106 protein-coding genes (2 of these 106 running past the window's edge) are annotated in these 115343 nt (G+C 49.2%); 80 read left to right on the top strand and 26 right to left on the bottom strand.

The annotated features are described in order from the left end of the window. Together PLA01S_RS12230 and PLA01S_RS12225 are read left to right on the top strand one after the other, a co-directional pair. Positions 1-17: the final stretch of an NADPH:quinone oxidoreductase family protein gene (locus PLA01S_RS12230; RefSeq protein WP_127592465.1), read on the top strand. The gene continues 982 nt to the left of window position 1, outside the view; only the last 17 of its 999 coding nucleotides appear in the window; its start codon lies off the left edge, out of view; the stop codon is at positions 15-17. A gap of 88 nt (positions 18-105) precedes the next feature. Continuing rightward, positions 106-633 (top strand): hypothetical protein, encoded by a 528-nt coding sequence (locus PLA01S_RS12225; protein WP_100538001.1) that lies wholly within the window; start codon positions 106-108, stop codon positions 631-633. Positions 634-692: 59 nt separating this feature from the next. On the opposite strand, the gene PLA01S_RS12220 is transcribed toward PLA01S_RS12225, so the two are convergent. Then, positions 693-1211, bottom strand: coding sequence for a MogA/MoaB family molybdenum cofactor biosynthesis protein (locus PLA01S_RS12220; protein ID WP_127592464.1), 519 nt, complete (start codon positions 1209-1211; stop codon positions 693-695). A gap of 107 nt (positions 1212-1318) precedes the next feature. Between PLA01S_RS12220 and PLA01S_RS12215 the strand changes: the two genes are divergently transcribed. The 24 genes from PLA01S_RS12215 (at position 1319) to PLA01S_RS12100 (ending at position 28870) form a co-directional block, all read left to right on the top strand. Beyond that, a complete protein-coding gene (locus PLA01S_RS12215) occupies positions 1319-2389 on the top strand; it encodes a CobW family GTP-binding protein (protein WP_127592463.1) in 1071 nt (356 codons plus the stop codon). Between the two features lie 126 nt (positions 2390-2515). Further along, on the top strand, positions 2516-2854 hold the full coding sequence (locus PLA01S_RS12210; protein ID WP_100537998.1) for a four-helix bundle copper-binding protein: 339 nt from the start codon (positions 2516-2518) through the stop codon (positions 2852-2854). 167 nt (positions 2855-3021) lie between these two features. Continuing rightward, entirely contained in the window at positions 3022-4242 is a 1221-nt protein-coding gene (locus PLA01S_RS12205) for an ROK family protein (RefSeq protein ID WP_127592462.1), read from the top strand. 194 nt (positions 4243-4436) lie between these two features. After that, complete coding sequence (locus PLA01S_RS12200; RefSeq protein WP_127592461.1) at positions 4437-5753, top strand: ABC transporter substrate-binding protein; 1317 nt, start codon at positions 4437-4439, stop codon at positions 5751-5753. Between the two features lie 84 nt (positions 5754-5837). After that, positions 5838-6761 carry a carbohydrate ABC transporter permease gene (locus tag PLA01S_RS12195; RefSeq protein ID WP_246059456.1) on the top strand — a complete coding sequence of 308 codons (924 nt, stop codon included), beginning with the start codon at positions 5838-5840 and terminating at the stop codon, positions 6759-6761. Further along, complete coding sequence (locus PLA01S_RS12190) at positions 6758-7657, top strand: carbohydrate ABC transporter permease (RefSeq protein WP_127592460.1); 900 nt, start codon at positions 6758-6760, stop codon at positions 7655-7657. The genes PLA01S_RS12195 and PLA01S_RS12190 overlap by 4 nt, the downstream gene beginning before the upstream one ends. 152 nt (positions 7658-7809) lie before the next feature. Continuing rightward, positions 7810-8469, top strand: coding sequence for an aspartate/glutamate racemase family protein (locus tag PLA01S_RS12185; protein ID WP_127592459.1), 660 nt, complete (start codon positions 7810-7812; stop codon positions 8467-8469). A gap of 26 nt (positions 8470-8495) precedes the next feature. After that, positions 8496-9410: a class II fructose-bisphosphate aldolase gene (locus PLA01S_RS12180; protein ID WP_127592458.1), complete on the top strand. Its 915-nt coding sequence runs from the start codon at positions 8496-8498 to the stop codon at positions 9408-9410. 83 nt (positions 9411-9493) lie between these two features. Next, the gene (locus PLA01S_RS12175) at positions 9494-11947 is read left to right on the top strand and encodes an alpha-mannosidase (protein WP_127592457.1); all 2454 of its coding nucleotides are present in this window, start codon (positions 9494-9496) and stop codon (positions 11945-11947) included. 47 nt (positions 11948-11994) lie between these two features. Beyond that, positions 11995-13482: an FGGY-family carbohydrate kinase gene (locus PLA01S_RS12170; RefSeq protein WP_127592456.1), complete on the top strand. Its 1488-nt coding sequence runs from the start codon at positions 11995-11997 to the stop codon at positions 13480-13482. A 24-nt stretch (positions 13483-13506) separates the two neighbouring features. Next, complete coding sequence (locus PLA01S_RS12165; RefSeq protein ID WP_127592455.1) at positions 13507-14139, top strand: D-sedoheptulose-7-phosphate isomerase; 633 nt, start codon at positions 13507-13509, stop codon at positions 14137-14139. Then, complete coding sequence (locus PLA01S_RS12160; RefSeq protein WP_127592454.1) at positions 14136-15137, top strand: ROK family protein; 1002 nt, start codon at positions 14136-14138, stop codon at positions 15135-15137. The genes PLA01S_RS12165 and PLA01S_RS12160 overlap by 4 nt, the downstream gene beginning before the upstream one ends. Positions 15138-15163: 26 nt before the next feature. Continuing rightward, the gene (locus PLA01S_RS12155) at positions 15164-17470 is read left to right on the top strand and encodes a Sip1-related alpha-galactosidase (RefSeq protein WP_164817414.1); all 2307 of its coding nucleotides are present in this window, start codon (positions 15164-15166) and stop codon (positions 17468-17470) included. Positions 17471-17634: 164 nt separating this feature from the next. Next, a complete protein-coding gene (locus PLA01S_RS12150; RefSeq protein WP_127592452.1) occupies positions 17635-18636 on the top strand; it encodes a LacI family DNA-binding transcriptional regulator in 1002 nt (333 codons plus the stop codon). A 15-nt stretch (positions 18637-18651) separates the two neighbouring features. Further along, positions 18652-19524 (top strand): carbohydrate ABC transporter permease, encoded by an 873-nt coding sequence (locus PLA01S_RS12145; RefSeq protein ID WP_127592451.1) that lies wholly within the window; start codon positions 18652-18654, stop codon positions 19522-19524. A gap of 15 nt (positions 19525-19539) precedes the next feature. After that, positions 19540-20391: a carbohydrate ABC transporter permease gene (locus tag PLA01S_RS12140; protein WP_218033646.1), complete on the top strand. Its 852-nt coding sequence runs from the start codon at positions 19540-19542 to the stop codon at positions 20389-20391. 131 nt (positions 20392-20522) lie between these two features. Then, positions 20523-21818, top strand: coding sequence for an ABC transporter substrate-binding protein (locus PLA01S_RS12135; protein ID WP_127592450.1), 1296 nt, complete (start codon positions 20523-20525; stop codon positions 21816-21818). A gap of 142 nt (positions 21819-21960) precedes the next feature. Further along, positions 21961-23211: an amidohydrolase family protein gene (locus PLA01S_RS12130; protein ID WP_164817413.1), complete on the top strand. Its 1251-nt coding sequence runs from the start codon at positions 21961-21963 to the stop codon at positions 23209-23211. An 86-nt stretch (positions 23212-23297) separates the two neighbouring features. Beyond that, positions 23298-23960 (top strand): hypothetical protein, encoded by a 663-nt coding sequence (locus PLA01S_RS12125; protein ID WP_127592448.1) that lies wholly within the window; start codon positions 23298-23300, stop codon positions 23958-23960. Further along, positions 23957-25357 (top strand): sedoheptulokinase, encoded by a 1401-nt coding sequence (locus PLA01S_RS12120; RefSeq protein ID WP_164817412.1) that lies wholly within the window; start codon positions 23957-23959, stop codon positions 25355-25357. Before PLA01S_RS12125 ends, PLA01S_RS12120 begins: the two co-directional genes overlap by 4 nt. 356 nt (positions 25358-25713) lie before the next feature. Further along, positions 25714-26604 (top strand): ABC transporter ATP-binding protein, encoded by an 891-nt coding sequence (locus tag PLA01S_RS12115; protein WP_127592446.1) that lies wholly within the window; start codon positions 25714-25716, stop codon positions 26602-26604. Further along, positions 26604-27332 (top strand): hypothetical protein, encoded by a 729-nt coding sequence (locus PLA01S_RS12110; protein ID WP_246059454.1) that lies wholly within the window; start codon positions 26604-26606, stop codon positions 27330-27332. Before PLA01S_RS12115 ends, PLA01S_RS12110 begins: the two co-directional genes overlap by 1 nt. Before the next feature lie 79 nt (positions 27333-27411). Further along, a complete protein-coding gene (locus PLA01S_RS12105) occupies positions 27412-27876 on the top strand; it encodes a hypothetical protein (RefSeq protein WP_127592444.1) in 465 nt (154 codons plus the stop codon). A 67-nt stretch (positions 27877-27943) separates the two neighbouring features. After that, entirely contained in the window at positions 27944-28870 is a 927-nt protein-coding gene (locus PLA01S_RS12100; RefSeq protein ID WP_127592443.1) for a protease complex subunit PrcB family protein, read from the top strand. 223 nt (positions 28871-29093) lie between these two features. On the opposite strand, the gene PLA01S_RS12095 is transcribed toward PLA01S_RS12100, so the two are convergent. Then, positions 29094-31199: an ABC transporter ATP-binding protein gene (locus tag PLA01S_RS12095; RefSeq protein WP_127592442.1), complete on the bottom strand. Its 2106-nt coding sequence runs from the start codon at positions 31197-31199 to the stop codon at positions 29094-29096. Further along, complete coding sequence (locus PLA01S_RS12090; RefSeq protein ID WP_127592441.1) at positions 31200-32957, bottom strand: ABC transporter ATP-binding protein; 1758 nt, start codon at positions 32955-32957, stop codon at positions 31200-31202. Positions 32958-33540: 583 nt separating this feature from the next. On the opposite strand from PLA01S_RS12090, the gene PLA01S_RS12080 reads away from it, so the two are divergent. After that, positions 33541-33846: a HesB/YadR/YfhF family protein gene (locus PLA01S_RS12080; RefSeq protein ID WP_100537990.1), complete on the top strand. Its 306-nt coding sequence runs from the start codon at positions 33541-33543 to the stop codon at positions 33844-33846. Between the two features lie 46 nt (positions 33847-33892). After that, positions 33893-34342 (top strand): NUDIX domain-containing protein, encoded by a 450-nt coding sequence (locus tag PLA01S_RS12075; RefSeq protein WP_127592440.1) that lies wholly within the window; start codon positions 33893-33895, stop codon positions 34340-34342. Between the two features lie 143 nt (positions 34343-34485). On the opposite strand, the gene PLA01S_RS12070 is transcribed toward PLA01S_RS12075, so the two are convergent. Beyond that, positions 34486-34998 carry an ADP-heptose synthase gene (locus PLA01S_RS12070; RefSeq protein ID WP_127592439.1) on the bottom strand — a complete coding sequence of 171 codons (513 nt, stop codon included), beginning with the start codon at positions 34996-34998 and terminating at the stop codon, positions 34486-34488. Positions 34999-35131: 133 nt separating this feature from the next. Between PLA01S_RS12070 and PLA01S_RS12065 the strand changes: the two genes are divergently transcribed. After that, entirely contained in the window at positions 35132-36877 is a 1746-nt protein-coding gene (locus PLA01S_RS12065) for an ABC transporter ATP-binding protein (RefSeq protein ID WP_127592438.1), read from the top strand. A gap of 77 nt (positions 36878-36954) precedes the next feature. Here PLA01S_RS12065 and PLA01S_RS12060 read toward each other — a convergent pair whose 3' ends face one another. The 7 genes from PLA01S_RS12060 to PLA01S_RS12030 all read right to left on the bottom strand — a co-directional run bounded on the left by PLA01S_RS12060 (position 36955) and on the right by PLA01S_RS12030 (position 42285). Beyond that, positions 36955-38247, bottom strand: a complete 1293-nt coding sequence (locus tag PLA01S_RS12060) for a DUF6080 domain-containing protein (RefSeq protein ID WP_127592437.1) — start codon at positions 38245-38247, stop codon at positions 36955-36957. Positions 38248-38308: 61 nt separating this feature from the next. Continuing rightward, positions 38309-38629 (bottom strand): EamA family transporter, encoded by a 321-nt coding sequence (locus PLA01S_RS12055; RefSeq protein WP_127592436.1) that lies wholly within the window; start codon positions 38627-38629, stop codon positions 38309-38311. Continuing rightward, the gene (locus PLA01S_RS12050; protein ID WP_127592435.1) at positions 38619-38960 is read right to left on the bottom strand and encodes an EamA family transporter; all 342 of its coding nucleotides are present in this window, start codon (positions 38958-38960) and stop codon (positions 38619-38621) included. The genes PLA01S_RS12055 and PLA01S_RS12050 overlap by 11 nt, the downstream gene beginning before the upstream one ends. After that, positions 38948-39580, bottom strand: a complete 633-nt coding sequence (locus PLA01S_RS12045) for an HAD family hydrolase (protein WP_127592434.1) — start codon at positions 39578-39580, stop codon at positions 38948-38950. The genes PLA01S_RS12050 and PLA01S_RS12045 overlap by 13 nt, the downstream gene beginning before the upstream one ends. A gap of 29 nt (positions 39581-39609) precedes the next feature. Next, a complete protein-coding gene (locus PLA01S_RS12040) occupies positions 39610-40536 on the bottom strand; it encodes a decaprenyl-phosphate phosphoribosyltransferase (protein ID WP_174819211.1) in 927 nt (308 codons plus the stop codon). A 197-nt stretch (positions 40537-40733) separates the two neighbouring features. After that, a complete protein-coding gene (locus tag PLA01S_RS12035; protein WP_015736251.1) occupies positions 40734-41177 on the bottom strand; it encodes a DUF441 domain-containing protein in 444 nt (147 codons plus the stop codon). A 130-nt stretch (positions 41178-41307) separates the two neighbouring features. After that, the gene (locus tag PLA01S_RS12030) at positions 41308-42285 is read right to left on the bottom strand and encodes a YpdA family putative bacillithiol disulfide reductase (protein ID WP_127592432.1); all 978 of its coding nucleotides are present in this window, start codon (positions 42283-42285) and stop codon (positions 41308-41310) included. 217 nt (positions 42286-42502) lie between these two features. Here PLA01S_RS12030 and PLA01S_RS12025 point away from each other — a divergent pair, with 217 nt between their 5' ends. Continuing rightward, positions 42503-42808, top strand: coding sequence for a DUF2087 domain-containing protein (locus tag PLA01S_RS12025; protein ID WP_127592543.1), 306 nt, complete (start codon positions 42503-42505; stop codon positions 42806-42808). Positions 42809-42903: 95 nt separating this feature from the next. Here PLA01S_RS12025 and PLA01S_RS12020 read toward each other — a convergent pair whose 3' ends face one another. The 5 genes from PLA01S_RS12020 to PLA01S_RS12000 form a co-directional block, all read right to left on the bottom strand. Continuing rightward, positions 42904-43530, bottom strand: a complete 627-nt coding sequence (locus PLA01S_RS12020) for an FMN-dependent NADH-azoreductase (protein WP_127592431.1) — start codon at positions 43528-43530, stop codon at positions 42904-42906. A gap of 78 nt (positions 43531-43608) precedes the next feature. Continuing rightward, complete coding sequence (locus tag PLA01S_RS12015; protein ID WP_164817411.1) at positions 43609-44457, bottom strand: DUF4097 family beta strand repeat-containing protein; 849 nt, start codon at positions 44455-44457, stop codon at positions 43609-43611. After that, the gene (locus PLA01S_RS12010; protein ID WP_127592430.1) at positions 44454-45014 is read right to left on the bottom strand and encodes a DUF1700 domain-containing protein; all 561 of its coding nucleotides are present in this window, start codon (positions 45012-45014) and stop codon (positions 44454-44456) included. Before PLA01S_RS12010 ends, PLA01S_RS12015 begins: the two co-directional genes overlap by 4 nt. Continuing rightward, entirely contained in the window at positions 45007-45336 is a 330-nt protein-coding gene (locus PLA01S_RS12005; RefSeq protein ID WP_100537978.1) for a PadR family transcriptional regulator, read from the bottom strand. Before PLA01S_RS12005 ends, PLA01S_RS12010 begins: the two co-directional genes overlap by 8 nt. Before the next feature lie 440 nt (positions 45337-45776). Then, entirely contained in the window at positions 45777-46016 is a 240-nt protein-coding gene (locus tag PLA01S_RS12000) for a hypothetical protein (protein ID WP_006211206.1), read from the bottom strand. A 366-nt stretch (positions 46017-46382) separates the two neighbouring features. Between PLA01S_RS12000 and PLA01S_RS11995 the strand changes: the two genes are divergently transcribed. The 10 genes from PLA01S_RS11995 to PLA01S_RS11950 all read left to right on the top strand — a co-directional run bounded on the left by PLA01S_RS11995 (position 46383) and on the right by PLA01S_RS11950 (position 57891). Then, the gene (locus PLA01S_RS11995) at positions 46383-46694 is read left to right on the top strand and encodes a hypothetical protein (protein WP_100537977.1); all 312 of its coding nucleotides are present in this window, start codon (positions 46383-46385) and stop codon (positions 46692-46694) included. Between the two features lie 89 nt (positions 46695-46783). After that, positions 46784-50767 (top strand): type VII secretion protein EssC, encoded by a 3984-nt coding sequence (gene essC / locus PLA01S_RS11990; protein WP_127592429.1) that lies wholly within the window; start codon positions 46784-46786, stop codon positions 50765-50767. 16 nt (positions 50768-50783) lie between these two features. Then, on the top strand, positions 50784-51590 hold the full coding sequence (locus PLA01S_RS11985; protein ID WP_127592428.1) for a hypothetical protein: 807 nt from the start codon (positions 50784-50786) through the stop codon (positions 51588-51590). Between the two features lie 27 nt (positions 51591-51617). Then, positions 51618-52130, top strand: coding sequence for a WXG100 family type VII secretion target (locus tag PLA01S_RS11980; RefSeq protein WP_127592427.1), 513 nt, complete (start codon positions 51618-51620; stop codon positions 52128-52130). 157 nt (positions 52131-52287) lie between these two features. Then, entirely contained in the window at positions 52288-52563 is a 276-nt protein-coding gene (locus PLA01S_RS11975) for a WXG100 family type VII secretion target (RefSeq protein ID WP_006211202.1), read from the top strand. 158 nt (positions 52564-52721) lie between these two features. Next, a complete protein-coding gene (locus PLA01S_RS11970; RefSeq protein WP_127592426.1) occupies positions 52722-54791 on the top strand; it encodes a hypothetical protein in 2070 nt (689 codons plus the stop codon). 43 nt (positions 54792-54834) lie between these two features. Beyond that, positions 54835-55587, top strand: a complete 753-nt coding sequence (locus PLA01S_RS11965) for a vWA domain-containing protein (RefSeq protein ID WP_127592425.1) — start codon at positions 54835-54837, stop codon at positions 55585-55587. A gap of 12 nt (positions 55588-55599) precedes the next feature. Beyond that, positions 55600-56442 (top strand): hypothetical protein, encoded by an 843-nt coding sequence (locus PLA01S_RS11960; RefSeq protein WP_127592424.1) that lies wholly within the window; start codon positions 55600-55602, stop codon positions 56440-56442. Positions 56443-56602: 160 nt separating this feature from the next. Further along, the gene (locus PLA01S_RS11955) at positions 56603-57400 is read left to right on the top strand and encodes an SDR family oxidoreductase (protein WP_100537972.1); all 798 of its coding nucleotides are present in this window, start codon (positions 56603-56605) and stop codon (positions 57398-57400) included. Positions 57401-57510: 110 nt separating this feature from the next. Next, complete coding sequence (locus PLA01S_RS11950; RefSeq protein ID WP_127592423.1) at positions 57511-57891, top strand: DnaJ family domain-containing protein; 381 nt, start codon at positions 57511-57513, stop codon at positions 57889-57891. Positions 57892-58014: 123 nt separating this feature from the next. On the opposite strand, the gene gluQRS is transcribed toward PLA01S_RS11950, so the two are convergent. Beyond that, entirely contained in the window at positions 58015-58992 is a 978-nt protein-coding gene (gene gluQRS / locus PLA01S_RS11945; protein ID WP_127592422.1) for a tRNA glutamyl-Q(34) synthetase GluQRS, read from the bottom strand. Positions 58993-59177: 185 nt separating this feature from the next. Between gluQRS and hrpB the strand changes: the two genes are divergently transcribed. The 7 genes from hrpB (at position 59178) to PLA01S_RS11910 (ending at position 67572) form a co-directional block, all read left to right on the top strand. Beyond that, a complete protein-coding gene (hrpB, locus tag PLA01S_RS11940; RefSeq protein ID WP_127592421.1) occupies positions 59178-61688 on the top strand; it encodes an ATP-dependent helicase HrpB in 2511 nt (836 codons plus the stop codon). Positions 61689-61766: 78 nt separating this feature from the next. Then, positions 61767-62318, top strand: a complete 552-nt coding sequence (locus PLA01S_RS11935) for a general stress protein (RefSeq protein WP_127592420.1) — start codon at positions 61767-61769, stop codon at positions 62316-62318. Between the two features lie 231 nt (positions 62319-62549). Continuing rightward, the gene (locus PLA01S_RS11930; protein ID WP_127592419.1) at positions 62550-63746 is read left to right on the top strand and encodes an acyltransferase; all 1197 of its coding nucleotides are present in this window, start codon (positions 62550-62552) and stop codon (positions 63744-63746) included. 304 nt (positions 63747-64050) lie between these two features. Continuing rightward, positions 64051-64410 carry a replication termination protein gene (locus tag PLA01S_RS11925; protein ID WP_071220214.1) on the top strand — a complete coding sequence of 120 codons (360 nt, stop codon included), beginning with the start codon at positions 64051-64053 and terminating at the stop codon, positions 64408-64410. A 42-nt stretch (positions 64411-64452) separates the two neighbouring features. Beyond that, positions 64453-65457 (top strand): Gfo/Idh/MocA family protein, encoded by a 1005-nt coding sequence (locus tag PLA01S_RS11920; RefSeq protein WP_127592418.1) that lies wholly within the window; start codon positions 64453-64455, stop codon positions 65455-65457. A gap of 196 nt (positions 65458-65653) precedes the next feature. Beyond that, the gene (locus PLA01S_RS11915) at positions 65654-66931 is read left to right on the top strand and encodes an MFS transporter (RefSeq protein WP_127592417.1); all 1278 of its coding nucleotides are present in this window, start codon (positions 65654-65656) and stop codon (positions 66929-66931) included. Between the two features lie 80 nt (positions 66932-67011). Further along, positions 67012-67572, top strand: a complete 561-nt coding sequence (locus PLA01S_RS11910) for a winged helix-turn-helix domain-containing protein (RefSeq protein ID WP_100537964.1) — start codon at positions 67012-67014, stop codon at positions 67570-67572. A gap of 66 nt (positions 67573-67638) precedes the next feature. On the opposite strand, the gene PLA01S_RS11905 is transcribed toward PLA01S_RS11910, so the two are convergent. Further along, complete coding sequence (locus PLA01S_RS11905; protein WP_127592416.1) at positions 67639-68202, bottom strand: TraR/DksA C4-type zinc finger protein; 564 nt, start codon at positions 68200-68202, stop codon at positions 67639-67641. 236 nt (positions 68203-68438) lie between these two features. Between PLA01S_RS11905 and PLA01S_RS11900 the strand changes: the two genes are divergently transcribed. Beyond that, complete coding sequence (locus tag PLA01S_RS11900; protein ID WP_009590687.1) at positions 68439-68816, top strand: DivIVA domain-containing protein; 378 nt, start codon at positions 68439-68441, stop codon at positions 68814-68816. Positions 68817-68883: 67 nt separating this feature from the next. Here the strand turns inward: PLA01S_RS11900 and PLA01S_RS11895 are convergent, their stop codons facing one another. Beyond that, positions 68884-69345 carry a cupin domain-containing protein gene (locus tag PLA01S_RS11895; protein ID WP_246059465.1) on the bottom strand — a complete coding sequence of 154 codons (462 nt, stop codon included), beginning with the start codon at positions 69343-69345 and terminating at the stop codon, positions 68884-68886. A gap of 357 nt (positions 69346-69702) precedes the next feature. Between PLA01S_RS11895 and PLA01S_RS11890 the strand changes: the two genes are divergently transcribed. The 4 genes from PLA01S_RS11890 to nagE all read left to right on the top strand — a co-directional run bounded on the left by PLA01S_RS11890 (position 69703) and on the right by nagE (position 75884). Continuing rightward, on the top strand, positions 69703-72387 hold the full coding sequence (locus tag PLA01S_RS11890; RefSeq protein WP_127592414.1) for a CHASE3 domain-containing protein: 2685 nt from the start codon (positions 69703-69705) through the stop codon (positions 72385-72387). A 276-nt stretch (positions 72388-72663) separates the two neighbouring features. Then, positions 72664-73551, top strand: coding sequence for a PRD domain-containing protein (locus PLA01S_RS11885; RefSeq protein ID WP_127592413.1), 888 nt, complete (start codon positions 72664-72666; stop codon positions 73549-73551). 1 nt (position 73552) lies between these two features. Continuing rightward, positions 73553-74050, top strand: a complete 498-nt coding sequence (locus tag PLA01S_RS11880; protein ID WP_100537960.1) for a PTS sugar transporter subunit IIA — start codon at positions 73553-73555, stop codon at positions 74048-74050. Between the two features lie 358 nt (positions 74051-74408). Continuing rightward, positions 74409-75884: an N-acetylglucosamine-specific PTS transporter subunit IIBC gene (gene nagE, locus PLA01S_RS11875; RefSeq protein ID WP_127592412.1), complete on the top strand. Its 1476-nt coding sequence runs from the start codon at positions 74409-74411 to the stop codon at positions 75882-75884. A gap of 90 nt (positions 75885-75974) precedes the next feature. On the opposite strand, the gene PLA01S_RS11870 is transcribed toward nagE, so the two are convergent. The 3 genes from PLA01S_RS11870 to PLA01S_RS11860 are packed head-to-tail and all read right to left on the bottom strand — an operon-like array spanning position 75975 to position 79635. Beyond that, positions 75975-77114 (bottom strand): Ger(x)C family spore germination protein, encoded by a 1140-nt coding sequence (locus PLA01S_RS11870; protein ID WP_127592411.1) that lies wholly within the window; start codon positions 77112-77114, stop codon positions 75975-75977. Then, positions 77111-78523, bottom strand: a complete 1413-nt coding sequence (locus PLA01S_RS11865) for a spore germination protein (protein WP_127592410.1) — start codon at positions 78521-78523, stop codon at positions 77111-77113. The genes PLA01S_RS11870 and PLA01S_RS11865 overlap by 4 nt, the downstream gene beginning before the upstream one ends. After that, positions 78520-79635 (bottom strand): GerAB/ArcD/ProY family transporter, encoded by a 1116-nt coding sequence (locus tag PLA01S_RS11860; protein ID WP_127592409.1) that lies wholly within the window; start codon positions 79633-79635, stop codon positions 78520-78522. The genes PLA01S_RS11865 and PLA01S_RS11860 overlap by 4 nt, the downstream gene beginning before the upstream one ends. A 224-nt stretch (positions 79636-79859) precedes the next feature. Between PLA01S_RS11860 and PLA01S_RS11855 the strand changes: the two genes are divergently transcribed. Then, positions 79860-81236 carry an amino acid permease gene (locus PLA01S_RS11855; RefSeq protein WP_127592408.1) on the top strand — a complete coding sequence of 459 codons (1377 nt, stop codon included), beginning with the start codon at positions 79860-79862 and terminating at the stop codon, positions 81234-81236. On the opposite strand, the gene PLA01S_RS11850 is transcribed toward PLA01S_RS11855, so the two are convergent. Continuing rightward, positions 81233-81868 (bottom strand): LysE family transporter, encoded by a 636-nt coding sequence (locus tag PLA01S_RS11850; RefSeq protein WP_100537954.1) that lies wholly within the window; start codon positions 81866-81868, stop codon positions 81233-81235. The two genes, PLA01S_RS11855 and PLA01S_RS11850, sit on opposite strands and share 4 nt — an antisense overlap. Before the next feature lie 244 nt (positions 81869-82112). On the opposite strand from PLA01S_RS11850, the gene PLA01S_RS11845 reads away from it, so the two are divergent. From PLA01S_RS11845 to odhB, 4 genes are all read left to right on the top strand, one after another. After that, a complete protein-coding gene (locus tag PLA01S_RS11845) occupies positions 82113-82616 on the top strand; it encodes a metallophosphoesterase family protein (protein WP_127592407.1) in 504 nt (167 codons plus the stop codon). A gap of 122 nt (positions 82617-82738) precedes the next feature. Then, the gene (locus PLA01S_RS11840) at positions 82739-83641 is read left to right on the top strand and encodes a DUF72 domain-containing protein (RefSeq protein ID WP_246059452.1); all 903 of its coding nucleotides are present in this window, start codon (positions 82739-82741) and stop codon (positions 83639-83641) included. 222 nt (positions 83642-83863) lie between these two features. Further along, positions 83864-86740 (top strand): 2-oxoglutarate dehydrogenase E1 component, encoded by a 2877-nt coding sequence (locus tag PLA01S_RS11835; protein WP_127592405.1) that lies wholly within the window; start codon positions 83864-83866, stop codon positions 86738-86740. Positions 86741-86745: 5 nt separating this feature from the next. Then, positions 86746-88020 carry a 2-oxoglutarate dehydrogenase complex dihydrolipoyllysine-residue succinyltransferase gene (odhB, locus tag PLA01S_RS11830; protein ID WP_127592404.1) on the top strand — a complete coding sequence of 425 codons (1275 nt, stop codon included), beginning with the start codon at positions 86746-86748 and terminating at the stop codon, positions 88018-88020. A 75-nt stretch (positions 88021-88095) separates the two neighbouring features. Here the strand turns inward: odhB and PLA01S_RS31945 are convergent, their stop codons facing one another. Beyond that, positions 88096-88263 (bottom strand): hypothetical protein, encoded by a 168-nt coding sequence (locus PLA01S_RS31945; RefSeq protein ID WP_164817409.1) that lies wholly within the window; start codon positions 88261-88263, stop codon positions 88096-88098. A 173-nt stretch (positions 88264-88436) separates the two neighbouring features. Between PLA01S_RS31945 and PLA01S_RS11825 the strand changes: the two genes are divergently transcribed. The 3 genes from PLA01S_RS11825 to PLA01S_RS11815 all read left to right on the top strand — a co-directional run bounded on the left by PLA01S_RS11825 (position 88437) and on the right by PLA01S_RS11815 (position 90886). After that, positions 88437-89519 carry a lactonase family protein gene (locus tag PLA01S_RS11825; protein ID WP_127592403.1) on the top strand — a complete coding sequence of 361 codons (1083 nt, stop codon included), beginning with the start codon at positions 88437-88439 and terminating at the stop codon, positions 89517-89519. Between the two features lie 235 nt (positions 89520-89754). Further along, on the top strand, positions 89755-90546 hold the full coding sequence (locus tag PLA01S_RS11820) for an SDR family oxidoreductase (protein ID WP_127592402.1): 792 nt from the start codon (positions 89755-89757) through the stop codon (positions 90544-90546). Positions 90547-90631: 85 nt separating this feature from the next. Then, the gene (locus PLA01S_RS11815; protein ID WP_009590675.1) at positions 90632-90886 is read left to right on the top strand and encodes a YuzB family protein; all 255 of its coding nucleotides are present in this window, start codon (positions 90632-90634) and stop codon (positions 90884-90886) included. A 101-nt stretch (positions 90887-90987) separates the two neighbouring features. On the opposite strand, the gene trhO is transcribed toward PLA01S_RS11815, so the two are convergent. After that, positions 90988-91893 (bottom strand): oxygen-dependent tRNA uridine(34) hydroxylase TrhO, encoded by a 906-nt coding sequence (trhO, locus tag PLA01S_RS11810; RefSeq protein WP_127592401.1) that lies wholly within the window; start codon positions 91891-91893, stop codon positions 90988-90990. Between the two features lie 201 nt (positions 91894-92094). On the opposite strand from trhO, the gene PLA01S_RS11805 reads away from it, so the two are divergent. The 16 genes from PLA01S_RS11805 (at position 92095) to PLA01S_RS11735 (ending at position 111746) form a co-directional block, all read left to right on the top strand. After that, the gene (locus tag PLA01S_RS11805) at positions 92095-92733 is read left to right on the top strand and encodes an SGNH/GDSL hydrolase family protein (protein ID WP_076322084.1); all 639 of its coding nucleotides are present in this window, start codon (positions 92095-92097) and stop codon (positions 92731-92733) included. 281 nt (positions 92734-93014) lie between these two features. Beyond that, the gene (locus PLA01S_RS11800; protein ID WP_127592400.1) at positions 93015-94055 is read left to right on the top strand and encodes an ABC transporter substrate-binding protein; all 1041 of its coding nucleotides are present in this window, start codon (positions 93015-93017) and stop codon (positions 94053-94055) included. 61 nt (positions 94056-94116) lie between these two features. Beyond that, the gene (locus tag PLA01S_RS11795; protein WP_127592399.1) at positions 94117-95037 is read left to right on the top strand and encodes an ABC transporter permease; all 921 of its coding nucleotides are present in this window, start codon (positions 94117-94119) and stop codon (positions 95035-95037) included. Then, positions 95037-95831, top strand: a complete 795-nt coding sequence (locus PLA01S_RS11790) for an ABC transporter ATP-binding protein (protein ID WP_127592398.1) — start codon at positions 95037-95039, stop codon at positions 95829-95831. The genes PLA01S_RS11795 and PLA01S_RS11790 overlap by 1 nt, the downstream gene beginning before the upstream one ends. Before the next feature lie 321 nt (positions 95832-96152). Next, positions 96153-96836, top strand: coding sequence for a response regulator transcription factor (locus tag PLA01S_RS11785; RefSeq protein ID WP_127592541.1), 684 nt, complete (start codon positions 96153-96155; stop codon positions 96834-96836). Beyond that, positions 96837-97838, top strand: coding sequence for a sensor histidine kinase (locus tag PLA01S_RS11780; protein ID WP_127592397.1), 1002 nt, complete (start codon positions 96837-96839; stop codon positions 97836-97838). A 94-nt stretch (positions 97839-97932) separates the two neighbouring features. Next, positions 97933-98616, top strand: a complete 684-nt coding sequence (locus tag PLA01S_RS11775; protein WP_127592396.1) for an ABC transporter ATP-binding protein — start codon at positions 97933-97935, stop codon at positions 98614-98616. Next, the gene (locus tag PLA01S_RS11770; protein ID WP_127592395.1) at positions 98613-101204 is read left to right on the top strand and encodes an ABC transporter permease; all 2592 of its coding nucleotides are present in this window, start codon (positions 98613-98615) and stop codon (positions 101202-101204) included. Before PLA01S_RS11775 ends, PLA01S_RS11770 begins: the two co-directional genes overlap by 4 nt. 119 nt (positions 101205-101323) lie before the next feature. Then, positions 101324-102718 (top strand): VanZ family protein, encoded by a 1395-nt coding sequence (locus tag PLA01S_RS11765; RefSeq protein WP_246059463.1) that lies wholly within the window; start codon positions 101324-101326, stop codon positions 102716-102718. Between the two features lie 296 nt (positions 102719-103014). Beyond that, entirely contained in the window at positions 103015-104403 is a 1389-nt protein-coding gene (locus PLA01S_RS11760; RefSeq protein WP_127592393.1) for a helix-turn-helix domain-containing protein, read from the top strand. Between the two features lie 183 nt (positions 104404-104586). Further along, the gene (locus tag PLA01S_RS31940) at positions 104587-104730 is read left to right on the top strand and encodes a hypothetical protein (RefSeq protein WP_164817408.1); all 144 of its coding nucleotides are present in this window, start codon (positions 104587-104589) and stop codon (positions 104728-104730) included. A 218-nt stretch (positions 104731-104948) separates the two neighbouring features. Beyond that, entirely contained in the window at positions 104949-106328 is a 1380-nt protein-coding gene (locus PLA01S_RS11755; protein ID WP_127592392.1) for a helix-turn-helix domain-containing protein, read from the top strand. 41 nt (positions 106329-106369) lie between these two features. Then, a complete protein-coding gene (locus PLA01S_RS11750; RefSeq protein ID WP_127592391.1) occupies positions 106370-107737 on the top strand; it encodes a transcriptional regulator in 1368 nt (455 codons plus the stop codon). Positions 107738-107903: 166 nt separating this feature from the next. Then, positions 107904-109133 (top strand): CynX/NimT family MFS transporter, encoded by a 1230-nt coding sequence (locus PLA01S_RS11745; RefSeq protein ID WP_127592390.1) that lies wholly within the window; start codon positions 107904-107906, stop codon positions 109131-109133. 284 nt (positions 109134-109417) lie between these two features. After that, positions 109418-110647 carry a chromate transporter gene (locus tag PLA01S_RS11740; protein ID WP_127592389.1) on the top strand — a complete coding sequence of 410 codons (1230 nt, stop codon included), beginning with the start codon at positions 109418-109420 and terminating at the stop codon, positions 110645-110647. Positions 110648-110813: 166 nt separating this feature from the next. Beyond that, positions 110814-111746, top strand: a complete 933-nt coding sequence (locus tag PLA01S_RS11735; RefSeq protein ID WP_127592388.1) for an NAD(P)/FAD-dependent oxidoreductase — start codon at positions 110814-110816, stop codon at positions 111744-111746. Between the two features lie 149 nt (positions 111747-111895). On the opposite strand, the gene PLA01S_RS11730 is transcribed toward PLA01S_RS11735, so the two are convergent. After that, positions 111896-112195 (bottom strand): hypothetical protein, encoded by a 300-nt coding sequence (locus PLA01S_RS11730; RefSeq protein WP_127592387.1) that lies wholly within the window; start codon positions 112193-112195, stop codon positions 111896-111898. A gap of 149 nt (positions 112196-112344) precedes the next feature. Here PLA01S_RS11730 and PLA01S_RS11725 point away from each other — a divergent pair, with 149 nt between their 5' ends. The 4 genes from PLA01S_RS11725 to PLA01S_RS11710 form a co-directional block, all read left to right on the top strand. Next, on the top strand, positions 112345-112731 hold the full coding sequence (locus PLA01S_RS11725) for an antibiotic biosynthesis monooxygenase family protein (protein ID WP_100537931.1): 387 nt from the start codon (positions 112345-112347) through the stop codon (positions 112729-112731). A 189-nt stretch (positions 112732-112920) separates the two neighbouring features. Further along, entirely contained in the window at positions 112921-113901 is a 981-nt protein-coding gene (locus PLA01S_RS11720) for an AAA family ATPase (protein ID WP_127592386.1), read from the top strand. A 13-nt stretch (positions 113902-113914) separates the two neighbouring features. Further along, positions 113915-115021 (top strand): DUF58 domain-containing protein, encoded by a 1107-nt coding sequence (locus tag PLA01S_RS11715; RefSeq protein ID WP_127592385.1) that lies wholly within the window; start codon positions 113915-113917, stop codon positions 115019-115021. After that, positions 115018-115343, top strand: the 5' end (the start) of a protein-coding gene (locus PLA01S_RS11710; protein ID WP_127592384.1) for a DUF4129 domain-containing protein. 979 nt of this gene lie beyond the right edge of the window; the window shows 326 of its 1305 coding nt (coding positions 1-326); it begins with the start codon at positions 115018-115020; the stop codon falls past the right edge of the window. Before PLA01S_RS11715 ends, PLA01S_RS11710 begins: the two co-directional genes overlap by 4 nt.

Here is a 115343-nt window from a genome sequence, read left to right as displayed (position 1 = left end):
GCGTCATCGCTCTATAATAATTGGCTTGAAATTCGCATAATGTTCCTCACCCGCAGGCATCCTAAGGGAAGGCAACCTTTGACACCTAAGGAAGGGTGAGTGAACATGAATTACCGCAGAATCGTTACCGCTTTATTGCTTTGTTCCATTCTTGTCATATCGGTCGGTTGTTCCCGGCAGGTGGCCAGGGACGAGATGCGCCTATATAACATGAGGGCTTACGAGGAAGGTTCCAGGGAGGCCCGCATATCGGGGCGGGGCTTGAACGGAAAATTCCTTGAGGATCTCCAAGCCTCGTTCAACCAGGTAGGCATGCCGTTGACCAATGAAACCTATGCGGAGGACAACGTCGGCAATATCACGTATCAATACCGGATCAATTATGATGCAAGCCAGTTTATTACCGTGTATGTCTATCAGGATCAAGCGGCCAGGGAAAAAGGGATCAAGGAGATATACGGCGTTGCAGAAGGGGATGCCAATGCGGCCGGCGGGCATAACCTGATCGTGAGCGACCAGGAAACGTCCATCGTATATACCTCGACTGGCGACAAAACGGATAACTATTATGACCAGGTCAAAAAAATAGCGCCCTCCCTGCTCGCCAAACATCAACGACGCGCCAGCAGTTAGAGTGGAGAAAAGGCCGGATGCACGTATGCATCCGGCCTTTTGCATGGTGCCCGCTTTTGTTATGATCTGTGTTTATCCAGCTCATATTTGATGTGCCGCAGCTCAGGCAGCAGAATACGGTTCATCGCAAGCTTCACAGCTCCAGTAGAACCCGGCATCGAGAAGACTGCGGTGTTGCTTAACGTGCCACCGATCGCGCGGCTCAAAATGGCCGCAGACCCAATATCCTCAGTAAAGCTGAGGAAGCGGAAGATTTCGCCGAATCCGGGGAGTTCCTTATCGAGCAGTGAAGATACGGCTTCATAGGTGGTATCCCGGCTGGATATGCCTGTACCGCCTGTTAACAGGACGACATCAATCTCCGGATGGCTAACCGCGGAATAGATCGTTTCACGGATCGTTTCATAGTCGTCCTGTACAATGCTGTAGGCCACAACGGCATGCCCGGCTTCTTCAAGCAAGCCGATCATCCGTTTACCGCTCTTGTCCGTGTCCTTGGTCCGCGTGTCCGAGACCGTAATCACCATACAGTTCACGGAAGCGGGGGATTGCTGTTTATGTTCTTGCGCTGAATTCATTGCGATGACAACTCCTGTTAAGTTAATGGCGGGACGCTTGCAGTAGATGGATGAAATGTAGTACACTCGCTAGCATAATAAACGATGCGCGCAAAGGAGTATGGAACGTGGAGCACGTAACACCCATTTATATTTTATCAGGTTTTCTCGGCAGTGGAAAAACGACATTGCTTAGCCGCCTCATTGCCTCTTTCAAGCAGCAGGGTTTGCGGCCGGCCATTGTCATGAACGAGATCGGCGAGGTTAACATTGAAGGGCTTGTCACCGATGAAGAGGTACCAACGGCAGAAATGCTGAGCGGCTGTATCTGTTGTACCATTCGATCCGATTTATCATCTGAAATCGCGAAGCTCATCCAGCGGGAACAGCCGGATGTCATCGTCATTGAAGCGACGGGGATCGCCAATCCGATGGAAATTCTGGACGCGGCCGCGGAAGCTGCTTTATACATGAGAATTGACGTGAAAAAACTAATCACCGTCGTAGATGCCGCGCATCTGCTGCATTTGAACATAGAGCAGAAGGGGAAGACCTATCGTTTGATGCAAGAGCAGATTCGTGCAGCCTCGGCGCTCGTCCTCAATAAGATGGACCAGGTGAACGATCAGGACAAAGAGACGATTCAGCAGCTGGTCGAGCGCTGGAATCCGTATGCTCCGATTATGCCCGCGGTGCGCTGCGACATGAATCTTGAAGAACTGCTGCAGAGCGGTCCACATGGCCAGGATAAGCATTCGCATGCGCATGATCGAGAGGGCAGGGATGCCCGAGAGCATGCAGATAAGCACGAGCATGCCAACCACCATGAACATACCCACAGGGATGAGCATGACCACAGCCATGAGCATGACCACAACCACGACCATGCACATGATCATGGTTCTCATGATCATGTCATGTCGTACACGTACTATTTCAGCCATCCGGTAAACAGCGTGGAGTTTGAACGATTGATAGCCGGCCTGCCAAGGGATGTATACCGGGCCAAAGGGATTCTCACCTTTAGCGATACCAACAGCCGTTTTTTGTTCCAGTACGCGTTCCGCGAATCCGATTTTATGAAAATAACGCCCCAGGGCCAAGTACCGGATGTGGTGGTGTTTATCGGGGAGCATTTTCAGAAATCGCTGCTGCGGGAGCAGCTTGAAATGCTGGAGGGGAAGGCAAGTCGGGCATAAGTCAACAATCTCCTGATCATTTTGGGCAATTGTACCTTAGGTCTTTCTGGCCAATGTTTGATTCAGAGGGCAGTCGAGCGTTTAATACAAAGGCATAGCGTAATAACTACAAGGAGGATCTATCCAATGTTAAATGAACTCAAATATAAAGAATGCATCGAAGCATGTCTCCAATGTATGAACGCTTGCAATGTATGCTATGTGTCCTGTCTGAAAGAATACGAACTGGCCAAGCTTCGCGATTGTATATCACTCGACAGAGAATGTGCCGATATATGCGCGTTTGCGGCTCAAGCCATGTCACGAAAAAGCCCTTACGTTAAGGAAATTTGCGAGCTGTGCATGAAGGCGTGTCTTGCTTGCGCCGAAGAGTGCGGGAAGCATGATCACGAGCATTGCAAACAATGTGCCGAGGCGTGCCGGAAATGTGCCGAAGCATGCCGCGAAATGCTAAATCACATGTAAGTCAACAAGTCACCATCGTTTGATATAACAAAGCCTGATTTCCGAAGAGGAAATCAGGCTTTTTAGTTGGAGCCTGAGGGAATGGATTTTACTAACTCCGAATTTTCCCCTATGATAGATGTGTGAGAAAGCAAGTACAATTATTGGTAAAAGAATGAGGTTTTAACATGAACAAATCAGTTGGTAAGAACAATCGGCATGTCCGGAACCTGAATCGTATCGGCATTATCGCGCTGCTTCGTGACTACGGCAGTTTAACGAAAGCGGAAATCGCGGCCAAGATGAATTTAACATTTACTGCCGTTAATAATCTGGTGGAAGAGCTGATGAAGGATCGATTGATCATTGAAGCCGGATTTTATGACGATTCCAGCCGCGGCAGGAAGCCCAAACTCATCTCCTTGAATCCCGGCGATATTTACACGGTCGGAGTACATATCAGCGCATCCTCCGTAAGGGCGGCCGTCATTAATTTGCAGGGAAAAGCGATGATGGAGAAACGCTGCGCCTTCGAAGATAATACCAATCGCGGTAGCGTTGTGAATATGATTATCTCCACGATTCAAGCCGTATTGGACGAGTCGGGCCTGAAGTCCCAAATCATTGGTATTGGCGTGGGAGCTCCGGGACCGCTCGATCCGGTACAAGGCAGGATATTGACACCGCCCAACCTTCCCGGGCTGCATCAGGTACGATTAAAGGGACTGATCGAGGAGAATACGGAGCTTTCAACCCAAATCGAGAAGGACGCTAACGTTATGGCACTCGGTGAGTTATGGTACGGTAACGGCAGGCATTTCAACAATTTGGTGTACGTGGATGCGGATATCGGGATCGGGAGCGGACTGATCTTCAATCAAAAAATATATCAGGGTTACCCTTTTGGAGCGGGTGAGATCGGGCACTGTACGATCGATATTGACGGTCCGCGCTGCAATTGCGGCAATTACGGCTGCCTTGAAGCGATTGCATCGGGTATTGCTATTGTCCGCAGAGTCGGAGAGGAGCTGCGGCGCGGAGCTGCCAGTTCTCTTAAATCCTCGTATGATGGCAATGACCGCGGTTTGGACGTCACCGATGTGATTACGGCCGGTCTGGATGGAGATCAATTAGCTGCCAATATGCTGAACGAATCGGCACGCTATGTCGGCATTTCGCTGGCTAATGTCATTAATCTGCTGACGCCGGAGACCATCATCATTGGCGGGGTTCTCGCTAACCGGTACCCGGATTTCTTCGAATATGTAAAAGAAACATCCTATAACAGAAGCCTGTCCAGCTTCCATAATAAAATCGTGCTTCAGCCATCCGAGTTGGGAGAGCATGCCGGTATCATTGGGGCCGGAACGATCGTGCTTGAAAAATACCTGAATGAAATGAGCGAGTAGAGGGGAAAAGGAGACCCTCACCCGCATCAATATTAAAGATAGTTCAATAATTTTGTATAAAATATCAAAAAAGTATAGACTTTTAATTATGTAAGCGTTTATAATTTCGTTATCACTCATTAATTATTGAATAAAGTTTAATAATTGTAGGAGTCTAAAATGTTCACTACTACCAAGTACAGGGGGCAATGATGATGAAGAGGATCAGGTTTGGCATGATGCTGTTAATCTCTACGCTTTTGATGTCTGCTGCACTGGTCGGCTGCGCCAAGACAGACACGAATTCTTCGGCAAATCCGGCTGATGCTGGCAAGATCACACTCGAGTTATGGGATTGGTGGGGCGACGGCACGCATAAAGCCGTCATCGAGCAAATTGTGAGTGATTTCAATGCTTCCCAGGATGAAATCGTCGTCAAGCATGTTCATTATCCTTGGGGCGATGTATGGACGAAGGCGCTTGCCGCTACCGCAGCAGGCAATCCCCCGGATATTGTCATTCAGGATATTAACAGCGTTCCAACCCGAGCGGACGCGAAGCAATCGATGGATTTGCAGCCGTATATCGATAAAGAGCCCGGCTTCAAAGATAAGTTCTATCCGCAGCTATGGGATGCTACCGTACATGAAGGCCATTCTTACGGCATCCCGTTCACCACAGATACGAGACTGCTGTTCTACGATAAGGACATGTTCAAGGAAGCAGGCCTGGACCCAGAGGCTCCTCCCACGACCTGGGATGAATTGCTCGAGACCGCCAGAAAGCTCGATAAGGTCAATGCGGACGGAAATATCGAACGTCTTGGGTTCTATCCGTTGACCCATGTCGATTGGGATTTCTGGGCATTGAACGCCGACGGCGGAAAGTCCTTCCTCCAGCATGACGGAACCGTGACCGTGAACACGCCGGGGAAGCTGGAAGCCGTGAGATGGGTGAAAGAGAACTATTTTGATTATTACACCAAAAGAAAACTGGATGCGTTTACAGCCGAGTTCGGCAACGGGATGACCAATCCGTTCGTATCCGGCAAGGTAGCGATGATTGCACAAACGGCTACCGAATTCACGAAGGTCCGCGATTTCGCGCCGGATAAAAATTACGGTATGGCCTTCATCCCCGAGTTTAAAGAAGGCTCCGGGCACTGGTCCTGGGGCGGCGGCTTTACGGCCGAAATTCCGGTCGGGGCCAAACATCCCGATGCCTCGTGGGAATTCGTCAAATATTTGACGGATACGAAGGCTCAAACGTATTGGGCGACGCAAGTATACGACAGCGTAGCGAACATCGAAGCCGCGGAGAGCGACGAGGCGCTCTCTCATCCGGTATTCCAAAAAGCGACGGAGAACATGGAGTGGACCGCGCTGACGCCGTTCCCGGTATTTGCGCCAAGCCATATGGATCTCGTGAAACCGAAGGTGGAAGAAGTATGGATCGGCAAAAAGACGCCGGAAGAAGCCATGGCCGAAGCACAAAAAGCGGTTGAGGATCTCGTGCAACGAAACAAGAAGTAAGCATCATAACCGTATAATCCGCAAAAGGGCGCGTTCTGAGGTATACCTTTTTGCGGATATACCACTAACTAGAAGCGGGAAGTGATGAAGATGCGAAAGAAGGCTGCACCAAGAATCGGCTTAAGAAGCAATTTGGAGGGCTACTTGTTTATCTCGCCTTGGTTGTTGGGGTTCTTCGCTCTAACCGGCGGACCGTTGCTATTTTCCCTGTATGTCTCTTTTACCAACTACAATATTACTTCCAGACGGGATTGGATCGGACTCAGCAATTATTCCGAAATGTTCTTTCAGGATCCTTTGTTCTGGAAATCGATATCCAACACATTGTGGTATGTAGCCGTTGGCGTACCGTTCTCAGCCATCGCGGCGATTGCCGTATCCGCGCTGCTAAGCCAGAAGGTATGGGGCGGCGGATTTTTCCGGATGCTGTTCTATATGCCGACCGTACTGGCGGGCGTTGCGATGTATATGCTGTGGATGCAAATGCTCGGACCTCAAACCGGCCTGATCAATACGGTTCTCCGTTTCTTCGGGATCGAAGGCCCTTCGTGGCTGACGGATCCGGCATGGACGAAGCCTTCGCTCGTGCTGATGAGGCTGTGGGGAATCGGGACCAGCATGCTGCTTTACCTATCCGCCATCCATTCCGTTCCGAAGCAGCTGTATGAAGCCGCAGAGATCGACGGAGCGGGCAGAATACGGCGCTTTTTCAAAATTACGATTCCGATGATTACGCCCATCATATTCTTTGACGTCGTTACGACGATGATCGGCGCCTTCCAGGTGTTCCAGGAAGCTTACGTCATGTCCGAGAACGGGGCCGGAGGTCCGGCCTCCTCCCTGCTGTTTTACAATCTGCATCTGTTTAATGAGGCGTTCGTGGACTACCGGATGGGATATGCTTCGGCTATGGCATGGTTCCTGTTCGTCATTGTCATGATCATCACGGTCATCAACATGTCCGCTTCGAAATATTGGGTTCATTACGAAGGCGGTGACAATCGATGAGCACTCCCCATTATTCCGTGCCTGCCTCCAAAGGAGCCTCGAAGGTGAAACGGCTGTCGAGCGTGAAAAAGACCAACCGCATGCTGATGGCGGTCAATTTCATTCTGCTGTCGTTATTTTCGTTAACCGTCCTGCTGCCGATGTGGTTTATGTTCATTACGGCCGTGAAGACATCGCAGGAGGTATATGCATATCCCCCGACATGGTGGCCTACGGAATTTGTATGGAGCAATTTCGGCGAAGCCTGGCAGGCGGCCCCGTTTAGCGGCTACCTCGGCAACTCGGTCATCGTCGCCGCCTTTGCGGTGGTCGGATCCGTCCTGTCCAACTCGCTCGTTGCGTACGGGTTTGCCAAAATGAGATTTGTCGGCCGGAATTTCTGGTTTGCGGTCATCCTGGCCACGATGATGATCCCGGGATTCGTCACGATGATTCCACAGTATATTCTCTATGCGAATATTGGGTGGGTGGGGACGTTTCTGCCGCTGATCGTGCCGCCGTTTCTAGGCTCCGCGTTCTTCATCTTTATGCTGCGGCAGTTCTACATGACGATACCTACAGAACTGATCGAATCGGCTTACATTGACGGGGCTAACAATTTCTACATCTGGCGAAAACTGATTGTGCCCATGTCCGCACCGGCCTTGACCACCGTCGGAGTGCTGGCTTTCAACGGCAGCTGGAATGACTTTCTGGGTCCCTTGCTGTACTTGACGGACCCGGCAACCTTTACGCTGCCCATCGGTTTGAAGGTGTTCATCGGACAGCTGAACACGCAGTGGAACTTTCTGCTGGCCGCATCCTGCATGGTGCTGCTTCCGATTATTATCGTATTCCTGCTGTTCCAGCGATATTTCCTTGAAGGCATGAATCTGAACGGAGCCCTGAAGGGTTGAGACATCTTGATGACGGTTACGTAACCGCAGCTCCCATGTCCATGGGCATGGGGGCATCAAGACACTCCATCCGCGCTTTTTAATACGAATGGGAACGTTCCCAAAAATAAAAACACAATGACAACCTGAGGTATCGACAAGGAGGCACGAACGTGAACAAATTAGCCATTATCCATACGACGGCGGTCACGATCCCACTGTTGAAAGAGCTGGCTTCCGAAATACTGCCCGGCTGCACGCTCCTTCATTGGCTGGATGATTCGATTCTGCCGCAGTTGAGGGATGGTGATGAAGCAGTCGTCCAAACCGTGGCAAACAAATGGACCACCTATGCCCGGTATGCGGAAGAAGCGGGGGCCGAATGTATTCTGTCTGCCTGTTCCTCCGTTGGCGACATCGCCGAGAGGGCAGCGGGAGCGGTCACCGTTCCCGTGATTCGCATCGATGATGCCATGGCAGATCTTGCAGTATCGAGGGGCCGGAGGATCGGCGTCGCCGCAACGCTGGAGACGACCATGAGGCCTACCCTGAATCTGCTTCAAAGGAAAGCTGCTAATCTACAGGACTCCATCCAACTCATTCCGCTGGTTGTTTCCGAGGCTTATGCCAAATTGATGGACGGGGATCAGAAAGGGCATGATGAGCTTCTTGCAGAGCAGCTTCAGCAGCTATCGCAGCGGTGTGATGTCGTGGTGTTGGCGCAGGCATCGATGTCCAGGGTCATACCGGCCTTGCCGGAGGAAATCGGATCGCGTATGTTAACCAGCCCGAGGTTAGGAATGGAGCGGCTGAAGCAGCTTTATTTCACATAGACAAAAGGATAGGGAGAGATGAAATCATGACTCGCACAACCAAGCCAGAAAACGTACTTACGCTGAAAAAAGCATTGGAGATTGCCGAGATCAACCGGTTTGCCATCGGTTCCTTCTCGCCGCGCTATACGCCCATGATCGCGGCCGTATTAAACGGAGCTCAGATGAGCAGCTCACCGGCGATCGTGCAAATCTCCCATAAAGAATTGATCCGTTACGGCATAACGCCGGCCGAATTCGCGGATGAATTCTACGAGCGATTGAACTCGGATCACATCACCGTTCCGGTCGTGCTGCATCTGGATCATACGAAGGAGCTGGGAACGATTCAGGAAGCAATAGTGGCAGGCTTCACCTCCGTCATGATCGATGCTTCGGAGAAAAGCCTGGAGGATAACATCGCCATTTCCCGGGAAGTAGCGGAGTATGCGCATGCCAAGGGCGTCTCGGTCGAGGCCGAGCTCGGCATGATCGGAACGACGGATTTCGTGGAGACCGACAAGGACGAGGAGCTGTATACGGATCCCGAGGAAGCGGCTTATTTTGTCCGGCAGACCGGCGTGGATGCACTCGCGGTATCATGCGGTACAGCTCACGGCGTCTACATGGTAAAGCAGCCCAAAGTGGATTATGGAAGGCTCCGGGCGATTCGGGCCCTGACTCCCGTCCATCTGGTCCTCCATGGAGGTTCCGGCGTGCCGGCCGACATGGTCCAGAAGGCGGTTAAGCTGCCGGATGGCGGTGTCAGCAAGGTGAATATCGCGACCGATCTGGAGCTGGCGCTGCTGGGCGCGTTGAACCGGAAGGAACGGATGACCAACGAGGAATGCCTTCAGTTAAACGCAGCCGAGCTGGCTTTGGGCCAGCAAGCCGTCGCGGACACGGTGATGGAGAAAATCCGCCATGTTCTGAACAGCGAGCTTCAAGAACATCATTTTTAAAAGAATCGCATTTGCTGAAATACCATATGCACTTAAATCGTTGATACACATTCAATCTTTGAACTTACAGGAGGTTCACACATATGAAGCAAAAGCAGAAGCTCCACATGATTGGCAATGCCCATCTGGATCCAGTGTGGCTGTGGCAGTGGCAGGAAGGTTTTCAGGAGACGAAGGCGACTTTTCGTTCGGTGCTTGATCGGATGAACGAGTATGATGATTTCGTTTATACGTCGAGCTCGGCTGCCATGTACGAATGGGTGGAGAACAACGATCCCGCCATGTTTGAAGAGATTCGGCAGCGTATCTCGGAAGGTCGCTGGGAGATCGTGGGCGGCTGGTGGATTCAGCCGGACTGCAACATTCCCAACGGCGAATCCTTCGTCCGCCAGGGCCTGTACGGACAGCGATATTTTCTGGGAAAATTCGGCGTGACGGCCAAGGTCGGCTACAACGTGGACAGCTTCGGCCATAACGGCATGCTGCCGCAAATTTTGAAGAAAAGCGGGATGGATTCCTATATTTTCATGCGTCCGATGCCAAGCGAGAAGGGATTGCCCAGCCGATTGTTTCTATGGGAGTCCAGCGATGGGAGCCGGGTTACTTCCTACCGGATTCCGTTCGAATATTTGTCCTGGGGCAAGGATCTGGATCGGCACGTCAGCCGCTGCATGACAGAGCTTAAGGATCCCCTCAACGAGATTATGGTGTTTTACGGCGTTGGCAACCATGGGGGCGGACCGACCAAGGAAAATATTGAGAGCATCCGGCGGCTGAACGATGATGAGACTTTCCCGGAGCTGGTATTCTCTACGCCGAATCAATATTTTGCAGAGATGGAGAAGTTGGGGATTTCCCTGCCTGTCGTTCATGACGATCTCCAGCACCACGCCAGCGGCTGTTACGCAGCCCATTCCGGCATCAAGCAGTGGAACCGGCAAGCCGAGAACAAGCTGAGTGCTGCAGAGAAATGGTCCGCTCTCGCGGAACGTCTGTTGGGTCAGCCTTATCCGCACGATTACGGAACCGCCTGGAAGAACGTATTGTTCAACCAGTTCCATGATATTCTGGCCGGCACAAGCCTGGAATCCGCTTATGAGGATGCCCGAAATATGCATGGGGAAGCCATGTCGATTGCCGAGCGCAATCTGAATTATGCGGTACAGAAGTTCTCGTGGAATATCGGCATCGAGCATGAGGAGGGAATGAAACCGTTCGTGGTTTTCAACCCGCATGCCTGGGCAAGCAGCGTCAATGTCGAAGTGGAGATCGGCGGCTTGAAGGAAGGGGCCGTTCTGGTGGATGAAACGGGGAAAACGATCCCATATCAGACGGTGCAGCCCCATGCCACGTCCAATGGACGCTACCGTTTGAGCTTCGTGGCTGAACTGCCGTCCCTGGGATACCGCGTGTATAAGCTGCTTCAGCTTGCCGGCAGCACCGATGCTAAACCGGAAGGCTTGAAAGCCAGCGACTTCGCGATGGAGAACAAGCGCTTCCGGCTGGAATTTGATCCGGCAACCGGATTTATCAGCAGCCTCTACGACAAAAAGGTCGGCTTCGAGCTGTTTAAGGGGCCGGCTGCCGTGCCGGCCGTCATGAAGGACGAGTCGGATACATGGAGTCACGAGGTGCTGCATTTCCAGGACAAGATCGGTGAATTTCAGGCCGTCTCGGTGAAGCGCGTCGAGCATGGTCCGGTGAAGTCGGTCATCCGGGTGACAAGCCAATACGGCGCTTCGCGTCTGGTGCAGGACTTCACGATGTACAAGGAGCTTGATTACATTGATGTCAAGGTGCACGTGGACTGGCGCGAGCAGTTTAAAATGCTCAAACTCGTCTTTCCGATGAATCTGATCTTTACCCGTCACAGCTATGAAATTCCGTTCGGGTACATCGAACGCGAAGGGAACGGGGAAGAGGAGCCCGGCCAAAGCTGGGTCGATTTCAGCGGTATTGTCCGCGAGGGCGAAAGCGTCTACGGTATGTCGCTGATGAATGATGCGAAGTACAGCTACAGCATCCATAACAAGGAGCTGGCGCTAACCGTACTCCGGAGTCCGATCTATGCCCACCACGATCCGCATGTGCCGCAGCGGGACGGACACTATTCCTTCATCGACCAAGGCATCCAGCAGTTTCAATACCGGCTGCTTCCCCACGCCGGAACATGGGAACATGCCGGCACCGTCAAGCGGGCGCTGGAGCTTAATCAGCGGCCGACGATTGTCATCGAGACCTATCATGATGGCGATCTGCCGCAGAAGGATTCACTGCTGGAGGTGGATCAGGACAATATCATCGTGAGTGCGGTGAAGCAGGCTGAGGACAATGACGATCTGGTGATCCGTTGTTACGAGAGCAACCGGGTAAGAACTGAGGCCGTCATCCGGCTGCCGAAATGGAACCGCAGCATCGAGGCGGCATTCGGGCCAAGCGAGATCAAGACCTTTCGCATACCGAAAAACCCAGAAAAACCAGTAAAGGAAATCAATCTGATGGAATGGGATCTGGAGGATGTCTCCAGATTGAAATGAATTCGCACACGAGGGCTGTATTAAACGAATAAGGGAGAGGGTTTGGCATGCTCATGATCGGCATTGATATCGGAACGACCAACAGCAAGGTCGGTATCTTTGATGCATCGGGCAGGATGCTGTCCCAAGCGAGCCGTCAAACCCAGCTTTATGTTCACGGGGATGCCAGCACCTACTTCGATCCGCTCCGCATTTGGGCCGATGTGGCAGGCATGATCAAGGAAACGGCCGCCAAGGTGGATGCTGCAAGGATTGTCTCGATCGGTATCACAAGCATGGCGGAAAGCGGACTGCTGCTTGACAGGAGCACCGGAAAGCCCATAACGGAGATTGTGCCTTGGTCGGACACAAGTTCCGCTCCGCAAGCCAAGCTGCTGGAGGCGGAGGATGATCCGTTTGCCAGGTTTCTCGCCAGCGGATTGCAACCTTCATACAAGCTCAGCCTGGCCAAAATCCTGTGGCTGAAGCAGCGTGATCCAACAGTTCTGAGAAATGCAGTGTGGCTATCGGTTGCCGGCTATATCGCATACCGGTTGACGGGCGTGATGGCCTTTGATTATACCCTTGCGGCCCGAACCTATGCCTTCGATATCCGGACCAGAACGTGGGATAAGGAGTGGCTTGGCCATCTCAAGCTTCCGCTGGACCTGTTTCCGGAGGCGTTTCCAAGCGGTCACGTCATTGGCCATGTATCTGGCGCAGCAGCCCATCTCGACCTGCCCCGCTCGGCGGTAGTATGCATCGGCGGTCATGACCATCTCTGCGCCTCACTGGCGGTGGAAGCTTTAAACCCGGGAGATGTATACAATTCTATGGGTACCGCAGAGACGCTGGTGGGCGTTATGGAGGAAAGAGAGCTCCATTCGCGCGATTATGATTCGAAGCTTGCGTTCGGCCTCCATCCGGTGGAGGGGCGCATGTTCTGGATGGGCAGCAACTCGGCATCCGGAGGCTCTGTGGAATGGATACGCTCGGTTATGGGCCTTCCGCATCTGACATACGATGCACTTGAACAAGAGGTGCTCGACTGCGGGCAGGGGCCGACCGGAATTCTGTACTATCCGTTTCTGGCGGGAAGCGGTCCACCGAAACCCGATGCGGAGGCCAAGGCTGCATTCATCGGGTTAACCCAAGGCCATTCCCGCGGTCATCTGTTCAAAGCGGTTCTGGAAGGGACCTCATACCAGATGGAACGCGTACGCGAAACGGCAGCGGGTTTGCTGGAAGCTCCGATGGAGCGGATCCGCGTGACGGGCGGTGGTACAAGGCTTGCCCCCTGGCTGCGAATCAAAGCGGCTTTATCCGGACGCTCTCTGGAGGTGCCGGAAATCCGGGAGGCTTCCTTGATGGGAGCGGCACTGCTCAGCGGCGCGGGTTCGGGCGTCTATTCATCGCCCCAAGAGGCAGCTACTCACGCAAATATCGCGAGAAGAACTAAGAGCATCCCGTTTCGGGAGAAGGAGCATTCGGCTTACCGTGACATTTACGAATCTCAATATATTCCGATCAGCCATCATCTTAGATTACGGAAATGAGCTGGATGAGGAGTGAAGGCTAACATGAATGCAATCATGGTGAATATGCAGCGCAAATACCCGGAGCTTGCGGGCTGCGCAAACGATGTTCTGCGTGCTTTTGAAATTATAAAATCGGCTTTTTATACAGGTAACAAACTGTTGATCTGCGGCAATGGGGGAAGCGCTTCGGATTCGGAGCACATCGTCGGCGAATTGATGAAGGGGTTCCGGATGAAGCGTCCGGTGCCTCCATCGTTTCGCACCAAATTAATAGAGGTCGACCCCGAACAAGGGGATTATATGGCTGATCACCTGCAGGGCGCGCTGCCGGCTATATCGCTCGTCAGCCAACAGGGTCTGATCAGCGCGTTCAGCAATGACGTGGAGCCGTCCATGGTATATGCCCAGCAGGTATACGGATACGGCAAACCGGGCGATGTCCTTCTGGGACTCAGCACCTCCGGTAATTCCGTCAACGTGATCCGGGCGGTACAGGTGGCGAAGGCAGCGGGGATGATCAGCATCGTCATGACGGGCAAAGCCGGCGGTGTCCTGAAAACAATCAGCGATGTCACGATTTGCGTTCCTTGGGAAGAGACCTCGGACATCCAGGAACGGCATCTTCCGGTTTATCATGCCTTATGTCTGATGCTGGAGGAGGCGTTCTTCGAATGACCTACTTATCCGGTTTTGATATAGGCGGCACAAAAATTTCGGTGTCCCTTGGCAAACAGGAGACCAACGGAACGCTGAGCATTCTGGCCAAAGAACGCTTTCCAACGCCTCATGATCCGGAGGAAGCGCTATCCGTCATGATGAACGTGCTTGAGCAAATGCTGCGGCAATTGAACCTTCCCGGCGTTGAAGCGATTGGCATCAGCTGCGGCAGTCCGCTGAACAGCGAGCTCGGGCTTGTGAACAGTCCGCCGAATTTACCGCATTGGAAGGGAATTGACGTGGTGAGTCCGGTTAAAGAAAGATTCCGGGTACCGGTCGGCCTGCAAAACGATGCCAATGCGTGCGCCCTGTCGGAATGGAGATGGGGGGCTGGACGGGGCACGAAAAACATGCTGTTCCTGACGTTCGGAACCGGCATGGGAGCCGGCCTGATCCTGAACGGTCGGCTGTATACCGGCACGAACGATATGGCCGGCGAGGTCGGACATATCCGGCTGGAGCATGACGGTCCGGTCGGCTATGGCAAAGCCGGATCCTTTGAAGGCTTTTGCAGCGGGGGCGGGATTGCCAGATTGGCGGCCTCCCATGCGGAAGCGGTGCTGAATGCCGGAGGTACGACCTCCTATTGCAGCGATAGGGGACAGCTCGGTTCCATTACGGCCCAAGCGGTAGGCGAAGCGGCCCAGAATGGTGACCCTACGGCCCTGAAGGTTTTTCATCTCGTGGGAGAAGAATTGGGGCGGGGATTGTCCGTGTTGGTGGATATTTTGAATCCTGAAATGATTGTCATCGGTAGTATTTACGGCCGCCAGCAACAGCTGCTGGAGCCTGTTGCTCTTGAAGTTTTGAAGCGGGAAGCGTTACCTGGGGCTTTGTCGGTATGCAGGGTGGTTCCGGCAGCGCTGGGCGAACGGGTCGGAGATTATGCGGGTCTGTCAGTCGCCATGCACGCACTATCTTTGCTGGCTGATACTGAAGCCGTCGAGCTGCAGTGATGAAACGAAGAGGGGGAATATCGGATATGTCCGCAACCTACACGAAGGTTAACAGGCAAGACCTGCTGGATCGGCGCAAACACGTGCTTGATCTGATCAATCAAATAACGGTTTCCATCCATGCCTATGAGCGCGGACGCATTCCGTTAGAGTTCATTGGCGTTCAAGAGATCGGCTTCGATGATGAGGTCCCAGCACTCGAAGAAGGAGTTATTCCGGCAACGAATACGAAGGAAGAAGGCGTCTCGGATGATAGAGTGCAGGACGCAGCCGAATCGAGATATGCAGTCGTGAGCCATATCAAGGCCGCTTTCGCATCGCGCGGCAACACGGATGAGACCAGGCTGGACGGCTGTCTTCGGTATGCTTATCGCAGTGAGGATGGAACCGCTTCGGCGGATATGCGGATCGTGATCACGGAAGAGAGCGTGCTGGCCTATGTGGATGCCAAGCTGGTGAATGAGAGCCTGTTTGGCAAACAAAGCTATTTTAGCCCAGAAGGGGCGGTCACTTTAAGCTTTGGTCATCCTGTTCATGAAGGGTATATGGCGAATTACCGGCATAAGGACTGGTGGACGCGTCCGCATTTTGGCCCGGGGTGGGATACGCTGCCTCGGCGCACCCAATCGCTGGTGTGGAGAACGGCCCCGGATCAGTACCTGTATCTGCTTCCTGTATGCGATGACCAATGCCGAACGGATTTGCAGGGGGACGACAGCGGACTTCAAGCCGTGGTATCGCCCTTGATTCTCGGACATGACTCCATCTCGACGCTGGCGTTCTCGGTTTCGTGCGGAGGGGAGCCTTACGCGCTTGCGGAGAAGGCTTCGTCGGGAGGTCTTCACGCGTTGAGCCGGGTGCATCGCAAAGGGAAGAAATACCCGCCGATGATGGAGCATATCGGCTTTTGTTCCTGGGATGCTTTCTATCATGAGGTTCATGCGGACGGAATACTGGAGAAGGCCAAGGAGCTGAAGCAGCTGAAACTGCCGGTCAAGTGGTTCATGATTGATGACGGCTGGCTCGATGTGTCGGAGATGCGGCTCCAATCGCTGCAGCCGGACGGGACAAAGTTTCCGGGAGGGCTTCTTCCCGTTACGCGGCAGCTTAAAGATGAATATGGCGTGGATTGGGTCGGTGTATGGCATACGATTGCCGGTTACTGGGGCGGCATATCCCAAGGAAGCGACTTGGCCGCGCAGTACGGAGAGTTCCTGCACGAAACACGGAATGGGAGGCTGATTCCATATCCGGAACGAAGCAAGGGCTTCTTTTTCTGGGATGCTTGGCACCGGGAGCTTAAGGAACAGGGCATCGATTTCGTCAAGGTCGACGGTCAAAATTCCATTACGAACATGACCATGTACAATATGACGGCCGGCGAAGCCGCCGCTGGAGCCCATGAGGCTTTGGAGGCTTCCGTGTATAAACATTTTGACGGAAACATCATGAACTGCATGGGCATGGGATCGGAGAACGTGTGGCATAGACCCGCCTCTTCCATGTCCAGGAACAGCGATGACTTTGTGCCGCAGGAAGCTGGCAGCTTCAAAGAGCATGCGCTTCAGAACGTTTACAATTCCTATTATCATGGACAGTTCTACTGGGGAGATTGGGACATGTTCTGGACATCGCATGAGGATGCGCTACAGAGTGCCGTGCTCAGGGCAATCAGCGGCGGACCGGTCTATTTCAGCGATCCCGTGGGTACCACCGACCCGGATCTGGTATGGCCCATGATCTACCGGGATGGCCGGATTGTGAGAGGAGACCTGCCGGCCCAGCCGGCGGAGGACTGCCTGCTCCGCAATCCGAATACGGAGCCGATTCCGTTAAAGGTATGGAACCGGGTCGGGCCGTCGGGCGTCATTGCCGCTTTTAACATCGCGCTGGATAACTCTATCGTGAAGGGCAGCGTCTGTCCGAGCGATGTACCGGGCCTCGAGGGCGAAGCTTTTGCGCTGTTTGAACCGCTCACGCGGAAGGTGCGCATGCTCCAAAGAGACGAGGAGCTGGACCTGCATTTACAACCGGGTGAAGTTGCGGTCTACAACGTGATCCCGGCTCGGAAATCCTGCACGCCCATCGGATTGACGGATAAGTTTCTATCCACTCACGCTATGCTGCAGATTGAAGAGCATCCTAAGACAACGGTGGTTCGCTTGGTTGAAGGCGGCATCTTCGGGTTTACCGTGGATCCTGCCCACACTGTGAAGGCTGCGGTTAATGGCTTGGCAGTAAAGGTGGTCCAAAGCGGGGAATTGTATGAGATTGATTGCTGCGAAGTAGAGGGGGAGCTTGTCATTGAGATTTTCCATGAATTAAAGGTTTGATGCCGAATGTGCTAAGGAAAGGCGGCCGGTGTCATCTGTCAGCCTGAGCTTATCCAGTTTAGGAACGGCCTTTCCTCGGCGATTCCAATTTTGGGAACGTTCCCGGAATTTAATATTGCCGGAGTCCGTTCAACCATCACTAGGAAAAAGGAGCGTTTTTCGCTATGGTTCCTACTATTCATGACGTGGCCAAACTGGCGAATACCTCCAAGAGTACGGTATCCCGCTACTTAAACGGCCAGAAGGTTAAGAAAACGACGCAGGCGGCACTCGACCGGGCGATACGGGAGTTGAACTTTCACCGCAACGCCCATGCCCGCCGTTTGGTAACCAGCAAGACGTTCACGATCGGCATCGCCATCGACGACATCTCCAACGTGTTTTACCCGGGGATGATCAAGGGGATCGAGGACGCAGTCAAAAAAGAAGGCTATAACTGCATCTATTACAGCTGGACTTCGAATTTCAACCGGGAAATATCTTTCCTGGATCTGCTGTACGAAGGACAGATTGATGGGTTGATTCTCGTCAGCTTCAGGCGCAGGCAGGAGGAAGAACTGCAAAAAATCCGGGAGTCTCCGTTGCCGGTGATTCTCATCGGTGACCGCGGCGAGATGGACGACATCTTCTCCGTCGACGTCGATAATGCGTTCGGTGTGTCCGAGCTGGTCACTTACCTGCATTCGATTGGACATCGGAACATGGCTTATATTACCGGGCCCGATCATGCAGCTGCCAGCAAATACAGACTGAAGGGATACGTCGACACGCTCAAGGCATTGGGAATTCCATACCGGCCGGAGTGGGTGGTGACATCCGATTGGAGCAATCAGGGAGGGTATGAGGCGATGCTGGAGATCAACAGGCTTGAGGGGATTACCGCCGTTCTCGCCTCCAATGACGAGACCGCTGTCGGTGCCATGCGGGCGATCCAGGAAAGCGGTCGCAGTGTGCCGGAGCATATGTCCATTGTCGGATTTGACGACATCTCCATCGCGCAGTGGGTTTATCCAGCCTTGACAACGGTTCGCCAGCCATTTTTTGAAATCGGTAACAAAGCGGCAGTCGGCCTGTTCGATAAGATTCACGGCAGGCCGCCTGGGGAGCGCGCAAGTCATTTATTAAGACCGAAGCTTATTATTCGGAATTCCTGCGCGAACACGTAAAGGGAGGCACGCCCGGTGAAAACAAAAATCAATAAATCGAATTACGGCTACCTGTTTATTTCACCTTTTTTTATCGGATTCTTTATTTTTGGTTTGGTGCCGATTTTATACACCTTGTATCTCAGCTTCACGAAATGGGATGGGTTCGACGATCCCGTATTTTTTGGTATCGCCAATTATGAGCGAATCCTCCAGGACAGCTTCTTTTATCAGTCGATCGGGAATACGCTTATCATCTGGCTGATGTCGATCATACCGCAGCTGACGATTGCGCTTATATTGGCCATGATCCTGAACGAGAAGTTCATTCGCGGCAAACATTTCTTCCGCGCGGTCTATTTCTTTCCCCACATCATTACGCCGGTTACACTCGGCGTCATGTTCAGTCTGATGTTTGACTGGCAGACGGGAAGCATCAACAAGATCATCATGGCGTTGGGTTTGGTGGATGATCCGGTCAACTGGTTCAACCATCCGTGGCTCGCCCGGATGATTGTCGCCGGAGTTATCTGCTGGCAGTATTTCGGTTACAACATGATCGTATTCATCGCAGGGCTTCAATCGATTCCGTCCGAAGTGTACGAGGCTGCGGAAGTGGATGGGGCGACGAAGTTCCAAACGGCGCTGAGCATCACGTTCCCGATGCTGCGGCCGGTATTTTTGTTCACGCTCATTACGTCGGTGATCGGCGGCCTGCAGCTGTTCGATGCACCGCTGATGCTCGGATCGGGCCCAGGCAATGCGACCCGGACCATGGCGATGTATCTGTATGAAACAGCTTTCCTTAACTTCGATTACAGCTACGGGGCAACGATTGCCTACGCGATCTTCATCGTGATTATGCTGTTCTCGCTGATTACGGCTCGGGCTGCGAGACTGAAGGACTAGGGGGTGCTAGAACTTATGAGAGCTGAAGCGGTAAAACAAAACAACGTTAAGATTATTCTCGGGCGAATGGCGCTCTACCTATTTCTGCTTGTGATCGCCTTAACCTGCCTCATTCCTTTTTACAGCATGATCATGACCTCGACGCATGCCAATTCGGATATCGCGCGGAGGCTGCTGGTCGTTCCGGGGGACCAGTTTCTGGTCAACTATGAGCGGCTGATCGATACGGTCCACATTTGGCGCGGGTTTGCCAATTCGATCTTCATTTCCGTAGTATCCACAGCCATCGGCTTATATTTCGCCGCTCTTGGCGGCTACGGATTTGCCAAGTACAACTTCAAGCATAAGAACATTCTCTTCGTAGCCGTTCTGGGAACGATGATGATTCCGGGACAGCTTGGCATCATCGGCTTCTACAAGCTGATGGATACGTTCCACATGCTGAATACGTACTGGCCGTTGATACTGCCTTCCATTTCAAGCGCATTCGGCATCTTTTTTCTGCGGCAGATCGCGGACTCCTCGGTGCCGACGGAGATTATGGAATCGGGCCGGATCGACGGCTACGGGGAACTGAGAATTTTCCACCGTCTTGTCATTCCGTTGATGATTCCCGGCATTGCCACACTCGGCATTCTGAATTTTATTGGCAGCTGGAACGAATTCCTGACCCCGATGATCATTTTGTTCGATAATCAGCTGCAAACGCTTCCGGTGATGATAGCGAGCGTCAAATCCCAGTTCACCTCGGACTTTGGCGCACAATACGTCGGCGTTGTCATCTCAACCATACCGATACTGATCGTATTTTCGATCATGTCGAAGAAAGTAATCAGCGAAATTGCGGCAGGGGCAGTCAAGGGATGATGGCCGGCAAGGAGTCTGAAAGGGGGGATGCCCCGACATAGACCTGCTTCTCGCTTCTTTATGAAATCATTTCGGATGGATTCAATCGATGTTTGTCTGGAAACGAATGAAACGTATAGGGGGAGATTGTTTTGAAAAGGAAGAAGTTAATCGGCATGCTGCTGTCCGCCATCATGTTAACCGGACTGCTCGCCGGATGCTCCGGCGGCAGCGGAGCAAGTCAGGGAGGAGCTGCTCCGGCCAAAAACGAGAACGGAGAGCTTCAAGGCAAACTGGTGATATGGACATTCTTTGATCAAGTGCAGGACATGGCAGACCAGTTTGAGGCGAAACATCCGGGAGTGACCGTCGAGGTGAAGATGTTCCCGGGTGACCAGTATCAGACGAAGCTGCTGACGGCCCTGCAGACCGGCAAGGATACGCCGGATATCTTTGATCTGGAGCGGGGATACATCGGCAAATTCATCGATTCCAAGTTCACGACGGATTTATCGGCGATGGGCATTGATGAGCTGGTAAAGGACAATATTCCATACGTAACGGAACTCGGAAGAGGGTCGGACGGCAAAATCCGTGCGGTTTCGGATCATTCGTCGCCGGGCGGATTCTGGTATCTGCGCGAGACGGCGCAGGAGTACCTCGGAACCGATGATCCCGACGAAATCAGCGGAATGGTCGACAGTTGGGACAAGATCATCCAGCTTGGAAAGCAGGTTTTTGAGGCGAGCGGCGGCAAGGTCCACCTGATCGCAAACGCCGGCGACGTATTTGATATCGCTGCCTATAACCTAGAACCATGGGTGAAGGACAACAAGCTGAACATGGATCCACAGTGGCAGGAATACTACGAGATTCAGAAGGAGATTCGTCAGAACAACGTCGATGCCAAGCTGCCGTTCATGTCGGCGGGATGGGGCAATGCCTTGAATGACGGCAGCGTGGTGCTGACCTCCATGCCGGCATGGGCTGGCTTTATGGTGGATAACAAGGATGGTAAGGCCGAAGGGAAATATGGGGTAGCCAAGACGCCGTTAGGCTTCTACAGCGGAGGAACGTACCGCAGCATTTATTCCAAATCCGAGAATCAGGAGCTGGCGTTTGAATTTATCAAATACATCGCCGGACCGGAGTGGCAGCAGCACAATCTGGAGAAGACAGGCAATATGCCGGCTTCCGGCAAAGTCTATGAAGACAATCTGGACCACTTCAAGTCTCCACTGTTCGGGGATCAGAACATACTGGCTCCGTATTATGAGACGGTCAAGCAAATGCCGGGACATACAGCGGACAAGTTTGGCGAGGAAATTCTGAGCAAGTGGAGAAAGGTTGCCGGTGAAGGGGTCACCAACAATCGGAGTTATGACGAAGTATTGGCCGATTTCAAAAAGGAAGTAAAGAATTCTTTCCCTGAGCTGCAAATCGATTAAGACACGGCACGGATCACAACCGCGGTTGATGGGGGAGGCTGCTTCCTTCGCGAGGCAGCCTTTTCCTGTCCTTTTAACGTGAAGGATAAAGACTGGGAATTTAGGATGAAGACCTTTTATGGAGTGGAAGGAGACACCTTGGATGAATAGCTTGCAGGAATATATACAACAAATCCGCATCATTGACGGACACGAGCATTTGGCCACGCCGGCCATTCGGAAAAAGGAGAATACGGGTATCTTCGGCTTGCTTCATTACCTGGACTCGGACTTGACCACGGCAGGCATGCCGCGGGATGTTTTAAGCCCAAGAAGCAAAACCAGCGATGAAGAGAAAGCGGTCACCTTCCTGAATTATTGGGACCGTACGAATAATACGACGTATGCCCGGATGTTTAAGACCGCACTAGAGGACTTGTACGGATTCGGGGATTGGAGCGTGCAGGGCATCATGGAATTGGACGGGAAGGTGAAAGCCGCCTCCGCCAACGATGATTGGTACCGCAAGGTGCTAAGCGAGCAATCAGGAATCGACGTGGCGTTTACGCTGATTCAGACAACCGAGATGAACACCGAGCTGCTGAGGCCGATCATGTTCTTGGACTTTGCTTTTAAGCTGCGAACATTAAAGGATATTCAGGCGGTAGAGCGCACGGCTGCCGTAACCGTTCATACCTTGGAGGATTATTTGAACGCGGTGGATTCCTTACTATATAGATACGTTCAGGAAGGGATGGTTGCCACGAAGCTGGGTCACGCTTACTGGCGCAGTCTGGCGTGCGGCAAACCGACACGATTTGAGGCGGAACAAGCTTTTAACCGGTTGATGGTTAATACGCTGGATGAGCCGCTAAGTCATGCGGATACTTTGCCTCTTCAGGATTACCTCATTCATTTCATCGTCCGTCGGTCCATTGCCTATGAATTGCCGATTCAGATCCATACCGGCCATCACGAGACCAGCGTTTCCGGCAACGGGAATATCATTACGAATTCCAGGGTGACCGGCCTGCTACCGCTGCTGCTTGAATACCCGGAAGCCAAGTTTGTGCTGCTGCATTGCGGGCTGCCATACCAGAATGAATATTTGAGTTTAGCGAAAAATTTTCCGAACGTCTATGCGGATTTCACCTGGGTTTACATTATTTCGCCGACGGCGGCCAAGCAAATATTAAGCCAGATGATCGAAATGGTGCCGGGTACCAAAATTCAGGGCTTCGGCGGCGACTACAATTTCGTTGAAGGCACTTATGCCCATCAAAAGCTGGCACGGCAGATCGCAGCGGAAGTTCTTCAGGAGAAGGTCCGTGAAGGCTCGCTGAACGAACGGGAAGCCATGACGTTTGCGGACCGGATATTCCGCCAAAATCTAATGGAGCTTTATCGACTCTAGCGACTCTTCCCCGGCTGGATGATGGATCTATAACGAATGATGGAGCCGAGACGCAAAAATGGAATGGACGACACAGAACAAAAACGGTGGGACGGAGCTTCATATTCTCGGAATCGGGCAGGTGGATTCAGCCTGTTATCATGTATGTGCAGCTGCCTCCGGACCACGGAGCGATGCCCGAGGCCGCCAATTGGTTGTACTCCCTAGTCGCGGCAAGGGATCCGCGCAGCTTAATGGTATGGCAGCGGGTGGCCGGGTTGCTGCATCCCGATGAGGAGGATTTCAAGGATACCTTGCAGGGAATCTACTATTATATTGATGCGATTTGCCAAGGAGCTGAACGGTTAGGATCAAGGGAAGCAGCTTCGGTCTTGTTAAAGCTCCATAGCATTCCTGTGCTGCGGAGACAAACTTGTAAAACGGGAGCGCAGGCCGATTACTTTCTGAAGCGGCGCTCGATGCTGGAGCTGGCAGTTGGGAGAGCCTTGGCCCGATCGGGAAGCAAGGAAGGATATGAAATCTTGAGCGATTATCTAGATGACAGCCGGTCGCTGTTGTCCAGAGGGGCGCTCCTTGAACTGCGGAGGCTTAGCGGGAAACGTTATGGGAAGTCAGCTGAGGTATGGCGAGAATGGTTGCAGCTGCGGGAAAAATCTCTTGCACCGCAGCCGCTAACGTTATCGCTGGATATCGAGCATAACAGTGAAGAAATGCTGCGATGCCTCGATCACCCGCAGTCCTTGGCATGAACAGGAATACGATGATGTCAGGAGTTATGCCGGTGAAGTATGTTGGATTGGATATCGGAACAACGAGTATATGCGGAGTGGTATACGACGTCGGACATGGCGAGTTGTCGTCTGTTGTGATTGAAACCAACCGAGCAGGACAGGGTGGGGGTTACCCATGGGAAAGGGTTCAAGACCCGGAGGTGATCTGGCGGCAGGCGGAAACGGTAATAAGACAGCTGTTACAGAAGCATCCGGATATTGGAGGCATTGGCGTAACAGGCCAAATGCATGGCATTCTGTATCTGGACGAACTAGGCAGAGCGGTTAGTCCCCTGTATACATGGCAGGATCAACGCGGAACAGAGCGGCTTCATCATGGGACTTACGCCGAGCGACTATCGGAACTCACGGGATATACGCTGGCGACAGGATATGGTCTCGTCACGCATTTTTACAACCGGATGAATCATCTTATACCCCCGTCTGCGTGCTGCATCTGCACGATCTCGGATTATATCGTGATGAAGCTGGCAGGCAATCAAGATCCGCTAATTGACCCGACACATGCAGCAGGGATTGGCTGCTACTCTGCGGAAAAACAAGATTTTGATTCCGAAGCGCTGGAACGAGCAGGAATAAAGCGGAGCTGGCTTCCATCGGTTCGAGCTTCGGGAACGAAGGCAGGATCGTCGGGCGGCGTTCCGGTGTATGTATCGCTGGGCGATAACCAGGCGAGCTTTCTGGGCAGCGTGAAAGACATTCACCACTCGGTGCTGTTGAATATCGGAACCGGAGGACAGCTTTCGATCTATGACCTGCATGAAGGCCGGACGGTCCCGGAAGGGATGGAAGCCAGACCGTTTCCCGGTGGAGGCAGGCTGCTAGTCGGTTCGTCCCTTTGTGGTGGTAAAGCCTATGCGTTACTGGAGCAGTTTTTTCGAAAGGTTATTTCCTCATATACTGGAGAGCCCGTCTCCGCAGGGCAGGTCTACGCCTGGATGGAACGAGCAGCAAGCGAAGCAAGTTCTTCTTCTAGTAACAACCTGACCGTGAATACCCAATTCCTTGGAACAAGGCAAGACCCCGGTCAGCGAGGACAGATTGGCAACATTTCTGTGGATAACTTTTTCCCTGGACCGTTGATTGATGGCTTCAACCGGGGGATGGTCGAGGAGCTGCATGCGTATTTCGAGCGACTGCCGGGAGTTATACGTCATAGTGTCAATTCCTTGGTTGGAGCCGGAAATGCCATCCGCAACAACGAAAGGTTAAGGGATGAAGCAGCCCGGCGGTTTGGGCTTCGAATGCATGTATCGCAATATGCCGAGGAGGGCGCCGTAGGCGCAGCCCTAAGCGCGGCCGTAGGATTAGGAGAGATTGAATCGTTTGAATTGGCAGGTCAACGGCTGCGGTAATGGCAAGGAAACGGATGGGGCCAGCCGGAGACCCGCGTTCTAGGCAAGCTGAGTTCGGGCAAGTTGAACTTAAGAGCGAATAAACAAAAAGGCGGCCTTCTGGGCCGTCTTCGCTATGTTTTATCGTCTTTCCTGATCGGTGCTTCGAATGCCATTTTGATCATGGCAACCTAACGCTAATCTTCTGGATTTATGTCAAGTTTCGGAAGATAGAGCCGTCTTGAAGTACATATATGTGGTGTTACTGTCATGTCAGGATGAGACCTTTGTCCACCGAGCTTGAGAGGTTGTGTTTACAGGTAAAATAGATCTACAATACATACAGCACCAGAATACGTGAACAGGAGTTGAAATGTTTGCAGGAGCTGTTGGAATTGAACGGAATAAACAAGCGTTTTGGCAAATTCGCCGTCTTACATAACATCAATTGGAGCATTTCCCGAGGCGAATGCGTCGCTATTACGGGAAGCAATGGTGCGGGAAAGAGCACCCTGCTGCACATAATAGCCGGGCTTGCTATCCCATCGGAAGGATCCCGGGTCGAGTATGAATCCTCGCTTCGCGTCGGGTATGTTCCGGAGCGCTTTCCTGCGCTTCGGTTTCATCCTTCCGAATATTTGCGTCATATGGCCAGCATTCAGGGCATGAACAAGCAAGAAGCCGGGAAGCGAATTAATGCGATGCTGAATGTGTTTCAGCTTCAGGACATGAAGATGACATTATGCTCCAAGGGAATGCTGCAAAAAGTCAATATCATGCAGGCCCTGCTTCGTCAGCCCGATCTATTGGTTCTGGATGAGCCACTATCGGGATTGGACGAGCCTTCCCAAATGGAGATGATTGGCATACTAAGTGAAATCAAAAGACAAGGGACAGCGATCGTGATGTCCGTACACGAGCCGCTGCTTATTGCTTCGCTGGCCGACCGGGTAACGCAACTCCGCCGGGGGCGGATCGAACGGGACGGAATGCTGGAAACCGGTTCGGAGATGGGACGGATGATGCTGGAATTCACGCGTGTTACCCAGGACAAAATGATGGAACTGGAACGCCGCTCAGGATTTCACTATTGGATATCGAGAGGTAATCCTGCATCGATGGTAGTGTCACGGCAGGTCGCGGATGAAATGCTGCTGGATATTTTACAGTCAGGCGGTTCGCTGACACGGCTGGAGCCCTGGAGCGGAGAGAGGGCAGAGCAAGTGCACCCAACTTCCGGTCAATCAATGCAAGGGGAGGGAGCATAATGGGATCATTGATTCATTACATGCTTGCCAGCTACACGAGATCCTATCGATATTTTGCGCCGATTGCTTTTATATTGATATCGGTGGTGTTTATCTACTCCTACCGGCCCAACCCGATCATGGACAGTTATGCCGTAACGGCTGCATTTCTGTTTGTCGGCTCAGCTTGGCTTGGTTTGAACTTTCTCAATCATGATCAAGGGCGTCAAACGATGCTCCTGATCGTTCATAGCGGGAAGGCCATACGATATTATGCCGCCCAATATTTAACCGTAAGTCTTCTATCTATTCTATTCAGTTTATTTGCTGTCCTTTATCCGATCGTATTTGGAATGTTTGATAAGCCGATGACATTATCTCAGTTTGCTCTGGGTTTTCTGGGCCATGCTGCATTGTCCTTGCTCGGCATTTCACTTTCCGTATTTTTTCAGTTTGGCTTTATGGAGAATCAGGGAAGAGCGGCAGGTTTGCTGTTAATCGTTATCGTTATTTCCTTAGCCGGGCAATCCATCGTTCAGGATGATCTTGTCTATTTGAGAATGGTTCCTTATGTGCTGCCGCCTGTCTCTGTTATGATTGATATGCTCATTCATGCTGACGAGCGTTCCCGGTCCGTATTATTCATGACGATTGCATATACGTTCATATACAGCTTCATTTTGCTGGCTGTTTATCTATGGAACGCCTGCCGTAAGGATGCGGCAAGCATGATCCGAAAAGTAGGTTGAAGTAGGAGTAATCTTCCTTTACCATAGGGATATACACAAATAGAAACGGTAAAGACAGCCAATACTAGAGGAGGATACCATGAAACAATCTCGACTGATGGACAGTGACCACTCCAAAGAGCTGTTTGCCTATTTCGGATTAGCGGTGTATTATTCACAGGCGCTGGAGCAGCAGCTCGCGAATCTGTTGATGCTGATTAAGCTTTCCCAAGGAAATGTGCCTTCAGAAGAAGATTTCACCCAATTATATCAGCGGAAATTAAGCAGCTCTCTGGGCCAACTGGTACACGAGATCCAGCATTACTTTCCATTCTCCGAAGAAGAAACGGTTCAGTTAAAAGAGGTCTGGAAGCAGCGTAACTATATCGTTCATGATTATTTCAAAGAGCGGATTCATGAGACGTTCAGCCCGGCTGGCCGTTCCCGAATGATTCGGGAGCTGACCGCATTTAAGGACCAGGCTCAGGCGCTGGAGCAGAAGCTGCAGGGTTATTCCCGTGAAATGTATGTAAAGCTTGGCCTGGACAGCGAAAGAAGCGTGTAAAATAAATTAGGGCTGAGATGAAACATATTCCAGCACCTCTGCGTCAGAAAGATTAGGAGGTGTAATTATGAAAAAAACTACGAAATTGTTAACTGCAATGCTTGTCACTTCGTCATTGCTCGGGGCCGGCGCCGCCTCTGCATTCAACGATATTCAAGAGGAGAAGCCATTGCAAATGGTGAAGGAGCTGCAATCGAAAGGAATTGTTCAAGGGATTAGTGCCGACAAATTCGCTCCGGCCAAAACAATAACGACGGCACAAGCGGTGCAGATGATTGTGAATGTTGCCGATCTGAAGGTGCAACCGAATTTTACGGGCCGTTCGTTTGACAGTGTGCCGAAGGATGCCTGGTTCGCTGATGCTGTGAATATAGCGGCTCAGAACGGATTGTCCGTATCGGCAGACATGAAATGGAATGAGCCGATAACACGTGTTGGGTTTGCGACATTGCTCTCGGAAGCGATTCAGAAGACCGGAAATTATCCCGTGGTCATGATGTATCTGCATGTGGCCGACGAGGATCTGATGAAAGAGGAGAGCAGAGGAGCGGTGCAGTTCCTGCTGTTAACCAAGATTGCTGAGCTCGACGCTAACGCCAAGTTCCATCCAACGAAGAGTTTAACGCGAATTGAAGCGGCAGAGCTTGCGTACAATTCCATCCGATTCATTGAGGAGCATCAGAAGAACATGATACCCGAGGAGCCGGGACAATCTGACCCGTCTGTAAGTACAAGCGTCGTTAAGGTGGATGATGCGCAGAACAAAGTCACGGTAACCAAGGAAGACCTACCGAATCCGGGGTACGGCATTAAAATTACTTCGGTCGACTATGTTAGCGATACCGAAGCCGTGATCTACTACAAAGTTCTTCAACCCGATCCGGACAAAATGTATCCGCAAGTCATCTCCAAATCTTCGGATGACGTGCTCGTGCCTTCCAAGTACACCAAAATCACGGTCAAAGCTGAAGTTACCCTTGATTCGGCAAAGTAAGGCTTGTAATGTACCGCCAGAATACAATCTAAAAAAAGAAGGCTGTCCCCTATCGAATGTAACATTCGCTTGGGAACAGCCTTTTTTAGATGCAGAAAGAATAAACTTCGAAGCAGGGACCTTCCTGATATCGCAGGAAAACTACCGCGAACAGAGGTCTGTCTTCTGTGCACGTCGATAGACGTTTTTATAATATCACTGCGTTAGTTTCACCTAACTTGGTCTACACGTGGCCACCGGCCATCTTGCTGTTGGAAGCGGTAAGCACCGTTTCCTTAGTCTCTGGAACCGAAGCCGAGCTTCCTTGCTGAAGTTGGTACATTTTAAAATATCTTCCGCCCAGGGCCATCAACTCGTCATGGGAACCTTGTTCCACAATTTCTCCGCGGTGAAGGACCAGAATCTGATCGGCGCTGCGGATCGTGGATAAGCGGTGGGCGATGATAAAGGTCGTGCGTCCTCGCTTCAGCACCTCCAGGGCTTCCTGAATTAAGGCTTCCGTCTCCGTATCGATGTTAGCGGTGGCTTCATCGAGAATCAGTATGGCCGGATTGAACGCAAGAGCCCGGGCAAAGGAGATTAACTGGCGTTGACCGGCGGACAGTGTGCTGCCTTTCTCTAGTACTGGCTCATCGAAGCCTTGCGGAAGATGAGCGAGCAGCCGGTCGGCCCCTACGTCGCGCAGCGCCTGTTCCACCTGGTCCCGTGTAATGCCCGGATCACCCAGGCTGACATTCGAAGCAATCGTGCCAGTGAACAGGTAGGGGTCTTGCAGCACGATGCCCATATGCTTGCGGAGCCATTGCTTTGGAATATTGGTAACGGGCTGCCCATCAATGGTAATCGTGCCTTTCTGCGGATCATAGAAGCGGAACAGCAGATTGATGATGGAGCTTTTGCCGGAGCCGGTATGACCCACAAGCGCCACGGTTTGACCCTGCCTCGCTTCAAATGAAATGTCTTTAAGCACATAGTCCTTCTTGTACGCGAATGATACGTTTTGAAACTCCACATTTCCTAAATACCGCGGCATGCTGCCGTCCGTTACTTTCTCGCCTGTTTCATCCATCAGCTCAAATACCCGTTTGGCGGAGACGATGGAGGTATCGAGCGCGGCCAGCTGGTTAACCATGCCCGTTATCGGCTGGAACATGCGGCCAAGCAGATCAACGAAGGCGTAGAGGACGCCGATCGAGACGATGCCGGCACCGTTCAATGATGCAGAACCGAAATACCAGAGAACAACCACAAACGAAACGTTACGCAGTACGTTTACCAGGTTGTGCGTGGTGAAGGAGTTCAGATTGAGCATTTTGTTCTGATGAGCCATATAGTCCGCATTCAGCGCTTCGAACTCTTCTTGGGTCGCTTTTTGGCGGCGGAATACACGGATGATGGCCATGCCCTGAATGGATTCATTAATGATGGCGTTGATCTCGCTCAGCCGGGAGCGGATGACCGTATTGTATTTGGTTGCAAATTTGCGGTACAGGATGGTCCATACAATCAACATCGGGATAACAAACAAACTGATCAAGCCCAGTCTGACGTCCAGAAGGAACAAGGCGACATAGACACCCGTAATATACACGGCACCGGAGCTGAAGTTGGATAATACCGCAACAAACAGATCCTTTACCGCTTCGGTATCATTGGTTACCCGGGAAACGACTTTGCCTGCCGGCAGATTATCAAAGAAGTTGACGGGCAGCCGCTGAATATGGGCGTATACATCGGTACGCAGCTTCTGGATGACCCGATTGGCCGCCGATTGCAGCCAGTAGGTTCTGCCGAATACCGTAATCATGGAGATCAGCAGACAGATCAGGAACAGGCCGACGAGCTTATAAATGCTGGGCAGCTCGGGTTTATAAAATTCAAACAGCTGTTCTTTGGTTAATTTGATGGCCGGATATTGGAGCTCCTCCGAGGCGTAGGAAATCGTCAATACACCGTCCTGAAAGGAGCGGTTTCCTTCGGTTCGGGTTACCGGCTCATCAATGAAATAGAAGCTGCGGCCAGCCTGAACAAGGCGTACTTCCTGTCCTCGCGTCTCGCCTACTTGAAAGCGATCCTCGCGTTTATAATAAGTCCCGTTATAGGATGCGGCGCCTTGGGCTTGTGTCGTCTCGTAATAAGGCCGCTCAATGCCCAGGATGTGCTCGTCGATCATCGTTTTTGCGATGAAGGGGCCAGCAAGCTCTGCGGCAACGCCTATGGCCAGCAGAATCAAGGCGGCAATGAAGGTGCCCTTGGCCGTTAAAGCATAGCGGAACAGCCGTTTGGCAATTCCGGATTCATTCGAAATGGTTGTATCGCTTGGAGTCAATTAAGACACCTCCTCCGAGGTCAGATTGTTTTCTACCTGCTGGCGTTCGAATTGCTCACGGTACCAGCCGCCGAGCTCCAGCAGTTCATCATGGGTTCCTTGCTCCGTGATTCGACCGTCCTCCAGCACCACGATCATATCGGCATGCTGAACGGCCGAGAGTCGATGCGTGGAGATCAGGGTCGTTTTACCGGCGCGTTTGCTCCGGATATTATCGATGATTCTGGCTTCCGTCCGGGCGTCCACAGCGGACAAGGAATCGTCCAATATTAAGATTTCAGGGTCGCCGATAAAAGCCCGGGCCAGTGAGACCCTTTGTTTTTGCCCGCCGGACAGCGCAACGCCTTTTTCGCCTACAAGGGTATCAAGGCCATCGGACAGGGTAACCAAATCGCGGTCAAAGGCGGCGGTGGTGATGGCTTCCATAATCCGTTCGTCGCTGGCATCCTTTTTGCCGAATTGGATGTTCTGACGTACCGTCTTGGAGAACAAGATCTGTTCCTGCGGCACATACCCGATCCAGCTGTGGAGCTGGTCGGTCGTCAGCATCTCCATGGGTATATCGGAAATGAGGATATCGCCGGTCCCGGTAGGGTACTCATGAAGAAGCTGCTTCAGCAGCGTCGATTTGCCGCTGCCCGTGCGTCCTACGACGCCGAGCGTCTGGCCTTTTTGCAGCGTAAAGTTAATATTTTTCAAATTATCAATCGTAGAGGTCGGGTAACGGAAAGTGACATCCTTAAATTGAATCGTATCCGGTACCTTCACGTCTGCAGGATTTGCGGCGTCGGTAACATCCGGCGGGGTCTTTAAGGTTTCGTTGACCCGATCCAGCGAAGCGTTTCCGCGCTGCATAATGTTAATCAATTCCCCGATGGCGAACATCGGCCAAATCATCATCCCGAGGTACATGTTGAACGATACGAGATCTCCGAGTGTGATTTGATTCTGGAACACCAGGTACACACCGTAGGCTAAACCGATGACGTAACTGAGACCGATGGAGAAATTGATGGTTGGTTCAAATAAGGCGTCCACTTTGGCTACCGCCAGATTTTTACGATATACGTCATCCGTAATGTCCTGGAAGCGCTGCTGATCGGCGCGTTCTTGTACATAAGCGCGGACGACACGGACACCGGCTACGGACTCCAGAACCTGGTCGTTCATGTCACCGAAGGCATCCTGCGCCAGCGTGTAGCGTTTATGAATGGCTCTTCCGTAGATGACCATGCCAATGGCAATGATCGGCATGGGCAGAATGGCCGCCAATGTCAGCTTCCAGCTGACAATGAAACCCATAGCGAAGAGAACGACAATCAAGTAGATGGTGGAGTCGGTCATAACAAGCATCCCGAAGCCGGCGGTTGCTGCCACGGAGCGAAGATCATTCGTGGCTTTTGCCATGAGATCTCCGGTACGGTTACGTTCGAAAAACGGCGGAAGCATCCGCAGCAAATGGTTCATGTACCGGGTACGGAGCAGGCGTTCCACGAGGTTCGCTCCTCCGAATAAACGGTGCATCCATATGTAAGTGGCACAGTACACGACAGCAACGATACCGAGAATCATGAACAGATATTGGACGAGGGAAGCCCACGTTATAGAACTGCTGACGATATCGTCAATCGCGTTTCCGAGCAGAAGCGGCGGCAGTAACTCTACCAGTCCGCAAAAGATGAGAAGCGCAAGGCCGATCAAGTAACGCTTTTTCTCTTGCTTGAAAAACCAGCCTAAATTTTTAAGTACGGCAAACACATTATCCCTTCCTTTCGTAGGTCGTTCTGGCATCATATCATCCGTAAAAACCAAAAAAAGCACATCATCCGGCGACGGACGATATGCTTCATTAATTTTGAACTTATCATACGCACGGTGATCATGACTTCCGTGCAACGGTTAGCAGCTTCGTTCTGATCATTCTGGCAATGAATGAACGAGGCATGATGATGATGAGACAGCACCATTGGGGAGTCGATCCATATTTAATTGTAGGAAATGATGATCCTGATGATCTTGATCCATCGCAAACAATTTAAACATGTCACTCACCCTTTCTTCGTAATTTACATTTTATTCAAATCGCTCTCGTATGGACTGAATTTTATCACCATGAACTGGAATGTGTCAAACTTATTTTTCAGGATCATCGTAAGATATTTGATAGTGAAGGTAGGTTAGAACCTTATGTCACTATTTTATTATCAAAATGATTTGTATCCTAACGTACGTATGCGTTATGATAATATTGCAACTAAATATGGATACCGTTCCTAAGATCTCCGGTCTGCTAACAGATAGGGGTCAACATCATATGACGTCTAAGGAGGGTGTACGACACATGCAAATTCAAGTCAGCGATCAGGCGGCACGTTGGTACAAGAAGGAACTTGACCTTCAGGCAGGCACGTTCGTTCGCTTCTTTCCACGATATAGCTCAGGCGGAGGCCTCCATCCCGGCTTTTCGCTCGGTATTTCGGTAGAAGAACCAAGAGAAGCGGGACTGACGGAGCGTTCCGAAGAGGTAACATTCTTTATGGAAGAACAGGATTTATGGTATTTGAAGGGGTATACGCTCCGCGTGAAATATGAGGAATCCTTGGATGACATTTCGTATATTTATGAAGAAGAGGGCGCAGTAAATTAACCTGATGAGAGACTGCAGCGCCATCTAGGGAAAGGAGGTTCCCAAGATGAGCGTATATCACCGTGATATTCGCCAATACATCGGCAAACGTTCGGTGGTCCGCGTAAAAGCGGCGGTGCTTGTGCTGAACGATAATGGAGAGATCCTGCTCCTGAAGCGGCAGAACAAGGACGAGTGGGGACTTCCACTCGGAAACCTGAAGCCCGGCGAAGCTCTTGAAGACACAGCGTCCAGAGAGCTGTGGGAGGAGAGCGGCCTGACAGCGGATGATATGCGACTCTTGGACCTTGTGTCTGGTCCGGAGTATATGAAGAAGCAAATTGGTGGAGATGAAGTGTATTATGTGATAGGTGTGTACGCGGCAACCGGTCTGCACAGTGCCATTCATTTGTCCCCTAATACGGAAGTGTCTCTTAAATATTTTGATTTTCAAGCATTGCCCGCAATGGATGCGATCACGGTCCGCCTGCTGGACAAGATAAATAAGAACAGCTGAGGCTAAGTTAGTGGTGGCAGTTTTATACGCCTTAAATTCCCCGCACGGGGAATTTTTTTCGGTCAACATGAGGAGTCCCTGCCCCATTCAAACCGGGGGGAAGGGACTCCTTTTGCCATGCGAAGGTGTGTACCTATGATTCATTATGGCTGCCCGGACAGCGGGACCTCCAAAGCAAAGTCAAAATCGTCGATATCATATACCTGAACGGGAAGAGCGCTTTCGACGATACGCTGAATCAATTCGTATTGATCAGTCAGTATGGGAGCCTCGGCTCTTTGGGATGCCAGCAGCAGCTCGGTTTCGACAGGATCGAAGGATTCCCCATAGGGTGCGGTGTCCATGGTGTTCATTACCGAGACCCGGGTAGTTTCACTCACGGGAATGGTAGGGCTCTTGGACCAGGGAACCTGCAGGGCCCGCTCAATTTTCTTTTTGTTCAGCGGCTCTTCAAAATAGGAAATCAATTCTCCGATCTTTATCTTGACGTGCTGGTCATCAGCACTACTATTCATGAGATGTTCTTCGGTGGTATGAAGCTCATATAATTCCAAAATGGTAGTGTACGGAATGATATACTCGACGGGTTTAAGTGGTACTAACAGCTGACCGTAAATGGCCAGCATGACGGCCTCCGTCACGAAAATTCTGGTCATGACTAAATCCTCCTGCAAGACGTGATACAATTCATAAGTTTAGAACTAATAAAGCACTGAAGTTCATAAATGTCAACTGCTCGTCGCCTAACAACCGCGTGGAAGTTGCTTAAGAAAGGGGCTGTGCTCACCTTTGAAATCATGGAAAATCTATTACCCATTCGTTAAGCCCTATATGAAGTGGATCATTCTGACCCTTATTATCGGCATGATCAAATTTGCAATCCCGTTATTGCTGCCCATGATCATGAAATATGTCGTGGATGATCTGCTGATCAACCAGCAGATGACCATCGAACAGAAAATCCAGGATCTGATGTGGATTCTTGCCGGGACACTGGTGCTGTTTGTCGTTGTGCGTGGTCCGGTGGAATACTTGCGGCAGTATTTTGCCCAATTCATTACCAGTCGTATTTTATTTGATATGCGTAATCGGCTATATGCCCATCTGCAGCGTCTATCCCTTCGTTACTATCAGAATACCAAGGTAGGCGAGGCGATATCGCGCTTTATCAATGATGTGGAACAATCCAAGAACCTGGTAGAAGTCGGTATGATGAACATCTGGCTGGATATGTTTACATTGCTGTTCGTATTAATCGTTATGTTCTTCATGAATCCCGTTCTGACGCTGGTTGCCATCTCGATCCTTCCTCTCTACGGGTTAGCGGTGAATTTGCTGTATAAGCGACTTAAGCGTCTGACCAAGGACCGGTCGCAGGCTCTCGCCGGCATTCAAGCGTACCTGCATGAGCGGATTCAAGGGATCTCGGTCATCCGGAGTTTCACCCTCGAGCGTTATGATCAGAAGAAGTTCGAAGGCATCAACGGTAATTTCCTGAAAAAAGCGATGGCGCAGACCCGCTGGAATGCGCTCACCTTCTCGATCATCAACACGCTGACCGATATTGCGCCTATTCTGGTTATCGGTTACGGGGGGTACCGGGTGATTCAGGGAGATCTGACCTTGGGTACGTTTGTTGCCTTCTTTGGCTATCTCGACAGGCTGTATGCACCCCTACGTCGCTTGATCAACTCGTCAACGGTGCTGACGCAGGCTTCAGCGTCGCTGGAGCGGGTCAAGGAGCTCATGGACGAGCCATATGACATCGTGGACCGGCCCGATGCCAAAACGCTCAAGACAGCGGGACAGATCGAGTTTGACCGCGTATGCTTCAAGTACAATGATGCCGCGGGCTGGGTGCTGCAAGATATTAACCTGACCATCAAGCAGGGGCAAACGGTCGCATTTGTCGGCATGAGCGGCGGCGGCAAATCGTCCCTGATCGGATTGATACCGAGATTTTACGATGTACAGCAGGGAGCAGTGAAGGTGGATGGTCACGATGTCAGGGATTTGACGCTGGACAGCTTGCGCGGATCGATTGGCATGGTACTGCAGGACAACTTCCTGTTTAGCGGATCCGTTCGTGAAAATATTCTGTTTGGCAATCCGGAAGCGGATGAAGAGAGAATCGTCGCCGCTGCCAAAGCCGCCAATGCCCATGATTTCATCACCCAGCTGCCGCAGGGCTATGAGACGGAAGTGGGTGAACGTGGCGTCAAGCTCTCGGGTGGGCAGAAGCAGAGACTTGCGATCGCCCGTGTCTTCCTCAAGGATCCGGACATTCTGGTACTGGATGAGGCGACTTCGGCGCTGGACCTGGAGTCCGAGCATCTGATACAGCAGGCGCTGCAGTCCTTGTCCAACAACCGCACCACTTTGATCGTGGCTCATCGCCTTTCAACCATTACGCATGCCGATCAAATCGTGGTGCTGGAGAATGGCAGAATTACAGAGCAAGGCACGCACGGCGAGCTGATGAATCAAGATGGAAGTTATGCCAGACTATACAACGTGCAGCATTTGGAGAATTAATATTAAAGACCCGTCCTTCTAAGGCATGGTGTTCAGCCATGCTTCAGTGGGACGGGTCTTTTGATGTGTTTAAAGGCTTATTTCTCGATATTTTTGAACACCGTGTCATAGGTCATCTGAATATAGTCCAGCGTCTGTCCATGCAACACGATATTGTTCACCAAGGTGATCAGCAGGAACAGTACCATGATGCCGGTCAGAGCTTGTTGAATCCGGTGGTTCTTCGTTTTGGCAATAAACAGTGCTGCAAGCACAAACAGAGCAAACAGATAATGTCCTGCGTACAAGTATAGATCGTAAGCATAAGTAGCCAAACCGAACCCAACGATGATGTGCAGCAGAATCGCGAACAGGATATAGATGCTGAATGCCCAGGTATCGCGGGAGCGGATACCCTTCATGAAGGATAGAACCGCAAGGACAAGCATCCCGATACCGACGATATGGACATGAATCGGATACGGCTTGGCCAAATTCGTCACAAATGCCGCGATTCCCGGATCGATCATGGCAAGCTCAGGCGACAGGATGGGACTTACAAACAGCATATAGAAGACTCGTGAATGGTGCTCGAATGAAAAAGGAGAAACGTAGCTGAGGGCACCGTTCTGCACGCTTGAAAACACGTTAGCGATCCACGATTTACCTGAGAACAGCAAGTGTTGAAGCAGGGTTACGATCACCGCCATTCCCAGAAAAACCAGCATGATCATGATAAACCGTTTAAACGTGCCCTTCTGTCTTTTATCGAACTGGCTGATCAGCAGCGCTCCTGCGAACGTTGCAACATTCGTAGACGTGATGCCGAAATTAATCAGGGCCAGGGAGGCATTCAGCAGGACGGCAAACCGATTCTCCAATCGGCAATAGTGCAAGTAAGCGGCTGATAAAATGATCATAAACTGCGCATAAGCGTAGGAATCCGGTATGAACGCCGTGAACAGCGTATAAGAGCTGATACCGAAAAAAGCCGCCGTTACGAAGGACAACAGCCAGCCGGCGCCGCTTCTTCGGACGATGTAATAGACCAGCGCTGCGCTAAAGGCATTCAAGACCGATTGAATCAGAAGATAAGGGAGGTTCGCGCTCCCGATCATCGTCGTTAACGGACTGGTTAGAAAATTAATGAACGGATGGATGATTGAGATATTTTCCGGTCCATATTCCATCGAAGGATCGAAGTTGAACAGATTCAATGTGAAAGGCGCACCATAAAACGGGCTGTGCGGCATTAACTCGGCTGCATGATCCTTGATGTAGGCTATGAACGGAAGGTTCATGAAAACATACCATAGGGCAAGACAGATACTTAGGCCGATCGCCGTGTAATTATCTTTTTTATGTCGAAATAAATAACTGAAAAAAGTCATGTTTTTCGTTCCACCAATCTTTCCATTATATGTACTCTGAATAGGTTTTAGCTGCATTCGCTTACCAGATCAGCAGAAGCAATCCGGATATAATAAAAGCGATGCCGGCGATTTTCCGGATCCCGATGGTTTCCTTGAATACCCATTTGGCAAACAGCAAGGCCCACAGGAACGTCAGTGCATTGGCAGGCATAACCAGCGTGTAGGGTAGCTCCCCCAGAAGGTATATGTTTAATAATGCTCCTAGTCCGTAACTAAGAAAGCCGATCAGCAGCAGCTTGATTTGTTTGTTTGCGGTATACCCCTTGAAGAATACGCTGCCCAGCGAGCCAAGCAAAGTCATCAGGAGCAGGAGCAAGTACAGGAACCCGTCATTTTTCATAGGAAGTTAATGTCACCCCGATTCCAAGCAGGGCGACGGCTGCCAGTTTTTGCAGGGTCAATGGTTCATCCAGGAAAAAATCACCATAAAACAGAGCCACAATATAGCTGATGCACATCAGAGGATAGGCCACGGACAGCTTCTCCAGGGAAAATGATTTGATCATGAGAATGGCCCCGAGGCCGTAGCAGATAAAACCGATTCCCATGTACAGCAAGTTGGCGTGGCCCCATTTCCAGAACAGCTGGCCGGTAGCCGTCAAAAAAGCCGATAAGACCATGAACAGCTTGCCCAGGTGGCGCGGGGCGCTCTGCGCTTTTATCTGTTCCATGTTAATCCCTCGCATCCCTGAGCGGATTTGTGATTGATCAAATATTTGTGTTTGACGAGCCCGAACATCGGGAGGTCGGACAAGGAATCGGAGTAAGCGCAGGAAGCTGCATAGTCAATGGTCAGCTGCCGCTCGTTCAAGTACTGCTGAATCCGGTTCACTTTTTCCTCCCCCTTACAATTGTTCCCTTCGATCATCGACGTAAAGCGTCCGTTCCGTACGGAAAGTTTCGTAGCGATCACCGTGTCGACGCAAGGAAGCTCAGCAAAGTATCTCATGTAAGCGTCAGGGGACGCCGTTACGAGCAGCACATGGTAGCCCTCGCTTTTTTTTCGCTGCATTTCCTTCATCGCATCCGGGAAGATGGCAGGTTTCAACTCCGTTTCATAAAAATGTTTCAGGTCTGCATCATCCATATGGCGCATCGCATGGAAATAAGCGCTCTTTGCCTTTTCAGCGTCCAGAAGACGGAGCTTGTACAGCACGGAATGCAGCACGACTTTCAGAATGATGGGTGCCGTGGACGGTTTTTTCCGTATGCCATATTTTAAAAATCGAAACATAGAGTCCGTATGGATGACCGTTTTGTCGATGTCAAAGATTGCGAATTTCTGATTCATATAGTTTCCCTCAATTTACCGATTCTGTATTATTCAAAGTATACCAAAATTCCGATAACGCTGATGACATAGAGAATCACGGTGACCAGGATGTGAGTGTCCTCCAGGAGCACCCGGTCCGGAGCCCCGCCTTTTTTCTCGATATGAATCAGATAAAGATAGCGGAACATTCCGTAAATGACGAACGGTATGGTCCACATGAGGTGAACGGTTCTGCCGGAGGTAAAGGTAAACAGCGAATAACTGATGATCGTTGCTGTTGTGACAATGCTGCTCATCTGGTCCAGCAGATCGAACGAATATTGATCGAGCACCTTGCGGTGAGAGCCCTTGTCATGCTGCAGCAGATGAAGCTCATGCCGTCTCTTGCCGATCGCCAGGAAGAGCGATAGCAGCATCGTACAGAGAAGGAACCATGGCGTGAACGGGACGTGGATGACCAGTCCGCCTGCGATGGCGCGCAGCACAAACCCGGCCGCGATAATCATGATGTCAATGATGACAACATGCTTCAGCCTGAAGGAATAAGCTACGTTCATGGCAAAATAGAGCACCAATAACACGGTAAACAGCGGATTGAGTAAATAAGATACGGCCAGCGAGGCTATCAGCAGCAGAGCCCCGAATATAATAGCCAGCTTAGGCGGTAGCGCACCCGAGGCCATGGGACGGTATTTTTTCACCGGATGGTTGCGATCCGCTTCGCGATCGGCATAATCGTTCACAATATAGACGCAGCCGGATACGAAGGATAACAGGAAAAAACCGATCAAGGTGTCGAAGAGCACGCCGGGATTTACCCCTTCAAATGAGAAGAGGGGGGCTGCAAATATAAGCAGGTTTTTGGTCCATTGCTTTGGCCGCAGCTGCCTGAAGAGCAGCATGGGAAGCTGCCTAAGGGGAGCAGCAGCCGATTCGGTATTCGTTGAAGACAAGTGTGTTACCTCCTGATACATCATATTTCATAAGGGATTACGGGAAAAAACGCTAAAACACGATAGCTATCATACCATAAAACAGACTATATATGGTAATGAGCCGTCTGATACAAGGCTTGAATATAGAACAAATAAACCTCCCCAAACGTTCATGAACCGGCAGGGAGGTTATTGTTCTATTTATGTTATTGATAAAAAAGAGCTGCATCTGTTCCTTACGATTTGCCGATGAGCAGGGACAGCAGACCGGCAGCAATGAGCGGCCCGACGGGTACGCCGCGGAACAGGGCGACCCCAAGCACCGTGCCAACGAGAAGACCGGCAACCACGGTAGGATTGCTTCCCATCAGTGTGGCACCACGACCGCCCAGATAAGCGACAAGCATGCCGACGGCGATGGCCAAAAGCGATTTCCAGTTCAGGAATGATTCGCCGATCGTTTGCAGACTCATTTTGCCGCTGGCCAGCGGTGACATGACACCTATGGTGAGAATGATAATGCCTAGAGTCAGTCCGTATTTCTCCAGCCATGGGAATGCTTGCTGAAAGCCGGTTACGCGGATAAGCAGCAGTGCCAGCATCGCAATCGTCACTGCAGAATTGCTGCTGATAATACCAAGTCCCGCCATCGCCAGCAGGATGAGTGAAGTTACGTCCATGGGGAATCACTCCTTATGTTTAAGATATCAGAAAGTATAAACGGCGAAGTGTAAACCTTCCTGATATCGCAAGAAAAACTCATCTAAACGCAGTCTGTCTTCTAAGAATATACGTCGATAGACTTTTTGGTTAAGCGTTCGAGACCAGATGCTCGGCAATCAAACGACCGTGTAGTCTGCCTGTTTCAATGAACACCTCATTGGCATTCCGACCGGATGCAATGACGCCAGCGACATAGAGTCCCGGAACGTTAGTCTCCATCGTCTCCGGATGATAGAGGGGCTTCTCCATGTCTTCATCCAGTTCGACGCCGGAGGAGGCGAGCAGTTTGCGGTCAGGACGGAATCCGGTCAATGCCAGTACAAAATCATTTTCAATAATCGTTTCCTGGCCTTGATTCGACAGAACGGTAATGGAAGACTCCGCGATTTGGACGACACGCGAGTTCAGGTGAAGCTGGATATGTCCCTTCTGCACCATGCTGTCGAACAGAGGACGTACCCAAGGTTTGATGTTCTGAGAAACTTCCTCACCCCGGTATACCATCGTAACCTCGGCTCCGACACGGATAAGCTCCATGGCAGCATCCACAGCGGAATTACTGCCGCCGATGATCGCGGTTTTCATCCCTGCATACGGATGGGCTTCCCGGAAATAATGGGTTACTTTCTCCAAGTCTTCACCAGGAATGCCAATATAATTCGGATGATCAAAATAACCCGTAGCAATGACTACGTGTTTGGCTTCTCGCATGGACTCTACACCACCGCGGCGCTGGGTTTTTACCTGGAAGCTGCCGTCAGGCTGCTTGGTTATGGTGAGCGCTTCTTCGTATGGGGAGATTTTCAGATTAAAGTGACTGGCAACTCTGCGATAATAGGCCAGAGCCTCGTGCCGAAACGGTTTATCATTCGATATCGCGAACGGAACATCTCCGATTTCAAGCATTTCAGCCGTACTGAAAAACTGCATATGCGTCGGATAGAGATAAATGGAATGAACTACATTGTGTTTATCGATGATCTCGCAGCTGAGGCCCTGGTTGCGGCATTCAATGGCAGCTGAGAGACCGCATGGGCCTGCGCCGATAATTAAGACGTCGAGCATGGTGAACCTCCTTATGTATTAACCTTACGTTATCGATCAGCATAATAATCCTACAGCAAATAAAAGGATAAATCCAGATTTGACGGTATGGAGCCCGGCTGACTTGACGTAAAGCAGAAAGGGTTTGACAAACATTTCAAATTCGATTAACATCTAATTAGATGAATATTAAATTAGATGTTTGCGAAATTATGTCTAGAATGGAGGAAGAAAAATGATGGAAACGACTGCTAGCGAAGCCTATAAAACATCCGTTCTCCGGAATTTTATAACGAAAGACGGAACGCTGCGTTCCATTCCGGCCCAGTACAAGAAGAAACTCGTCATATTGGAATATCTGGTAGAACAGCTTGAAGCAGGGAAAGAGTATCCGGAAAAGGACATCAATGCGTTTATCAAGCGTTATCATGCGGACTATGCGACCATCCGGCGGGAAATTATCATTCATCAATATATGAACCGTGACCACGAAATCTATAGTCGTAACCCGCGTGAGTTATGGACCCGATGGGAAAAGGTTTAAACGGGATGAACACAAAAGCCACCTTTCACTGCCTAAGACAGTGGAAGGTGGCTTTTGTGTATAACGATCAGTGATATTAGTACGTATAAGTTCGATTAGAAACCGGCAGCAGCCTTTTTAACGAGCTCAAGACCGTTCTGAACGATCATTTCCGCATCATCAGGGAATTGGTTGTGGCCTTCGATGATCAGGGTTTCGATATCCTGTACGCCCCATTGACGAAGATTGCCCATCACGAAGTTAACGGCCATCTCAGCCGCAGCCATAGGTCCCTCGGAATAGTTACCGCCGCGTGCATTCAGGATAACGACTTTTTTGCCAGTTACGAGACCAACAACGCCTTGAGGCGTATATTTGAACGTTTTGCCTGCTTGGTTCAGGTAGTCGATATAGGTATGAAGAACGGCAGGTACGGTCATGTTCCACAATGGGAACGCGAGCACGATTTTGTCTGCAGCAAGAAACTGGTCAAGATATTTGCTCACATTCGCAGCAGCCGCCTGCTCTTCCGGGGTAGCTTCCAATCCTTGGGCAGCTTTAAACATACCGTTGATGGCAGTGCTATCATAATAAGGAAGATTCTCTGCAAAAAGGTCAAGCTCCGTGATTTGGTCTTCCGGATGGCTTGCTTTGAAGGACTCCAAAAATGCATGGTACATTTTGACGCTTACCGATTGTTCGATCGCTCTGTTGTTTGCTTTGATGAATAGTACATTAGACATGTATGAAAACTCTCCTTGTTGTATGGTTTACTTTATAAAGTATAGTATATTTCATTTTTATTGTTTGTCAACAACGTCTTACTGTACGATGTCGATATTTCCGGAGTACGATTCCACTTGGATGGTATCGGTTGTTTCCTTCAACGATTCCGGCGCCGATATGGATCCGGTGAGCGACTTAAGGTCATAGAATCCGCGGAATGAAGGGTCAGGCTGCACTTTCACGTTGCCGGATCTGCACAGGATATTTACCGATGAAACGCCGAGCAATCCTACGTTTACATTGCCGGAAGTGACCTCGATGTCCAAGGGGCCTTCCATATCTTTCAATTCGACCTTTCCCGAATGATTGACGATTTGCGTGGAGGCCTGAATGACGGAGCCGCGAATATTGCCTGAAATATTCTCTACGTTCAACTGATCGGCTCGTATGTCGCTCATGTTGATGTTGCCTGACTTCACGGAGATGTCAACCATCTTGGAGGAAGCTCCGCTTACCTGGATATTGTCTGAGAGTGTTGATAAATCAAGTTCGTCGAGTTGCGTGCTTGATGGAAGCCCAATGGTCAGTTTTCCTTTCGGTGAACGAAAGTCCACACTCATCAACTGGAAAGTGGAAGGAGTAGTCAGATCCAATTCCACCTCAGGGCCCGATGGATTAAAGTTTTTAAGAATATCGACATGCTCCGGTTTTAATTTGCCGTCAAAAGCGATATACCCGTTCGAATCGCCGCTGTCCTCAAACGCGAAGCTGATATTAATATTGCTGGCAATAGTTAATTTCTTCAAATTTACGGCATCCTGCAGATCCCATCGATTCTGATAGCTGACAAGATCTTCACCGAATTTAAACTTGTTCGCAGCCATGCCGACGATTCCTACCAATATAAGTGCGATTGCTAAACTGAACAACCATTTTCTGTTCACTGTGCGTCACGACCTTTCAACAAGCGTGTATTCCATCTTGAGTACCTCGAGGTTAACGATAACAATCCAACCATGGCTGAGCGTGTGGCATATCCGAGGAAGATGCCGATTCCGATCAAAGAGATGGATAAGAATAATTTGGCCGGATAAAACGTTCCGTTTACGATATAGTCAAGCAGAACGAGCACTGGGCTCAGCAAGGTTGCCAGGGCTCCCAGAGCAATGGCGACACCGCCGGACCACAATGCGGCCAGAAAAGGAACAGCCACCAATCCACAGAAGAACACTCCAACCATAGTCGCATATTTGCCAATTGAAGACGGTCTTCGGATCACTGCCGGAGCAGGCATATCCATATCCACATACCGATCGCCTAACGCTTCTTTAGCCATTTCAAAAGGATCTCCCAGCTCACGTGCGATTTCCTCTTCGGTTCGTCCATTCTGCATGCCAATGATAAAATGGGACTCCACATCTTGAATGAATTCCTGTCGTTCGTCGGGAGGAAGCGTTAAAAGCCGCGACTCCAAAATCGAAATAAACTGTTTTTTAGTCATACAAATTCCCTTCCTCTATCAGATTGGTCACATTGCCCACAAAAGCTTGCCATTCCTTTACCATGGCTTTCATATAAATCACTCCGCTGGGCGTCAGCTTATAATATTTACGGGGCGGACCCTCGGTCGATTCCTGGAGGTACGTCGTACAATAGCCTTCATTTACGAGGCGGCGAAGGAGAGGGTACAATGCCCCTTCGGCAACTTCAATATGCCTCGATACCGCTTGAGCCAACTCGTACCCATATTGGTCCTTGCGATGGATTAACACCAGCACGCAGAGTTCGAGAACGCCTTTTTTGAATTGAATACTGACATTCATACGGCAGATACCTCCTTTCATAAGTCCTTGATCATGCTGTTCATCACGAGGTAGTGATTAATATTCAGTAGTGGTCTACAATAAGATATCATTTAGTACTGAATAATGCAAGGTACTGATTATAAAATGGGTTGTTGCCAGAAAATCGTCGAATGATAAGAAGCTTTGTTAAACGAAAGGAAGTCTCGTTTAATCTTCAAAAGGCACGGTTAATAGAAGTTATCAGAACATAGGGTCGTTTTTCCAAGATAAGAATGGAGGGATGAACAGTATGTCCATCGATCGGTTTATATTAAAAAAATTGAACAGTTGCCAGGAGATCACAACGCGGAGAAATCTCGTAAAATTGTTTCAAATCCGAATTCAGAGAGCGCAGATAGCCGAGGATCGTCATTACGGGTTATAATGGGGTTAAACAAAAAAAGGGCTACCCCTCTTTTTTAAAAGAGAGATAGCGCAAGAGAGTCGTTTTCGCTTTTGCTGTGAAGAATTGCCTCGGATCCCTCGATTTCAATGCTGATCAGGGAATTGAGGCATTTTTGCAGCGCCTTTTTGCCGGTTTGAATTTTATGGTCAAGCGCGCTGGTTAGCAGTTTTAGTACCTTCTGTACCGGCTGCTTGCTATCCGTTGTAAAGTATACGGGAACCGGCTTATTTTGGAACATGATTAGTGTTTTCATATCAATCACCTCACGAAAGATTTTTCATGATATTTGCATTATAAATTGCCAATCTTAAAATAACCTTAAATTCATAGAATTAATCAGCATCATTTTTCTGAGCGTGACATTTTTGTGAACGACAATATTTTACCGTCGAAAAACCCGGTTTTACCCTATAATCAATACATAAATAGTCCCTCCGGACTAACAAACCCACGTGAAAAATAGGAAATAGGAAATATGACACAAATTGACAGAACTAACCTTGGAATGATATTATTACAATAATGTAACTATTTTTTGTAACTATTGAAATAGGTGATTGGACTTCGCATATGGAATAAACATAAGGATTACCATTTTTGGGAAAGTGGGTCGACTTAGATGATACTCACCGTGATCAGCGGGCGAAATGAAGAGGATTGGTTTGATATCGACGTACCCGATGAGTGCTCCATTGAACGGTTGAATGAGCTGCTGGGGCTACGTCTTTTTCGTGAACCCTCGGGTGAAGGGATTCAATATATATTAGAAGCAAAGTTCCCGGAAGGCTTGTGGTTTACGGTGGGGGGCCATTCTAATCTGGTTGAAGCAGGACTTAGAGAAGGCTCCTATATCCGTTTACAACGGGCATTCTCAACAACAACCGAGGAAGCTCCTGTCTACGGCAGAAGATCGTTGTTTCAAGAAAGCTAAGATTGGGTAAATAACCGATTGGTTTTGATTGAAACAGCAAAATACATAATTGTACATTTCAGATGCTCTGGATTAGGAGGAAGTGACACATGAACGTGTTGTACCAACGTTCGCCGCGTATTAGACCGGCTTTACCGAATGAAGACTTGGAGATTCTGAGACCGCCGTCCGAGCCAAGCAAACCGTCGTTTTCGATGATTGCCATCATTATCCCGATTATTATGACGGCTGCGACAATTGGTTTCTATGTCTATATGAACGTGAGCGGTAAGATGGGGAATCCCACTTACATGATGTTCCAGATGCTCTCCATCTTTATGATGCTTACATCCTACACGCTGCCGTTCTTCATGTATTTAAGCAACAAGAAGACTTATCAGAAGAATCTGGCCGAACGCAATCAGAAGTACCGGGCACAGCTAGATCTGCATCGGGAAGAGCTGAAGGAGCGGCAGGAGGATCAGGTTCATATTCTGTTTGATATCCATGGGGATCCGGACGTCTGTTACAACGTTGTGAAGAACCGGAGCAGCAGCTTGTGGGAACGTTCCCCGGAAGACAAGGACTTTCTGGAAATTTGTGTGGGCAAGGGGGAAGTACCGTTTCACATTCATGTGAAGCCGCCCCGTGCGGACGGGTATGATAAGGACCCGTTAATCGAAGCAGCCGAATTGCTGTCAGCCGAGTTCCAGACGGTCGACGATGCCTCCATTGCATTGCCGTTATTCGAATCCAAGGTCATAGGGATCGTCGGCGGAAGAGAACGCGTATTAAATATGCTTCGCGTCATGATGGCCCAAACCTCCGTAAGGCACTCGCCTGACGAAGTGAAAATCGCCGCTTTCTACGAGGAGAAGGAAGCGAGCGAATGGCAGTGGCTGCGCTGGCTGCCCCATACTTGGGATGATGACCGTTCCAGCCGCTATCTTGCGGATCGACGGAGCAATGCGCATCAGCTTGCTGATGAAATATTTACCCATTTATACCGGCGTAAAAACAATCGCTCCGAACATGGAAAAAAATCGATTGAGACGCCGGCTTATGTCGTGATCCTATCCGCTGCCCAATTAATTGAGGAAGAACCACTGCTGCCTCTGTTGATGGAAGATGCCGATGCGGCTGATGCCGTCACCATCATCTTGTCCGACCGGAAAGAAAGCTTGCCGATGCACTGCCAGCTTATCGTTGAGGTTGATCGGGAGCAGGCGGCGTACACGATTAAGAAACCGGACGGCACCGTCTCCAAGCAATCCTTCCAATCCCATCACGTCAGCAGGGAACAGATCGAAGCATTGGCCCGGTATATGGCGCCGATTCGGCTGAAGCGATCTTCTGCATCTGACATCCCTAGCGTTTTGGCACTTTTCGAGATGATGGATATTCAGAAAATCAACGATTTGGATGTATCCAAACGCTGGCAGCAGAACCGATATCCGGATTCATTACCCGTTCCCATGGGTGTCCGGGCGGGCGGAAAGAAGATTAATTTGAATCTTCATGATAAAATAGAGCGTCAAGGTCATGGACCGCATGGTCTGATCGCGGGAACGACCGGTTCGGGGAAAAGTGAGGTTATCCAATCCATCGTTGCTTCCCTGGCATCGGAGTTTCACCCTCATGACCTGGCATTTATGCTTATCGACTATAAGGGCGGCGGCATGTCCAATACGTTTGTCAACCTTCCCCACGTGGTAGGCACTATAACGAATTTGGACAACAATCTGATCGAGCGGGCGAAGGTGTCGCTGAAAGCCGAGCTGGTCCGCCGCCAGAAAATATTGAACGATGCGGGAAACCTGCAGCACATCGACGAGTATTACAAGCTGCTGCGCAATCGGCATGGCGAACCGCTCCCGCATCTCGTGATTATCATTGATGAATTTGCACAGCTGAAGAAAGACCAGCCGGAATTTATGGATGAATTGATCAGCATTGCCGCAATCGGGCGAACGCTGGGTGTCCATCTGATTCTTGCGACTCAGAAACCGGCAGGCGTCGTAGACGATAAAATTTGGAGTAACTCGCGCTTCCGGATCTGTCTTCGGGTACAAAGCGAGGGCGACAGCCGTGATATGCTGAAGATTCCGAATGCAGCCTGGATTAACAAGCCCGGACGAGGCTACTTCCAGGTGGGCAGCGATGAAGTGTTTGAAGAAATGCAGTTTGCTTGGAGCGGCGCTCCTTACGTTGAAGAGAAGGATACGCCTGGCGCAATCTCGATCCGCGAGGTCCGGATCAACGGGAAGACGGAGCCGCTGCTTGCGTCCACTCCATCCCTGGGGGCACATCTGGAAGTGCCCAAACAGCTGCAGGTGTTTATTGACCATGTAGCGGAAGTGGCCAAGGAGCAAGGGATCGAACGGCTCCAGGGTCCTTGGCTTCCACCGCTTCCGGAGAGTCTGGATCTGGACGGAGTACAGTCCGGCATCGAACAGCCGGTGTCGTACGGCGATTCGGCACTTGTGTCCTATGTCGGGATGGTTGACGATTTGCCAAACCAATGCCAGAAGCCGCTGGTGCTCAATCTGGAGCAAGGCCACTGGGCCGTATATGGGATGCCCGGACTCGGTAAGACCACCTTTATTCAAACGATGCTGATGTCGCTGGCCAGCCGGTACACCCCGGACTTTTGGCATGGGTATATCGTGGATATGGGCCGAATGATGCGGGACTTCGCAGGATTGCCTCACATCGGAGGGGTCATGACTGCAGAGGAAGATGATCGTATCAAGCGCCTGTTCCGTTTTCTTACGAAAACGGCTGCGGTTCGCAAGGATATGATAGCCGAGGCTGGCGTGAAGACCGTTGCATCCTACCGCCGTGGCAGCACGGAGACGGTTCCGCAGCTGGTTGTCGTTATTGACGGTTATCTGAATTTCAGGAATTCCTATCCGGATGAGAACGATATGCTTGAATACTTGCTGCGAGAAGGCGGCAGTCTGGGGATCACGTTTATCATTACGGCAAACCGGATTTCGGATATGTTCGAGAAGGTCCGGAGCAATATCTCACAAGCGGTATCGTACGAACTTGCCGATCCGGCCGATTATTATTATGCGGTGGGTCGTCCTACAAGAGCCCCAAGCCAGCTTCCGCCAGGAAGAGGACTGGTCAAAGGCCAGGTGCCGCCGCTTGAATTTCAAACGGCCTTGCCGGCTTCCGGCCAGGAAGAGGGAGACCGTTCGGCCGCGCTTCGCGATATGATTCGCGTATACCGGGAATCATGGCATGGTGAAAAAGCGCCGCGGATCGAATCATTGCCGGATAAGATTCCGCTCCATCAGCTGCTTAAGGTGCAAAAGCCTTATGAAGCGGCAGTAACGGTGAAGTATCAGGTTCCTGTCGGTGTGGCTACGGATGATTTAACTCCTTTTGCGATCAATCTGGAGGATGGGCCGCATTTTATTGTTGCGAGTCCGATGGAAGGCGGTAAAACGTCATTCCTCCTAAGCTGGATGTTATCACTTGCATATCATACATCGCCGGATGAGCTGGAAATCTATACGGTAGATACGCGCTATGGAAGCAGCGGTCTGAGTCGGATGAACCATCTTCCGCATGTCCGTGGGCATGCGGAGAATGAGGAAGACCTGGCTCCGCTCATTTCAGGCCTTTATGAACGGGTTCAGACCCGATCGAAGGACAGTGAGGATCCGGCTATCCTGCTTATGATTGATGACGCTGACGTGCTCAGCAAGCAGCTTTCGGATTTCACCTTGAAGGACCAGCTGTCAGCCATCGTCAGACAGGGAAGGGACCGCAGGATACATGTGGTCGTTGCCGGCGTGCCGGCGGATTTCCCGACGTATGGCGTCGATTGGTTTACCGATATCAAGGCTGCACAAAACGGATTTTTATTCGGAACATTGGATTCGAACGATTTATCGTTCTTCCGGATTCCTTTTTCCGAATCTTCTAATAGTCCTGGAGGACTAAAAATACTTCCGCCAGGACAGGGGTACTACGTAAAACGTAAATTTTCCAGAATAAAAGGCGCAGTTCCGTTTGATGATGAATGGAACGCCCAGAGATGGGTCACAGAAATTCGCGACCGATGGCATGTTGTAGTTTGAGGGGAGGTGGCTCATAATGTTGACAATTCATGCTTCCAAACAAGAAACGATCACGCTGAATGACAAGGAATTTTTCTTCTTGGCTGGAATTATCGGATCGGACCGATTACTTGGTGTTGAAGATCCTTTTGTAGGATTTTTAACGGAAGAAATCGCGGTTGAGTGGGAGAAAACCAAACAATCGCTCCTAAGCAAGCAATATTTGATTCAAGAGGAAGGCGGGGAATTGTCGATTCCACCCGAAGTCTTCTCACGAGTGGCTATTGCCGGACTTGCGGAACGAGCGTGCTGGTTGAAATATGAAAATCAGGATTCGGCATTTGAAGGATATCTGCATGTTACTGACGAACGGGTAATACAAGTATGCAGAAGCGGCGATGACAACCGGTGTTACATGCTTAGCGAACTCGGTACCATTGAACAAACCTGCGATCAACTGGTGCAGGATCTGGCCCTAAGCGACCAAAACTGGGGGGATATTCCGGCTTTATTGCTTAGCCGGAAGGAGTTCGGGGATATTTACACCTCCGTTTCCGAACAGAACAGCGATGATATCGGCGATCGCTTGGCCAGGTTGACGGATGATGCGGAGGGTTCCATCGCTTTAGCGAAATGTATGAAAAACAAGGTGTCTTCGGGGGAACTCCAGCTGTCGATATGGAACGGAATCAGCTGGGAAAGTCAAAATGCAGCATTTATAGTGAACGAGTCCATGAATTGGCTGCTGCGTATGAGCCTGGAGGGAGACCAGGACTGGTTAACCGCAGCGCCAGCGACCAAAGAGCAGTTTCGTCATATGCTACTCATGTGGCTGAAACAGTAACAGAGCCTGTATGAAAGGTGAGGACCAATGCGTATTTCTGTCGAGCCGGAGTCTCTCCGGACGTTAAGCCGTCAGCTGCAGCATAGTGGCGATGAATATTTAGCGATTACGAGAACGCTCAACCAAGCTATGGAATCACTCGTTTGGGAGACGTCTCTCAAAGCGGCGGTTATTGATGAGTGGCAGTCTGCCCGGAGTCTTGGAGAGCATCTGGGAGCTCTTCTTGCTCAGCTGGGCAAGCATCTTCAAAGCAAAGCCGATCAATTTCAAGAAACGGATCATCAGTACCATACGATTTTGGAGCATGCAATCGTAAGTACCGTATCACCGACGGCTCTGTTTGCAGCTTCCGGGATGGATGGACGCTCGTCCATACTTCCGGAATATGGAAACTCCAGCACGGTTATATCGAACCCGAGTTCGGTAGCCGCTGCCGTGGGCATGACCAGTGGAGATAACGGGGATTCGGCCAAACAAGCCGCATTATCCGGGCAAGGCTGGACCTTTACCGATCCGTCTTCGTTTGGAATTGCCAACTAAATCCCTATTCCTTTCGGGATAATCGGGATGGTAAATGTTTCAAATTGGGACGTATAGGGTAACTGGAAATTAGGTCTGAGGACATTTTGATAAACTGAGGCTCTTGGGCTAAGATGTCAAGTGTCACCAGAAAACGAATTTCTAGGAGGTTACATAAATGGCAGGACGTATTTTAATTACGCCAGAGCAAGTCGAGCAAGTAGCGAACCAATTTAAACAGAGCGGTGATCAAAGTCAGCAAATCGTTAACAGCCTGACTCAATCGATCAACGGAATGGAAGGTCAATGGGATGGTATGACGAAGCAGCGCTTTTTCCAGGAATTCCAGGAAGCAAGTCGCTTGATGAACTCCTTCGTACAAACGCTTGACAGCATCAGCAATGAGCTGAAAGCGATCGCTCAGAAATTCCGTATGGCTGACGAATCCCGTTAATATCCATTCGGAGACTTTTGCTTTATAATAGTTTAATAGGCAGAATAAACCGGGTGGAAGATAACCCGGTTTTCTTGCAATTTTGGATGTTTAGAATATAACATTCTGGTTAATAGAGTTATAGAGTTAGGTAACGGAGTTAAGAGAGGATGACGTTCATGACATTTCAGCCAAACCCGGGCGATGGGATTGTTGTAAATGGAACGGCTTATACAGTAGGGCAGCATCCCGCAGCGCCAGGCGTAGCCTATGCCCAAGCTGGGAGGCAGGGAATCGTCTACCAGTTGATCCCTGTGGATGGGGAGCTGCATGAAGCCAAAGCACTAAAAGTCTTTTTTCCTAAGTTCAGAATTCCGGCTATGGTGTATCAATCCGAACATATGGGGAATTATCGCGAGATACCGGGTTTGCAGGTAAGCAGTCGAGAGGTGCTCACTCCCGAAAGAAACGGAGATTTGATAGCGGAATATCCGGATTTGCTCTACGCGGTCATCATGCCATGGATTCATGGATGTACTTGGTTTGACGTTATAAGCGATCAGCGTAATCTTGGACGTTCTGAAAGTCTGATGCTTGCCAAGGCATTGGCAGCCATCGGCTCAAGCATGGAGCAGCGTGGATTAGCCCACTGCGACCTGTCTGCGCCTAATGTCATGCTTCCGTTTTTTTCGGAAGTGAAGCTGCCGGAAGGCGCTGCCGCCGTTGAGCTTGTCGATGTGGAGCAGATGTACAGTCCAAAAATGGACCGACCTGATGTTTTGCTTGCTGGCTCTCCTGGTTATGCGGCTCATCGAACGGTGCATAGCGGGTTATGGAGTTCTTATGCTGATCGTTTCGCAGGTGCTGTTATCATTGCGGAAATGCTGGGATGGAGCGATCCGGCAATCGTTAATCGGGCATGGGGCGAAAGCTATTTTGATCAGCATGAAATGCAGACCCCGTGCGAGCGTTATTTTTTACTGAAAAAGTCGCTGGGTCAGCGTTGGGGTACACGGATTTCGGATCTGTTCGGCAGAACCTGGGACAGTCAGGATTTGAGCAGCTGCCCTACCTTTGGTGAGTGGCTGATTGCATTATCATCATTAAGTGAGGAAGAAGTGGTGGAGGAAGTCCCAGCCGTTATAGCCGCTGCTGCCGCCCATGACGACAATTCGAATGAAGCCCGTTTTGAAACTCCCCAGGAGGTACCGGCCGAAATTATGGCATCGCTCGGAATTGAGCCAGGCACCCGGGAGGTCAACGATAATGTGGTTGGACGCTTGTTTCATCAGGCGCGTGATTTGGAGGATGCGGGTAATCTTTCCGGTGCTTTGGAAATATTCCGATCCGCGTATCATTTCGTAAAGAAGGACAGTCCGCTTGAAGTGGAGCTTGCCGCCGCTATACAGGGGCTGGAGGAGCAGCTTCGTCCGGCTGAAGAATCATCCAACAAAGGCCTTAAAGCACTGTTATTATCCCGTAAATTCATGCTCTCGACCGCTGCGGCTATCGTCATATTGGCAGGTTCTGCGATTACGGTGAATCAGATTTTGGCGGAGAAAGCAGAGAACCGTCAGTTGGATTCCCAGCGATTAGCCGAGCAGCAAGCGCAGGAGAAAGAGGAAGCTGCGCGTAAGCAAGAAGAAGAAGCGCGGAAGCAGCAGGAAGAGGCTGCCCGGAAAGAAGCAGAGGCTAAGAAAGCGGAAGAGGAGCGCTTGAAGGCAGAAGAGGCCAAGAAGGCTGAAGAAGCTGAGCAGGCTCTGAAGGAACAGGAGAAAGCCGAGCTTCAGACTAAGTATGAGAAGCAGGCGAAGTATGAAGCTTATCTGGCATCGCTTGAAGAGAAGAAAAAGAAGCAGGCATTGCAGGAGAAATATGACAATCAAGCCAAGTATGAAGCGTACTTAGCTCAGCTGGAAGAGAAGAAGAAAAGAGCGGCCCAGGAAGCAGCGGCTGCCAAAGCTGAGGCAGAGCGCCAGGCGAAAGCAAGAGCTGCCCAAGAAGCCCAAGCCGCAATGCTCCAGAAGCAGCGTTCCCAAAACGTTGTAGAACTGGTTGCCCTATATAATAAGGCGTATAATGCGCAGGTAGCCGGTAACAAAGACCGTGCTAAGAATGCCGCACGTGAATTCATAGAGCTGTATAACAAGGATAAGGCTTATTATAAGACGGTTGGTAAAATGAGCACCCGCCGTAACAATCTGCAGCAATTCATAAGTGACGACAGCCACTGGATACCAAAACTGTAAAGAAGTAAACATGACGAAAATGCAGGGGTGAATGTTATTCACGATGAACTATACCATTCAAGCATCACAGCGCACGCCAGCGCTCATTATATATCTGATTGATATCAGCGCGTCCATGAATATGCTGATGGAGGACCGTAGGCGGATCGACGTCGTTTACGAAGCATTGTCCTTGGCCATTCGGCAAATGGTGTTTCGCTCCACCAAGGGCAATCGGCTGACGCCTCGGTACCGGATTGCCATCCTTGCATACAGCGATGATGTCTATGATTTGTTAAACGGGATCAAGGGCATTGACGAAATTGCGGCGATCGGTTCGCTTCCGGATTTAACGCCGAAGCGGTTCTCCGATTCGGCGAAAGCGTTCCTTCAGGCCGAGAAAATCCTGCAATCGGAGATTCCGAATATGCAGGATTGTCCTGCGCCGCTCGTGTGCCATATGACGGATGGCGTGGCTACGGGAGAGGATCCGGAACCGATCGCCCGCCGCATCATGAACATGAGCGTTCCGGACGGTAACGTGCTCGTGGAGAATATTTTCATTTCTGATCATCTGATGAATCAGCCGATATCCGAACCACGCCGCTGGAAAGGGATTTCGGCTGATACTTCGCTTGAGGATGAACATGCGCGCAAACTTAAAATGATGTCTTCCGTTCTTCCCGAAAGTTATCGAGAAATGCTGCTTGAGGCGGATTATCAACTGAGCCCGGGAGCTTTGATGATGCTTCCAGGCACTTGCTCTGAGCTGGTGTCCATCGGGTTTCAGATGTCAGCTGCCACGCCGGTAAGGTGAGAGGTCACAAAGATGAAGCGATCATACGCAAGAAGCATGGAATCGTTGGGCATTCGTAAGCGGAAGGCTCAAGCAGCATCGTTTTATTATGAGAGCAAGCAGACCGTGGAAGAACCGATTACGAAGATTAAAGATTTGTTCACATGTCGTTATGCGTATGGCAGAGCGGCAGAGTCTGTCATGCTCTCCGAGATGGGGCAGGATTTCATTGCATTAAAGATGAATGAAGATGTGTGCCATTTTGTATTGTGTGATGGTGTCGGATTGAGTTATCGAGGGGATGTGGCCTCACGTCTGTTAGGTCAGGGGCTGATGAACTGGCTGGAAACGGTTGAGGAACTCACAACCGCATCGCTTGAACGCAAACTGAAAGAACTTACGCATGAAGCTGATCGTGAAATGCGGACTCATTCCCTGAGCTCCGAAACGCCCAAGCTGCTTCGAGAAGTACTGGAAGAGAAGCAGCGCAAGGGAAGCGAAGCCATGTACATTTGCGGTCGCATCGAGCTTTCTTCGGGTTTTCGTCGCAAAGGGAGGTTGTGGCTCGCCTGGCAGGGTGACTCCAGGGTACGCTTGTGGCGCAAGGAAGACGAGATCACCTCGGTATTCGGAGATCGTTTCCGAACGTCGGAACGCTGGTCTTCCCGAAGTGGTCCGATCGGAGGCAGTCCTCATGTGTTTTCGTGCAAATTAGACCCGGAGACCGAATATCGGCTTCAGCTATACAGCGATGGGCTCAACGACCTAGATCCCATGAAGGAGCCGATTCCCGATGAGGAAGTGCAAGTATTAATGAATGCTCGCCATACCGACGGTCTGGAAGATGATGCTTCCTTTCTGGAGATTGTTTGGTAGGTTTCTAAGAATGTTTTTTAGGATAAACGCTGAGTCGGACCCAAAGGTCCGGCTTTTTTGTTCAAAAAATTAGAAATCTTGATTATAAAACAACTCCTTTTGGGTAATCTTGTGACAGATGAATGCATATCGGATTACGATAAAAAGGAGCGTGTGAATAATGAATGAAGGACACGGACGTTTTCATGGGAGAACAGCTATCATTACCGGAGCCGGATCAGGCATTGGGAAGGCTGCGGCCATTCAGCTGGCAAAGGAAGGCGCAAATGTTGCCTTATTCGATCTGTTGGATGACCGAACGAATAAAGCGGAATCGGAGATCAACTTGATTCGCGATGGTTCCGCCAGAGCCTTTGACGTGGATACCACAGATCCTGACCGGGTAGAGAAGGCAGTCCTCGAAACAGTGGAGATTTTTGGCGGCGTCGATATCGTATTCGCCAATGCAGGGATTAACGGCGTGATGACGCCAATTGATGAAATGAAGCTGGAGGAATGGACCAAGACGCTGAACGTGAATTTGAACGGTACGTTTCTGACGGTCAAATATGCGATTCCGCATCTCAAGAAACGGGGACAGGGCAGCATTATCATTACCAGCTCCGTCAATGGCACCCGAACCTTCTCCAACTTTGGGATGAGCGCCTACAGCACAACTAAAGCGGGACAGGTGGCTTTTGCGAAGATGGCCGCGTTGGAGCTGGCGAAATTCAAAATCAGGGTGAATGTCATCTGTCCCGGCGCGATATCCACCAACATTGATCAAAGCACGAAGAAACAGGGAGATCTGGAGGAGATCGTGATTCCGGTGGAATATCCCGAGGGGAGTCAGCCGCTGTCAGACGGTCCGGGTACACCTGAAGAGGTGGCTGATTTGGTGGCGTTTCTCGCTTCCGATCAATCCAGACATATTACCGGGGCGCAAATCTTCATAGATGGAGCCGAATCGCTCTTGTAAATGGAGCAGGAAAAACACCCTGAGGGTTCCCTGCATTTAGAACTTGGAATATAAAAGGCGCTGCTATATGATAAGGAGGACGAAGGAAAAAAGGAGGAGGCTGGGTAATCATGAGCATCTTTTCCAGATTGGCTGAGCAGAAGATCGAAGAAGCGATCCGCAACGGAGAGCTCGATCATTTGCCTCTTGCCGGGAAGAAACTTCCGATCGACGATCTTTCACACATTCCGGAGGATCTGAGAATGTCCTACCGCATCATGAAAAATGCGGGTTATGTCCCTGAAGAAGTTACGCTTCGCAAGGAATGCGTTCAGCTGTATGACTTGCTCGGTGCTGCCCGGAACGACGGTGAGCAGGAGCGGCTTCAACGCAAGCTGAATGAAAAGCATCTTAGATTGCAATTGCTGATGGAACAGCGGGGGCTTAGCGGGAATAGCGCGTTTACGCAGTATGAGTCCAAGGTCAGGGAACGATTAACCCATGAGGAATAACAGAACAGCGCCAGCCTTTCTTCTCTTTTTGAGGATGAAAGTGCTGGCGCTGATTGTTTATCAGGATACGAAGGAACGTAATTGGAATATTGCTCATGAATCCCTTATTTCGATGAATCGCAATCAGGATTCAAACAGCTGACGTTTGACATGATCCGTTATTTTTATCGGGGCAGGAGGTACTTTTGATAAGTCAAAAACAGGAATTAGATCCGCAGGGCGAACGGATTCCGGATGTTCCAGGAGACCGACGGTCCAAGCCAGCCAGCCGATGATGCGCTCGGGCATGATGCCCTGGCCGCGAAGAAATGAGAGGCTAAGTCCGCGGGTTCTCTTGGCGAGCCTTCTGCCTTCCGCATCTACCATCAATGGGGTATGCGCAAACTGTGGCGGCTTGTAGCCCAACGCTTGGTATAAGAGAAGCTGACGTGGGGTGGAGTCTAGCAGATCGGCTCCTCGAAGTACATGGGTTATGCCCATTAACGCATCATCAACGACCACCGCGAGTTGATAGGAGATGATATCGTCTGCTCTGCGAACCACAAAGTCTCCCCCATCGGATAGCCGATAGGACTGCTCTCCGGCGATGCCATCAACAAAGGAAACGTTGGTTTGCGGTACCTTCATCCGCAGCGAAGGCTTCTTATGAAGCGCTCTAAGCGCCGCTTCCTCCCGAGATAAATCTCTACAAGTTCCCGGGTAGCGTAGGCCTTCCGATGCAATGCCGTGCGGTGCGCTGGCTGCAGCCGTTATGTCGGCCCGACTGCAATAGCAGGGGTACAGTTTATTCGATTCCTTCAGCTTTGTGATTTCCCGTTCGTATAACGCTTGGCGTGCCGCCTGATGATAAGGTCCGTAGGCCCCGGCAAGACCGGGACCTTCATCCCAATCCAAGCCGAGCCATTCCAGATCTCTCATCATCTCCACGGCAAGCTCCTGGCGAGAACGCTGCACATCGATATCTTCTATACGGAGTATATATTGTCCGTCCATACTCCTGATTTGCAGCCATCCAAGTAAAGCGGTCAACGCATTGCCGATGTGCATCTTTCCTGATGGCGTAGGGGCAAAGCGGCCGCGAAATGTGGCGTGCAACTCCATACATTTCACCTTCCGACTACATGAATCTTGATGTTTATGTTTACATGGGAATGATATTCATATTGTATCGCAATTATATCGATACTTTCCAGCCGTGGCACAAGCAGCTCCCCTTGACGTACATCAGCTGTTTTATATAATTAAGGGATTATATTGATATTTGATAGGATAACGGAGATGTATCCATGACTGAATTACCGATTCACCGCATACTTCCACAATTGAAAATGGCTTTATCTACTGGAACCCATGCGGTTTTGATTGCTGAACCGGGTGCAGGGAAGACGACCCAGGTGCCCTTAGCATTTTTGAATGAAAGCTGGCTGGAAGGCAAGCGGATCATCATGCTGGAGCCCAGAAGAATTGCAGCGCGCTCGGCCGCGAGTTATATGGCATCCTCTTTGGGAGAGGCCGTTGGTGAGACGATCGGTTATCGCGTCCGAATGGACAGCAAGATCGGTCAGAACACTCGGATCGAAGTCGTGACGGAAGGCATCCTGACGCGCATGCTGCAGGATGATCCGGAATTAACCGGCATCGGTATGATTATATTCGACGAATTCCATGAACGAAATTTACAGGCCGATACCGGCCTGGCTTTTGCGATGGAATCCCAGTCGGTGCTGCGGGAAGACTTAAGGCTGCTCGTCATGTCTGCTACCCTTGAGGCTGAGCCAGTCGCGAGGCTTCTTGGCGACGCACCGGTCATCGTTAGCGAAGGGCGTGCTTTTCCAGTATCTACTCACTATTTACGCTCATTCTCTCTCGACGAGTTGCATAAAGGTGCGGCGAATGCCATCTTGCGGGCACTTTCCGAACAGCAAGGCGATATCCTTGTATTTTTACCGGGAGCCCGTGAAATCAGGAAAACCGCTAACGAATTATTAAGAACGGGTTTAAGCCAAGATGTCGTCATTCGGGAGTTATACAGCGCGCTTCCAGCGGAGAAGCAGGATGACGCAATCAGACGCGATTCGAACGGCAGGCGTAAAATTGTACTCTCTACAAGCATTGCCGAGAGCAGTATTACGATCGAGGGAATCAAGACCGTCGTTGACAGCGGTTATATGCGCACGGAGGTGTTCTCGCCGAGAACGGGACTGCCGCAATTGATTACGAGACGGTTATCCCGGGCATCCGCGGATCAGAGAAGGGGAAGGGCCGGACGTGTATCGGCTGGTGTATGTTATCGCTTATGGAGTGAGGAAGAGCATCGCCATCTGCCGGAAAGCACCATTCCGGCGATCCGTGAATCCGACCTGACGCCGCTGGCCTTGGAATTGGCGGTATGGGGGACGCGTGATCCGGAGCAGCTTGCCTGGCTGGATGCGCCGCCGCGACCAGCTCTTACGCAAGGACAAGCTTTATTGAGGCAGCTGTCGGCTCTGGATGATTCGGGAAGTATCACCCAGCATGGCCGTGAGATGGCCCTGCTTGGGCTCCATCCGAGGCTGGCTCATATGCTGATAAGGGCACAAGAAATAGGTGAGGCGTCACTGGCCATCCGAATCGCTGTACTGCTTCAGGAGCGTGATATCATGAGCAGAGGTGAGGCCATACGGGATCAGGATTTGCGATCACGTGTGGAACGTCTACTCTTGTTTGAGCGCCAGGGTCAGCGATCGGCTGAGCAAGACATGACAAGTGAAGCCGTGCTCCAGCGGATGAAACAAGAGATCAGGAAACTGCATACACAGCTAAATGTCGCATATACGATAAGCGGGAACCTGAATTTCTGCGGCCTATTACTGTCGTTTGCCTACCCGGAACGGATTGCGAAGAACAGGGGAGGAAGCGGGTTCCTGATGCGCAGCGGCAGAGGCGTGAAATTGGTGTCGGTTCAGCCTATGAGCCGTGCCCAGTATATTGTGGTCGCTGCCGTTGATGATCAAGGCGCAGACGGGAATATTCAGCTTGCATCTGAAATGGATGAATTATGGCTTGATAAGTATTATTTTGACGAGATGGAACAGCGTAAAGAGGTCGTATGGGATTCTGCTTCCGGCAGCATCAGGGCGAGGCAGAAGCTGATGCTTGGAGCCCTCGTTATCAAGGAACAAGCCTATTCGAATCCGACTGGGGAGGAAATAGCGCTAGCCCTGCTGCAAGGGATCAGGCAGGAGGGCCTTGGATTGTTGCAGTGGAGCAAGGCAGCATTGCAGCTGAGAGAGCGGCTGGCCTTTATGTTCCGGCATGATCCCGAGGGAAATTGGCCAGATGTTTCGGACGAGGGCCTGCTGAATCAAGCGGAGGAGTGGCTGCTCCCTTATTTGGAAGGGCTGCGGAATCGAAATGATATAAGACGTCTTGCTCCGGGAACGCTCTTGGAGCATATGCTTAGCTGGGAGCAAAAGCAGCAGCTTCAGAAGGAAGCGCCGACTCATATCAGGGTGCCGAGCGGGTCCTTGATCCCAGTTAACTACAGTGACCCTGAACAACCGTTCCTGGCTGTCCGCCTGCAGGAGATGTTCGGACTCCAGGATACGCCGCGGATTGCCGAGGGTCGGGTTGCTTTGACCTTGCATTTGTTGTCACCCGCCCAAAGGCCCGTTCAGGTGACCTCGGATCTATCCAGTTTCTGGCGCAGCGGCTATTTCGAGGTGAAAAAAGACTTAAAGGGGAGATACCCTAAACATTATTGGCCTGATGATCCCATGGAGGCGACTGCAACCCATCGGACCCGGCCCAAGGCTTAACACAGCAGTGTCACGTTTAATTTCCCCCTCCGTCGGGTAATGTTAAATAGGAACGACCACCGATAAGGAGGGTTTATCATGGAGAAGAAAATTGTTGGAGTATTCCGTTCGGAACAGGAAGCGGCTCAAGCCATCGAGCAGCTTCAACGGCATGGGATTCCGAACGATGCCATTTCCATTATAGCGAAGGATAAACGCGAAGCAGATATGATTGCCGAGCAGACGGGGACGATGGCGCCTGAAGGGGTAGCTGCAGGTGCAGCAACAGGCGGCATACTCGGAGGTACGGCAGGTTTGCTGGCAGGACTTGGGGCTTTGGCTATTCCCGGCATCGGCCCGATTCTTGCCGCAGGACCTATAGCAGCGACGCTTACCGGCGCAGCAGTCGGTGCGGGAGCCGGCGGGTTGGTCGGTGGTTTTATCGGCCTTGGCATTCCGGAAGACGAGGCGAAAGAGTACGAGTCTCATATCGAGCAAGGACGGATTCTGGTTTTGGTTGATGCTGATCAAGAAAATACAGGCATCTACGATATATTCCGCGATTATGATTACAGAAACGAGGGCCGTGCCGGAGCGGTAGATCTGGATCGAGACGACACGCTTCCGCCGCGAGGGACTACGCTGCTGTAAGGAAACATCAACCGGTTCCGAATGGAGCCGGTTTTTTTATAGATATCAACCACGTTCTGTCTTCTGTTAAGGTACTTTTGATTGATGTGTTTCTTAAGATACATAACCATATAGATCATACTTCATTTTGCTTATAACATTAGCATCAGTAAATAATTGGATTACCCGATCAAGGGCAGTCTCCCTTACAATGAGGGGTGTTCACACGAAGTCAGACGAAGGGGGAGCAGTATGCCCAAAGAAAGAATACCGGAAATCGAGCGCCTGCGGGGAATTGCTTTTCTAGCCGTGGTCTTACAGCACTCCATTGCGCATTATTCTGTCGCGCCGGGAATGACGACAGGTGATGGTTTGATGATGGCAGTTCTTCTGATGGCGACGAAATTTGCTGTGCCCGTCTTTATTTTTATTACCGGCATGGTGCTGTTCTATAACGATAAAGGTCAACTGCATTACGGAGGGTTTATCAAGAGGCGTTTTGGTGACATCTACGTTCCATTTGCGGTTTGGACCTTGATTACTTTATTGATCAATCATAAATTTAATCCCGCTGTCATTGAGGATTGGAAGTATCTTGGGGAAGTATGGTTAAGCGGGAAATCGAGCTCGCATTTTTGGTATATTATTATGTTATTTCAATTTTATTTGCTGTACCCCCTGTTCCGCTCCGCGATATTGGGAGTGAAGGAACGATGGGGCTGGCAGACGCAGCTTACGATATTGATTTTATCCGGGTTATTGTACGTGGGTTTAACAGGGATAATTAATGATATTGGCCAATGGATGGGAAGCTTGAAAATTCCGGTATGGAGCGAGCTGTTTACAACCTACGCGGATCGGAACGCACTCTATTATTTCTTCTATTTTGCGCTGGGTGCGGCCGCCGGTTTATACCATGACTCTTGGGAAAAATGGCTGCAAAAGGCACGGCCGGCTATATGGCTCATCTTCGCGTTTTTGTTCGGATGGATGCTCATGCAGGCCGTTAATGAACTTCGTTCCGCTGCGAATGGCACAATCACGTTCTATTCCTTATCACTGCTTCGCCCGATGATGGCACTTTTCCTGATTAGCTCTATATTGGTCATGTACGATGTGGCCGGCTGGATATGTCGTCATGCCGGGGCGGGAGCGAATGCGCTTCTTGCCTCCATTGGGCTCTATTCGTATGGTGCCTACCTGATGCATCTTTTGACACTGCGTATAAGCTATGCAGTCGATGAATCTTTGCTGATCAGCATGCACCCTCTGGTTCGGATACTCTCTTCATGGATCATCAGCGTGGGCGTGGCTTACGGTGCCACACGCTTGCTCGTCAAGCTGCCGTTCGGGAAGTGGCTTGTCGGAATCGCTGGAACAAGAAAAAATGGCGGTGTTCGTCCATACGGCAAATCACACCCCACAACCGGTACATCCACCGGGATGTGAAGAATTAAACCCACCCTTGAGGGTGGGTTTTTTGTGATACCAACCCTTCGATCCACGCCAACAACCCAAAAAACAGCAGATGAAAAATCATATACTATATAATTTCAACATATGAAAAATTCACAACAATTAAAACATAGACGCCATTGCATCACTCTTATTCACCCAACACCCGACAACGTTTCAAGCTACGCCTTCTTGGTTTAAAAAGAGGGGGATGCTTCCTATTGTGCAAACTGGGAAACTGTGGGTTATAATTAGGTATATTATGGGACAAGTAGCTCGTGAAGGAGGAGGCGTCCAGATGGCATTTATGATCGCCCAGCGTGCTTTTATCAAAGTATATCTCATTACCATGGTGGAGCAGCAGCGCGGATACGGATATCAGATGCTGGAAGAACTGCGGCAAGAATTCAAGAGCCATGGGTATTCACCGCCGCAAAGCGAAATTTACCGGGCTCTGCATGAATTGGTGCAGGAGGGTGTACTATACCGTACCAAGCAGCTGAAAGGGAATGATCCGCGGGTCGATTTTCAAGAAATCGTTCTTTATCATTTTACCGATGATGGTGCCGAGAAAGCTAAACTCTACAAAAAACAGGTTAAAACAGATTTGGATCGATGTTTGGGGATCCTTCATAAAGCGGTAAACGATAATTTTTAAAAAACCATCGGAATGGAATGCAGCCAAAGGAGGAATGACCTCGTGAGCAAGAAACTGCGCTTTGGAATTATGAGTACTGCTCGGATTGCAAGAAATTCAATGATACCAGGCATATTGAAATCGGAACGCTGTGAAGTCGGGGCGGTCGCTAGCCGCAATGCAGAAAAAGCTAGTGAGCTTGCCGAGCGATATCATATCGGGAAATACTATGGATCCTATGACGAGCTTCTGGAGGACCCCGACATCGATGCGGTATATATTCCATTGCCGAATCACCTGCATAAACCTTGGACCATCAAAGCGGCACAAGCTGGCAAGCATATCCTATGCGAAAAACCGGCAGCCCTGACCGAAGCGGATGTCCGTGAAATGGCTGAGGCTGCTAAAGCACACAACGTGCTGTTTGCCGAAGCCTTTATGTACCGATATCATCCGAAACACGCACGTGTACGCAAAATCATCGAAAGCGGCGAAATCGGCCAGCTTCGCGGAATTCACGGATCGTTCACCTTCAACAATGCGGAGGATAAAAGCAATGTTCGTTACAGCAAGGATATGGGCGGAGGCTCAATCTATGACGTGGGATGCTATCCCATCTCGGCGGCGCGAATGATTTATGGGCAGGAGCCCAAGGCTGTAACGGCCCATGCTTTTTTTTCTGAGGAGCATGACGGAGTGGACATGATGGTCCACGGAATGGTGGAATTTGAAGATGGACTGGGGCTTACCTTTGAGTGCGGGATGTGGACATATTCCCGATGCTCTTTAGAGATCGCGGGAACCGATGGCAGGATTGAGCTTCCTTCAGCCTTTGGATGGGAGAGGATGGAGGACATGGCCCAGATCTGCGTTCATACGGCTAAGGGATCCCGTGAGGAGAAGGTAGGGATATACAACCACTTTGCACTGCAAGCGGATGCTATGGCAGCAGCCGTGATGGACGGCACGCCGCTGCCATATGGTCCGGAAGATGCCATCAGCAATGTCAGAGCCATTGAAGCGTGTCTTCAAGCAGCCAGATCCTCATCGCGAGTGGTCATTAAATAAAGATGCAACTCGGTCAAAATATCCGTTAGACCAAATAAATCGCCAACATGGCGGTTTATTTTTTTTTACCTATTGCATTCCTCTTCGAAATCATTAAAATAAACTTAACGATAAAATAATTTTAACGTAAATATTATTTTAATGGGTTGAAAAAGTTTAATGTTGTTATCCATTTAACGAAGAGGAGTAGGAAACCATGCAAAATGCCGCTGTTTTAGAAAAGCAAGGATTTGGTCAGCTCTTGAAAATCCGTCCCTACCTGATTTATTTATCTGCCCAGGCCATTACCCGATTCGGGGATTCCCTGGATTCCATCGCTTACAGCTGGATGGTCTATATGCTCACAGGTTCAGAACTATTAATGGGTACATTGTTCGCCTTTAATTTTCTGCCTGGGTTACTTTTTAGTTTGTTTACCGGGACCTATGTAGACCGCTGGCCGAAGAAACTAGTGCTTGCCTTAACCTATCTCAGCCGCGGCATTGTGGTTTCGATAACAGCTTTTCTGTACGCTGTGGGTTCTCTTGAAGTCTGGCATTTGTTCCTGTTCACGTTTCTAAATTCAACCCTGGAATGCTTCTCCAGACCCGCCGAGACCTCCATCGTCCCCCGGTTGCTGCCCAAGGATAAACTGCTTGCAGGCAATTCTTTCTCAACTTCCGTAAGTCGGAGCGCAGAATTAATCGGTTTATCCATCGCCGGAGCCCTTATCGCTCTGATCGGAATTTCGGGAACGATCCTGATGGATGCCGTAACATTTCTCATTGCCGCCACGATTATCGCTTTTATGCCGAATCCAGAGGCAGCCGAACAGGCTGAGGCCAAGGAGGCCTCCGCACGGCCGGAGACAGAGATGAATAAAACGGTCTTCGGCGATATTAAAGAAGCTCTTCTTTTTGTGAAGCAGCACACGCTGCTCCTCATAACAACCGTGCTCGCCATGATCAATAATTTCTGCTTGGCCCCCCTGAATGTACTGCAGCCCGTCTACGTCAAGGAGACCTTGGGTGCCGGAGCCGGGGGGCTGAGCGTATTAGGAACGGCCCTCCTGATCGGCATGATTTGCAGCGGGCTATGGATTGGACGTTATGGGAAGAGCTTCAAAAAGAGCACGCTGATCATGTCAGGGTCTATTCTGCTCGGAATCGGTTATTTTGCATTAGGGATTCCAGGGCATCTGCCTGCATGGCGCGTGGAGTCTGCGGCGGTTTGCATGTTCATTACCGGTTTTGCCGTCTCCATGCTGAATGCCCCCATCTCCACATATCTGATGGAAGTAACGCCTAGGCATATGCTTGGCAGAATAGGTGCTCTGATGACGGTAGCTTGCACGGCTGCCATACCTGTGGGAAGCTTGATTACTGGATTCGTAGCGGAGCATCAATCCCCTCCCATTATGTATTCGATCATGGGATTCATCATGATGCTACCCGTTATATTCCTCTTTCGGAAGAAGGGTTTCCGTGCCATTTAATCCTTCGCGTTTTGTAATTTCGACATTCTCGGCCTATAATGAAAAGAAGCGAAAAATAACATGAAGCTGAGGTGTACGGTGTGGAAACGAAGGAACTGACTACACTGGAAGAGATCAAAATATATTCAGATCCATATCGGCTCCAGATTTTGAATGTATTGAATAAGATGGACCGTCCGGCAACGGTAAAGGAAGTCGCGGACAAGATCGGGGATGTGCCTGCTAAAGTTCATTATCATATGAAAAAGCTGGAGCGAATCGGACTGGTCAAGATCGTATCCACGAAGGAGATCAACGGAATCATTGCTAAATATTATGAGCCTTTTGTCGGGACGGTAAAGATCAAACGCGGGGCAGATTCCGACGAGCCGGTCATTAAGGAATTAATTCGATCTGAAACGAACAAATTATTATCCGAGCTGTTTGACCAGAATAGAGACCGTTTCTTCAAAAATATGAGTCAAGATGGCGAAACAACGTCCATGTTAACCAATACCACCTTGTATATGAGCGAAGATGAAGCGCGTGAGTTTTTTGTTGAGCTGGATAAAATGCTGACCCCTTATAAAAAGAAACGCGGGGAAGGTTACGACGAATATGAGTTTTTTGCTTCCAATGTTCGGACTCATAGAGAATCTTGATCACGCAAATAAAGCTGGTACCTCAAGGTCAGGTACCAGCTTTCCCGTCTATTTTGCAAAATCAATTCATACATTCTTCTTATAATCGTCTTGTCCGGGTTTAATGGACATGCCGGGCGAAGTCGACGTTCCGTAATCCTCAACGGCGTCCCACGCGCCAGCGTCATCAAATTTACCGTCGGCCTCTTGGCGGTTGACGCCAGCTCCGGAAGGGGGCGGGGTCATGACATCTTCTTCAACCGGCCGGTTGTCGTTGATATCTTTCCGCGGCGTATGTTCGAGACAATAGGCCGTATAAGGCAAAGCTTCCAGCCGCTCGTACGGAATTTCTAGGCCGCACTCGGCACAGGTTCCGTATTCGCCCTGGTCCATTCGCTGCAAGGCAGACACGATCTGCTCCAATTCATGATCAAGCGTCTCCTGAATGGCCAGGTCCCGTCCGCGTTCGAAAACCTCGGTCCCTACGTCTGCGGGATGGTTATCTGCTGCGCTTAGTTCTCCCGTGGAGTCCCGAAGGGAATGGTCCCTGTTGGTTTCATCGCCGGACTTCAATTGTTCTTCCAATCGTTCTTTATCACTGAGCAACCGTCGTTTAAGTTCACTGTATTGTTGTTTCGTCATCGTCGTCATATAAAAGTCGCTCCTCTCTTTCGCTAAGTACAAATAAAGCTTCTTATGTAAAATCAATACCCGAAATCGATTGGTAACAATCACATGAATCATGGGAACGGCAGCCTATCGTTTTTGGAACATTCTCCAAAAAAGCCCCGGAGTGTTTTAATCCCGGTGCTTAATATGATATAAACAAAGATAGAGAGAGAAGGCTAAAAAAGTAGGGCTGCACCAATATTTGGAGGTAAATCATTATGGATGAACACATGAAACGCCGATTGGATAAACAGAAAAAGCTATTTCGGCAACTAGGCATTCAACTGGACGCTTTGTCTATCCATGAAAAGAATTTTTCGAATAAACTGCGGGGTTACGATCAGGAGGAAGTGGATTCCTTTCTGGATGAAGTGATTCAGGATTATGAGCGGTTTTATGCCACCATCTCCGATCTTATGGATAAATGGCAGGAGCAGCAAATCACGATTCGCGATCTTAGGGCTGGCGTTAAGCCGGAAGCAGAACGCCCGGCACTGAATCCGGAAGAGATTGAAGAGACGGTGGCGAAGCTTGAAGCCGACTTGCGTTTGCTTAAGAAGCAGATCCGTCCTGAACAAAGATTTTATATTGATTGATGTTATACGTTGCGAGCGAAATCATTACATAAGAAGTGTCCCTATAACAACAACCACACATGGCCGATCACCGGCTGCGTGTGGTTTTGTTGTTTGGGTGCCCGGTTATGAGTAAGGGTGGCGCCGGCAGAGGCCGGTCCGAAGCGTCACTCTCTATCTTTTTGTGTAGCGGGACAGGTGCAACAAGCGCCTTCGAATGAGGTTTCATGTTCGTGCCATTGCATTGCAACGTTTCTGAACCCATGAGGGTATAGGCCCAGACCGGCGCAATGTCCATTTGGTGTGGATGCTCGGTGTTATAGATCAATAGCAAGATCGTTCCGGGGGTTAGCGCTGTTATCCAGTGACACCAATCGATGGGGGCGTGTATCACCTGGCCTGGTACTAGCTGATATACAAGATTCTGATGAGTATCCGGATCAACCAGGGAATAGCTGATTTCTCCGTGAATGACATAACACAATTCGTCCGTGTCCGGGTGGCTATGGGGAGAAAGGCCCTTGCCGCGTTCAAGGTGAATTTCTGACATCATCATGCCTTGAAGAAGGGGCAGCTCCATTGACGACACATTCGCAACTCCGAGGCCCGTTATGCGCTCAGCCTGTTTCCTGGAATGATAAACATGCCTCGTCAATGCCATATCCCCGCAATCGCGCTTAAGGTCATCATATGAGTGACTCCTCCCTTTTTGTGAATGAGAACTTATTATGTTGTACAAGCGTCATCCCTCTCTAACATATGCTCAAAGGTTTATAAATCTGACTGCCTACGACTAAAGAATCATTGATGTCATCCAAACTGGTTTTGCTTGTAAACCATTTTCATAACAATTACTATGAGAATAGGAGCAGACTTAGACTGATCGATGACAAGGGAGGTTAGCCATTTGTCTAACAACCTGAAATTCAACATCCGCAGCAAGATTGTAGTCGGATATTTAATGATATTATTATGTCTTGGAGCTTTTCTCTGGATTGTATCAGACCGCATCTCTTCACTTCAGCAAGAGGCGGATTTTATAGAGAAGCATGATATCGAAGTACATAATCTTACGCACGAAATCGAGAAAAATTTACTTGAGATGGAAACTGGCCAGAGGGGTTATGTCATAACGGGGGATGATACCTACCTGGAGCCTTTCAACCAAGCGCTGTCGTCTTGGCAGATTAACTATAACAAGCTGTACAAGCTTGTTAGCGATAATTCGGAGCAAGCCAATCATCTGGAAAATATCAAGGAGAATATCAAGGAGTGGATCACCAACGCCGGCCAGCCTGCGGTCCAATTGAAGCAGCTCGGACAGGATGAGGAGGCTCTTCATTTCTTTATTAACGATCCCGGCCAGCAAGCCATGAACTCCATTCATGAGCTGTTCCTTTCGTTTAGAAGCAAGGAACGTGAACTGACAACCAGCAGGATCGAAGAGATGAAGGATAGCAATACCCATTTATTGTATACGATGTATCTCCTGTGGGCTGGGGCAGCGCTGATTACCATATGTGGGGCTTTGGTGATATCGAAGAGCATCGTAAGGCCGATCACTCAGGTAACCCATATCATCTCTGATATTGTCAAAGGCGGTAACCTCTCCCAACGGATTCAGGTGCGATCCAATGATGAGGTCCGCCAGTTGGCCGACACAACCAACGAGCTTCTTGCACAGGTCGGCAGACAGAACTGGGCCAAGGATCATATTTCGGTTATGTCAACGCTTCTTCAATCGTCCGATCGCGTGGAGACGGCCGTACAGTTTTTCATCCATAAGCTGGCTTTAATTATGAAGCTGCCGTACGGTGCCGTTTTTATTAACCGGGGTGGATCGGAACTGGTAAAGGCAGCTGCTTTTGCCGATCCGGATGGCGAGCCTTGGAACAAGGTCAGAGATCGCTTTTTGCCTGGTGAAGGTTTGGTGGGACAATGCATGCTGGAGCAGCGAATGATTATTCTGGACGATATCCCACCTAACTATGTGCGGATTGAATCGGGGCTGGGTGATGCTGAGCCTACTACGCTGCTGCTGGCGCCCGTTATGTTTGAAGGACAAGTTCTTGGTGTGATTGAATTGGCCAAGTTCAAGCCCTTCGATGAGCTGGAAATTCAGCTGATCGAACAACTGAATTTTCAGCTTGGGGTAACCTTGAACTCGATTCAAAGCAAAATGGAAATCCAGCAATTGTATCATGAATCCCAAACGCTGAATGAGGAGCTTCAGAGTCAGACCGAAGAACTGCAGGCGCAGACCGAGGAGCTGCAAACCCATTCCGCAGAAATGCATATGCTGAACGAACGCTTAGGGGCCCAGAAGGAGGCCGCTTTAATTGCAGCCAGCGAATTGGAAAAATACACGAAAGAGCTGGAGAAGAGTTCGAAATATAAGTCTCAATTTCTGGCCAATATGTCCCATGAACTGCGGACACCGCTGAACAGCATGTTAATTCTTTCCCAGATTTTAGCTGAGAACAAGCAGGGGAACCTGACAGAGGAAGAGCAGCATTACGCTTCCGTCATTCATAATTCAGGCAGTGAATTGCTGAATTTAATCAATGATATTCTGGATCTGTCCAAGGTCGAGGCCGGAAAGATGCAGATCGAAATGGACTTGGTGAATTTGACGGAGCTCCCAGAACTGATGGAAGGCTATTTCTCCAAAAGCGCGGAATCCAAAAATCTGAAATTTGATATTGAGATGGCCAACGATTTACCAGACATGATGTACAGCGATGGGATGCGGCTGCATCAAATTCTGCGTAATTTGCTCTCGAATGCGATTAAGTTCACGGAGAGCGGCAGCGTTAAATTACGGGTGAAGAAGATGAATTCGATTGTTACCTCGGATTTTGTGATCAGTGGCGACGTCATTGCTTTTTCCGTTGAGGATACAGGCATCGGGATTGCCGCAGAACATCTTCAACCGATCTTCGAAGCGTTCCAGCAAGGCGAAGAGACCACCGCCAGAAGATTCGGGGGAACGGGCCTCGGCTTATCCATCTCGCTGCATTTAGCGAAGCTGCTGGGCGGGTATATTACCGTGGAGAGCGAGGAAGGAATCGGGAGCACGTTTGTTTTATATTTACCGCTGCTAACGGAATATGGCACCAGCGAAAGTATGTTTATGCTGCCTGAAGTGGCTGCCACTTCAAGCAACGCCAGTTGGAGTGATCTCCCTATGGAGGCATTCGATATGGAAGTAACTAGCCGATTGGAGCTCAAAACCGTATTGATCGTGGATGATGATATTCGGAACGTGTACGGTTTGACCAATGTGCTAGAGAAACTCCAGATGACCGTGCATACTGCTCAGAACGGGTTTGAATGCTTGGAGATGTTATACAAACATCAAACCATCGATGCGGTGCTGCTGGATATGGTCATGCCGGAAATGGATGGAGTCGAAACGATGAAGCGGATTCGCGAGAACCCGGAATGGGCGGAACTTCCCATTATCGCGATGAGCTCCAACACGATGAGGGATACGGATCAATTTCTTGCAGACGGCGCGAATGGATATCTTCACAAACCCATTCATATCCAAGAAGTGATCCAGACGCTTCAACAATGGATTGGGGATTAAGGGAATCAATCGTATGTTTTACCTGTGGTGGTAGCTTAGGATTATGTTGTGATGTCGTAAGTTGACGAATGCAAGCCAATTGTTTTATGATGGATTCATAGCAGCAACATAAAGCGGCGTGTTACCTTAACAGGGCATGAGCCAAGAAGAGACAGCTTTCACATGGGGTCTTTTCTTGGCTTTTTTAATGTTTTGGGGAATAAGTATAGCAGCATTTCTATGGACATGAATCCTTCGCCGTTTCACTGATTAAACTTAAAGGAAAGGGGGAAGTTTATGAGCGGGATCGAGTTGTTTACAGTCGTACGTGTTATTGGTAACAATGTCGTGATGGTCACCGGCGGTAAGAAAGAATCGGAATACGTCATCTTAGGCAAAGGCATTGGCTTCGGCGCCAAAGCAGGCGGAACGATCGCTTCGGATGATAAGCGGATTGAGAAGCTCTTCAGGCTGGAGGATCGGGAGCAGTGGAGTCAAGCTCACCATCTGCTGGAAGAATTTGATCCACTGGTAATGGAGATCACGGATCAGATACTCAATATCATTGGACAGGAATTTCCGGGCACATTAAATGACAAGGTGTACCTGGCACTTCCAAGCCATATCCAGTTTACGATATACAGAATCCGTAAAGGCATGGATATTATTAATCCTTTCCTTGAAGAAACCCGGATCAGCTTCCCAAGAGAATATGATATCGCAGCCAAGGCAGCGGAATTGATCGGCCAGACCTTCGATATCGAAGTTCCGGAGGATGAGATCGGCTTTTTGACCTATCATGTGTATTCAGCTGTCAGCCATGTGCCCGTAGGCCATCTGGTGAAGGCATCGAATGTGGTGGGAAGCCTGGTAAGGTATATTGAAGAGGAACGGCAGGTTGCTTTTGACCGGGGAAGCATGGACTATGTCCGTCTTCTGATGCATTTGAGGTTCTCGGTAGACCGTATGTTGAATCAAGAAATCCATGTGGATAATCCGTTCGCGGACCAGATCCGCTCCAAGTTCACGAATGAGTATGGTCTGGCTACACGCCTCGCAGGCATGATGGAGAAAGAACTCGGCAAGAAAGTACCTGAAGCGGAGGTTTGCTTTCTAGCGATGCATCTATATCGGCTCTTCACAGGCCGGCTACAGCAAAAGAATCAACCCAGGGAGGAATCTTAATATGTTTGATCGTTGGAAAAAGAAAAAAACAGCTACTGCCATTCAACTTACAGCACCATTGTCGGGTAAAGCTGTGCCTTTATCACAAGTACCCGATGAGGCATTTGCTGCTGGTCATATGGGCCAAGGCATTGCCATCGAGCCTTCCGAAGGCAAATTAATTGCGCCTTTTGATGGGACGGTTGCGCATGTCATCAAATCCAAGCATGCCGTGATGCTGGAGGATCCGGCGACCGGTTTGCAGTATTTATTCCACATCGGGATTAATACAGTCGGTTTGAAAGGTGAAGGTTTCACAAGCCATGTTCAAGCAGGCGATCAGGTGAAGTCGGGTCAGACGCTCATCGAATTCGACATGGCTGCAATCCAAGCCGCAGGTTATCCGACGATTACCCCGATTATTGTGACCAATGCGGATGAGGTGGCTTCCAAGGTTGACGGTCAGACCGGCAGTGTCGTGTCCGGCCAGGATCCTGTCATGACCATTGAATTGAAATAGTTCAATTCTATAGGCGATTGATTTAAATATTGGTTATTGACAAAACAGGAAGACGTGAATTAAGATAACAGCATCAAAAGAATACGTTTTAAGGCGTGTTACCATAAACATGGGCATGAGCCAAGAAGAAACGGACTATAACTTTTATAGTTACCGTGCTTCTTGGCTTTTTTTGTTGGTATAGAATCATGATGGCATCCATGCCGCCTTAAAATGATGAATACATGTACTACCAAGGAGGAGGATTTTCTGAGTCTTTTTGTTCCTTGATCGAAGGGAATAAATGGTTATTCATTCGACGCATTATGTAAACGGTTTCAGTAAAAGCTAAATTATTGAAGTTGAAAGGATGATTGACATGCTGGCTAAATTGCAAAAGCTGGGTAAGTCCCTTATGCTGCCGGTGGCCACCTTGCCTGCGGCAGGTATCTTGCAGGGGCTTGGAATGATCGACTATCAAAAAGATATACCTTTGGGTGCCCTAGGCGCTTTTCTAAATCAATATGTAACTCCGTTCATGACCTCTGGTGCCCTTGCGATTCTGGATAATCTGCCGTTTATCTTTGCAATCGGCGTTGCAATCGGGTTCGCCGGAGACGCCGTTGCGGCTCTATCTGCTCTTATTGGGTACATGGTGCTTACTAGAGTACTGGAACAAGTGCCGCTGCAAATGCCGTTTATACCGGATGACGTGAAGCTGAATATGGGCGTTCTTGGCGGTCTCTTTGTCGGTATGTGGTCCGCATACCTGTATAATAAATTCCACAAGATTAAAATGCCGGATTGGCTGGGCTTCTTTGCAGGTAAACGCTTCGTTCCGATTATCACAGCAGCCTCCACGATGGTGCTTGCGGTTCTGATCGGTTTGATTTGGAGCCCAATCCAGGATGGCATTTCCGTCTTCGGCAACTGGGTTGTCGGCCTTGGAGGCATCGGATCGTTCATTTTCGGTACGGCCAACCGCTTGCTGATCCCTCTGGGTCTGCACCACGTATTAAACTCCATCGCCTGGTTCCAGATCGGCGATTACACGAATGCCGCGGGCGAAGTCGTTCATGGCGACCTGTGGCGTTTCTTTGCGGGAGACCCGGCGGCTGGTATGTTCATGTCCGGTTTCTTCCCGATCATGATGTTTGCGATGCCGGCTGCGGCGCTGGCCTTTATGCATACCGCCAAGCCGTCCAAACGCAAGCTCGTCGGCTCCATCTTTATCGGTTCGGCAGTGGCATCGTTCCTGACCGGTATCACCGAACCGCTTGAATTCGCGTTTATGTTTATTGCTCCTGTATTATATGTGGTGCATGCGATTTTAACAGGCCTTTCCGGACTGATCATGTATGTCCTGGATGTGCATTTGGGCTTCTCGTTCTCGGCGGGCCTGATCGACTACCTGGTGAATCTGAAGCTGTCTACCAATGCTTGGCTGCTCCTGCCGGTAGGCTTGGCTTTCGGTGTCGTTTACTATCTGCTGTTCAGAATCCTCATTGTCAAGCTGAACTTGAAAACGCCTGGACGCGAGGAGGACGACGACTTGGATACGGTTTCTGACGATGCTGATACAGATGCCCCGTCCCCTTCCGGCGCAGTATCCAATGAGTCCAAGGCGGCCAAGGTTCTGCAAAACATCGGCGGAGAAGATAACATTGTCAGCGTCGATGCTTGTATCACACGCCTTCGTCTGGTTGTTAAGGACGAGAAGGCCGTTAAGGATTCGGAGTTGAAAAAATTAGGAGCATCCGGTGTCATGCGTCTGGGTCAGGGTGCGGTTCAGGTCGTATTCGGACCGCAGGCGGAATCCATTAAAGACGACATCAAGGAAATTATGAAGAAATAAACGAACAGCAAAAGAAGCAGGCCGATAAAGGTCTGCTTCTTTTTGTTGTTATCACATTTCGGGCAAAAGCAGCTAGATCAGGACGCGCGTTTATCGGTTCAGGCTTTTGCGTTGTCCCCAGTATCGGATATTGACATCGATGTCAAACTCGAGCGCCGTTTCGTCGTAGATATCCTTTTTATCTTTCGCTAATTTCTTCCAGAGCTTCGGATCGGTTCGGTACAATTGAAGACATAGGTCGTAGGGATCCGCGTGGATCAATGCTGCTTTATGGAAGGTATTATGCATTTCTTTTCGCAGGGTATCTTCCGTTAGGCGCTTCATCTCCTTAATTCCCACCTTCTTGTACATATTCTGCACCGTCCCGATTACGTTAAGTTTGATTCGATATGAAGCATCGTTGGGTCTGCGGATAACATCAATCGAGGATTGCGGGTTCTCCAGTTTTATACTTCCGATCGCTTCGCCATTCGTCTGAACAACGATGGCAGCGTGGGTTTGAGGCGATGCTAACCAGCGGATGCCCAGCAGATCGGATCGTTTGAGCCAGCCCATCATTTCCTTGTTCTTGATCAGAAAGCCGCCGTTCACTTCCAAAATCGGATGCTGCTTCAGATTTTCAGACCAGTTCTGATTCGAAATATGAAGGGAGGGCAACACGACGGTAGCGGCTTTTTCCCGGTAGAGACGAATAAAGTTCACGAATTGAATCGGACGTATAAACGAGAACTGGATATAGCTTTCTCTGGGTTCATGAAGCAGCGAATGCAGGGGTGAGAGCTGGAAGAACGGCGACACCGAAAAGAGATCCTCCATTTTGTCCTTGGTGCCATAAATCCATTTCGTGTAACGGATTTCCTGCGAACGATTAGTCAAGTCGAACACTTGGGACAACTGCTGAGGTTTTAACACCGATTCCGAAAGGACCAGAGCCGTGACATGGCCCCAAGAGACCCGCTGCTGACTCGATGTATATAAATCGATCAGGGCTTCAGTCAAAGTGGTGCCGGTTCCTCGGCCGACCCAAATCGGCGCTTTCTCAGTTGGCTTACTGCTTTCTTGTTTGGCAATCGTTGCGAAGTCCAGCATCTGCACATAGATAATATACTTGTCGTCCTTATAATCGACGCCCATAGCCGTAATATAGTTGATATCCTGAACTTCTTTGTTGTCCCAGCAGCCTGAGAGCAGCAAAGATACTATACATACGAGAATCCATGCCCGTTTCATAGCGCTCCGCCTTTTTTTCGTTTCCCCGGAACTCGCATGAGATTGCCCAAGATTTTGGATATAGAGAAGGGGGAGAAGGGGGCAAGGTATGGCTGTCCGAAGGGATTATGGTGGGCTGCATACTGAACGATGATAAAGACCGCTATGAAGAAGCCGAATAACCCGAATAGGGAGGAAAGGGTAAGGACAAAAAAGCGAAGAATCGTCTGAGAGACAACAAAATCCTGATTGGAGTGGGTAGAGCCCGCAACAAAGGCCAGTGCGCCGATCACGGTCATCGTCGGGGAGAAAAAACCGCCACGTATCGCGGCGTCGCCGATGATGATACCGGAAACGACCGTTATGGTTGACGCGATTGGAGAAGGCATCTGCATACCGGCTTCCCGCAGCAAGGTGAGCAGGAACAGAATGACCAGCATTTCGATTCCGGTCGGTATGGGCATTCCTAGCCGGGTATTGGCGATGGTTGCGAGCAAGGGAAAAGGAATTTGATCCTGATGAAACGACATCAAAGTAATATAAAATCCTGGGAGCAGAACGGAGATCAAGAATCCAACCAGCCTCAAAATTCTCCAGGGCATGACGAAATAAAACGGCATTTGGGGATCCTCCGCGGCAAACAGCAGCTGCATGAAGCTGGCAGGCGCAATCAATATCACGGGGCTTCCCTGCATAATAATGATTAAACGTCCGCGCGTTAAAGAATCGTATGCTAAATCCGTCCTGCCCGTATAATCGAACATCGGGAGTACCGTGAAGCGATACGGCGATAAATGTTCTGCAAGCTCGCCGATGCCCACGGGAGGGTCACCGGTGAAATTATTTAGTTTATCCACGACTTCCTTGACGGTCTCCGGTACCACCTTGTCCTTTATATACATGATGCCGACGGAGGTTTTGCTCTTGTCGCCCAGCTTAAAGGAGGAATAGACAAGCCCGGGAGATTTCAACCGTTTCCTTATAAGCGATACATTGATATCCAGATCCTCGATAAATCCGTCGCGGGGTCCTTTGACAGAGGTTTCGGAGGCACTCTCTTCCGGTGTACGTCCAATACTTTTACTAGCGCTGTAAGAATACAGCTTGTTGTCCTTTGGAAAATACAACGCAACATAGCCAGAGTAAACAATATCATCGACCGATTCCATGTTGGACTCGGAAGTGTCCAGGGTAAGATGATATTCCAGATGCTTTGGATCGAACGGCTGCATTTGGGGAACGGATAAATTCCATTCTTTGCTGATAACAGGCAGCAGAATCTTGGACATCATCTGCGAATCGCACATCATCGGACTGTAAAGCATGATCGCCCATGGCAGCGTATCGCCTTCGGCACCCGGATAAGACGTAATATAGATGTCATCGGAATCGGCATAACGCTCTCGGAATTGTTGTTCTGTTATAGTCATTGTTGAGGTTCTCCTTTCGCTGAACTCTGTTGTTGTTGTTGTTGTTGTTGTTGCGGCTTACGGATCAAGAAGAACAAGAGGAGACTTAAGACGGTGATATAGAGAGTGGACGCCGGTAAAAAATAGTCAGCCATTACATAATACATTTTGAGATTGCTGATCGGGGAAGCGCACAAAATAATAAGGAGCGTGGAGACGGCTAATACGCCGACACTTTGCTTGGACTTGGGAAGCAGGGTTTCGCAAAGAAAAAATATCGAAATCGAAATGGAGATATAAGCTCCGCTAAGCCATTGGAAAATCGATAAAAAATCGACATGCTCCACGAATTTGCCTAACTTTACGAGACGCCACTGTTCATAGGCAGGATACCGCTGAAGCTTCATTTCTTCCGGTCCAAATTCGGCAATGCCGCCGATCGTGGGTCCAAACGTCAGGAAGATGAGGACAAGATGGATCAGCAGGATCGTAAGGAAACTGGGCTTTTTATGAAGATGAGGGCGAAGAAATAATATTAATATAAATTGGGACAGTCCCCCGAACATGACGGGGATCCCGCTGAGGACCGGCAGGAAGCCGTCTTCAAGGACAGGCAGCAAATAGCTGTAATTTTTCACTTTCAGGTTGGACAAGGATACGAATATGCCTAGCATTACCACGAAAGGAAGCAAGATTCCGGCTGAAACGCCGATGGTCTTTATGCCGTGATTTACGCTGACAAGACATAACACCATGAGTATCAACGCGGTAGCAATAACAGGAGTTTGGATCATATAGGTCGACTTTGTCCAATCGATAACTTCCTTTAAGGTATAAAAGGCAAAAGTGAAAAAATACAAACCGGACATACTCATCGCCAGTATTCGAGCGCCTCTGCCGCTGCTTTCGTCCAACGCTTGCGTGATGGAACGGTTGCCGACCTTTTGAATGATCCGGTAAATAAGCAGAATCCAGGGCATGAATAATACGGCTGACACGATAATGGTGACCCAGGCATCCCGTCCGGATTTCTCCAGAAGCACGGGTATGATCATGACATGGTTGGTCAAGCCGGCCGTAAGCATCATAATCATAAACGCCTGATTTGTTGGAATACCCCGAGCTCCTGACATGTGTGCTCCCCCATTTCAGCTTTCTTCCAATTAGGTTTCTCGGGGAACAACCAAAATATGCGAGAACACCCAGCCACAGGCTGGATATGAGCTTAATTCCATGGCTTCTCTTTTGCCAAAAGGCATTTTTAGGTTGGGATCCGCGGTACATAAATCACGGAGGTTCCCTTCATAATAAGGAAAGTTTTGAACGAACCCATAACAATAATCTGGAGGACTGAACCGTGAACAAAGGGGCGAAGACGGAGGCAGGGAACTTGAGATGGTGGCAGCTATCGCTGCTGGGGGTTGCATCAACGATCGGCACAGGCTATTTTCTTGGATCCGCATTAGGGATCAGGCTTGGAGGACCGGCTTTTCTTCTTTCGATTATATTGGCGGCGACAGCCACCTTCTTCGTGTTTGATGTGCTGTCACGAATGACGGCCGACGACCCGCAGAAGGGCTCTTTCCGGACCTATGCCAAAAAAGCCTATGGCCGATGGGCAGGCTTCTCTACAGGGTGGATGTACTGGTGTTCCGAAGTGTTGATTATGGGGAGCCAGATGACGGCGCTTGCGATATTCTCGCGTTTTTGGTTTCCAGGCGTTCCGATGTGGATATTTGCGTCAGGTTTTGCCGTATTGGGACTGTTTGTCATATGGATCGGGAACAAAGGCTTCGACCGGCTGGAGAATGTATTGGCTGTGATTAAGGTCGCCGCGATTGTCATGTTTCTCGTTATTGCTGCTGCCACCTTGATGGGGTGGTTAAAAGGAGGGACGAAGCCGCACGTTCCAGGCAGCTTCAATGCCTTTTTTCCGGCAGGTGGCATGGGCATGTGGTCGTCTCTGATTTTTGCATTTTATGCCTTTGGCGGAATTGAAGTCATGGGGGTCATGGCGATTCGCTTGAAGAATCCGAAGGAAGCGCCCAAAGCGGGTAGAGTGATGATTCTGCTGCTATCCATCGTATACGTACTTTCGATTGGCATGGCGGTGATTATGGTGGCCTGGAACCAATTCTCCACGACGAAAAGTCCCTTTGTTGTGGCGCTAAGCTCTTACCAGCTTCCTTTTATCCCGCATATATTTAATGCTGTATTGATTATAGCCGGTTTCTCAACCATGGTGGCTTCGCTGTATGCTGTGACCACAATGCTCGTTACGTTATCCGAAGATAAGGACGCTCCCAAGCTTTTTTCCAGGAAAAAGTTTAAAAGGGATACGCCCATATACGCACTATCCCTTACAGCTATCGGATTGATTGTATCCATTGTGTTGTCTCTGCTCATGCCAGGCAAGATTTATGAGTATCTGACCACGGGTGCAGGACTGATGCTGCTGTATAACTGGTTCTTCATCCTCATATCGGCAGGCCGACTCATAGAGCTTACGGTTTGGGGAAAGATCAAAAGATACATCGGGATGCTTTTGATCGCGGCAGCCGTCAGTGGAACCGCACTGCACCCTACGAGTCGCCCGGGGCTCTGGATCAGTCTTGGGTTTATCCTCGTAATCGGTCTGGTTGTCCTATGCATGCGCTCCGTGTGGAAGAAATCCGGCCAAGGCCACGCCAGGGAGGCGGACAAGCCCAAGCTTCGTCCCAAACCGGCCCGTTAGAATATGAGCGGATATAGCAGGGCGAGAGCCCGAATTCCAAAATAGACGCCAAAGATGATCAACGAGATTCCGGAAAGAATGGAGACCAGGGAGAGCGCTCTATTGCTCAAATATCGGCGGAATACACTGCCGAGCGCAGCCATGAACAAATCCCATATCACAACCCCGGCGATGACGGCCACGCTGTAGAGAAACAGATTGGCGGATCCGTCGTCCGCTGCGGTTTTTACGAGAATGGAGCCGTAGATGCCCAGCCAGAACAGGATCGTCATCGGATTGGACACGGACATGAGAAACCCGGAGAGCATGCTTTTCCACAACGAATCTTCATTGCTGTCTTGACTGATCGTCACTTTATTGGCATTCAGGATGCTTTCCAGCCCGGAATAGATAAGAACAAAAGCGCCGAACAGCCACAGGAAGGTCTGCATGAACGGTGTATTCAGAAAGTGAACAACGCCCAGGTAGACCAGGATCATATAAAGGATGTCCGCCAGGACCGCACCGATTCCGAACAGCCATGCATGCCAAAAACCTTTCTTGATCCCCTTGTCGAGCTGCGCTGCATTGACCGGGCCTACGGGGGCTGATAGAGAAAGTCCCAGAATCATGTAGCTAATAAAAATACTCATTGACTTCCACCTCTCGTCATGAACATGGATAAGAAAGCTTGTACCTTCATGCTCGTACATTGTATTCAGCACCAGGACAAACTAAAACTTATGGTTGGAAATTTTTTTCTGTCCGCAACAGACCAACAAACCGCGCAGTTCACCTGCGCGGTTTTATTTGAATTCGTTTATTTGGTAGGATATAGATTAGTGACAGAAAGCAGATATCCCAGCATTTCATATCATGAAGAAGGGGTCAATCAAGATGAGTCATCCATTTCGGATTACGGTATTGTCAGACACCCATTTGCCAAGAAAAGCGAAAGAGCTTCCAGCCTCGCTGCTTGAAGATGCAAGACATTCGGATCTTATTCTTCATGCTGGAGACTGGTCCAATTGGGAGCTCTATGAACAGCTTAGTCAATATGCTCCGGTGGAAGGAGTAGCCGGAAACGTTGACGACGAGCGGATCATAGAACGGTTAGGTTACAAGAAGCTGGTCGAAATCGAAGGCAAACGCATCGGTATTGTGCATGGGCACGGACAAGGAGGAACAACCCCCTCCCGCGCAAGGAAAGCTTTTGCGGACACGGAGGTGGATTGTATCTTGTTCGGTCACTCCCATATCCCGTTTAAAGAACATGTACAAGGGGTGCTGCTCTTCAATCCCGGTTCCGCCACGGATAAAAGGCGCCAGCCCCGGTACTCCTATGGAAGGATTCTCATCCTGAACGGAATGCTGGAGGCGCATCATATTTTTTACGATTAGAAGTAAACGTTTAAAAGGCGTTGGTAAAATCAGTAAGGGGTTGCCTGCTTTTGAAAGATCCCGTATGAGGTTAATTAATAGAAGTCCCCGATATGGTAAATCATGTGGATGAGAGGATTGTTATGTTAAAGGAAGAAAAGCATAAACATGTGATTCAGGTGGGGCTGTCCGGATGGGGAGATCATGACAAGCTGTATGATGAAGGGGCGAGGCCTTCGGACAGGCTGGAAATGTACAGCCGACATTTTCCCATCGTGGAGATGGACAATTCGTTCTATGCCATACCTTCACCGGAACAAATGAATAAGTGGGCAGCTGCCGTCCCAGACCACTTTGGTTTTATTGTTAAAGCTTATCAAGGCATGACAGGTCATGCACGCGGCCAGGGCAAGGACAGATACCCGAGCGTCAAAACGATGTTTGATCATTTGCTCACATCAGTCGAGGAATTGCGGGCTGCGGGTAAATTAAGAACCGTTCTTTTTCAATACCCGCCATGGTTCGGTTGTGAACGCAAACATGTGGACATTCTGAAGCGTACGCGGGAGTGGATGAAGGATGTTCCGATAGCCCTGGAATTTCGGCATCAGAGCTGGTATGCGCGGGAGTTTCGGGAGAAGACGCTTGAGTTTATGCGAAGCGAGGGCTGGATTCACAGCATAGCCGACGAGCCGCAAGCAGGCATTGGATCCGTACCGGTCGTGCTTGAGACATCGGGTACAGAGGCTGTGATGATCCGGATGCATGGACGTAACGCCGAAGGGTGGCATTCCAGCGGTCAGCCCAACTGGCGTGAGGTGCGCTATTTATACCGTTACAGTTTAGAGGAATTGGAGCAGTGGAAGGTATGGATAGAGCAATTGCTTGAGAAGTCAAAGCAGTGCTGGATTATATTCAATAACAATTCGGGAGGCGATGCTTCCGACAACGCCAAACAGCTTCTCCAGCTGCTGGGGATGGATACCGGACCCGAACCGCTGCGGCAGATGGACTGGCTGGAAGTGGATATTTTTTCAGATAAATGACTTTAATTGGAATCCCGTACAGGGAATTGGGAGGGTCACGGACAAATCGTCAAAAAATTGACGCAAATTCATCTGTTTCTGAGATCATTATTATATATAAAGGGTATTTTCGGTATTGAGGCCAAGTGTATTATAATGTAATTGTAAGAAAACGTTTATTTAATGTAAAATATGAAATTCCGTCCTTGAGCAATCAAAATAATCTGACGGAGGGAGTCAGCGATGAAGACCCTTGACAGAATGACAGAGGGACCTTGGCAGAAATATCACGGTCCGAACTTGGGGTACATTCAAGATCAGTATGAGAAGTTTTTGCAAGACCCGCAATCTGTGGAGCCAGGATACCGTGAGCTGTTCGCCAGCTGGGGACCGCCTCCATCTTTGGAAAACAATGAAAAGAAAGCGGATTCGCAGGGACAAGGTGTTAGCTACGACCCGCAATTACTGAAAAAAGGGGTAGCTGCCGGCAAACTGGTATGGAACATTAGAACCTACGGTCATCTGGCCGCCGACATTGATCCGATTGGAATTGGAAACGAAGCTGACACGCGTCTGCTTCAACCAGAAAGCTACCAACTCAGCCAAGCGGATTTGGCAGCCCTGCCTGCAGAGATCGTCTGGGAGGAGGCTCCTAGCGATATCAAGAATGGCTTAGAGGCAATCCAGCGGCTGTTACAACTATATACAGGCTCCATTGCCTATGAATTTAGCCACGTTCATGATGAAGAAGAACGCAAATGGCTCAACGAGCAGGCTGAATCGGGACGTTATTTGTCCGGCATGAGCGTAGACGAGCGCAAAGGGCTTTTGAAGAAGCTGCTTGAGGCCGAGCAATTCGAGGAATTCCTGCACCGCACGTTCGTAGGTGCGAAGCGCTTCTCGGTTGAGGGCAACGAAGCACTCGTGCCGCTGCTTGACGAGATCGTTCGCCAAATGGCCGAAGTGGATGTTAACTCCATCCTCGTGGGGATGGCACACCGTGGTCGCTTGAACGTCCTGGCTCATGTGCTGGGCAAGGATTACAGTAAAATTTTCTCGGAGTTCATGCACTCTCCGAATAAACATCTCGTTCCATCCGAAGGCTCCATGGGCATTAACTACGGCTGGACAGGGGACGTGAAGTATCATTTGGGTGCGGACCGTTATCTGAAGAAGGATGAAGCACGGCAGGTTCGCATTACGCTCGCGAACAACCCGAGTCACCTGGAATATGTCAATCCGGTGGTAGAGGGCTTTGCTCGTGCTGCTCAGGAGGATCGCAGTGAAGCGGGATATCCGAAGCAGGATGTAAACAAAGCGCTTAGCATTCAGATACATGGTGATTCCGCGTTCCCTGGGGAAGGGATCGTGCCGGAAACCTTGAACTTTAATAAACTGCCGGCGTTCCGTACGGGCGGATCGATTCACATTATCGTGAATAACCGTATCGGATTCACGACGGAAGGCAGAGATTCCAGATCGACTCATTATGCGAGTGATTTGGCGAAAGGATATGAGATTCCGATTATCCACGTGAATGCGGATGATCCGGAAGCATGTATCGCGGTTGCTCGTCTTGCGAGCGATTATCGCAACAAGTTCAAGAAGAGCATTCTGATCGATCTTGTGGGCTACCGGAAATATGGCCACAACGAAACCGATGATCCGGAAACAACCCAACCGCTGATCTATCAGAAGGTGAAGAATCATCCAACCGTCAGCACCATTTATATGAAGAAGCTGGTGGATGGAAACATTCTGACCCAAGAACAAGTGGACGGTCTGAAGAATAGCGTCCTGGAGGTCCTCAAGAATTCTTACGAGAGCGTGAAGTTGAAGGATCCTGTTGATCAGATCCTGCTTGGATTGAACGCTACGGACGGTAAATCCAAGACCGAAGCAGCTACGAATGTATCTGCAGAAGTGCTGCGCGGGATTAATCGCGAGCTCCTGCAGTGGCCGGAAGGCTTTACGGTATATCCGAAGCTTCAACGTATCCTCGAGCGCCGCAGCAACTCGCTCGACGAAGGCGAGAAGGTGGACTGGGGCCATGCCGAAACGCTGGCATTCGCTACGATTCTTGCAGACGGCAAGCCGATCCGGATTACGGGACAGGATGCTGAACGTGCAACATTTGCCCATCGTAACCTCGTGCTTCATGATGCGGTTAATGGGGAGACCTTCTGCCCGCTGCACCGGTTGCCGCAAGCCAAGGCTTCGTTCGCGATCCATAACAGCCCGTTAACCGAAGCAGCCGTTGTTGGATTTGAATATGGCTACAATGTGTACTCTCCTGAGACCTTGGTTATCTGGGAAGCGCAGTATGGCGATTTCGTTAACTGTGCCCAAGTCATCATTGACCAGTTCATCACAGCCGGCCGCTCGAAATGGAGACAGAAGTCCAGCTTGGTTATGCTGCTTCCTCATGGGTATGAAGGGAATGGTCCTGAGCACTCCAGTGCAAGATTGGAACGCTTCCTCCAGCTGAGTGGAGAAGACAACTGGACGGTTGCGAATCTGACTTCCGCTGCCCAGTATTTCCATCTGCTGCGCAAACAGGCTTCATTGACCGAAACGGAAGATGCCAAACCGCTGGTGATTATGGCTCCGAAGAGCTTGATTCGTAATCCGCGCGTGGCATCGCCTGTGAACGCGTTCAGTGAGGGCGGTTTCCAGAAAGTGATGGAACAGCCGGGTCTTGGCCAATCACCGAAGAAGGTGGAACGCCTGGTGCTGTGCTCGGGGAAAGTTGCGATCGATTTGGAGGATGCACTGGATAAACAGAAGGATCAGGATCAGTCCTGGATTCATATTCTTCGTGTGGAACAGCTGTATCCGTTCCCTAAAGAAGAAATTTCCCGTGTATTGCAGAAGTATCCGAACCTGAAAGAGATTCTGTGGGTTCAGGAAGAACCTCAGAACATGGGCAGCTGGAGCTTCATGGAACCAAGAATTCGTGAAATTGCACCTAAAGGCACAGAGGTCCGTTACAGCGGACGTCCTGAGCGTTCGAGCCCTGCTAGCGGCTATCAGGATGTTCATGCTTATGAGCAACAGACCATCATTTCTTTTGCCCTTAATCGTAAAACTATAAATCAAGAGATCTCATTGGGGAGGTAGCGGCTGTGAGCGAAATTACTGTACCAGCTATGGGCGAATCCATCACCGAAGGAACGATATTCAAATGGCACGTTAAAGAAGGGGATAGCGTTAACATCGGTGATGTGCTGCTCGAGTTAGAAACGGATAAGGTTAATCTTGAAATTAGCGCAGAGTCAGAAGGCGTTGTGGAAAAAATCCTTCGTCAAGAAGGGGAGAATGTAACGATCGGTGAAGTGATCGGTCAAATTTCTCCGCAGGAAGGCGTTGCAAGCGCACCGGCATCGAAGGCAGCTGAAGCTCCTGCATCCGCGCAAACGGCGGCTGCTCCGGCACCGGCGGCAGAAGCGCCGAAGCCGCAAGCTCCGGTACCGGCTCAGAACGAGGAAGGAGCGGGTCTGACTGCATCGCCATCCGCACGCAAACTGGCTCGTGAACGCGGGATTGATCTAGACCAGGTACAGGGCCGCGACCCGATCGGTCGGATTTACCATGATGATGTGAAGAATCATAATGAAGCCAAGCAGCCTGCAGCACCAAGCAAGCCAGCAGCTTCCACGGCTGCACCGGCAGCACAAGCTCCGGCCGCTGAGTATGGAAAGCCGGTAGAACGCACACGCATGTCCCGCCGTCGTCAAACGATTGCGAATCGTTTGGTCGAAGCGCAGCATACGGCTGCCATGCTGACGACCTTCAATGAAGTGGATATGACAGCAATCCTGGATGTGCGCAAGCGTCGTAAGCAAGCTTTCCAGGAGAAGCATGACGTAGGCCTCGGGTTCATGTCCTTCTTCACCAAAGCGGTTGTAGGTGCGTTGAAGAGGTTCCCGCACCTTAATGCCGAGATCGATGGCGATGATATTGTTGTGAAGAAATTCTATGATATCGGTATTGCGGTATCCGCGAAAGAAGGACTTGTTGTTCCGGTCGTTCGCGATGCTGATCGTCTTGGCTTCGCCGAGATTGAGAAGGAAATCGGCAATCTTGCTGCGAAGGCTCGCAATAATGCGCTGTCCTTGTCTGAGCTGCAAGGCGGTACATTTACGATCACGAATGGCGGCGTCTTCGGTTCGCTGTTGTCTACGCCGATCCTGAATACGCCTCAGGTGGGTATCCTCGGCATGCACAAAATCCAGCTTCGTCCGGTAGCCATTGATGCAGAGCGTATGGAGAATCGTCCTATGATGTATATCGCACTGTCCTATGATCATCGGATCGTTGATGGTTCCGAAGCGGTTCGCTTCCTGGTAACGGTTAAAGAGCTTCTTGAAGATCCAGAGTCGCTGCTGTTGGAAGGTTAATCATCTCAGCTTTGCGACATATTCATAATAAGAAGGCCGCATGGACATTACCATGCGGCCTTCTTATATAAGCGATTAAGATTTTGATTTATTGTTATCGTTTGGATCGGGGAGATCCCGAGGGTTCCAATTCTCAGCCTGAGGCTCCACATCCTGATGTTTCTTCACCTTGTCCCTTTGCTCCTGAGAGTCATTCTCCGTATGCTGCTGATTGCGTACTTCCTCGCTGTTCGGTTGTTTCATGGGAATACCTCCTTCAGTCGATATAGTACATACATACCCGGTATGACAAAATACAAACAGGCATCAGACATCAAGTCATTTGATTTTCATTGGGGTTGAAGTTAACATGGTATCTGATAGTCCATTACATAAAACATGAAAATTATAGATAAATGAGGGGAGAGATAGGCATTATGGCGAATCCATCACAACGTACGCTGCTGTTTACAGGTGCGTATGCGGAAAACAACCAAAGCGGAGTATGCGTATATGAATTTAACGGGGATAGCGGCGAACTGAAGCTGCTTGATGAGGTATCCGGCATTAAGAATCCGACCTTTCTGAACGTAGACCCGGAAGCCAGACGTTTATATGCCATTGGCGAAATTACAGAGGAAGGCGGAAAGACTGGCGAGGTCATCAGCTTTGAGATCGACCCTATTGCCGGCAAGCTGACCGAACGGAACCGGGTTCGCAGTGTGAGCAGCTCTACTTGCCATATCCAGCGAGATGAAGCGAGCAAGCATTTGATTGTTTCGAGTTATCATGGAGGTTTGGTAGGCCTTCATGCAATCGGTACGGATGGACAAGCCGGTGAACTTCTGGATGAGAAGAAACACGCGGATCTCGTTTCTGTACGGGAAGATCAGCAATCCAGAGCGCATTCGGCGTTTTACAGTCCGGATGGTAGATTCGTGTTCGTACAGGACTTGGGACTGGATAAAATTCTCGCTTACACGGTAAGTGAGAATACCCAAGAATTGAGCTTTCATGGCGAAACCCAGCTGGAAGCAGGCCTAGGCCCCCGTCATTTAGCGTTCCATCCAAGCGGTGCATACGCTTATGTCATCAACGAGTTGAATTCCAGTGTCACGGTGCTTCGCTACATCCCGAACGAGGGGCGTTTAGAAATACTGGAAACGATATCGACACTGCCTGCGGATTTTGACGGGGAGAGTTACTGCGCCGAGATTGCCGTGTCTGCGGACGGCAAAACGGTATACGGGTCTAACCGCGGACATGACAGCATTGTTGTATTCTCCGTGCATGAAGATACCGGTCGCTTAAGTCCGGTTCAATATATTTCGACAGAAGGCGGACACCCGCGTCATTTTGCGCTGATGCCTGGGGGCAAGTTCCTGGTTGTCGCCAATAGAGACGGGAATAATCTTGTATTGTTTGATGTGAATCCGGAAGACGGCAAGCTTGCCTTTACGGGATATACAGTCTCGCAATCCAAACCGGTGTGTGTAAAACCGGCGGTATTCCAGCTTTAGGATTGGAAATGCTAGTCATCGAAAGCGAATGATTTCAGAAATCGTTCCCACGGACTCTTGGTATGTTTACCATGATAAGCCGGGGAACGATTTCTTTTTATGGACTGGACATTTTTGGGCAGAGAGAAGATTGATTACGTACATGCATCAAAGGCAGCTCAAGGCAGCCAAGATTCAGACACGGACTCGTTGGGTTATCTATAATCAGGAAAACTTAAACGAGGAGGTTGTGGCAATGTCAACAAAACAACGTTTGGATGGTAAAGTAGCCATCGTAACCGGTGCTGGTTCCGGAATCGGCCAGGCCGCAGCCCTTCTTTTGGCGGAGCAAGGAGCTAAACTGCTGTTGATCGATATTGATCGTGAGCGCGTAGAGAAGGTTAAGCAAACGATTGAACAAGGCGGGGGCGAAGCGCTGACCGGCAACTGTGATATTTCCAAGGCGGAATCGCTAAAGGATTGCTTCAGCCAAGCTGCCGAGAAGTGGGGAAAGATGGATATCGTGTTTGCCAACGCCGGCATCAATGGGACCAAGGCTCCAATCGAGATCATGGAGCTTGATGAATGGGATGCTACGATCAATACCAATCTAAGAGGAACGTTTGCCACGGTAAAATACGCCATTCCCTATTTGAAGGAGCATGGAGGCAGCATCATCATTACCAGCTCCATCAACGGTAACCGGGTGTTTACCGGCTTTGGTTTCTCCGCATACAGCACCACGAAGGCCGGACAGGTTGCTTTCATGAAGATGGCGGCTCTGGAGCTCGCACGTTATAAAATTCGGGTAAATGCCATTTGTCCCGGCGCGATTTCAACCAACATTGATGAGAGCACCATCGAGAAGCCAGAGCTCGACGAGGTGACGATCCCGATTGAATATCCGGAAGGTGACCAGCCGTTGGCGGACGGGCCGGGACAGCCATCACAGGTTGCCCAGCTTGTAGCATTTCTTGCATCGGATGATGCTTCCCATATTACCGGCACTGAAATTTATATCGACGGAGCGGAATCCCTCATTCATTAACCTTCAACAAAGACCGATTTGACAAAACCAGGCGTTTTCCTCATAATGAATGAACGTATTGTCAAATTGAATAGTGGTGATGAAGATGGGGATGGGGATTGTCGTTGTGGAAATATGCGACAGCAACTTGATGAGTGCTTTGGAGCTTGAGCATCTTGAGGAATTGTATCCCGAAATCGCTGTCCTGCGGGCGGATTGCATGAATCTTTGCGGTCTGTGCAAGCTGCGGCCATATGCATTGGTGAATGGTAAACGTGTATTCGCGGCAACGACGGAAGAATGCGTCGAGAAGATCAAAGCTGCTATCGAAGCTGAATTGGCTGTTTTCCATGATATTTAATACGTCTGAATGCAGACGAGATCGTATAGTAAAAGGGCAAGGTGCGAGTGAATCGCACCTTGCCCTTTCGTTTGGTTTAACTATTTATGGCTGGGTTTCGCTCAGGAAGCATTGTGGCTTGCAGCAACAATCTCTTCACACTCCGCAGAGCAGCAGCCATGATGAAGCTCCTCACACTCTTCGCAGCATACATGCTGCAGGTGGCAAGCGTCATTATCGCAGTTGATATACCGGTCTTCCGGCTTCCCACAATGGTGGCATTTACCAACGATGATATCTTCGTCCGTTTGATTGATCGGTACGGCAATACGCTCATCAAATACATAACATTTCCCGTCGAACAGACGGCCTTGTACTTCAGGGTCTTTACCGTAGGTGACAATGCCGCCCTCAAGCTGGGCAACGTCTTTGAAGCCTTCCTTCAGCATGAAGCCGGTCAGCTTCTCGCAGCGAATGCCCCCTGTGCAGTAAGTCAGGATGGTTTTATCCTTGTGCTCGCTCAGGTTCTCGCGAATCCACTCCGGAAACTCTCGGAAGGATTGAACCGCTGGACGTATCGCATTGCGGAAGTGGCCGATATCGTATTCGTAGTCATTCCGTCCGTCGATGACGATCACATCATCACGCTGCAAGTATTCATAGAATTCTTGAGGCGACAAACGGGTTCCGCTGATCTCGTTAGGGTCGAGCTCATCCTCCACCCGGAAGGTAACGAGTTCTTCGCGGTGACGGACAAACATCTTCTTGAATGCATGCCCTTCGGAAGGGTCAATCTTAAACACCATGTCCGCAAATAGCGGGTTGGCGTGCATATCCTGCATATATTGCTCAGTCTGTTTAATCGTACCGGATACCGTACCATTGATGCCTTCGGAGGCAACCAGGATACGTCCTTTGAGTCCAAGATCTTTGCAGTATTGCAGATGCTCGTCTTTAAACGCTTCAGGGTCCGGGATTTGAACAAATTTATAATAGAGAAGGATCTGATAGTTCTGTTGCTCTGACATGATTTAATCACCTGTTCTTTTATATATTCAGCCATACGTGTACCTATAGAATTGTAGTGAATTCACTCCACATAGTCAACTTAAATGTATAGAAAGTTTGCCATGATATGTGAATTTAAGGGGTTTCACGATTGCAGGAAAGCGGTTATGATGAAGGGGTGAGCTTGAGAACACTTTCAATTATTGGAGGCGTTGAACAGCATGGTACATATCGAGCAAAATGCACTCGTATTGTTTCAAGGCGACAGTATTACCGATTGCGGGCGAAATTACGAGGAGTCGGACAGTTTGGGGCATGGATATGCGCTGATGGCTGCTGCCCGGCTTGGTATGGAGCTGCCTTTGAAAAGGCTGCGTTTTGTAAACCGCGGAATCAGCGGTAACCGGGTTGTCGATCTGCGGGGGCGCTGGGAGGAAGATTGCATTGACCTGGATCCGACATGGGTATCCATTCTTGTCGGTATTAATGAGACCGGCAGGAAGTATAACCGTGGTGAAGCAACGTCCGTGGAAGCCTACTATGAAGGGTATCGTGAGCTGCTTATCCAAACCCGCGAGTTAACCGGCGCGAATTTTATTCTCATGGAGCCGTTCTTGCTGCCTGTTACGGAAGCGAAGAAGGAATGGCGGGAGGATCTGGATCCCAAAATTCAGGCCGTTCGCGAATTATCGCGAGAATTTGAGACGTTGTACGTTCCGCTCGACGGCATTTTTGCTGCAGCCAGCTCCAAGATCGAGATGAGTTATTGGGCATCTGACGGAGTTCATCCTTCCCCGGCAGGTCATGCGCTCATGGCAGAAGCGTGGCTAGCGACGATGCAGGGCCGGTCCATTTTGTAGACGCTCCGGATTTTTTCTACTATATAAATCATATTTCGTTTAGCTGACATCCCCGGAAGCGTGTAACGTCCGGGGATGTTCTTTATGTAAACCATTACATGCTTTATAAAATCTTGATTGACGAAAACAATTGGGTACATATAAAATGTTCATAATAGACCGTTGTTCAATAGGAACGACTTATTTTTTGACTTTAATGCTTTCGTCTATGAAAGCGGGGAAGCGTTGTCGCTTTATGTAGAAAATTATTGAAGCGGTTAATTAAAGAGAGGGGATTCATAATGAAGAGAAAAATGTGGTTATCATTTACACTCTCCGCACTGCTGGTTACAGCGGTAGGATGCGGGGACAAGCCGGAAGGCGGCGGTACGACTCAAACGGGAAGCGGCGGAGAAGCGGAGAAGAAATCCTATAGCATCGCTATTTCGCAGATCGTAGAGCATCCATCCTTGGATGCAACGCGGGAAGGCATTCTGGCGGCTTTAAAGGAAGCCGGAATTTCCGAGGAAGACAATACGCTGAAAATCGATTACAACAATGCCCAAGGCGATCCAGCGAACAACTTGTCGATCGGCCAGAAGCTGAAGGATACGAAGTCGGATCTGGTGGTCGCAATCGCAACCCCGTCCGCGCAGGCGGTGGCTGAGAACGTGAAGGAAAGGCCGGTATTGTTCGCAGCGGTGACGGATCCGATTGACGCGAAGCTTGTGAGCGACTTGCAGAAGCCGGGTGGCAACGTCACCGGGGCATCGGATACGAATCCGGAGGCAGCTAAACAGCTGATGGATTTCATCAGTACCAACTTCCCGGACGTGAAGAAGATTGGCCTAGTCATTAATGAAGGGGAAGCCAATGCAGTGGTTATGGCAAAGACGGCTGAAGAGGCGCTTGCCGAGCATGGCATCGAGCTGGTTAAGGCAGCTGTCACAAACACATCGGAAGTGAAACAGGCCGCGGAGTCGTTAGTCGGTAAGGTAGATGCTTACTATATCACGTTGGATAATGTCGTGGTCAGCGGCGTTGACGCGATTATCCAGACGGCACAAAAGAATAAAATTCCGTTCTTCTCCAGCGACCGCGATACGGTGGAGAAGGGGGCTTTTGCAACCGTCGGATTTAAGTACTACGACCACGGATATCAGGTTGGACAGATGGCGGTAGAGATCCTGAAAAACGGCAAAAATCCGGCGGACATGGAAGTGACGAAGCCGGATAAGCTGGATCTGATCTTGAACACGAAGGTTGCGGCTGACTATGGTATTGAAGTGACCGACGCCATGAAACAGGAAGTCAAAGACCCGGACAACAACATCATCGAGTAACTGTAAGGCGCGGAGATAACAGCCCGCGCCTTACTTCTTAATCCTTAAGGAGGTCAATGACATGCTGGATTTCGTGATGAGGCTGGATGGCCCGATTGAATTGGGGCTGCTGTATGCGCTGATGGCACTCGGCGTATATATTACGTTCCGAATTTTGGATTTTCCGGATTTAACAGTGGATGGAAGTTTTACGACAGGCGCAGCGATTGCAGCGATTCTGATTACCAACGGTGTGAATCCATGGCTTGCTACGTTGGCAGCATTTGCCGGAGGCATGTTAGCGGGGATTTGCACAGGCCTGCTGCATACCAAGGGCAAGATCAACGGTTTGCTGTCAGGCATTATTATGATGATTGCCCTGTATTCGATCAATATGAGGATTATGGGTAAGCCAAATATTTCGTTGAGCCAGGAAGCGAATATCTTTGGATCCATTGATCCGATCTATATTATGTTGGTGATTGTGATCATCGGGAAGCTGCTGCTGGATGCATTCTTCCGCACGGATCTTGGTCTTGCGCTGCGTGCGACAGGGGATAACAAGCGGATGATCCGCAGCTTTGGTGCGAATACGGACACCACAACCATTCTGGGGCTCAGCATTTCAAACGGCCTGGTGGCCTTATCTGGCGCAGTTGTCGCCCAGCAATCCAGTTTTGCCGACATTAGCTCCGGTATCGGGATGATTGTTATCGGTTTAGCATCCGTAATTATTGGCGAAGCCGTGCTTGGGACCGGTTCGGTATTCCGGACGACGCTGGCTGTGGTCAGCGGTTCGATTATTTATCGGATTGTCGTTGCCGCTGCGTATGAGATTCCATGGCTGGAAGCTTCGGATTTGAAATTGATCACCGCGATCATCGTCATTATTGCCCTAGTGGTTCCGACCATCAACCGGGCGATGAAACAGCGTTCACAGGCACGGAGGCGCTCAACCGAATTGTTGGCTACGCAAGGGAAGACCAAAGGAGGTGCGCTCTGATGCTGGAAATGAACCGTGTGTCCAAGCTGTTTAATCCGGGAACGGTGGATGAGAAGATCGCTTTGATGGATGTTAATCTTCACTTGAAGCCGGGGGATTTCGTAACGGTTATCGGAAGTAATGGCGCAGGTAAATCCACGCTGATGAATATTATTTCCGGGGTAATGAAGCCGGATGCAGGCGAAGTGCGCATTGACGGCACTTCGATCGGCCATCTGCCGGAATTCCGTCGCAGCCGCTGGATTGGCCGGGTATTTCAGGATCCGATGGCGGGCACTGCGCCGCATATGACCATTGAAGAGAATCTCGCGATGGCTCATCGTCGCGGTCAGTCCCGTGGGCTCAGCATTGGCGTTACAGCCTCCAAGCGGGCGGGCTTCCGCAAGCATTTAGCGCGTCTCGGCATTGGACTTGAGGATCGGCTCCGGGCCAAAGTGGGGATGCTATCCGGAGGGGAGCGTCAAGCACTTAGTTTGCTGATGGCGACCTTCACGCAGCCGCAAATCCTGCTGCTGGATGAACATACGGCAGCGCTTGATCCGGCGCGTGCGGAGCTGATCACCCGGATTACCGATGACATCGTACGCGACATGAAGCTGACCACGCTCATGGTCACGCATAATATGGAGCAAGCCATCCGTCTTGGCAATCGCCTCATTATGATGGATAAGGGGCGCATCATTCTGGATGTGGACGAAGAGCGCAAGAAATCGCTGACGGTGGAGCAGCTGCTCGGGGAATTCGAGCAGATTAGCGGCCATAAGCTGTCGGATGATCGTCTGGTTCTTGGGTAAGGATCTTCCGTTGAGACGGGAAACATTTTAATGAATATAACGCTAAGCCTTCAATCTTGACAGGCTTAGCGTTTTTTTATACGCTAATTTTTTCCTGGCCAGTAAACTATGGAGGTCGGTTAATAATATGACTGGTTTCAGTTCCATCGCTTTTTGCATGGATTCCTGCTAACGTGTTAATGTTGGGTGAGCCACATCTTTTATCGGATAAAGATCAAGAGTGTGCTTTGAAAATACCTGACGACCGCTAATCTTAAACTAGCGGACATTTGAATGTAGGAGGCTTATTCTTCCATGGTCGTTCATAAAGATGATCTGCAAATGAAAATATTATTAGTGGAAGATGATAAAACGATCGCGTCCGGTCTGGAATATTCGCTGCAGCAAGATCGCTTTTCTACCGTTCTTTGCTATGATGTCGTTTCTGCAAAAAAAGTGCTCACTGAAGATATAGATCAATTTGCTTTATGCTTATTTGATTTATCGCTACCGGATGGAAGCGGTTATGAATTGTGCCAAATGGTAAAAGAACGACAAGATATTCCGGTCATCTTTTTAACGGCGATCGACGATGAGGTCAATGTCGTGATGGGGCTTGACATGGGAGCCGATGATTATATTACAAAGCCTTTTCGTATTCGCGAGCTTCTCTCGCGGATCAAGTCCGTCTTGCGGAGATACCATAAGCCGTCCCAGGCCCAAGCTATCATTAGCATTGATCATGTTCGCATGAATACGCTGGAAGGAAAAGTATATAAAAACGGCGCCGAAATTTCATTGACCGCTTTGGAGTATCGCTTATTGTTGATCTTTGGCAACCATATTGGACAAGTTCTCTCAAGAAATCAGCTTTTGGAGCAGATTTGGGACGTGGCAGGCGACTTCGTGAACGACAATACGCTAACGGTATATATCAAAAGGCTAAGGGAAAAGCTGGAGGATGATCCGCAGCATCCCACGATGATCAAAACGGTACGCGGTTTAGGATATAAGGTTGGTGATTAGATGCTGCGTAATCGAGAGATTCAAATTTTATTGTTGATCATGGGTTCAATCAGTTTAACGGGGGGCGTTGCCGCTGCTTTCATTTCGTCTGCTGCTGCGGCGCTCGTTTTCATCATGTCTATTTTACTTATGGGAAGCAGTCTATTATTCACGAGATGGAGATACCGCGAACTTGAAAAGCTGTCCGTCTATTTGCGTGAAATTAGCAGCGGCAATTATTCGCTTGACGCTCGTGATAATCAAGAAGGCGAGCTTAGCATATTAAAGAATGATATTTATAAAGTGACGCTCATGCTATCAGAGCAGCGATCGCTTTTGCAGCGAGACAAAACGGGGCTAACGGATGCCATTTCCGATATCTCTCATCAGCTTAAAACGCCGCTTACCTCCATGACGGTGATGGCGGATTTGTTAAGCAAACCCGACCTGCCTCCAGCGAAAAGAACGAAGTTCACACGGAATATCGGTATTCAGCTTGAACGAATCGATTGGCTTGTTTCTTCCTTATTAAAGCTATCGAAAATCGAAGAAAAGACAATCCAGTTCAAAAAAGATCAGGTATTCGTTAATGAGCTTATACAAAAGGCATTAGAACCGGTGTTGATTCCGATGGAAATCAAGGACCAAGCGGTTTCCATCAAGGGCGATGACAGCGTCTCTTTTGTCGGTGATTTCAAATGGACGGCCGAAGCGATTATCAATATTTTGAAAAATGGCGTCGAGCACACGCATGAAGGCGGACTCATAGCCATTTCTTTTTCCGAAAATGCGTTATTTACGGAAATTATCATTGCTGATAACGGAAAAGGAATTCCAAAAGAAGATTTACCGTATATATTTAAACGTTTTTATAAAGGGAAAAATGCGAGCGAGGGGAGCATCGGCATCGGACTAGCGATGGCTTACAGCATCATTGCGAGTCAGAACGGAGTGATCGATGTGACAAGCAGCAGCGACAAGGGTACACAGTTTCGAATGAAGTTTTATAAACAAGTGATTTAACCGTATGTGACTAAATAGTCATCTTCGCAGTCACTTGAAAGTCATTTTGGACAGGTAAAATGATATCCATCAGCAAAGAGATGGAGGGTTTACATTGGAAATTTTAAAGATAGATCATCTGTCTAAAATATACGGTAAAGGCGAATCGGCGGTAAAGGCGCTTGACGATGTATCCTTTTCGGTCCGAAAAGGTGAATTTGTCGCGATCATCGGCCCGTCCGGATCGGGGAAATCCACACTTCTGCATATGCTGGGCGGTGTGGATCGGCCGACGAGCGGCAAAGTCCTCGTAGAGGATACGGACATGTATAACTTGGATGAAACGCAGCTGGCCATCTTCAGGCGCAGACAAATCGGCCTGATCTACCAGTTTTTTAATCTGATTCCCGTCCTGACAGTGGAAGAGAATATTACGCTGCCGCTCCTGCTTGATGACCAAAAGGTAGACAAAAAGCAGTTGGACGGTCTCGTGAAGACTTTGAATCTGCAACATCGCTTAAACCATCTGCCTAATCAATTATCAGGGGGACAGCAGCAAAGGGTGTCGATCGGCAGAGCGCTCATTAGTAATCCTGCCATTATGCTGGCGGACGAGCCGACCGGGAATCTGGACAGCAAGAATAGCAGCGAGATCATCGACTTATTACAAATGTTGAATAAAACCTATCACCAGACATTGATCGTGATCACGCATGACGAACGAATCGCTTTGCAAGCTGACAGAGTCATTTCGATTGAAGACGGAAGGATTGCCAAAGACGAGGTGATTCGCCCTTGAATATTGTCAATAAACTCACCGTCAGACATTTGAGGCAAAACAAGAGAAGAACGCTTGTAACCATCATAGGTGTCATGTTGTCAGTTGCCATGGTGACGGCTGTTGCAACGCTTGGTTTTTCTTACTTGGATTTAATGAAAAGGCAAACCATCGCGGATGAAGGGGAATGGCATGTCCTATATCAAGATGTAAACAAGGAACAGCTTGCAGCGATAAAAAACGATGAGGCAACCAAGACCCTTGCGATCACAAACGATCTTGGCTATGCCCCTTTAGAAGGGGGACAAAATCCAAATAAGCCGTATTTGTTCATCAAGGCGTATGATGCTCAAGGTTTAGCGCAATTTCCGATTGAATTGAGCAAGGGGCGTCTGCCGCAAACCGACAAGGAAGTTGTGATTTCTGAAGCCGCTGCGACAAACGCCAAGGTGAACTACGAACTCGGGGATCGTCTCACTCTCCGCGTCGGCGAACGATTCGAGGCAGGGAATGATCAACCGCTGGGTCAAACCGAATCGCTGCGTTTCGTAGATAACAAAAAGAACGAAACGCTGCATAATACAATGACAAGGGATTACACGGTCGTAGGCTTTATCAAACCTCCCGTATGGGAACCGGCGTGGGCCCCTGGGTATACGGCCATTAGCTATGTCGATGAAAACATCATCGGGGCAAATGATCGAGTCCATGCGGCGGTCGTCTTACAAAAAGTTAATCAATCCTTGTTCGCTCATGCAGAAAATTTGGCAGAGAACAACCATATCGAAACGGTCCAATATCATCACGATTTGCTTCATTATTATGGCGTCTCCAAAAGCGAAGCCTCGTACAGCACGATGTTCTCCTTATCGGTGATCCTGATGGCGGTCATTATGATCGGCTCGGTTTCGCTGATCTATAATGCTTTTGCAATTTCCGTCTCGGAACGTTCCCGCCATTTAGGGATGCTTGCAAGCGTGGGGGCTACGAAAAGGCAGAAGAGAAATTCGGTGTTTTTTGAGGGAGTCATTATTGGCTTAATCAGCATTCCCATTGGGATCTTATGCGGTCTTGCCGGGATCGGCATTACCTTTCAATTCATTAATGTTATCATTCAAGGGGCTTTAGGCATTACTGAAAGGCTAACGGTAATCGTCACGCCGTTATCGCTTTTGATTGCCTGCGCTGTTTCCATGTTGACGATTTTCATTTCGACGTATCTCCCGGCCGTCAAAGCATCCCGGATTTCCGCCATGGATGCGATTCGTCAAACAACCGATGTGAAGCTTACGGGCAAAAGCGTGGAAACGTCAAAATGGATTCGAAAGCTCTTCGGAATCGAAGCGGAGATCGGATTGAAAAACTTAAAAAGGAACAAGCGGAGATACCATGCCACCGTATTTTCGCTCGTGATCAGCATCGTTCTCTTTTTAACGGTATCATTTTTTACCGGTAATCTGAAACAATCCTTGGCCATGTCGCAGGAAGGCGTCAACTATGATATAGAACTATCTTACGGCAATGAAAAAAGAATAGACGATCGGTTGGTTCAGTCCATTGCATCCCTTTCGGATGTATCGGAATACAGCGTGATTCATGAGTTGTATAGGAACGCTTGGATCGAAGAAGCGTCCATCGCCGATGAATTGCAGGAGGCGGTCAAGAAGGATAAGAGCATCCTGAAGGACGGAAAATATCCTTACGATATTAAAATCAATGCATTAAACGATTCGAACCTGCAAGCCTATGCCAAAGCAGTCGGCGCAGATTACGAGCTACTGACGGATCCGGATCGTCCCGCCGCAATTGTGATCGATACCATCGATTATAAAGATATGGATACGGGAAAATACGTCCAAACGAAGGCTATTCATGCGAATGTCGGGCAAAGTCTCGATTTGACAACGATCCATGAGGAAATGGAACAAGAGACGGATGTAAGTAAAGTGTACATTGCGGCGTTGACGGATCAATCTCCGATGGGGATGAACTCAATCGGAACAGGCGGGTTAAATATCGTTGTCTCGGAACGAGTCATGAATCAACTGGCAGACGATAAGAGCGGGGAGTTCGTTCAAACCTTTCTCAATCTGAAAAGTGCGGACCCGCTGAAAACGCAGCAGGAAATCGAAGAAATGAAAGAGCCTAATCTGTATGTGTACAATTTGTACCAATCCAGAAAACAGGAAGAACAGATGATACTATTGATGTCCGTCTTTTCTTATGGCTTTATCGTATTAATTTCCGTGATTTCTATTGCGAATATTTTTAATACGATCTCAACGAGCATCGCTCTTCGAAAGCGGGAATTTGCGATGCTGAAATCCGTTGGAATGACGCCAAAAGGCTTTGCGAAAATGATGAACTACGAAAGTGTTTTTTATGGGGCCAAATCGCTGCTGTTCGGGCTTCCTATCAGCTTCATTGTGATGTATTTGATCTATATGGCATTTACGAACAAGTTTAGCTACGGATTCGTCCTTCCCTGGATGAGTATTCTGTCAGTCATTGCCGCCGTATTTGTCATTGTCGGTTCTGCCATGCTATATTCCAGCGCGAAAGTTAAAAAGGAAAACATTATCGACGCGTTAAAGCAGGAGAGTATATAAAAGTGACCGACTCTGACTTGAAGCTGCAAGGAAAGACAGTGTAACCATCATTAGAATAAAGTCATAAGGGGGATCTCGTCTTGGGGATCGATGAAATCTACATTAATCTGCGTTTTTTAATGCTGCCGGTCATATTAATTATCGGGATCGAATTCGTTCTAATCGGGCTATATTATTACCTTTATTATAGAAAACAACAATCAGAGGGAAAGCCTCGGATTCATATGAAAAAGCTTTTTCTCGGTGCCTTGTTCATCGGATATGTTGTTTTTGTGCTCGAGCTGACCATGCTCGGGCGCGGCCATTCCCATTTCTTGCAGATGAATCTCCATCCATTCAGCGATTATATCGAAGCGTGGAATAAGTATTCCTTACGTGATCTTCAGAACGGCATATTTAATATCATCATGTTTATCCCGATGGGAATATTGCTGCCCTTCATCAGCCGGAAATTTAAAGCATTTAAGTGGCTTCTTCTAGTCGTTGTAAGTTCTACGCTCTTTATTGAAACCTATCAGACGCTGTCAGGTGCAGGACTGTTTGAGCTTGCTGATATCATGAACAACACGCTTGGTGGTATTTTTGGATATCAGTTATACAGACTTGCTGCTTCCATTGTTCATAACAAAAGAGTAAGAATGAAAAGCCTGCTGGGAAACCTGGCGATCCCTTTATTGATGGGTTTGTTATTTGTCGGCATGAATATCGTCTACTTCCAGCAGGAGTTCGGAAACCTGGCCATAAACTCGTTTACCAAATGGAATATGAAAGATGTTCATGTAACAACATCCCTTCAGCTAAGCTCGGCACCTGCAGTGGCCCCCGTCTACAAGAAAATCACTCAGCCGGATGGAGTAGAAGCCCTGCTGCAGCAGAAGTTAGGATTATCTGAGTTGAAGGTTAAGGAACGGGATGGCGATCGTGAGGTTCTATTGGAAGATAAATCAGGAACACCATATACATTCTATCAATCCCAAGAGGGAAACTGGTCGTTAACCGAGAACAATGATACACCGGAGCGAACTTCATTCAATGACCAAAAACTACTATCACAGAAGGCCAAAACCATAATGGCCGATCTTGGCCTACTCCCTCAAGACGCTGATTGTACAGCATTGGAGGGCGGAGAATTTCAATGGTCCCTCCCGGATAAAGCGGGGGTACACGAAAATTATTGGACTGGCGAACTGTTACTCGGTCTTAAACAAGATGGCAGTATCTACTCGATAAATAATGGGCTTCAAGAGAATCAATTTATGAAGGAAGTGGATATACTGTCTCCTGCAGAGGTATATGAGCGTATAAAGAATGGTGAATTTCCTCAAATCAAAAGAAATGCAATATTAAAGCCGGATCAACTCGTTATTAAAAAAGGTGACCGACTTGATATAACAGGGATTGAGCTATCATTCATATATGACACAAAGAACTTCTATCAGCCTGTATACAGAGTACACGGTGTATTTAATGGGGATACGAATTGGTTCACCTTAATTCAGGCAAGAAGGAGCTAGGAGAGTATATCGTAGGTAATCGGCCCTGACATGATTGAAGTCGGGGCCGTTATTGTTGTCCAACTTTCAAAGCGCTTCCGAAAATTTCGGAGCGCTTTTTCTCATCGTAGTCATCAATTTGACGATATATAAATTATAAAGAAAAGTGTTGAATTTGGCATTTTTAAATTATATTGGATATTTTTTGTAAAAAAATGACGTAAATAAGTATTGACCACTGGAATATTAATCAAGTATGATTGCTGTATAGAGAAATATACTAATATTTGGGTTCGATCTAAGAGGGTGGTGTTAGATTGGAAAGGACAGCCACGATTCGCGAACAAATGGAAGAGTTTCTACATAAGAACGAAATGACGATTAATCGATTTGCTGAGATATCGGGTGTCAATAGCGGCACGCTCAGCAATATTCTGAATGGGAACCGCCCGATTTCCATGCAGCAGTTAGACCGGATTACGTTAGGTATGGGTCTGGAAGAGGGTTATTTTTACGAGCTGTACATAGATGAATGCATTTTCCATGCTACGCCGGATTGGCGTCGTCTGGGTCCGTATCTTCACCGATGCGCTGAGCTGGGGAAGCTGGATTGTCTGGACAAGGCTGTCCGGATGACGATGGATAATATCTCTTATTCACCCTTACTCTTTGAAACGGCAGAGTTTTTTTTCAAAGAGGGAAAGCATGAAGCGGCAGTTTTGCTCTACAAAAGCGTGGCTGAGAGTGAACGATTTCAACATTCAGAGCGGTTGGCTCTGTGTCAGTATCGGTTGTTTACGCTTGGGTTAGGTGATGATCAGGAGGCTAACTCAAGGGCTGCAGTATACTTTGAACCTTATATTGATAGATTAGATGAAGTTTATCAATTGGATGCGCTAAAAGAGCTTATTAACTTAAACGTATCGTTAAATAGGTGGAACAAAGTTGATGAGTTAGCTGATAAAATGGGAAGAATAGCCTCAATTCAGTATCAATACGAAGTAGGTAGGCTTGGACAAGAAGTAAGAGGGAAGAAACCGGTCGTTTTCTATAAGTTATATTCATACTTAGTAAAAGCCACTGTGTGTTATGAACGTGGAGCATTTGATTTAGCATTGAAATACGTTTCAATGTACTCCGAACCTGAATGGCTTAAAGAGGAGTCAAATGAAGAAGAACTTCGTATAATTAATCAGTTTAATGAGTGGGCTGAGGCAAACAGATACCTCTATAAACTAATGGCTGGAAATGACGGGGCACTATCTGAGTATGTAAAATATATTGCTGATAAGGAGGACGAAATTTTTCTTGCAATTTGTAATATTATGATTGCTGCGAATAGATATCAACTACAAGTCGATCATATTCTGGATAGATTTAAGGGATATATTGAATTAAAAGAGCAACGGAATCATATAGGTGAAATTATTCAACAAATTACAGCTGATCGATATACGAGGTTGTTAGCAGAATTGGGAATATATTATTTGAATTTAAAGCAATTTAATAAAGGATTACAACTTATTCTAGATAGCTTGGAAAAGTCCATAGCAATAAACAGTGATAATGGAATGTTAAGATGTATGGGATTGTTTGAACAATTCCGTGAATTTTCTACAATAGACTTGCAACAAAAATATAGAAAATTAGTATATAAAGTACAAAAGCTGAATGAGAAAAAAATAGGTATTTCTCTTAAGTATTAAATAAATGAATTTCTTCAAGTCTAATATTTTTGTTTTCATAACATAGCATAATCATCTTGGAAAGCCTGATAGATTCTATTACAATTATACAAGGCACAATGCGAGAATATTTGCGCAGTTTCGCCGTATTTCACTAAATTGGGTAAAGAAGCGATAAATCAAATAGTGAGGTGTAATAAATTGATGAAAAGAAGACTGGCTTCTCTATTAATCGTCTGTAGTATTATTTTAACGATTGCAACTCCAAGTTTAACTGTAAATGCTGAAAGTAATAGTCCTCAAGATATGATGAGGCCTCTTAGTAATCATGGAATAGGAACAGGTTAATTCTTTTACGTTGTTAAGTATCTTGAAAATTTTATACAAGATGATCTTAATGTGATGGCTTCGGGTGTTCTGAAGCCATTTTTTATTTACGTCTTGGTTATATACAACTGTGCTGGGGCTAGGTCCAGAGATTTTTTATATTAATGGTTGACCCTAGTACTACAAAATAATAGCATGTAATTACTAATATTTGGGTTGCCATCTGGGGGTGTTGTTACTTGGAGACGACAGCCACGATTCGCGGAGAAATTGTTAGATATTTGCAGAACCATCGTATGACGATTAACCAATTTGCCAGGTTATCGGGCATCAACAGTGGAACACTCAGTAATATCATAAATGGCAATCGTCCCATGTCTATGCACCAGCTAGACCGGATTACCGAAGGTATGGGTCTGGAAGATGGACATTTCTATGAACTTTATATAACGGAGAGCATTTTCCATACGACTCCCGACTGGCGTAGGCTTGGACCTTTTCTGGGGCGATGTGCGGAGCTGGATAAACTGGATTGCTTGCATAGAGCAGCACGGATGACGATGGAAAACCTCAATTATGGGCCAATGCTTTTTGAAATGGCGGAGGAATTATTCAACAGGGAGAAATATAAAGCGGCGGCATTGTTGTATGAATGTGTGGCTGAAAGTGAAAAGTTCCAGCATTCTGAAAGGCTTGCATTATGCCAATATCGTCTCTTTGTAATGGAGTTAAGTGACAATGTTGAAGCTAATTTAAAACTGGCAGTATCTTTTGAGCATTATATTGACAGGTTAGAGGATGAATATCAATTAGATGCCTATAGAAAACTTATAAATGTAAATGCCTCTATTCAGCGGTGGGACACTATGGAAGTACTGGCTAGAAAAATGGGTCGTAAAGCTAGATTACAATATAAGAACAACTGTAAATTCGCGATTATGAGTGATGGACAGGAAAAGCCCGTAATTTTTTACATACTCTATTCATTTCTAATTCAAGCGAATGTCCGTCGTGAAGCAGGAAATTTTGAGGAAGCTTTAAGTTATTTGTCTATGTATGAAAACCCGGATTGGATAAAGGCGCCTTCCGATCAGGAAAAAATAATAATTAATCAGTTTAAAGAATGGGCAAGAGCGAATCGATACTTATACAGGTTAATGTCTGGACACTCTGACGTTCTTGTTGAATATGTAAGCTATGTTGAATCCAGAACAGATGAGATTTTTACTGCCTTATGCAATATTGCAGTAGCTGCTAATCGACATCGCTTCAACATAGATCATATTCTGGAGAAGTTTAAAGAGTACCAGGCATATAAACCACAACGAAGCCGACTCGGCAAGATGAGTGAGCAAGTAACGATGAACCAATACGCTCGCCTCCTTACTGAGCTAGGAATATACTATTTGAACTCCAAAAAATTTAATCGTGGTTTAACTTTTATTGTAGATAGTTTGGAGTATTCGATAAGAATCAAAAGCGACAGAGGGATGCTGCGGTGCATGGGAATCTTCGAGCAGTTCCGTCAGTATTCATCCGAGGAAATACAGAAACGATACAAAGATTTGATTAGCGATGTTCAAAAATTATCCGTGTATGCTTGGAGCCCGCTTGTGTAAGGGGAAATGCTAATTAAAGATTTTTCTGGGGGTGTTGTTACTTGGAGACGACAGCCACGATTCGCGGAGCAATAGCTAGATATTTGCAAGAACATAGTCTGACAATTAATCAGTTTGCGAAAATATCAAAAATAAACAGTGGATCTTTAAGCGGCATACTTAATGGAAACCGTCCAATGTCCATGAATCAACTGGATCAGATCACCTCCTGTATTGGATTTAGAGAAGGTCACTTTTACGATAAATATATTTTTGAATGTATATTTCATGTTACCCCTGACTGGAGGCGACTAGGAGCTTTTCTTGAACGATGTGCAGAGTTAGATAAACTGGATTGTTTACAATTAGCTGCTCGAATGGCAATGGAAAACATTACTTACGCACCGATGTTATTTGAAATGGCGGAATCATTCTATAACGGAAAAAAATATAACGCAGCCGCCGCTTTGTATGAATGTGTTGCTGAAAGTGAAAAGTTTCAACACTCTGAAAGGCTCGCCCTTTGTCACTACCGTCTCTTTTTACAAAGATTAAGTGATAATCAAGAATCTAATTGGCAGGCTGTTGTGTTATTTGAGCCGTACATTGAACGGTTGGATGAAGAGTATCAACTTGCAGCATATGTAGAGTTAATAAATGTCAGCGGTTCATTGGGTCAGTGGGATAAAGTGGATTATTTAGCTGTAAAAATGGGATCTAAAGCCATGACTAGATATCAGAATCAAAAAAATGAGTACCCAGGTAATCATCCATTAGTTTTTTATATCTTGTATTCATACTTAGCTCGAGAAAATAGTTATAGTGAACGTGGGAATTATGAACAAGCTTTGTCCTATATACGGTTATACGAAAGTCCTGATTGGATTACAGACCCTACCGAAGATGAACGTAGAGTCATAAAGCAGTTTAGTGAATGGGCTGTAGCCAACCGATACTTGCACTCCATATTGGCCGGAGACTATAACGTTTTGCCTGATTATGTGAAATACATCGAATCAAGAGAAGATGAAATCTTTGTAGCACTGTGTCATATTGTACTCGCAGCAAATCGACACCGGCTCAATGTGGATTATATACTTGAACGTTTTAAAATGTATCTCACCTACAAACCTCAGAAAAACCAAATCAGTAACATTAATGAGCATGTCACATTAAATCAATACACTCGCCTCCTCGCCGAGTTAGGGATATACTATTTAAATGCTAAACAGTATGATCGGGGGTTATCCTACATCCTGGACAGCCTCGAGTATTCGATCAGAATCAAAAGTGATAACGGGATGCTGCGGTGCATGGGCATCTTCGAGCAGTTCCGTCAGTACGCACCCGAGGAAATACAGAAACGTTATAATGAATTCATTCGCGATGTCCAAAAATTATCCGTTTACGCTTGGAGCCCGCTTGTGTAGGGCTCTATACGTGCGTCTACAGGTTAATGTACATCGCTGAATAAGCGCCAGACTGGCCCTAAAAGCTGCCATGAAGCTTCCCGAGGCTATAGCCTAATATTCGGGTTTGTGATAAACTCGGATAAGTTTATTTTTACATATCGCTTGAAAGTAAGGAGTTCATGTCATGACATCAAGAACATCAATAGATCAAAACACAACTTCCACTGGGCGCACATGGATGATGTTTGCAGGTATTATCCTGATTGCCATTAACCTGAGAGCGGCGATTACATCGGTCGGCCCGCTGATCGGGATCATCCGCGACGATACGGGAATCTCGAACACGTTGGCGGGTATGCTCACTACGCTGCCGCTATTAGCCTTTGCTTTATTGTCGCCAATGGCACCGGCCATGGCTAAAAAATGGGGGCTGGAGACTACTCTTTTACTAAGTATGGTGGTGCTGACATTCGGCATCGGCATCCGCTCGATATCATCCCCTTATACACTGTTAATCGGTACCGCATTTCTCGGAATGGCTATAGCTGTTGGGAACGTGCTGCTTCCAAGTCTGGTCAAGCGGGATTTCCCGCGGCATATCGGATTGATGACGGGTACGTACTCTGCCTCGATGAACCTGCTCGCCGCGATCGCATCCGGGATCAGCGTTCCACTGGCTACCCAAGCAGGCCTTGGCTGGCAAGGATCCCTATTAATCTGGGGTTCATTGTCCGTGTTAGCCCTGATCGTCTGGATCATCCAGCGCCGGAGCTCCGGAGGAACCGCTGAGGTCAGTTCGACCGCTACCAAACATCAGAGTGTGCTGAGGTCACCGCTTGCTTGGTACATTACTTTATTCATGGGACTTCAATCGTTTACGTTCTACGTGAATATCTCATGGCTGCCCGAGATTCTGAGAAGCCAAGGCATGGATTATAGTGCTGCGGGATGGATGCTCTCGATTCTCCAATTTGTCAGCCTGCCATTTTCCTTCATTATTCCTGTTCTGGCTGGCCGGAATCCCAATCAGCGTATGCTGGTGACGATCTCTGCATTGTCCATGCTGACCGGATACGCAGGCTTATTTTCCGGTATGACTTCTTTGAATCTGCTATGGGTGATGCTGGTAGGTATTTCTGGCGGGGCGAATTTCAGTTTATCCCTGATGTTCTTTACCCTTCGTACGAAATCGGCTCAAGAAGCTGCCGCTTTATCCGGTATGGCCCAGTCGCTGGGTTATTTATTGGCTGCTGTAGGTCCGTTGCTCATCGGGTTCCTGCATGATGCGACAGGAGGATGGAAGGTGCCTCTGGCAGTGCTGTCTGCCATTGTCCTTGTATTGTTCATCTTCGGTTTTGGCGCAGCGAAGCCAGGTTATCTCTCCGTGCCGAACGAAACGAAGCCGGAGGCTTAAAGGTATAGAGGTCACATTATAGTGACGCATACAGTAAATATGATCATAAGAGCGATCCATGGACATAAGTTCTGTTGGGTCGCTCTTTTTTTAGAGCATGTCCGGTTTTCACTCGATAGCATTCAAAAAATTCTATAGATTTTACATAGCGTTTACATAAATGGGTAGATTGACAATGAGGACTTGATATACTCTGAAATTTGATAAAGATGATCTGTATACCTAAGGGTGAATGGGTTACGATTTCTATTACATGACACCAAGCATATGGGGAGCGATGAATATTGAATCCGGAGACAGAGAAAGAACAAGTTCAAACTCAAGTTGGCAATAGGCAGCCCTCTGGCAGGTGGCGTGCCCTCGGCGAAACCTGGTGGACCGCTCTGCAGCTGGGGCTCACATCGTTTGGCGGACCGATCGCACATCTTGGATACTTCCACCAGACTTATGTGCGCCGCAAGCAATGGTTGGACGAAAAAAGCTATGCGGATCTGGTGGCCCTGGCCCAATTCCTTCCCGGACCCGCCAGTAGCCAGGTGGGTATTGGTGTTGGGATGATGCGAGCGGGGATATGGGGCGGTATCGTCGCCTGGCTCGGCTTCACATTACCGTCCGTGCTCATGCTTATGATCTTCGCCTATTTGATGCAAACCTTCGATCCCGGCTCGGCAGGCTGGATTCAAGGGCTGAAAATTGTTGCAGTGGCCATCGTGGCGCAAGCGGTTCTGGGTATGGCAGGAAAGCTGGCCTCAGGTCCTGTAAGGGCGGGTATAGCGTTAATAGCCATGGCCGTCGTTCTGCTGTGGCAGAGTCCCGTTTCTCAAGTGACGGTCATTGCTCTTGCCGGCATATCGGGACTGTGGTTGTTCAAGCGTCAAGCAAACGAAGAGGCAGCACCCGAGATCAAGATGCCGATCGGACGCAGAGCCGGACTCTTTTGCTTGGGCATGTTTGTCGTGTTATTAGTGGGTCTGCCGCTCCTTAAAGGGCTGACCGATAATGGTTGGGTAGCCATTGTGGACAGCTTCTACCGAGCCGGATCGCTTGTATTCGGCGGAGGGCACGTCGTTCTCCCGCTGCTGGAGAGTGAGACGGTGCTGAACGGATGGATGTCCAAAGAGGATTTTCTGACGGGTTACGGAGCAACACAAGCTGTACCCGGTCCGTTATTTACTTTTGCCGCTTACCTTGGGGTCTTGATTCAGGGGATACCCGGAGGTGTCGTTGCTATACTCGCCATCTTTTTGCCTGGCTTTCTGCTCATCGTAGGGGCCATGCCGTTCTGGAACAGCATCCGCAGAAACCCTAAACTGCAAGGCGTGCTGACAGGCATGAATGCGGCAGTGGTCGGAATTCTGCTGGCCGCTTTGTATCATCCCATATGGACATCCTCCATCCATAGTCCGCTTGAATTTGTGATCGGCGCCGGTCTGTTCGGGATGCTGATGTTCTGGAAGAGCCCTCCGTGGCTTGTTGTGATTACCGGTGCATTAGCCGGACAGCTACTCCTGTGATTCATTGATTTTTAGACCTCGGCGCAATGCGCCGGGGTCTATTTGATTTTTCAGGAGTAAATCACGGCGGATTGGTTAAATATTTAGGGTGTACCTCTCTTCTTGAAAATCTTGATGCCAAGAGTTCCAGCCTTAATTCGATATAGAAATGAGTGGATAAACCTACATGTTGGATACCGAAGTGAAAGATTGCATTATCATCGGCGGCGGAATTGCAGGTCTGCAGGCGGCTATACAGCTGGGGCGGTATTCTGCCTACGATGTCCTGGTGATCGACCGGGGAACGGGGCGTTCCACCATATGCAAGAGCTACCGCAACATCCTCGGATGGCCGGATGGGGTATCTGGTGAAGAGCTCAGGGGGCGGGGACGTCAGCAGGCGGAGTCTGTCGGCGTTACGTTTGCAGCCGATGATATCCGGAAAGCGGAACGGGATGAAGCGAAATATTTTGTGTTAACCGGTAAAGACGGCGTTCAATACAGGACCAAAACCCTGCTGCTTGCAACAGGCGTGATGGACCGTTTTCCCAAGCTTCCAGGATTGATGTCCACGCTGGGCACATCCGTCTTTGTATGCCCCGATTGCGATGGTTATGAAATTCAGGATCGAAAGACCGTCGTGATGGGATCGGGCGATCCCGGTGCCAGCATGGCCGTGCTGCTATCGGAGCGGACCAAGGATATCATCTACATCAATCATGAGCGGGAGCCGGCTTCTTCCGAGCATATGTCCCAATTGGCGGATCTCGGGATTCCGTATATAGAGAAAAAGGTGTCGGAAATTCGTGAGGAGGACGGCATCCTATCGGCGGTCGTGTTGGAGGATGGGAGCATCGTGCCCGCGGAGCGGGGCTTCATATCTTTTGGCGGGAATATGATCTATTCCGAATTGGCCGATCAGCTGGGGGCAGAGCTGGAGCACAACCGGCATGTCAAGACCGATCCAAGGTCCAAAATGACGAGTGTCGAGCTACTCTGGGCCGCCGGTGATCTGGGCGTTCATTCCGAATTAACCACCGTGGCGATGGGAGAAGGCGCAACGGCTGCGATCTGGATTAACAAGACACTAAAGAAGATGACTAGCGGAGCGGTTACATGATGCTATAGAAAAAGAAACAGAACCATTAGAAAACCTCGGTACGATCCAATCGATGAAGCATTCTAAAAAACCCGCCTGATCAGACACGGCATGAGCGAGAACGGCCGGCGGATCAAGGCGGGTTTTGTTAAATGTACGCCGATCGGCATTTACAGACCGAATCGGGTGATATGCTCATCGAGCCTATACTTATGCAGTAATTCGGTTTGCTTGGGACCGATCAGATCAAAGTGCGGGTAAGGTTGGCGGTAATGGATATATTTCGGATTAAGCCCGTTGGATACACACCAGTCCTCAAGGCGCTGGATGTTCGAGCAGCCTACTTTGGTTACGGTATGGAACTCCGGAAACCGCTTGTCGTACCAATAATGGGTCAAAAAAGCGATGTCTCCTTGCGCGACCTTCTGCTTCCATTGCTGCAATTCCTGTCTCGAGATGCCGAATGCCATGTTTGTCTCATCCTTATAAGTGTATTCATGCTTCTCATTATATCAGCATATACTTGACTGCACCTACTTGTTTTCCTAGCATGGCGCTGCCAAATACAAGCGTTATTTTTTACCGTTGATCGGATGGATATCGAAGAGGGGGATACGATATGATACTGGAATCAGCGATACTTTATATCAAACCGGGGCTGGCAAGCGAGTTTGAAAGTGTCTTTCGGGAAGTTTCCGGCGTTCTGTTAACGAAAAAGGGATATGTAAGCCATGAGCTTCACAAGTGCGTGGAGAACCGGGATGAATATATATTCCTCGTCCGTTGGAGCGGTATTAAGGATCGCCTGATCGGCTTCCGCGGACATCCGGATTATAAGCTATGGACTGCGTCTCTGGAGCCGTTTTATGCCCGGCCGCCTGAGGTTAGGCATTATATCGATATCCGGATCGATAGCCGCGAGCAGGCTGAGGCGGAGCTGACGAAACTATTGATCCCTGAAAGCGGGACAGATTCAGCTTCCCATGAAGAAAGGACGGCAGAATAATCAGGGCTTAAACATATCAGGTCATACGTCAATAGGGTGCATTCTCGGAAGCTGTCCTTGGACAGCTTCTTGCCGTATTTGAAAGGACGGGGGAGCCGAATATCCAGCAATCGGTCTTATTTTGTCCCGAATAACAGGAATTATGGGATGTCATGACGAACTTTGTTGTAAAGTTAAACTACATAAGGGGTGGTTACAATCACTATAGATTATCATGGCGTTCGCCGTCTTGCCGACGACATTCGGGCAAACGTTTCCAAAGTTATGGTAGGTAAAGAGCAGCTGATTGACAGACTGTTTATTGCCATGGTCACTTCAGGTCATGTTCTGTTGGAAGATGTGCCGGGTACAGGTAAGACATTGCTGGCCAAATCCATCTCGAGGTCGATTGATTGCACGTTTAAGAGAGTACAATTTACGCCGGATTTGCTGCCGTCGGATCTGAGCGGCATTTATTTCTATAATCAACAATCCGCGACGTTTGAATTCCGATCGGGGCCTCTGTTCACGAATATCCTTCTAGCCGATGAAATCAACCGGGCGACACCTCGTACGCAGTCCAGTCTATTGGAATGCATGGAGGAACGCCAGATCAGCATTGACGGGGTAACCCATCAGCTGAAAGAACCGTTTCTGGTTATCGCGACGCAGAATCCGCTGGAACAGCAAGGAACGTTTCCGCTGCCGGAGGCACAGCTGGATCGCTTTCTGTTCAAACTGAATATGGGATACCCTACCTCAGAGGAAAGCGTGAATATTCTGAAGCGATTTAAAGAGGAGCAGCCCTTGGAGTCTCTAATGGCGATTGCAACGTCTGAGCGGATCGTACAAGCCAGACATATCGTCAGCAAAGTACATGTCAGTGATGAGATGTTATCCTACATCGTTGCGCTTTCCGAGCATTCAAGACGGGATGAAGCGGTTGCCTCCGGCGTAAGCCCAAGGGGCTGCCAAGCATTATTGAAGGCTGTGCAGGTACAAGCCGTCCTGAAGGGCAGGGAGTTTGTTACCCCTGATGATGTAAAAGATTTGGCTGTGCCGACATGGGCGCACCGGTTGAAGCTTCGAGGGACGCTCCACAGCCGCGGCGGCGCTGCCGCGGCGGAAGAAGTGATCGAACGGCTGCTGCAGCAGGTTTCCGTACCGACAGAAGAAGGCATTTCGTCGTAGGGGGCGGATTGCTATGGGAGCCTACTGGATATTGTTAATCGCCGCTGTGGTCGTAGTCGTGCAGGGCAAGCTTTTCAAACGGATGGCATTGAAAAGGCTGAACTACAGCCGTTCCTTTAAGGTGTCTACCTGCTATGAGGGAGATTCCGTGGAATTGATCGAAATCATTGAGAACCGCAAAGCATTGCCTGTACCCTGGTTAAGGGTAGAATCCCAATTTCGTTCGGGACTGGCATTTGATAACCAATTGAACCTGGATATCAGTGAGGGGCAATTCAATCAGAACCACAAGAGCTTCTTCAGTCTTCTGCCTTGGACCAAAATCCTTCGCAGACATCGGATTATCGCTAAGCGCAGAGGTCTGTACAAGCTGGGTACGGTATCGATGACGACGGGTGATTTGGTCGGAATGGAGTCGATTGTCCAGAGCAAGACGTTGTCCGGTGGAATTATCGTGTACCCGATGCCGATGGATGTGTCGGACATGGCCCTCCCGGTCCAGACTTGGATGGGCGAAATGCTGGTCCGAAGATGGATCTTGGAGGACCCTTTCCTGATATCGGGCGTACGCGAATATCGCGACGGCGATCCGCTGAAGGATATTCAATGGAAAGCGACCGCACGGACGGGCACGCTGCAGGTCCACAGGCGGGATACCACAGCGGACAGCCGACTCTTGATCTATCTGAATATAGAGGATCATGAGCAGATGTGGAGCAAAGCGACGCGGCCTGAGCCGATCGAGTATGGCATCCGTCTGGCGGCCGGCATTACAGCTCACTTATTGTCGCAGGGCATGGAGATCGGAATGGGGACAAACGGAACGCTTGGCGAGGATTCAACCGATGAAGCATTCGTCCCGGTTGCAGGCGGCATGACACAGCAGCATCTGATATTTGAAATGCTGGCGAGACTGGAGTTGACCCGAAAGGCTTCTTTTCATGATTATCTGGCCTCTGAACTGTCCCGGCATGAAGAGGCAAGAGATATCCTCATTCTAAGCACTTACGTCAGCCCCAGACTGGAAGAGATGTTTCAGCGTTTTCGGGACCATGGGCACACGATTCAGGTATTTCCTCTCGGTGAAGTGTCGTCTCCTGCGAAGGAGGTGTCTGCATGACCTCTCGAGACACTGGATTTATAACAACGTTCTTGCAGGGATTCGTGGAATGCGTGCTCTATTTCCCGGTACTCTTTATTCCGGCGTTCTATCTGCTGCCTGAATCGTACCGATGGATATGGCCTGCCCTAGTATTAGGCGGGTACTTACTTGGCTATACAGGTGCGCAATGGTTCAAGCTGGATCGTCAGTTTAAGGCAACCTTATGGGCTTGCCTGGTTTCCATTGCGGTATCCATCGCATTTATAGGCGTCGATATTACCCTAGCTTATTTTATCCCCTTGATCTTTATTGCCAGTTATCGCGGAAGCCGAATGGAGCA

It is taken from the genome of Paenibacillus lautus NBRC 15380, from assembly GCF_004000945.1.
GTDB lineage: Bacteria > Bacillota > Bacilli > Paenibacillales > Paenibacillaceae > Paenibacillus_AQ > Paenibacillus_AQ lautus.
Note: the sequence above shows the minus strand (reverse complement) of the source record. Positions and strands in the feature narration are given on the sequence as shown.

Coding starts and splice junctions, on each gene's coding strand:
- PLA01S_RS11825 (WP_127592403.1), top strand. CDS start 88,437: ATGGCGAATCCATCACAACGTACGCTGCTGTTTACAGGTGCGTATGCG.
- PLA01S_RS11880 (WP_100537960.1), top strand. CDS start 73,553: ATGTTTGATCGTTGGAAAAAGAAAAAAACAGCTACTGCCATTCAACTT.
- PLA01S_RS12155 (WP_164817414.1), top strand. CDS start 15,164: ATGTCCGCAACCTACACGAAGGTTAACAGGCAAGACCTGCTGGATCGG.
- PLA01S_RS11845 (WP_127592407.1), top strand. CDS start 82,113: ATGAGTCATCCATTTCGGATTACGGTATTGTCAGACACCCATTTGCCA.
- PLA01S_RS11980 (WP_127592427.1), top strand. CDS start 51,618: ATGCGTATTTCTGTCGAGCCGGAGTCTCTCCGGACGTTAAGCCGTCAG.
- PLA01S_RS12010 (WP_127592430.1), bottom strand. CDS start 45,014: ATGACTAAAAAACAGTTTATTTCGATTTTGGAGTCGCGGCTTTTAACG.
- PLA01S_RS12210 (WP_100537998.1), top strand. CDS start 2,516: ATGTTAAATGAACTCAAATATAAAGAATGCATCGAAGCATGTCTCCAA.
- PLA01S_RS12160 (WP_127592454.1), top strand. CDS start 14,136: ATGACCTACTTATCCGGTTTTGATATAGGCGGCACAAAAATTTCGGTG.
- PLA01S_RS11870 (WP_127592411.1), bottom strand. CDS start 77,114: ATGAAACGGGCATGGATTCTCGTATGTATAGTATCTTTGCTGCTCTCA.
- PLA01S_RS12050 (WP_127592435.1), bottom strand. CDS start 38,960: ATGGAACAGATAAAAGCGCAGAGCGCCCCGCGCCACCTGGGCAAGCTG.
- PLA01S_RS11715 (WP_127592385.1), top strand. CDS start 113,915: ATGGGAGCCTACTGGATATTGTTAATCGCCGCTGTGGTCGTAGTCGTG.
- PLA01S_RS11735 (WP_127592388.1), top strand. CDS start 110,814: ATGTTGGATACCGAAGTGAAAGATTGCATTATCATCGGCGGCGGAATT.
- PLA01S_RS11805 (WP_076322084.1), top strand. CDS start 92,095: ATGGTACATATCGAGCAAAATGCACTCGTATTGTTTCAAGGCGACAGT.
- PLA01S_RS11785 (WP_127592541.1), top strand. CDS start 96,153: ATGAAAATATTATTAGTGGAAGATGATAAAACGATCGCGTCCGGTCTG.
- PLA01S_RS12040 (WP_174819211.1), bottom strand. CDS start 40,536: ATGTATCAGGAGGTAACACACTTGTCTTCAACGAATACCGAATCGGCT.
- PLA01S_RS12190 (WP_127592460.1), top strand. CDS start 6,758: ATGAGCACTCCCCATTATTCCGTGCCTGCCTCCAAAGGAGCCTCGAAG.
- PLA01S_RS12080 (WP_100537990.1), top strand. CDS start 33,541: ATGCAAATTCAAGTCAGCGATCAGGCGGCACGTTGGTACAAGAAGGAA.
- PLA01S_RS11985 (WP_127592428.1), top strand. CDS start 50,784: ATGTTGACAATTCATGCTTCCAAACAAGAAACGATCACGCTGAATGAC.
- PLA01S_RS11765 (WP_246059463.1), top strand. CDS start 101,324: ATGCTGCCGGTCATATTAATTATCGGGATCGAATTCGTTCTAATCGGG.
- PLA01S_RS11995 (WP_100537977.1), top strand. CDS start 46,383: ATGATACTCACCGTGATCAGCGGGCGAAATGAAGAGGATTGGTTTGAT.
- PLA01S_RS12075 (WP_127592440.1), top strand. CDS start 33,893: ATGAGCGTATATCACCGTGATATTCGCCAATACATCGGCAAACGTTCG.
- PLA01S_RS11800 (WP_127592400.1), top strand. CDS start 93,015: ATGAAGAGAAAAATGTGGTTATCATTTACACTCTCCGCACTGCTGGTT.
- PLA01S_RS11915 (WP_127592417.1), top strand. CDS start 65,654: ATGCAAAATGCCGCTGTTTTAGAAAAGCAAGGATTTGGTCAGCTCTTG.
- PLA01S_RS11900 (WP_009590687.1), top strand. CDS start 68,439: ATGGATGAACACATGAAACGCCGATTGGATAAACAGAAAAAGCTATTT.
- PLA01S_RS12060 (WP_127592437.1), bottom strand. CDS start 38,247: ATGACTTTTTTCAGTTATTTATTTCGACATAAAAAAGATAATTACACG.
- PLA01S_RS11965 (WP_127592425.1), top strand. CDS start 54,835: ATGAACTATACCATTCAAGCATCACAGCGCACGCCAGCGCTCATTATA.
- PLA01S_RS11815 (WP_009590675.1), top strand. CDS start 90,632: ATGGGGATGGGGATTGTCGTTGTGGAAATATGCGACAGCAACTTGATG.
- PLA01S_RS11895 (WP_246059465.1), bottom strand. CDS start 69,345: ATGTCAGAAATTCACCTTGAACGCGGCAAGGGCCTTTCTCCCCATAGC.
- PLA01S_RS12175 (WP_127592457.1), top strand. CDS start 9,494: ATGAAGCAAAAGCAGAAGCTCCACATGATTGGCAATGCCCATCTGGAT.
- PLA01S_RS12055 (WP_127592436.1), bottom strand. CDS start 38,629: ATGAAAAATGACGGGTTCCTGTACTTGCTCCTGCTCCTGATGACTTTG.
- PLA01S_RS11745 (WP_127592390.1), top strand. CDS start 107,904: ATGACATCAAGAACATCAATAGATCAAAACACAACTTCCACTGGGCGC.
- PLA01S_RS11835 (WP_127592405.1), top strand. CDS start 83,864: ATGAAGACCCTTGACAGAATGACAGAGGGACCTTGGCAGAAATATCAC.
- PLA01S_RS11725 (WP_100537931.1), top strand. CDS start 112,345: ATGATACTGGAATCAGCGATACTTTATATCAAACCGGGGCTGGCAAGC.
- PLA01S_RS11840 (WP_246059452.1), top strand. CDS start 82,739: ATGTTAAAGGAAGAAAAGCATAAACATGTGATTCAGGTGGGGCTGTCC.
- PLA01S_RS11850 (WP_100537954.1), bottom strand. CDS start 81,868: ATGAGTATTTTTATTAGCTACATGATTCTGGGACTTTCTCTATCAGCC.
- PLA01S_RS12180 (WP_127592458.1), top strand. CDS start 8,496: ATGACTCGCACAACCAAGCCAGAAAACGTACTTACGCTGAAAAAAGCA.
- PLA01S_RS12045 (WP_127592434.1), bottom strand. CDS start 39,580: ATGAATCAGAAATTCGCAATCTTTGACATCGACAAAACGGTCATCCAT.
- PLA01S_RS11950 (WP_127592423.1), top strand. CDS start 57,511: ATGAGCATCTTTTCCAGATTGGCTGAGCAGAAGATCGAAGAAGCGATC.
- PLA01S_RS12025 (WP_127592543.1), top strand. CDS start 42,503: ATGGAAACGACTGCTAGCGAAGCCTATAAAACATCCGTTCTCCGGAAT.
- trhO (WP_127592401.1), bottom strand. CDS start 91,893: ATGTCAGAGCAACAGAACTATCAGATCCTTCTCTATTATAAATTTGTT.
- PLA01S_RS12020 (WP_127592431.1), bottom strand. CDS start 43,530: ATGTCTAATGTACTATTCATCAAAGCAAACAACAGAGCGATCGAACAA.
- PLA01S_RS12110 (WP_246059454.1), top strand. CDS start 26,604: ATGGGATCATTGATTCATTACATGCTTGCCAGCTACACGAGATCCTAT.
- PLA01S_RS12035 (WP_015736251.1), bottom strand. CDS start 41,177: ATGGACGTAACTTCACTCATCCTGCTGGCGATGGCGGGACTTGGTATT.
- PLA01S_RS11865 (WP_127592410.1), bottom strand. CDS start 78,523: ATGACTATAACAGAACAACAATTCCGAGAGCGTTATGCCGATTCCGAT.
- PLA01S_RS12100 (WP_127592443.1), top strand. CDS start 27,944: ATGAAAAAAACTACGAAATTGTTAACTGCAATGCTTGTCACTTCGTCA.
- PLA01S_RS12000 (WP_006211206.1), bottom strand. CDS start 46,016: ATGAAAACACTAATCATGTTCCAAAATAAGCCGGTTCCCGTATACTTT.
- PLA01S_RS12220 (WP_127592464.1), bottom strand. CDS start 1,211: ATGAATTCAGCGCAAGAACATAAACAGCAATCCCCCGCTTCCGTGAAC.
- PLA01S_RS12140 (WP_218033646.1), top strand. CDS start 19,540: ATGAGAGCTGAAGCGGTAAAACAAAACAACGTTAAGATTATTCTCGGG.
- PLA01S_RS11970 (WP_127592426.1), top strand. CDS start 52,722: ATGACATTTCAGCCAAACCCGGGCGATGGGATTGTTGTAAATGGAACG.
- PLA01S_RS11780 (WP_127592397.1), top strand. CDS start 96,837: ATGCTGCGTAATCGAGAGATTCAAATTTTATTGTTGATCATGGGTTCA.
- PLA01S_RS11925 (WP_071220214.1), top strand. CDS start 64,051: ATGGCATTTATGATCGCCCAGCGTGCTTTTATCAAAGTATATCTCATT.
- PLA01S_RS12005 (WP_100537978.1), bottom strand. CDS start 45,336: ATGAATGTCAGTATTCAATTCAAAAAAGGCGTTCTCGAACTCTGCGTG.
- PLA01S_RS11955 (WP_100537972.1), top strand. CDS start 56,603: ATGAATGAAGGACACGGACGTTTTCATGGGAGAACAGCTATCATTACC.
- PLA01S_RS12030 (WP_127592432.1), bottom strand. CDS start 42,285: ATGCTCGACGTCTTAATTATCGGCGCAGGCCCATGCGGTCTCTCAGCT.
- gluQRS (WP_127592422.1), bottom strand. CDS start 58,992: ATGGAGTTGCACGCCACATTTCGCGGCCGCTTTGCCCCTACGCCATCA.
- PLA01S_RS12165 (WP_127592455.1), top strand. CDS start 13,507: ATGAATGCAATCATGGTGAATATGCAGCGCAAATACCCGGAGCTTGCG.
- PLA01S_RS12195 (WP_246059456.1), top strand. CDS start 5,838: ATGAAGATGCGAAAGAAGGCTGCACCAAGAATCGGCTTAAGAAGCAAT.
- PLA01S_RS11935 (WP_127592420.1), top strand. CDS start 61,767: ATGGAGAAGAAAATTGTTGGAGTATTCCGTTCGGAACAGGAAGCGGCT.
- PLA01S_RS11905 (WP_127592416.1), bottom strand. CDS start 68,202: ATGACGACGATGACGAAACAACAATACAGTGAACTTAAACGACGGTTG.
- hrpB (WP_127592421.1), top strand. CDS start 59,178: ATGACTGAATTACCGATTCACCGCATACTTCCACAATTGAAAATGGCT.
- PLA01S_RS11930 (WP_127592419.1), top strand. CDS start 62,550: ATGCCCAAAGAAAGAATACCGGAAATCGAGCGCCTGCGGGGAATTGCT.
- PLA01S_RS12170 (WP_127592456.1), top strand. CDS start 11,995: ATGCTCATGATCGGCATTGATATCGGAACGACCAACAGCAAGGTCGGT.
- PLA01S_RS31945 (WP_164817409.1), bottom strand. CDS start 88,263: ATGAAACAACCGAACAGCGAGGAAGTACGCAATCAGCAGCATACGGAG.
- PLA01S_RS11795 (WP_127592399.1), top strand. CDS start 94,117: ATGCTGGATTTCGTGATGAGGCTGGATGGCCCGATTGAATTGGGGCTG.
- PLA01S_RS11820 (WP_127592402.1), top strand. CDS start 89,755: ATGTCAACAAAACAACGTTTGGATGGTAAAGTAGCCATCGTAACCGGT.
- PLA01S_RS12150 (WP_127592452.1), top strand. CDS start 17,635: ATGGTTCCTACTATTCATGACGTGGCCAAACTGGCGAATACCTCCAAG.
- PLA01S_RS12205 (WP_127592462.1), top strand. CDS start 3,022: ATGAACAAATCAGTTGGTAAGAACAATCGGCATGTCCGGAACCTGAAT.
- PLA01S_RS12225 (WP_100538001.1), top strand. CDS start 106: ATGAATTACCGCAGAATCGTTACCGCTTTATTGCTTTGTTCCATTCTT.
- PLA01S_RS12130 (WP_164817413.1), top strand. CDS start 21,961: ATGAATAGCTTGCAGGAATATATACAACAAATCCGCATCATTGACGGA.
- PLA01S_RS31940 (WP_164817408.1), top strand. CDS start 104,587: ATGAAAAGAAGACTGGCTTCTCTATTAATCGTCTGTAGTATTATTTTA.
- PLA01S_RS11860 (WP_127592409.1), bottom strand. CDS start 79,635: ATGTCAGGAGCTCGGGGTATTCCAACAAATCAGGCGTTTATGATTATG.
- PLA01S_RS12070 (WP_127592439.1), bottom strand. CDS start 34,998: ATGACCAGAATTTTCGTGACGGAGGCCGTCATGCTGGCCATTTACGGT.
- PLA01S_RS12105 (WP_127592444.1), top strand. CDS start 27,412: ATGAAACAATCTCGACTGATGGACAGTGACCACTCCAAAGAGCTGTTT.
- PLA01S_RS11975 (WP_006211202.1), top strand. CDS start 52,288: ATGGCAGGACGTATTTTAATTACGCCAGAGCAAGTCGAGCAAGTAGCG.
- PLA01S_RS12120 (WP_164817412.1), top strand. CDS start 23,957: ATGAACAGGAATACGATGATGTCAGGAGTTATGCCGGTGAAGTATGTT.
- PLA01S_RS11730 (WP_127592387.1), bottom strand. CDS start 112,195: ATGGCATTCGGCATCTCGAGACAGGAATTGCAGCAATGGAAGCAGAAG.
- PLA01S_RS11960 (WP_127592424.1), top strand. CDS start 55,600: ATGAAGCGATCATACGCAAGAAGCATGGAATCGTTGGGCATTCGTAAG.
- PLA01S_RS12200 (WP_127592461.1), top strand. CDS start 4,437: ATGAAGAGGATCAGGTTTGGCATGATGCTGTTAATCTCTACGCTTTTG.
- nagE (WP_127592412.1), top strand. CDS start 74,409: ATGCTGGCTAAATTGCAAAAGCTGGGTAAGTCCCTTATGCTGCCGGTG.
- essC (WP_127592429.1), top strand. CDS start 46,784: ATGAACGTGTTGTACCAACGTTCGCCGCGTATTAGACCGGCTTTACCG.
- PLA01S_RS11885 (WP_127592413.1), top strand. CDS start 72,664: ATGAGCGGGATCGAGTTGTTTACAGTCGTACGTGTTATTGGTAACAAT.
- PLA01S_RS11790 (WP_127592398.1), top strand. CDS start 95,037: ATGCTGGAAATGAACCGTGTGTCCAAGCTGTTTAATCCGGGAACGGTG.